The organism is Plantactinospora sp. BB1 (assembly GCF_003030385.1).
In the GTDB taxonomy this organism is placed as follows: Bacteria; Actinomycetota; Actinomycetes; order Mycobacteriales; family Micromonosporaceae; genus Plantactinospora.
This window is the reverse complement of record NZ_CP028159.1, coordinates 3,496,798-3,612,140: the sequence shown is the minus strand read 5'-3', so window position 1 is coordinate 3,612,140 and position 115,343 is coordinate 3,496,798. Positions and strand designations below refer to the sequence as shown.

General features: G+C 73.2%; 98 protein-coding genes, 1 tRNA gene and 2 pseudogenes (2 of these 101 only partly in view). 60 read left to right on the top strand and 41 right to left on the bottom strand.

The genetic code is table 11. The annotated features are described in order from the left end of the window. The 3 genes from C6W10_RS15785 to C6W10_RS15775 form a co-directional block, all read right to left on the bottom strand. Nucleotides 1–72: transfer RNA gene (locus tag C6W10_RS15785), tRNA-Gly, on the bottom strand (it extends 1 nt beyond the left edge of the window). 245 nt (nt 73–317) lie between these two features. Beyond that, nucleotides 318–1,337 (bottom strand): TAXI family TRAP transporter solute-binding subunit, encoded by a 1,020-nt coding sequence (locus C6W10_RS15780; protein ID WP_107258738.1) that lies wholly within the window; start codon nt 1,335–1,337, stop codon nt 318–320. Continuing rightward, entirely contained in the window at nt 1,334–4,204 is a 2,871-nt protein-coding gene (locus tag C6W10_RS15775) for a TRAP transporter fused permease subunit (protein WP_234361769.1), read from the bottom strand. Before C6W10_RS15775 ends, C6W10_RS15780 begins: the two co-directional genes overlap by 4 nt. A gap of 270 nt (nt 4,205–4,474) precedes the next feature. On the opposite strand from C6W10_RS15775, the gene C6W10_RS15765 reads away from it, so the two are divergent. The 4 genes from C6W10_RS15765 to C6W10_RS15750 all read left to right on the top strand — a co-directional run bounded on the left by C6W10_RS15765 (nt 4,475) and on the right by C6W10_RS15750 (nt 7,842). Next, nucleotides 4,475–5,077, top strand: a complete 603-nt coding sequence (locus C6W10_RS15765; RefSeq protein ID WP_107258737.1) for a TetR/AcrR family transcriptional regulator — start codon at nt 4,475–4,477, stop codon at nt 5,075–5,077. A 71-nt stretch (nt 5,078–5,148) separates the two neighbouring features. Next, entirely contained in the window at nt 5,149–5,730 is a 582-nt protein-coding gene (locus C6W10_RS15760; protein WP_107263976.1) for a TIGR03086 family metal-binding protein, read from the top strand. Between the two features lie 238 nt (nt 5,731–5,968). Continuing rightward, nucleotides 5,969–6,934, top strand: a complete 966-nt coding sequence (locus C6W10_RS15755; protein ID WP_107258736.1) for a carbohydrate ABC transporter permease — start codon at nt 5,969–5,971, stop codon at nt 6,932–6,934. Next, on the top strand, nt 6,931–7,842 hold the full coding sequence (locus C6W10_RS15750; RefSeq protein WP_369938489.1) for a carbohydrate ABC transporter permease: 912 nt from the start codon (nt 6,931–6,933) through the stop codon (nt 7,840–7,842). The genes C6W10_RS15755 and C6W10_RS15750 overlap by 4 nt, the downstream gene beginning before the upstream one ends. A gap of 40 nt (nt 7,843–7,882) precedes the next feature. On the opposite strand, the gene C6W10_RS15745 is transcribed toward C6W10_RS15750, so the two are convergent. Then, nucleotides 7,883–8,875: a PmoA family protein gene (locus tag C6W10_RS15745; protein ID WP_107258735.1), complete on the bottom strand. Its 993-nt coding sequence runs from the start codon at nt 8,873–8,875 to the stop codon at nt 7,883–7,885. A gap of 293 nt (nt 8,876–9,168) precedes the next feature. Between C6W10_RS15745 and C6W10_RS15740 the strand changes: the two genes are divergently transcribed. The 6 genes from C6W10_RS15740 (at nt 9,169) to C6W10_RS15715 (ending at nt 17,808) form a co-directional block, all read left to right on the top strand. After that, nucleotides 9,169–10,206, top strand: coding sequence for a LacI family DNA-binding transcriptional regulator (locus tag C6W10_RS15740; RefSeq protein ID WP_234359110.1), 1,038 nt, complete (start codon nt 9,169–9,171; stop codon nt 10,204–10,206). 96 nt (nt 10,207–10,302) lie between these two features. Then, nucleotides 10,303–10,716, top strand: coding sequence for an L-rhamnose mutarotase (locus tag C6W10_RS15735; RefSeq protein ID WP_107258734.1), 414 nt, complete (start codon nt 10,303–10,305; stop codon nt 10,714–10,716). Nucleotide 10,717: 1 nt separating this feature from the next. Next, the gene (rhaI, locus tag C6W10_RS15730; RefSeq protein WP_107258733.1) at nt 10,718–11,881 is read left to right on the top strand and encodes an L-rhamnose isomerase; all 1,164 of its coding nucleotides are present in this window, start codon (nt 10,718–10,720) and stop codon (nt 11,879–11,881) included. Continuing rightward, on the top strand, nt 11,878–13,947 hold the full coding sequence (locus tag C6W10_RS15725; protein ID WP_234361768.1) for a bifunctional aldolase/short-chain dehydrogenase: 2,070 nt from the start codon (nt 11,878–11,880) through the stop codon (nt 13,945–13,947). Before rhaI ends, C6W10_RS15725 begins: the two co-directional genes overlap by 4 nt. Before the next feature lie 36 nt (nt 13,948–13,983). Then, nucleotides 13,984–15,465, top strand: a complete 1,482-nt coding sequence (locus tag C6W10_RS15720; RefSeq protein WP_107258731.1) for a rhamnulokinase family protein — start codon at nt 13,984–13,986, stop codon at nt 15,463–15,465. Nucleotides 15,466–15,609: 144 nt separating this feature from the next. Continuing rightward, nucleotides 15,610–17,808 carry an acyltransferase family protein gene (locus C6W10_RS15715; RefSeq protein WP_107258730.1) on the top strand — a complete coding sequence of 733 codons (2,199 nt, stop codon included), beginning with the start codon at nt 15,610–15,612 and terminating at the stop codon, nt 17,806–17,808. Between the two features lie 58 nt (nt 17,809–17,866). On the opposite strand, the gene C6W10_RS15710 is transcribed toward C6W10_RS15715, so the two are convergent. Together C6W10_RS15710 and C6W10_RS15705 are read right to left on the bottom strand one after the other, a co-directional pair. Then, nucleotides 17,867–18,301 (bottom strand): VOC family protein, encoded by a 435-nt coding sequence (locus C6W10_RS15710; RefSeq protein WP_107263973.1) that lies wholly within the window; start codon nt 18,299–18,301, stop codon nt 17,867–17,869. Between the two features lie 5 nt (nt 18,302–18,306). Next, nucleotides 18,307–18,882: a DinB family protein gene (locus C6W10_RS15705; RefSeq protein ID WP_107258729.1), complete on the bottom strand. Its 576-nt coding sequence runs from the start codon at nt 18,880–18,882 to the stop codon at nt 18,307–18,309. 62 nt (nt 18,883–18,944) lie between these two features. Between C6W10_RS15705 and C6W10_RS15700 the strand changes: the two genes are divergently transcribed. The 4 genes from C6W10_RS15700 to C6W10_RS15680 all read left to right on the top strand — a co-directional run bounded on the left by C6W10_RS15700 (nt 18,945) and on the right by C6W10_RS15680 (nt 24,959). Beyond that, nucleotides 18,945–19,916 carry a YafY family protein gene (locus C6W10_RS15700; protein ID WP_107258728.1) on the top strand — a complete coding sequence of 324 codons (972 nt, stop codon included), beginning with the start codon at nt 18,945–18,947 and terminating at the stop codon, nt 19,914–19,916. Between the two features lie 421 nt (nt 19,917–20,337). Next, nucleotides 20,338–21,384: an IniB N-terminal domain-containing protein gene (locus tag C6W10_RS15690; protein WP_159104596.1), complete on the top strand. Its 1,047-nt coding sequence runs from the start codon at nt 20,338–20,340 to the stop codon at nt 21,382–21,384. A 295-nt stretch (nt 21,385–21,679) separates the two neighbouring features. Then, a complete protein-coding gene (locus C6W10_RS15685) occupies nt 21,680–23,587 on the top strand; it encodes a polysaccharide lyase family protein (protein ID WP_107258725.1) in 1,908 nt (635 codons plus the stop codon). A 1-nt stretch (nt 23,588) separates the two neighbouring features. Continuing rightward, entirely contained in the window at nt 23,589–24,959 is a 1,371-nt protein-coding gene (locus C6W10_RS15680) for an alpha-L-fucosidase (protein ID WP_107258724.1), read from the top strand. A 176-nt stretch (nt 24,960–25,135) separates the two neighbouring features. Here C6W10_RS15680 and C6W10_RS15675 read toward each other — a convergent pair whose 3' ends face one another. Then, nucleotides 25,136–26,434, bottom strand: coding sequence for an ABC transporter substrate-binding protein (locus C6W10_RS15675; RefSeq protein WP_159079563.1), 1,299 nt, complete (start codon nt 26,432–26,434; stop codon nt 25,136–25,138). A gap of 458 nt (nt 26,435–26,892) precedes the next feature. Between C6W10_RS15675 and C6W10_RS15670 the strand changes: the two genes are divergently transcribed. Further along, on the top strand, nt 26,893–29,856 hold the full coding sequence (locus tag C6W10_RS15670; protein WP_234361767.1) for a M36 family metallopeptidase: 2,964 nt from the start codon (nt 26,893–26,895) through the stop codon (nt 29,854–29,856). 102 nt (nt 29,857–29,958) lie between these two features. Here C6W10_RS15670 and C6W10_RS15665 read toward each other — a convergent pair whose 3' ends face one another. Continuing rightward, entirely contained in the window at nt 29,959–30,909 is a 951-nt protein-coding gene (locus C6W10_RS15665) for a hypothetical protein (protein WP_159104595.1), read from the bottom strand. A gap of 209 nt (nt 30,910–31,118) precedes the next feature. Between C6W10_RS15665 and C6W10_RS15660 the strand changes: the two genes are divergently transcribed. The 4 genes from C6W10_RS15660 (at nt 31,119) to C6W10_RS15645 (ending at nt 35,143) form a co-directional block, all read left to right on the top strand. Continuing rightward, complete coding sequence (locus C6W10_RS15660) at nt 31,119–31,811, top strand: methyltransferase (RefSeq protein ID WP_107258720.1); 693 nt, start codon at nt 31,119–31,121, stop codon at nt 31,809–31,811. 9 nt (nt 31,812–31,820) lie between these two features. Continuing rightward, nucleotides 31,821–32,981, top strand: coding sequence for a cytochrome P450 (locus C6W10_RS15655; RefSeq protein WP_107258719.1), 1,161 nt, complete (start codon nt 31,821–31,823; stop codon nt 32,979–32,981). Nucleotides 32,982–33,107: 126 nt separating this feature from the next. Next, nucleotides 33,108–33,869, top strand: coding sequence for a DeoR/GlpR family DNA-binding transcription regulator (locus C6W10_RS15650; RefSeq protein WP_107258718.1), 762 nt, complete (start codon nt 33,108–33,110; stop codon nt 33,867–33,869). Next, entirely contained in the window at nt 33,866–35,143 is a 1,278-nt protein-coding gene (locus tag C6W10_RS15645; RefSeq protein WP_107258717.1) for a sugar MFS transporter, read from the top strand. Before C6W10_RS15650 ends, C6W10_RS15645 begins: the two co-directional genes overlap by 4 nt. On the opposite strand, the gene C6W10_RS15640 is transcribed toward C6W10_RS15645, so the two are convergent. Then, nucleotides 35,096–35,635: a signal peptidase II gene (locus C6W10_RS15640; RefSeq protein WP_234359112.1), complete on the bottom strand. Its 540-nt coding sequence runs from the start codon at nt 35,633–35,635 to the stop codon at nt 35,096–35,098. The two genes, C6W10_RS15645 and C6W10_RS15640, sit on opposite strands and share 48 nt — an antisense overlap. Before the next feature lie 272 nt (nt 35,636–35,907). On the opposite strand from C6W10_RS15640, the gene C6W10_RS15635 reads away from it, so the two are divergent. Together C6W10_RS15635 and C6W10_RS15630 are read left to right on the top strand one after the other, a co-directional pair. Further along, nucleotides 35,908–36,912: an ABC transporter ATP-binding protein gene (locus tag C6W10_RS15635; protein WP_107258716.1), complete on the top strand. Its 1,005-nt coding sequence runs from the start codon at nt 35,908–35,910 to the stop codon at nt 36,910–36,912. Then, on the top strand, nt 36,909–37,769 hold the full coding sequence (locus C6W10_RS15630) for an ABC transporter permease (protein ID WP_234361766.1): 861 nt from the start codon (nt 36,909–36,911) through the stop codon (nt 37,767–37,769). Before C6W10_RS15635 ends, C6W10_RS15630 begins: the two co-directional genes overlap by 4 nt. A gap of 49 nt (nt 37,770–37,818) precedes the next feature. Here C6W10_RS15630 and C6W10_RS15625 read toward each other — a convergent pair whose 3' ends face one another. From C6W10_RS15625 to C6W10_RS15610, 4 genes are all read right to left on the bottom strand, one after another. Beyond that, nucleotides 37,819–38,433, bottom strand: a complete 615-nt coding sequence (locus C6W10_RS15625; protein WP_369931460.1) for a response regulator — start codon at nt 38,431–38,433, stop codon at nt 37,819–37,821. Between the two features lie 104 nt (nt 38,434–38,537). Further along, on the bottom strand, nt 38,538–40,292 hold the full coding sequence (locus C6W10_RS15620; RefSeq protein WP_107258714.1) for a sensor histidine kinase: 1,755 nt from the start codon (nt 40,290–40,292) through the stop codon (nt 38,538–38,540). Between the two features lie 98 nt (nt 40,293–40,390). Beyond that, nucleotides 40,391–41,095 (bottom strand): dethiobiotin synthase, encoded by a 705-nt coding sequence (gene bioD / locus C6W10_RS15615; RefSeq protein ID WP_199853588.1) that lies wholly within the window; start codon nt 41,093–41,095, stop codon nt 40,391–40,393. A gap of 46 nt (nt 41,096–41,141) precedes the next feature. Then, entirely contained in the window at nt 41,142–42,278 is a 1,137-nt protein-coding gene (locus C6W10_RS15610) for an 8-amino-7-oxononanoate synthase (protein ID WP_107258713.1), read from the bottom strand. Between the two features lie 277 nt (nt 42,279–42,555). Here C6W10_RS15610 and bioB point away from each other — a divergent pair, with 277 nt between their 5' ends. Both bioB and C6W10_RS15600 read left to right on the top strand, forming a co-directional pair. Then, a complete protein-coding gene (gene bioB / locus C6W10_RS15605; protein WP_107258712.1) occupies nt 42,556–43,551 on the top strand; it encodes a biotin synthase BioB in 996 nt (331 codons plus the stop codon). A gap of 2 nt (nt 43,552–43,553) precedes the next feature. Next, nucleotides 43,554–43,754: a hypothetical protein gene (locus C6W10_RS15600; RefSeq protein WP_107258711.1), complete on the top strand. Its 201-nt coding sequence runs from the start codon at nt 43,554–43,556 to the stop codon at nt 43,752–43,754. A 187-nt stretch (nt 43,755–43,941) separates the two neighbouring features. Here the strand turns inward: C6W10_RS15600 and C6W10_RS15595 are convergent, their stop codons facing one another. From C6W10_RS15595 to C6W10_RS15580, 6 genes are all read right to left on the bottom strand, one after another. Further along, a complete protein-coding gene (locus C6W10_RS15595) occupies nt 43,942–44,331 on the bottom strand; it encodes an integrase (RefSeq protein WP_107258710.1) in 390 nt (129 codons plus the stop codon). A 309-nt stretch (nt 44,332–44,640) separates the two neighbouring features. Further along, nucleotides 44,641–47,097 carry a M14 family zinc carboxypeptidase gene (locus tag C6W10_RS15590; protein ID WP_107258709.1) on the bottom strand — a complete coding sequence of 819 codons (2,457 nt, stop codon included), beginning with the start codon at nt 47,095–47,097 and terminating at the stop codon, nt 44,641–44,643. A gap of 120 nt (nt 47,098–47,217) precedes the next feature. After that, nucleotides 47,218–47,298, bottom strand: a complete 81-nt coding sequence (locus C6W10_RS39715) for a putative leader peptide (RefSeq protein ID WP_369938690.1) — start codon at nt 47,296–47,298, stop codon at nt 47,218–47,220. A 224-nt stretch (nt 47,299–47,522) separates the two neighbouring features. Next, nucleotides 47,523–47,927: a hypothetical protein gene (locus tag C6W10_RS15585; RefSeq protein WP_234359114.1), complete on the bottom strand. Its 405-nt coding sequence runs from the start codon at nt 47,925–47,927 to the stop codon at nt 47,523–47,525. A 463-nt stretch (nt 47,928–48,390) separates the two neighbouring features. Next, nucleotides 48,391–48,549, bottom strand: a complete 159-nt coding sequence (locus tag C6W10_RS37300; RefSeq protein WP_159079565.1) for a hypothetical protein — start codon at nt 48,547–48,549, stop codon at nt 48,391–48,393. Continuing rightward, nucleotides 48,546–49,181: a hypothetical protein gene (locus C6W10_RS15580; protein WP_159104594.1), complete on the bottom strand. Its 636-nt coding sequence runs from the start codon at nt 49,179–49,181 to the stop codon at nt 48,546–48,548. The genes C6W10_RS37300 and C6W10_RS15580 overlap by 4 nt, the downstream gene beginning before the upstream one ends. A gap of 377 nt (nt 49,182–49,558) precedes the next feature. Here C6W10_RS15580 and C6W10_RS15575 point away from each other — a divergent pair. The 3 genes and pseudogenes from C6W10_RS15575 to C6W10_RS15565 all read left to right on the top strand — a co-directional run. Then, nucleotides 49,559–51,493, top strand: a pseudogene (locus tag C6W10_RS15575) (glycoside hydrolase family 3 protein); the annotation flags it as partial. A gap of 176 nt (nt 51,494–51,669) precedes the next feature. Continuing rightward, nucleotides 51,670–51,975 carry a ribosomal protein L7/L12 gene (locus C6W10_RS15570; RefSeq protein ID WP_107258705.1) on the top strand — a complete coding sequence of 102 codons (306 nt, stop codon included), beginning with the start codon at nt 51,670–51,672 and terminating at the stop codon, nt 51,973–51,975. A gap of 138 nt (nt 51,976–52,113) precedes the next feature. After that, entirely contained in the window at nt 52,114–52,791 is a 678-nt protein-coding gene (locus C6W10_RS15565) for an SMI1/KNR4 family protein (protein ID WP_107258704.1), read from the top strand. A 79-nt stretch (nt 52,792–52,870) separates the two neighbouring features. Here the strand turns inward: C6W10_RS15565 and C6W10_RS15560 are convergent, their stop codons facing one another. Further along, nucleotides 52,871–55,717: a glycoside hydrolase family 9 protein gene (locus C6W10_RS15560; protein ID WP_234361764.1), complete on the bottom strand. Its 2,847-nt coding sequence runs from the start codon at nt 55,715–55,717 to the stop codon at nt 52,871–52,873. 772 nt (nt 55,718–56,489) lie between these two features. Between C6W10_RS15560 and C6W10_RS15555 the strand changes: the two genes are divergently transcribed. After that, a complete protein-coding gene (locus C6W10_RS15555; protein ID WP_107258702.1) occupies nt 56,490–58,067 on the top strand; it encodes an aldehyde dehydrogenase family protein in 1,578 nt (525 codons plus the stop codon). A 143-nt stretch (nt 58,068–58,210) separates the two neighbouring features. On the opposite strand, the gene C6W10_RS15550 is transcribed toward C6W10_RS15555, so the two are convergent. Further along, a complete protein-coding gene (locus tag C6W10_RS15550) occupies nt 58,211–59,533 on the bottom strand; it encodes a GNAT family N-acetyltransferase (RefSeq protein ID WP_369938477.1) in 1,323 nt (440 codons plus the stop codon). Between the two features lie 53 nt (nt 59,534–59,586). Beyond that, complete coding sequence (locus C6W10_RS15545) at nt 59,587–60,339, bottom strand: amino acid-binding protein (protein ID WP_107258701.1); 753 nt, start codon at nt 60,337–60,339, stop codon at nt 59,587–59,589. A gap of 218 nt (nt 60,340–60,557) precedes the next feature. Here C6W10_RS15545 and C6W10_RS15540 point away from each other — a divergent pair, with 218 nt between their 5' ends. Continuing rightward, a complete protein-coding gene (locus C6W10_RS15540) occupies nt 60,558–61,667 on the top strand; it encodes a phosphotransferase family protein (RefSeq protein WP_107258700.1) in 1,110 nt (369 codons plus the stop codon). Nucleotides 61,668–61,765: 98 nt separating this feature from the next. Beyond that, nucleotides 61,766–63,001, top strand: coding sequence for an acyl-CoA dehydrogenase family protein (locus tag C6W10_RS15535; RefSeq protein ID WP_107258699.1), 1,236 nt, complete (start codon nt 61,766–61,768; stop codon nt 62,999–63,001). 31 nt (nt 63,002–63,032) lie between these two features. Here C6W10_RS15535 and C6W10_RS15530 read toward each other — a convergent pair whose 3' ends face one another. The 6 genes from C6W10_RS15530 to C6W10_RS15505 form a co-directional block, all read right to left on the bottom strand. Beyond that, nucleotides 63,033–64,076 (bottom strand): LacI family DNA-binding transcriptional regulator, encoded by a 1,044-nt coding sequence (locus C6W10_RS15530; protein WP_107258698.1) that lies wholly within the window; start codon nt 64,074–64,076, stop codon nt 63,033–63,035. A gap of 175 nt (nt 64,077–64,251) precedes the next feature. After that, on the bottom strand, nt 64,252–65,685 hold the full coding sequence (locus C6W10_RS15525) for a GH1 family beta-glucosidase (RefSeq protein ID WP_107258697.1): 1,434 nt from the start codon (nt 65,683–65,685) through the stop codon (nt 64,252–64,254). Further along, the gene (locus C6W10_RS15520; protein ID WP_234361908.1) at nt 65,682–66,482 is read right to left on the bottom strand and encodes a carbohydrate ABC transporter permease; all 801 of its coding nucleotides are present in this window, start codon (nt 66,480–66,482) and stop codon (nt 65,682–65,684) included. Before C6W10_RS15520 ends, C6W10_RS15525 begins: the two co-directional genes overlap by 4 nt. Before the next feature lie 104 nt (nt 66,483–66,586). Beyond that, the gene (locus C6W10_RS15515) at nt 66,587–67,570 is read right to left on the bottom strand and encodes a carbohydrate ABC transporter permease (RefSeq protein WP_107258696.1); all 984 of its coding nucleotides are present in this window, start codon (nt 67,568–67,570) and stop codon (nt 66,587–66,589) included. A 133-nt stretch (nt 67,571–67,703) separates the two neighbouring features. Next, the gene (locus tag C6W10_RS15510; RefSeq protein WP_107258695.1) at nt 67,704–69,014 is read right to left on the bottom strand and encodes an extracellular solute-binding protein; all 1,311 of its coding nucleotides are present in this window, start codon (nt 69,012–69,014) and stop codon (nt 67,704–67,706) included. Nucleotides 69,015–69,472: 458 nt separating this feature from the next. After that, nucleotides 69,473–70,018 carry a plasmid pRiA4b ORF-3 family protein gene (locus C6W10_RS15505; protein ID WP_107258694.1) on the bottom strand — a complete coding sequence of 182 codons (546 nt, stop codon included), beginning with the start codon at nt 70,016–70,018 and terminating at the stop codon, nt 69,473–69,475. Nucleotides 70,019–70,167: 149 nt separating this feature from the next. Between C6W10_RS15505 and C6W10_RS15500 the strand changes: the two genes are divergently transcribed. Further along, nucleotides 70,168–70,911, top strand: coding sequence for a pyrimidine reductase family protein (locus C6W10_RS15500; protein WP_107258693.1), 744 nt, complete (start codon nt 70,168–70,170; stop codon nt 70,909–70,911). Nucleotides 70,912–70,957: 46 nt separating this feature from the next. On the opposite strand, the gene C6W10_RS15495 is transcribed toward C6W10_RS15500, so the two are convergent. Beyond that, nucleotides 70,958–72,439 carry a glycerophosphodiester phosphodiesterase family protein gene (locus C6W10_RS15495; RefSeq protein ID WP_234361763.1) on the bottom strand — a complete coding sequence of 494 codons (1,482 nt, stop codon included), beginning with the start codon at nt 72,437–72,439 and terminating at the stop codon, nt 70,958–70,960. Nucleotides 72,440–72,674: 235 nt separating this feature from the next. Between C6W10_RS15495 and C6W10_RS15490 the strand changes: the two genes are divergently transcribed. The 11 genes from C6W10_RS15490 to C6W10_RS15440 all read left to right on the top strand — a co-directional run bounded on the left by C6W10_RS15490 (nt 72,675) and on the right by C6W10_RS15440 (nt 85,383). Then, entirely contained in the window at nt 72,675–74,432 is a 1,758-nt protein-coding gene (locus C6W10_RS15490) for an ATP-binding protein (RefSeq protein WP_107258692.1), read from the top strand. A 16-nt stretch (nt 74,433–74,448) separates the two neighbouring features. Beyond that, on the top strand, nt 74,449–75,594 hold the full coding sequence (locus C6W10_RS15485) for an exonuclease SbcCD subunit D (RefSeq protein WP_107258691.1): 1,146 nt from the start codon (nt 74,449–74,451) through the stop codon (nt 75,592–75,594). After that, nucleotides 75,594–78,077, top strand: coding sequence for an AAA family ATPase (locus C6W10_RS15480; RefSeq protein WP_107258690.1), 2,484 nt, complete (start codon nt 75,594–75,596; stop codon nt 78,075–78,077). The genes C6W10_RS15485 and C6W10_RS15480 overlap by 1 nt, the downstream gene beginning before the upstream one ends. After that, nucleotides 78,074–79,045 (top strand): hypothetical protein, encoded by a 972-nt coding sequence (locus C6W10_RS15475; protein ID WP_107258689.1) that lies wholly within the window; start codon nt 78,074–78,076, stop codon nt 79,043–79,045. The genes C6W10_RS15480 and C6W10_RS15475 overlap by 4 nt, the downstream gene beginning before the upstream one ends. A 74-nt stretch (nt 79,046–79,119) precedes the next feature. After that, nucleotides 79,120–79,977: a spermidine synthase gene (locus C6W10_RS15470; protein ID WP_107258688.1), complete on the top strand. Its 858-nt coding sequence runs from the start codon at nt 79,120–79,122 to the stop codon at nt 79,975–79,977. 165 nt (nt 79,978–80,142) lie between these two features. After that, nucleotides 80,143–80,835: a sigma-70 family RNA polymerase sigma factor gene (locus C6W10_RS15465; RefSeq protein WP_107258687.1), complete on the top strand. Its 693-nt coding sequence runs from the start codon at nt 80,143–80,145 to the stop codon at nt 80,833–80,835. Continuing rightward, nucleotides 80,832–81,584 carry a zf-HC2 domain-containing protein gene (locus C6W10_RS15460; RefSeq protein ID WP_107258686.1) on the top strand — a complete coding sequence of 251 codons (753 nt, stop codon included), beginning with the start codon at nt 80,832–80,834 and terminating at the stop codon, nt 81,582–81,584. Before C6W10_RS15465 ends, C6W10_RS15460 begins: the two co-directional genes overlap by 4 nt. A gap of 309 nt (nt 81,585–81,893) precedes the next feature. Next, on the top strand, nt 81,894–82,526 hold the full coding sequence (locus C6W10_RS15455; RefSeq protein ID WP_107258685.1) for a hypothetical protein: 633 nt from the start codon (nt 81,894–81,896) through the stop codon (nt 82,524–82,526). Nucleotides 82,527–82,909: 383 nt separating this feature from the next. Then, a complete protein-coding gene (locus tag C6W10_RS37295) occupies nt 82,910–83,119 on the top strand; it encodes a hypothetical protein (protein WP_159079329.1) in 210 nt (69 codons plus the stop codon). Between the two features lie 45 nt (nt 83,120–83,164). Beyond that, on the top strand, nt 83,165–84,160 hold the full coding sequence (locus tag C6W10_RS15445; protein ID WP_234361762.1) for a Pecanex-like protein 1: 996 nt from the start codon (nt 83,165–83,167) through the stop codon (nt 84,158–84,160). Nucleotides 84,161–84,462: 302 nt separating this feature from the next. Further along, a complete protein-coding gene (locus tag C6W10_RS15440) occupies nt 84,463–85,383 on the top strand; it encodes a DNA-3-methyladenine glycosylase (protein ID WP_107258683.1) in 921 nt (306 codons plus the stop codon). Between the two features lie 70 nt (nt 85,384–85,453). On the opposite strand, the gene C6W10_RS15435 is transcribed toward C6W10_RS15440, so the two are convergent. Continuing rightward, entirely contained in the window at nt 85,454–85,954 is a 501-nt protein-coding gene (locus tag C6W10_RS15435; RefSeq protein ID WP_107258682.1) for a DUF1990 family protein, read from the bottom strand. A gap of 132 nt (nt 85,955–86,086) precedes the next feature. On the opposite strand from C6W10_RS15435, the pseudogene C6W10_RS15430 reads away from it, so the two are divergent. Beyond that, nucleotides 86,087–86,596: pseudogene (locus C6W10_RS15430) on the top strand (GNAT family N-acetyltransferase); the annotation flags it as partial. A gap of 21 nt (nt 86,597–86,617) precedes the next feature. On the opposite strand, the gene C6W10_RS15425 reads toward C6W10_RS15430, so the two are convergent. Continuing rightward, nucleotides 86,618–87,637 carry a helix-turn-helix transcriptional regulator gene (locus C6W10_RS15425; RefSeq protein WP_107258681.1) on the bottom strand — a complete coding sequence of 340 codons (1,020 nt, stop codon included), beginning with the start codon at nt 87,635–87,637 and terminating at the stop codon, nt 86,618–86,620. 69 nt (nt 87,638–87,706) lie between these two features. Here C6W10_RS15425 and C6W10_RS15420 point away from each other — a divergent pair, with 69 nt between their 5' ends. The 6 genes from C6W10_RS15420 (at nt 87,707) to nrfD (ending at nt 95,480) form a co-directional block, all read left to right on the top strand. Then, the gene (locus C6W10_RS15420; RefSeq protein WP_107258680.1) at nt 87,707–88,525 is read left to right on the top strand and encodes an isocitrate lyase/phosphoenolpyruvate mutase family protein; all 819 of its coding nucleotides are present in this window, start codon (nt 87,707–87,709) and stop codon (nt 88,523–88,525) included. A 91-nt stretch (nt 88,526–88,616) separates the two neighbouring features. After that, nucleotides 88,617–89,681 (top strand): glutathione S-transferase family protein, encoded by a 1,065-nt coding sequence (locus C6W10_RS15415; protein WP_107258679.1) that lies wholly within the window; start codon nt 88,617–88,619, stop codon nt 89,679–89,681. A gap of 153 nt (nt 89,682–89,834) precedes the next feature. Continuing rightward, nucleotides 89,835–90,125 carry a hypothetical protein gene (locus C6W10_RS15410; protein ID WP_159079330.1) on the top strand — a complete coding sequence of 97 codons (291 nt, stop codon included), beginning with the start codon at nt 89,835–89,837 and terminating at the stop codon, nt 90,123–90,125. Nucleotides 90,126–90,188: 63 nt separating this feature from the next. Further along, nucleotides 90,189–93,476: a formate dehydrogenase gene (gene fdh, locus C6W10_RS15405; RefSeq protein WP_107258677.1), complete on the top strand. Its 3,288-nt coding sequence runs from the start codon at nt 90,189–90,191 to the stop codon at nt 93,474–93,476. Between the two features lie 4 nt (nt 93,477–93,480). Then, nucleotides 93,481–94,452 (top strand): 4Fe-4S dicluster domain-containing protein, encoded by a 972-nt coding sequence (locus tag C6W10_RS15400; RefSeq protein ID WP_107258676.1) that lies wholly within the window; start codon nt 93,481–93,483, stop codon nt 94,450–94,452. Further along, a complete protein-coding gene (nrfD, locus tag C6W10_RS15395; protein WP_107258675.1) occupies nt 94,449–95,480 on the top strand; it encodes an NrfD/PsrC family molybdoenzyme membrane anchor subunit in 1,032 nt (343 codons plus the stop codon). The genes C6W10_RS15400 and nrfD overlap by 4 nt, the downstream gene beginning before the upstream one ends. 150 nt (nt 95,481–95,630) lie before the next feature. Here nrfD and C6W10_RS15390 read toward each other — a convergent pair whose 3' ends face one another. Beyond that, nucleotides 95,631–96,314 carry a TetR/AcrR family transcriptional regulator gene (locus tag C6W10_RS15390; protein ID WP_107258674.1) on the bottom strand — a complete coding sequence of 228 codons (684 nt, stop codon included), beginning with the start codon at nt 96,312–96,314 and terminating at the stop codon, nt 95,631–95,633. Between the two features lie 86 nt (nt 96,315–96,400). On the opposite strand from C6W10_RS15390, the gene C6W10_RS15385 reads away from it, so the two are divergent. Next, a complete protein-coding gene (locus tag C6W10_RS15385) occupies nt 96,401–97,576 on the top strand; it encodes an FAD-dependent oxidoreductase (protein WP_199853936.1) in 1,176 nt (391 codons plus the stop codon). A gap of 190 nt (nt 97,577–97,766) precedes the next feature. Further along, a complete protein-coding gene (locus C6W10_RS15380; RefSeq protein WP_101370542.1) occupies nt 97,767–97,970 on the top strand; it encodes a hypothetical protein in 204 nt (67 codons plus the stop codon). 33 nt (nt 97,971–98,003) lie between these two features. On the opposite strand, the gene C6W10_RS15375 is transcribed toward C6W10_RS15380, so the two are convergent. After that, nucleotides 98,004–98,228: a hypothetical protein gene (locus tag C6W10_RS15375; protein ID WP_107258673.1), complete on the bottom strand. Its 225-nt coding sequence runs from the start codon at nt 98,226–98,228 to the stop codon at nt 98,004–98,006. Between the two features lie 141 nt (nt 98,229–98,369). On the opposite strand from C6W10_RS15375, the gene C6W10_RS15370 reads away from it, so the two are divergent. The 3 genes from C6W10_RS15370 to C6W10_RS15360 all read left to right on the top strand — a co-directional run bounded on the left by C6W10_RS15370 (nt 98,370) and on the right by C6W10_RS15360 (nt 101,868). Beyond that, the gene (locus tag C6W10_RS15370; protein WP_107258672.1) at nt 98,370–99,464 is read left to right on the top strand and encodes an ATP-dependent DNA ligase; all 1,095 of its coding nucleotides are present in this window, start codon (nt 98,370–98,372) and stop codon (nt 99,462–99,464) included. Nucleotides 99,465–99,497: 33 nt separating this feature from the next. Beyond that, nucleotides 99,498–101,072, top strand: coding sequence for an alpha/beta hydrolase (locus C6W10_RS15365; protein ID WP_369938464.1), 1,575 nt, complete (start codon nt 99,498–99,500; stop codon nt 101,070–101,072). 328 nt (nt 101,073–101,400) lie between these two features. Continuing rightward, complete coding sequence (locus C6W10_RS15360) at nt 101,401–101,868, top strand: GNAT family N-acetyltransferase (RefSeq protein WP_107258670.1); 468 nt, start codon at nt 101,401–101,403, stop codon at nt 101,866–101,868. A 71-nt stretch (nt 101,869–101,939) separates the two neighbouring features. Here C6W10_RS15360 and C6W10_RS15355 read toward each other — a convergent pair whose 3' ends face one another. Then, a complete protein-coding gene (locus tag C6W10_RS15355) occupies nt 101,940–103,646 on the bottom strand; it encodes an alpha/beta hydrolase (protein WP_199853935.1) in 1,707 nt (568 codons plus the stop codon). 151 nt (nt 103,647–103,797) lie between these two features. Beyond that, nucleotides 103,798–104,256, bottom strand: coding sequence for a MerR family transcriptional regulator (locus tag C6W10_RS15350; RefSeq protein WP_234361761.1), 459 nt, complete (start codon nt 104,254–104,256; stop codon nt 103,798–103,800). A 44-nt stretch (nt 104,257–104,300) separates the two neighbouring features. Between C6W10_RS15350 and C6W10_RS15345 the strand changes: the two genes are divergently transcribed. Next, nucleotides 104,301–105,191 carry an NAD(P)-dependent oxidoreductase gene (locus C6W10_RS15345; RefSeq protein ID WP_107258669.1) on the top strand — a complete coding sequence of 297 codons (891 nt, stop codon included), beginning with the start codon at nt 104,301–104,303 and terminating at the stop codon, nt 105,189–105,191. Nucleotides 105,192–105,215: 24 nt separating this feature from the next. On the opposite strand, the gene ligD is transcribed toward C6W10_RS15345, so the two are convergent. Beyond that, nucleotides 105,216–106,247 (bottom strand): non-homologous end-joining DNA ligase, encoded by a 1,032-nt coding sequence (gene ligD, locus C6W10_RS15340; protein WP_107258668.1) that lies wholly within the window; start codon nt 106,245–106,247, stop codon nt 105,216–105,218. A 99-nt stretch (nt 106,248–106,346) separates the two neighbouring features. Continuing rightward, entirely contained in the window at nt 106,347–106,826 is a 480-nt protein-coding gene (locus C6W10_RS15335; RefSeq protein ID WP_107258667.1) for a hypothetical protein, read from the bottom strand. A 165-nt stretch (nt 106,827–106,991) separates the two neighbouring features. On the opposite strand from C6W10_RS15335, the gene msrB reads away from it, so the two are divergent. From msrB to C6W10_RS15320, 3 genes are read left to right on the top strand one after another with little or no spacing between them, the layout of a single operon-like run. Further along, nucleotides 106,992–107,420 (top strand): peptide-methionine (R)-S-oxide reductase MsrB, encoded by a 429-nt coding sequence (gene msrB, locus C6W10_RS15330; RefSeq protein ID WP_107258666.1) that lies wholly within the window; start codon nt 106,992–106,994, stop codon nt 107,418–107,420. Nucleotides 107,421–107,456: 36 nt separating this feature from the next. Then, nucleotides 107,457–107,720, top strand: a complete 264-nt coding sequence (locus C6W10_RS15325) for a Prokaryotic metallothionein (RefSeq protein ID WP_107258665.1) — start codon at nt 107,457–107,459, stop codon at nt 107,718–107,720. 58 nt (nt 107,721–107,778) lie between these two features. Continuing rightward, a complete protein-coding gene (locus C6W10_RS15320; protein ID WP_107258664.1) occupies nt 107,779–108,261 on the top strand; it encodes a GNAT family N-acetyltransferase in 483 nt (160 codons plus the stop codon). Nucleotides 108,262–108,306: 45 nt separating this feature from the next. Here C6W10_RS15320 and hemQ read toward each other — a convergent pair whose 3' ends face one another. Genes hemQ through hemE form a run of 3 tightly spaced genes read right to left on the bottom strand, consistent with a single transcriptional unit; the run spans nt 108,307 to nt 111,600 of the window. After that, nucleotides 108,307–109,026 carry a hydrogen peroxide-dependent heme synthase gene (gene hemQ / locus C6W10_RS15315; RefSeq protein WP_107258663.1) on the bottom strand — a complete coding sequence of 240 codons (720 nt, stop codon included), beginning with the start codon at nt 109,024–109,026 and terminating at the stop codon, nt 108,307–108,309. Continuing rightward, complete coding sequence (gene hemG / locus C6W10_RS15310; RefSeq protein ID WP_234361760.1) at nt 109,023–110,501, bottom strand: protoporphyrinogen oxidase; 1,479 nt, start codon at nt 110,499–110,501, stop codon at nt 109,023–109,025. The genes hemQ and hemG overlap by 4 nt, the downstream gene beginning before the upstream one ends. Nucleotides 110,502–110,517: 16 nt before the next feature. Next, the gene (gene hemE / locus C6W10_RS15305; protein ID WP_107258662.1) at nt 110,518–111,600 is read right to left on the bottom strand and encodes a uroporphyrinogen decarboxylase; all 1,083 of its coding nucleotides are present in this window, start codon (nt 111,598–111,600) and stop codon (nt 110,518–110,520) included. A 158-nt stretch (nt 111,601–111,758) separates the two neighbouring features. On the opposite strand from hemE, the gene C6W10_RS15300 reads away from it, so the two are divergent. Together C6W10_RS15300 and C6W10_RS15295 are read left to right on the top strand one after the other, a co-directional pair. After that, nucleotides 111,759–112,331, top strand: coding sequence for a DUF3000 domain-containing protein (locus C6W10_RS15300; protein WP_107258661.1), 573 nt, complete (start codon nt 111,759–111,761; stop codon nt 112,329–112,331). A gap of 122 nt (nt 112,332–112,453) precedes the next feature. Further along, nucleotides 112,454–113,776, top strand: coding sequence for a ribonuclease D (locus C6W10_RS15295; protein ID WP_107258660.1), 1,323 nt, complete (start codon nt 112,454–112,456; stop codon nt 113,774–113,776). A gap of 143 nt (nt 113,777–113,919) precedes the next feature. Here C6W10_RS15295 and galE read toward each other — a convergent pair whose 3' ends face one another. Continuing rightward, nucleotides 113,920–114,957, bottom strand: coding sequence for a UDP-glucose 4-epimerase GalE (gene galE / locus C6W10_RS15290; protein WP_107258659.1), 1,038 nt, complete (start codon nt 114,955–114,957; stop codon nt 113,920–113,922). Nucleotides 114,958–115,145: 188 nt separating this feature from the next. On the opposite strand from galE, the gene C6W10_RS15285 reads away from it, so the two are divergent. Continuing rightward, nucleotides 115,146–115,343 carry the 5' portion of an acetyl-CoA C-acyltransferase gene (locus C6W10_RS15285; RefSeq protein WP_107258658.1) on the top strand. It continues 1,002 nt past the right edge of the window, so 198 of the gene's 1,200 nt are visible here — the first part of the coding sequence; it begins with the start codon at nt 115,146–115,148; the stop codon falls past the right edge of the window.

Genomic DNA, 115,343 nt, shown 5'->3' with positions numbered 1-115,343 from the left:
GCGGACGACGGGACTCGAACCCGCGACCCTCACCTTGGCAAGGTGATGCGCTACCAACTGCGCTACGTCCGCTTGTCATCCGGTGTTTCCTGGTGACGGATGAGAACTTTAGCCGAGGCCGCGAACAGATGCCAACTCGGGGGTCCGGTCGGCGGGTCAGCAGTCCCCGCCCCTGCACAGCCGCCCGCAACCACCTGCCGGCCCGTCCTGATGAGCTTCCGCGCAGGCCCTCGGGCCCCGACCGCCCCACGACACCACCCATAACCATCCTAGGAACCTGGGAACCAGGAGAAGTGACGTGGGGCCGGACGGACGGGTTACTTTGCCGCGTTCAGGTCGTCGAGGGCCTGGCTGGCGCCACGGTGCAGGGACACCGGGTCGGTCTTGCGGGCGGTGTCCAGGCTGATCTCCTTGGCCGCTGCGTTGGCCTGTTCGAGTTGCGGCTTCCGGTCGAAGAGCGCCTTGGTCAGTACGCAGACCAGGTTCGCGTCGAGGTCCTCCTTCACCAGCAGGAAGTTTGGTACCACGATGGTCTTGACCTCGGCCGGCGTGCCGTAGGTGGCGGCCGGAATGGCGCTCTCCTCGTACACCGGGTTGATCTTCTTCATCTCGGCCAGCAGCGGGGTGATGTCCAGGAAGCTGACCTGGTCCTTGGCCGTGGTGAGCAGGTCGGTGATGCCCGGCGTCGGCAGGCCGCCCGACCAGAAGAGCGCGTCGATCGAGCCCTCCTTCATCCCGTCGACGGTCTTGGCCAGGTCCAGCCGCTGCGCCTGTACGTCCTTGGCCGGGTCCAGCCCGGCGGCCTGGAGCAGCCGGTTCGCGATGACCTCGGTACCCGACTTCGGCGAGCCGGTGGAGACCCGCTTGCCCCGCATGTCAGCCACCGACTTGATCCCGGCATCGTTGCGGACGATCACCTGGGTGTAGTTCGTGTGGATCCGGGCCAGCGCCTGCACCGGCTGCCGCTGCCCCTCGAAGCTGCCGGTGCCCTGCACCGCGTCGGCGGCGGTGTCGGCCAGCGAGAACGCCACCGCGTACGTCCCGGCGACGAGTTGCTGGATGTTCTGCACCGAGGCTCCGGTCTCGGCCGCGGTGGCCTTGACCTTGCTGCCCGGGGCGTTGGAGACCTGCTCGGCGTACGCGTTGCCGAGGGCGAAGTAGACCCCGGTCGCGTTGCCGGTGGCGATGCCGATCCGGGTCTCCGTACCCACCTCACAGGTGACGTCGCCACCCGCGTCGGTGCTGGCGGTGTCCTGCCGGCCACCACAGCCGGCCAGACCGGCCAGGCCCAGACCGGCGGCGGTCACCGCTGCCAGGATCCTCGTGCTACGTCTCATTTCGCATCCTCTCCCACGCTCGAACCCATTCCCTGGTCCCTCTGGCCGCTGTCGCCCTCCGCCACTCGAGCAGCGCCGCCGGCCCGCGAGGCATCCCCCTGCGACGCATCCGTCCGCGAGGCATCCGCCCGGGAGGCATCCGCCCCGGAGCCGCCGTCGACCCGGGAACCGCCACCCGCCCGCGAACCGCCGGCCGCCCGGGAGTCACCGGAGACCCGCGACCCGCCGGCCGCCCGGGAGTCACCGGAGACCCGCGAACCGCCACCCGCCCGCGACCCGCCGCCCGCCCCCGAACCAGGGTCGGTCGACTCCGGCGTACTTTCCGGTGCGCCATCCGGCCGCTGCGTCTCCACCCCGTCCGCCGCGTCCTCGACACGTCCGTCGATACCATCCCTGGCGCCCTGCAGAGCCGGGTCCCGAGAGCTGAGCGGAGCCGGGTCAGGAGAGCTGGGCGGAGCCGGGTCCCGAGGGCTCGGCACGGTCGGGTCCGACCCCTCGACCACCACCGCACCGGCTCCGGACGTACGACGGCGCCGGGCCAGCGCCGTCAGCACGGCGACGACCAGCAGTCCACCGCCGATCGCGATCGACACCGGGTGCAGGTAGAGCAGCAGCAGCCCGGCAACCGCGCTGAGGGTCCGTTCGACCGTGCCGGCCGGTCCGACCCCGAGCAGCCAGCCACCGGTCGCCACGGCGAGCGCCGCCACGCCGAGACAGCCGACCAGCCCCGCCCAGAGCACCTCGACCGGTGAGCCCCGGCCGAGCAGGTACTCCCCCGGCCCGGTGAGCACGAAGGCGATCGGGGCGAGGAACGCCGGCAGGGCGTACTTCAGCGCCTGCCACATGGTCGGCACCGTCCGGCCACCGGTGATCGCCGCCGCGCCCACCGCCGCCAGCGCGGTCGGCGGGGTGACCTCGGAGAGCACGGAGTAGTAGAAGACGAACATCGCGGCCGCCGGAGCCGGTACGCCGAGCGCGAGCAGCGCCGGCCCGATGATCACCCAGCCGATGATGAACGAGGCGGTGACCGGTACGGCGAGCCCGAGCAGCGAGAGCGCCACCGCCGCGAAGACCACGGTCAGCGCCAGTACCACGGTCGGGTTGTCGGTCAGCGCCTCGGCGCCCCGGACCAGCAGCGAGGCGAACTGCGCGCCGAGCCCGGTCTTGGTGGTGGTGGCGGTGATGATGCCGGCCGCGCCGCAGACCGCGGCGACCGGGAGCACCCCGCGGACCCCGGCGGAGAGGGCGGTGAAGAGCCGTCGTGGGGTCAGCCAGCTCCGTCGGTCGAGGAAGCTGAGCAGCACCGCCAGCCCGGTGGCGTAGACGACCGCACGGGTGGCGCTCATTCCGAGCGCGAGCAGGACGACGATGACGATCAGTGAGGAGAAGTGGTAGCCGAACCGACCCAGCAGCCGCCACACGGAGCCGGCGGCCACCTCGACCGGGCGTACCTTGAACCGGCGGGCGTCGATCTCGACGGCGAGCAGGATGCCGAGGTAGTAGAGCAGGGTCGGGATCACCGCCCAGCCGAGCACGGTCAGGTAGGAGACCTCGAGGTACTCGGCGACGATGAACGCCGCCGCACCGAGCGTCGGTGGGGAGAGGATCGCGCCGACGCCGGCCGCCGCCAGCATGCCGCCGGCGTGTTCGGCCGGGTAGCCGGCGCGGCGCAGGATCGGCCAGGTGACCGCGCCGACGCTGACCGCGGTGGCGGTACCGGAGCCGGATACGGTGCCGAGCAGGAACCCGGAGGCGACGGCGGTGCGGCCGGCCGCGCTGCGGGAGCGCCGGAACGCCGCCACCGACAGGTCGACGAAGAACCGTCCGGCGCCGGAGAGGTCGAGTACCGCACCGTAGATCGTGAACAGCACGATGTAGGTGGCGGCGACGTCCAGCGGGGTGCCGTAGAAGCCGCTGCCGGAGTTGTAGAGCGCGTCGACGATCTGTCCGAAGTCGAGCCCGGCGTGCGCGATCGCCCAGCTCTGCGGCAGCAGCCCGCCGTAGTAGCCGTAGCCGAGGAAGAGCAGGCAGACCACCGGCAGGATCCAGCCGGTGGTGCGCCGGCACGCCTCGACCAGGAGTACCAGCAGCAGCGCGCCCATCAGCACGTCGACCGGGGCGAGCAGCCCCTGCCGGTCGAGGAAGGCGTCGTAGCCGCCGCCGGCGTCGCCGATCGCCAGCGGCAGCACCGGATAGAGACAGACGACCAGGGCGAGCCCGGCCAGCAGCCAGTCCGGCACCGTCGGCAGGTCCCGGCGCGACCCGCCCGGAGCATCCTGATCGGGTACCCGACGACGCCCGCCCGCCGGCAGCCGGCTCGCCAGCCGGTCCGGCAGCCGCAGGCCCGACCGGTACCCGAGGAAGACCAGTGGCAGCACGCCGGTCAGGAAGACGATCAGATAGAACTGGCTGCCCTGGGCCAGTGGCCGGAACACCTGCCAGAGCACCAGCAGCGCGACGGCGAAGGCGACCACCGCCACCCCGACCTCGACCGGGCCGGTGAGTTGCCGGGCCGGCCGTTCCTCGTCGTCGTAGCTGACGACGGCGGTGGCGACGTCCGGGGTGGCCAGGGCGGGGATCTCGTCCCGCCCGATCCGGACGGACGACTCCGCCGGATGCTGACCAGGACCGGGACCAGGACCGGGACCAAGACCGGAACCGGGACCAGGACCGGGACCGGGACCGGGACCAGGACCAGGACCGGGATCGGGATCGGGATCGGGATCGGGACCGAGATCAGGGCCGGGGCCGGGATCGGGCGGGCCTGCCGGAGTTCCGGGGCTCGACCGTTCCAGGGTGGACCCGTCGGGTGCCGGCTCGGGTTCGGCGTCCGCCGCCGGAGGGATTTTGGCCACACCGTCTGGCATGTGCGGACACTACTACGGGGTACCGATGGTTGCGGATCTTTCCCGGTCCGGCGGTCGCTCCGCCGGGCCGGGCGGTTGACCGGTTGCGACGGCCGGTCGACACGCCGGCCGGGCCACCGCCGCGTCCCTGCTCGGCGGGCTGGCCGCGACCCGGCGACGGGTACGGGGACGTGCGGCTTCTGATGCGCTAGTGGACAGTCTGACCCGCTAGTAACTTATCCGACGTGTTGATAGCTTATTGTCTCCGCCGGAATGGGCTAACGTAACCGCGTGACGAGACGTGCGGCAGAGGTGCGCCTGGATGCGCTGCTACGCACCGCCTGCGACGTGATCGCGACGCGGGGCCTGGCCAACACGCGTACCGCCGACGTGGCGCAGGCCGCCGGGGTGAGCCAGGCGCTGGTCTTCTACCACTTCGCCACCAAGGAGCGGCTGGTCGCCCAGGCGTTCGCGTACGCCGCCGAGCAGGATCTCGCCCGAGTCGACGCGGTCCTCCGGTCCCCGGCCACCCCGCTGGTCAAGTTGAAGAAACTGCTCCGGCTCTACGCCCCGCCGGGCCGGTCCCGGTCCTGGGCGATGTGGATCGACGGCTGGTCGGAGTCGCTGCGGACGCCGGAGCTGGAGAAGGTGTCCCGACGGTTGGACCTGCGCCGGCGGGAGGGGCTCGGCGAGGTGATCGCGGCCGGGGTCGAGGACGGGGTGTTCAGCTGCGACGATCCGGCCGGGGCCGCCTGGCGGATCAACGCCCTGATCGACGGGCTCGCCGTGCAGCTGGCGGTGCACGACCGGGTGATCCCGCGCCGTCAGCTCACCGAGTGGGTGCGACTCTCGGTCGCCCGCGAGCTGGGGCTGCTCGCCGACCAACTGGACTGACCGCCGACCCGCCCGCTCGGCTCGGGCCACTTCCCCGGCGGCCGGTGGGCGTACCGGGGCAGAATCGGGTGGTGGATCTGCTGATGACGTACCGGCGCGCGGTGGCCGACTTCGCCGACCTGGTCGGCCGGGTCGGTGCCGACCGCTGGGCCGGGCCGACGCCCTGCACCGACTGGGATGTCCGGACGCTGGCGCACCATGTGGTCTGGGAGGAGCGCTGGTCGGTGCCGCTCTTCGCCGGCGCGTCGCTGGCCGAGGTCGGCGACCGGTTCTCCGGTGACCTGCTGGGCGCCGACCCCGCCGCCTCGGCCCGGGACGCCGCCGAGCAGGCGTGCCAGGCCGTCGCCGACCCGGCCGTGCTGGACCGCCTCGTGGAGTTGTCGGCCGGGCCGACGCCGGGTCGGGAGTACCTGCACCAACTGCTGGCCGAGCACCTGGTGCACGGCTGGGACCTGGCGGTCGCGATCGGCGTCGAGCCCCGGCTCGATCCGGCCGGCGTACGGGAGTGCGCCCGGTGGTTCACCGAACGTACCTCGATGTACCGGGACAGCGGGCTGGCCGCGCCGGGGGTACCGGTGCCGCCGGAGGCGAGCGAGCAGGACCGGCTGGTCGCCGCGTTCGGCCGGGATCCGGGCTGGCGTCCCCCCTCCTGAGCGATCTCGCCGCAACTCGGCACCGAGCGCCGGGAGTCCTGAATCGATTCATGCACCGGCGGTCATTCGTCCGACCAGGGCGGCTCCGGCCCGGTCGGTGAAGCCTCCATTGACAGGCCCCGCCCGGCGGCGGTACCTTCGTGCGGTTTGTTGAATGGTTTCATCACCGCCCGCCACCGGGGCGCGTGCACACACCCGGCGAGGGTGTGGCCGCCAGGAGCCGATGGGAAAGTCGACCATGACAACTGGGACCCTGCGCAGGCCGCCGCCCCGGCCCGCCGCACCGGGCGGCGCCGCCGCCGGAGCCCGGCCCCGATACCGACGCAACCGACCCGGGATCGCGTACCTCTTCCTCTCCCCCTGGGTCGTCGGGGCGCTGCTGCTGACCGTCGGTCCGATGCTCGCCTCGCTCTACCTGTCGTTCACCGACTACGACCTCTTCACCTCTCCGGAGTGGGTCGGGCTGGAGAACTACCAGCGGCTCTTCTCCGACGACGCGCGGTTCCTCGCCTCGGCCAAGGTCACCGCGACGTACGTGCTGATCTCCGTACCCCTGAAGCTGGCCGCCGCGCTCGCGGTGGCCCTGCTGCTCAACCGCAACCGGCGCGGGCAGGGCTTCTACCGGTCGGCCTTCTACGCGCCGTCGCTGCTCGGCACCGGCGTGGCGATCGCGCTGGTCTGGCGGGCGATGTTCACCGACGCCGGGGTGGTCGACTCGGTCACCGGCAACTTCGGCTGGGACACCGGCGGCTGGATCAACGAGCCGGACTACGCGATCCATGTGCTGATCATCCTGGCCGTCTGGCAGTTCGGCGCGCCGATGGTGATCTTCCTGGCCGGTCTGAAGCAGATCCCGACCGAGCTCTACGACGCCGCCGCGGTCGACGGCTCCGGCACCTGGCGCACGTTCCGGTCGGTGACGCTGCCGATGCTCTCCCCGATCATCCTGTTCAACCTGGTGCTGGAGACGATCCACGCCTTCCAGGCGTTCACCCCGGCGTTCATCGTCAGCGGCGGCCGGGGCGGGCCGAGCAACTCGACCCTGTTCTACACGCTCTACCTCTACGAACGAGGGTTCTCGCAGTTCCGGATGGGTTACGCCTCGGCGATGGCCTGGATACTGCTGCTCGTCATCGCGATCATCACGGCGGTCTTCTTCGGCACCTCGCGCCGCTGGGTGTTCTACTCCGGGGAGGACCGGTGAGCACGCTCTCCGACGGCCTGTCGACCCGCACTCCGGCTACCCGCACTCCGGGGACTCGCCGGCCGGGCGCGACCGGGGCCCGGCTGCGTACGGCCGGCTGGCACGCGCTGATCATCACCGTACTGGTCCTGTTGCTGTATCCGGTGGTGTGGCTGCTGGCCACCTCGATCAAGCCGACCGACGAGATCCTCTCCAGCCTCAGCCTGCTGCCGAGCCGGCTGGCGCCGGAGAACTACTCCGCCGCGCTGGACGGGATCGCCGGGATCGGCATCTGGCAGTTCTTCACCAACTCGGTGATCGTGGCGGTCGGCTCGGTGATCGGCAACCTGGTCTCCTGCGCGCTGGCCGCGTACGCCTTCGCGCGGCTGCGGTTCAGGCTGCGCGGGCCGCTCTTCGCGTTCACCCTGTTGACCATCATGCTGCCGTACCACGTGGTGCTGATCCCGCAGTACACGATCTTCCAGAAGCTGGACCTGGTCGGCACCTTCGTACCGCTGATCCTGCCCAAGCTGCTCGCCACGGACGCGTTCTTCGTCTTCCTGATGGTGCAGTTCATCCGGGGCCTGCCCCGGGAGCTGGACGACGCCGCCGAGATCGACGGCTGCGGCCCGGTGCTGACCTTCCGGTACGTGATCCTGCCGCTGCTCAAGCCGGCCCTGGTCACCACCGCGATCTTCACCTTCATCTGGACCTGGAACGACTTCTTCAGCCAGCTCGTCTACCTCAACGACCCGGAGACGTACACGCTGCCGCTGGCGCTGCGGCTCTTCATCGACCAGACCAGCGAGTCGGCGTACGGGCCGATGTTCGCGATGTCGGTGCTGAGCATCGTCCCGGTGATGCTCTTCTTCCTGGCCTTCCAGCGCTATCTGGTGGAGGGGATCGCCACCTCCGGCCTGAAGGGCTGACGGGCCGGCCGGTTCGGGGGTATTCGGGGCGCGGGGTCGGTCAGGACGCCAGGACCGGCCCCAGCGCCTCGACCTCGTCCCGGGTCAGTTCGCCGTCCGCCACCACGATCCGGTGCCGGCGCCGCACCGAGGCGCCGGCCGGGACCGGCAGGGTCCGTTCGAAGGCGAGCGCGACGCAGACCCCGGGATAGATTCCGGTCCGCACGAACCAGTGGTCGCCGTCAGCCAGGCCGGCGAAGACCAGCGTGTACGGCCGCCCGCCGTCGGCCGCGCCGACCATCGCCAGCCACGGCTCGGTACTGCCGTTGACCCGCTCCTCCCCCTCGGCGCTGGCCGTGAAGGCCCGGTTGGGTCCCGGGGCGACCCGCCAGAAGAAGCCGCCGTAGCCGGCGCCGTCCGGCCGGCCGTTGGTGGCCGGGCTGCCGAGCACGATGTCCCGGTCGGCCGGTGCGGTCAGGGTGTAGCCGAAGTCGAGCAGCCAGGCGTCGGTCCGGTCGGCGAGGCCGGTGGCGGCGACCCGCCGCTCCTCGGTGAGCAGGGTCGCACCGGCCGGGTCGAGCCAGCGCAGCCGCTCGGCGAACCCGCCGTCACCGGGACCGCCCGCACCGGAACCGCCGTCGCCGGAACCACTCTCACCGGAACCGCCGTCGCCGGGACGACCGCCCCAACCGCTTCCGCCGGGCGCGCCGCTGCCCTCGGAATCATCGGCACCCGGGGCCGGCGGGTCGGGCAGCCAGCGGTCGTGCACGATCCGGCCGTGGTCGTCGAGCCAGGTGTAGCCGGCGTCCCGGACGTAGGTGCGGCCGCCCCAGAGGTTGGTCCCCGAGACGTCCTGCATGGCGACCGACACCCCGAGGTGCCAGCGGTGGTCCTCGGGCAGCGTGTCGGTGACCACGACTCCGCCGAGGGTACGCACCGGATGCAGGTACGGCCGGCGCCCCCAGCGGAGGTCGACGTGCGGGTCGTCCAGGACGTACCGCGCCACGGTCTCGCCGTGCACCCGCAGCCGTACCCCGGTCGGGTCCTCGCCCATGCTCGCCGCCCCTCTCTCCGTCGCTCCGCCGGTGCCGGCCGGCGACACCGGATGGGAAAGCGCTTCCCACACTCGGACAGGGTAGCGACGGTCGCGCCGCCGGAAAACCGCGCGGCGGAGGGCGCCAACCGACGGCGAGGTGCACCCGGTGCGGTGCGCCGGAAGGTTACTGTCGATCGCACGCGGTAGACGGGCCGCTGCGGGTGGTGCGGGCAGGCGCACGGTGGTGCGCGACCGCCGGATAAGCTTGACACGTTTCAGCCCGGCGGTCCGGGCTGCGGGAGGAGACGGTGGTGCCGGGACCAGCGGTGAGCATCCGCGACGTGGCCAGCCAGGCGGGCGTGTCGGTGGGCACTGTCTCCAACGTACTCAACCGGCCCGACATCGTCGCGGCGTCGACCCGTAACCGGGTGCTCGCCGCGATCAGCGAGTTGGGCTTCGTCCCCAACGACGCCGCCCGGCAGTTGCGCCGGGGCCGGGGCCGCACCCTCGGCCTGGTGGTGCTGGACGTGGCGAACCCGTTCTTCACCGACGTCGCCAAGGGCGTCGAGGACGCCACCGGCGCCGCCGGGATGGCAGTGATCTTCTGCAACAGCGACGGCGACCCGGGCAAGGAGAGCAGATATCTGGACCTGCTGGAGGAGCAGCGGGTCCAGGGGGTGCTGATCACCCCGGTCGACGACGCCAACGAGCGGCTGGTCCGGCTCCGGGAGCGGGGCGTACTCGTGGTCCTGCTGGACCGGCGCTCCACCCGGCCCGACGTCTGCTCGGTCGCGGTCGACGACCGGCTCGGCGGCGAGCTGGCGATGCGGCACCTGGTGGAGGCCGGGCACCGGCGGATCGCCTTCGTCGGCGGCCCGTGGCGGCTGGAGCAGGTGCGGGACCGCTACCACGGCGCCGTGCACGCGCTGGGCGAGGCCGGGCTCGCCGAGGAGGAGACCCTGCGCCGGTTCGAGACGCCGAGCCCGACCGTGGCGGCCGGCCGGGACGCCGCCTCCCGGATCCTCGGACTGCCCCGGTCGGCCCGGGCCACCGCGGTCTTCTGCGCCAACGACCTGCTCGCGCTCGGAGTGCTCCAGGAGTTGACCCGGCAGCAGGTGCGGGTGCCGGAGGACATCGCGCTGGTCGGCTACGACGACATCGACTTCGCCGCCGCGGCGGCGGTGCCGCTCTCCTCGGTACGCCAGCCACGGCAGCGGCTCGGCCAGACGGCGGCACAGTTGATGCTGGACGAGGCGAACGACCCGGAGAACCACCAGCACAAGCAGGTGATCTTCGAGCCGGAGCTGGTGGTCCGGGAGTCCAGCCAGTACGCGCGTACCCCGGGCTGACCCTGCGGATCGCCCCGGTTTCTTGACAGTTCGATGACGGCGCTCGTATGTTGAGTGCGGCTTGTTGAAACGGTTCATTTGTTGGGAGGCCCGCCGATGCGGCGAGTGTGCTTCGTCCTGCGGGTCCGGCCCGACCGGCTGGCCGAATACCGGCAACGCCACGCGGCCGTCTGGCCCGAGATGCTCCGGGCGCTGCACGCGGCCGGCTGGCACGACTACTCCCTCTTCCTGCACGACGACGGGCTGCTGGTCGGGCACTTCCGCACCGAGGACCTGGCCGCGTCCCTCGCCGCGATGGAGGCCACCGACGTCAACGCCCGGTGGCAGGCCGAGATGGCCCCCTTCTTCGTCGGGCTGGACGGACGCCGCCCCGACGAGGGGTTCGTCGTCCTCGACGAGATCTTCAACCTGGACGCGCAACTCGCCGCGCTGGACGACACCACGCTGGACCGCACCGCGCTCGACAACGGCGCGCCGGACAACACCACGCTCGACACCACGGAGGCCTGATATGACCGAGACCGACGTCCGGGCGGCGCTGCGCGCGCAACGGATCGAGGTGCCCTCCTGGGCGTACGGCAACTCGGGCACCCGGTTCAAGGTGTTCAGCCAGCCCGGGGTGCCGCGCAACCCGGAGGAGAAGATCGCCGACGCGGCGCAGGTGCACGCCTTCACCGGAGTCGCCCCGGTGGTCTCGCTGCACATCCCCTGGGACCGGGTCGACGACTTCGGCAAGCTCGCGTCCTACGCGGCGGAGCGCGGGGTGCGGATCGGCACCATCAACAGCAACGTCTTCCAGGACGACGACTACCGGCTGGGCAGCGTCACCAACCCCGACCCGCGAATCCGGCGCAAGGCCCTCGGCCACCTGCTGGAGTGCATCGACATCATGGACGTCACCGGCTCACGCGACCTGAAGCTGTGGTTCTCCGACGGGACCAACTATCCCGGCCAGGACGACATCCGGGCCCGGCAGGACCGGCTCGCCGAGGCGCTGCACGCCACCTACGAGCGGCTCGGGCCGCAGCAGCGGATGCTGCTGGAGTACAAGTTCTTCGAGCCGGCCTTCTATCTGACCGACGTACCGGACTGGGGCACCGCGTACGCGCACTGCGTCAAGCTCGGCGAGCGGGCCCAGGTGGTGATCGACACCGGCCACCACGCCCCGGGCACCAACATCGAGTTCATCGTCGCCTTCCTGCTCCGGGAGGGGAAGCTCGGCGCCTTCGACTTCAACTCGCGCTTCTACGCCGACGACGACCTGATGGTCGGCGCGGCCGACCCGTTCCAGCTCTTCCGGATCATGCACGAGATCGTCCGGGCCGACGCGCTGCGGGCCGACTCCGGCGTCAACTTCATGCTCGACCAGTGCCACAACATCGAACCGAAGATCCCGGCGCAGATCCGCTCGGTGATGAACGTCCAGGAGGCGACCGCCAAGGCGCTGCTGGTCGACGCCGAGGCGCTGGCCGCCGCGCAGGCCGCCGGGGACGTGCTCGGCGCCAACGGGGTGCTGATGGACGCCTACAACACCGACGTACGGCCGCTGCTGGCGGAGGTACGCCAGGAGATGGGCCTCGACCCGGACCCGATGGCCGCGTACGCCCGCTCCGGTTACGCCGAGCGGATCGCCGCCGAGCGGGTCGGCGGCCAGCAGGCTGGCTGGGGGGCATGAGCATGGGCACCGCACCGACCAATCCGGAGGTCGCCGCGCTGCTGGGCCGGGGCCACCGGCTCGGCGCCGACCGGCGCAACACCAACTACGGCGGCGGCAACACCTCGGCCAAGGCGACCGGATCGGACCCGGTCACCGGCGGCCCAGTCGAACTGCTCTGGGTCAAGGGCTCCGGCGGGGACATCGGCACGCTGACCGAGGCGGGGCTGGCGGTGCTCCGGCTGGACCGGCTCCGCTCCCTGGTCGACGTCTATCCGGGGGTGGACCGCGAGGACGAGATGGTCGGCGCCTTCGACTACTGCCTGCACGGCCGGGGCGGCGCGGCACCGTCGATCGACACCGCGATGCACGGCCTGGTCGACGCCGCGCACGTCGACCACCTGCACCCGGACGCCGGGATCGCGCTGGCCACCGCCGCCGACGGGCCGGAGCTGACCCGCCGCTGCTTCGGCGACCGGGTGCTCTGGGTGCCGTGGCGCCGGCCCGGCTTCCAGCTCGGCCTGGACATCGCCGCGATCGCCCGGGACAACCCGCAGGCGATCGGTGTGATCCTCGGCGGGCACGGGATCACCGCCTGGGGCGCCACCAGCGACGAGTGCGAGGCCCGGTCGCTGGAGATCATCGAGACCGCGACCCGGTTCCTCGCCGAACACGGCCGGGCGGAGCCGTTCGGCGCGGTGCTGCCCGGGTACGCGGCACTGCCGGCCGAGCAGCGACGGGAGCGGGCCGCCGCGCTCGCCCCGACGCTGCGCGGGCTGGCCAGCACCGACAGCCGGCAGCAGGGGCACTTCCAGGTCGGACACTTCACCGACGACGAGGCGGTGCTCGACTTCCTCTCCCGGGCCGAGCACCCGAGGCTGGCCGCGCTCGGCACCTCCTGCCCGGACCACTTCCTGCGGACCAAGGTCCGGCCACTGGTACTGGACCTTCCGCCGGACGCGCCGCTGCCGGACGTACTGGCCCGGCTGCGGGAGCTGCACGAGGAGTACCGGAAGGACTACCGGGCCTACTACGAGCGCTACGCCGAGCCGGACTCCCCGCCCATCCGGGGCGCCGACCCGGCGATCGTGCTGGTACCCGGGGTCGGGATGTTCAGCTTCGGCCGGGACAAGCAGACCGCCCGGGTGGCCGCCGAGTACTACCTCAACGCGATCAACGTGATGCGCGGCGCCGAGGCGGTCTCCCGGTACGCCCCGATCGACGAGGCGGAGAAGTTCCGGATCGAGTACTGGCAGCTCGAAGAGGCGAAGCTGCGCCGGATGCCGAAGCCGAAGGCGCTGGCCGGCCGGATCGCGCTGGTCACCGGCGGCGGCTCCGGGATCGGCGCGGCGATCGCCCGGCGGCTCGCCGCCGAGGGTGCCTGCGTGGTGGTGGCCGACCGCAACCTGGAGGGCGCGGCGTCGGTGGCGGCGGAGATCGGCGGTGCCGACCGGGCGGTCGCGGTGTCGGTGGACGTCACCGAGGCGGCCGGCATCGACGGGGCCTTCGCCGAGGCAGCGCTCGCCTTCGGCGGGGTCGACCTGGTGGTCAACAACGCCGGGCTCTCCATCTCGAAGCCACTGCTGGAGACGACCGAGGCGGACTGGGACGTCCAGCACGACGTGATGGCGAAGGGTTCCTTCCTGGTCTCCCGGGCCGCCGCCCGGCTCATGCTCGACCAGGGGCTGGGCGGGGACATCGTCTACGTCTCCAGCAAGAACTCGGTCTTCGCCGGGCCGAACAACATCGCGTACAGCGCGGCGAAGGCGGACCAGGCGCACCAGGTACGCCTGCTCGCCGCCGAGCTGGGCGAGCACGGCATCCGGGTCAACGGGGTCAACCCGGACGGCGTGGTACGCGGCTCCGGCATCTTCGCCAGCGGCTGGGGCGCCCAGCGCGCCGCCGTGTACGGGGTACCGGAGGAGGAACTCGGCGCCTACTACGCCCGGCGTACCCTGCTGAAGCGGGAGGTGCTGCCGGAGCACGTCGCCAATGCGGTCTTCGCGCTGACCGGGGGCGAGCTGTCGCAGACCACCGGACTGCACGTACCGGTCGACTCCGGCGTGGCCGCCGCGTTCCTTCGATGAGCACGGCGTTCCTTCGATGAGCACGGCGTTCCTCCGATGACCGGCTCGACCGCCGTCGCGGCCGTCGACCTCGGCGCCGCCAGCGGCCGGGTGATGCTCGCCGAGGTCGCCGCCGACGGGGTGACCCTGACCGAGGTGCACCGGTTCGACAACGGGCCGGTGCGGCTCCTCGACACGCTGCACTGGGACGTCCCCCGGCTCTACGCCGAGATGTTGACCGGGCTGCGGGCGGCGCTGCACCGCCGGCCCGACCTGTCCAGCGTCGGCATCGACTCGTGGGCGGTGGACTACGGGCTGCTGGATGCCACCGGCGCGCTGGTCGGCAACCCGGTGCACTACCGGGACCGGCGTACCGACGGGGTGCCGGAGCGGGTGGTCGCGGCGCTCGGCGCCGACTATCTCTACCGGACGACGGGGCTGCAACTGCTGCCGTTCAACACGCTGTTCCAGCTCAGCGCCGAACTCGGCACCCCGGCCCTGGACCGGGCGCAGACGATGCTGCTGATCCCGGACCTGCTCGGCTACTGGCTGACCGGCGTCGCCGGGAGCGAGGTGACCAACGCCTCGACGACGCAACTGCTGGACGTGCGTACCCGGGAATGGTCCACCGACCTGATCGCCCGGGCCGGGTTGCCGGCCCGGCTGTTCGGGCCACTGCGCCAGCCCGGTGACCGGGTCGGCGAGCTGCGGCCGGAGGTCCGGGAGGCGGTCGGGACCGACCGGCCGGTGCCGGTGACCGCGGTCGGCTCGCACGACACCGCGTCGGCGGTGGCGGCGGTACCCGCCGAGAACGACCGGTTCGGCTACATCTCCTGCGGCACCTGGTCGCTGGTCGGCGTCGAGCTGCCGGCGCCGGTGCTGACCGAGCGGAGTCGGGCGGCGAACTTCACCAACGAGGCGGGGGTGGACGGGACGGTCCGCTACCTGCGCAACGTGATGGGGCTCTGGCTGCTCCAGGAGTCGCTGCGGGTCTGGCGGTCGCAGGGGCTGGCCGACGACCTGACCGAGTTGCTCGCCGCCGCCGCCCGGGCGCCGTCGCTGGCCGCCGTGGTCGACCCGGACGATCCGGTCTTCCTGCCGCCGGGCGACATGCCGGCCCGGATCGCCCAGGCGTGCGAGCGGCGCGGCGAGCCGGTACCGCAGGGCCCGGCCGCGCTGACCCGGTGCATCCTGGACAGTCTGGCCCTGGCCCACCGGGTCGCGCTGCGCCAGGCGCGTGAGTTGTCCGGTCGGGACGTGGACGTGGTGCACGTGGTCGGTGGCGGCGCCCGCAACGAGCTGCTCTGCCAGCTCACCGCCGACGCCTGTGGACTGCCGGTGGTGGCCGGGCCGGTGGAGGCGACCGCGCTGGGCAACGCGCTGGTGCAGGCCCGGGCGCTGGGCGTACTCGACGGCGGGCTGGCGGAGCTGCGGGCGCTGCTGCGGCGTACCGGATCGACCCGGACCTACCGGCCGCGGCCCGGCGGCGAGGCGGCCTGGCGGGCGGCGGCGGAGCGGGCCGGGCTGGCCGACGGGTAGCCGCTGTCCTCCCCCGCCCGGCGGTGGTCGCCGGGTTTCCCGCCGGTCGTGAGCGCCGCTCGCAAGCCACAAAACACGCCTATCACGGTATTTATCTGTTAAGAAGGGGCTAACTGGACAGACGACCGGACCGGAGGTTGGCAGATGGTGACGCAGGCGCGGCCACGATCCGGGACGGACGTCGCCGGCCGACCCGGGCACCGGGCGGACCTCACCGGCCTGCGCGCCCTGGCGGTCGGGTCGCTGCTGCTCGGCGCCGCCGGAATCGGCGCCGTACCGGGCGGTTTCGTCGGCGTTGACATCCTGCTGGTGGTCTCCGGCTTCCTGGTCACCGCTGCCCTGCTCGGCACCTGGCGGCGTACCGGACGGATCGACCTGGTCGGCTTCTTCGCCCGGCGGGCCCGGCGGGCGCTGCCGGCCGGCACGCTGGTGCTCGCCGCGTCGCTGCCGCTGGCCCTGATCCTGCTGCCCCGGGAGCGCTGGTCGGCGGCAGGTTGGGACGTGCTCGCCGGTGCCGGGCACCTGCTGAACTGGCGGCTCGCCGCACAGCACGCCCAGGCGGTCGTCCCGGACGCCGACGCCAGCCTGCTCGCCCACCTCTGGGTGGTCGCGGTCGCCGCGCAGTTCGTGCTGCTCTGGTCGCTGCTGGTGGCCGGCGTCGCGGCCTGGACCGCACACCGGGGCGGGCGGCCCCGCGTCCGCCCGCTGCTGATCGCCGCCGGCCTGCTCGGGCTCGGTTCGTTCGCCTGGTCGGTCTGGTACACCGCCGCCGAGCCGGGGCCGGCCTTCCTGGTCACCACCACCCGGGGCTGGGAGCCGGCGCTCGGCGCCGCGCTCGCCCTGCTCGGGACCCGGCTGGCCGGACTCCCCCGGCGCCTCGGCACCCTGCTCGGCTGGGCCGGCCTGGCCGCCGTCGCGGTCGCCGTGCTCACCCTGCGGCCGGGTCCGGGCTTTCCCGGGCTGCTGGCCCTGCTGCCCGCGCTGGGCACGGCCGCGATCATCGCCGGCGGCACGATCGGCCGCCCGGCCGGCGCCCCGGGTACCGGCGACGCACCGGATACCCCCGGGACGGTGGCAGGGTCCGGCGGGGCGTACCGGGTGTTGGGCGCTCGGCCGTTGCGGGCGCTGGGCGCCGTCAGCTATCCGCTCCACCTCTGGCACTGGCCACTGCTGGCCGGCGCGCACGCCCGGTTCGGCGACCTCCGGCCGGCCGTCGACCTCGGCCTGCTCGGCGGGGCGGTCCTGCTCGCCGTCCTCACCCACCGGTACGTCGAGATCCCGGCCCGGGCCGGCGCCCTGGACCGCTGGTCGCCCGGGCAGGTACTCCGGGTCGGCACGCTGCTCCCCGCCGCCGGGGTACTCGCCGGGCTGCTCTTCCAGCTCACCGTCTGGCCGCCCGAGCAGCCGGCCCCGGCACCGGCCGCCAGACCGGTGTCGGCGCTGCCCAGCGCGGCCCCACCGGCGGCGCCGGGTGCCGCCGCGCTGGGCCGGTCACCCCGGACCAGCCGGGCCGGCGTCCCGGTCGACCGGGTCCGGTCGATCACCCCGGACCCGGCCGACGCCCGCGACGACCTGCCCGACGTCTACCGGCACAACTGCTTCCCGCCGGTCTCCAGCAGTCTCGCCCGGTCCTGCGTCTACGGCGACCGGGACGCCGAGTTCACCGTCGCGCTGGCCGGCGACAGCCACGCCGCGAGCTGGGTACCGGCGCTCCAGGCGGTCGCGGCGGCGAAGGGCTGGCGGCTGGTCACGTACCTCAAGCCGAGCTGCCCGTTCCTCCGGCTGGAGGCGATGACCGGGCAGCCGCCGCAGCGGGAGGCCTGCGCCGAGTGGTACCGCAACGTCCGGGCCGCGCTCACCGGCGCGGAGCGGCCCGACCTGCTGCTTACCACGAGTTCCCGGTACCAGCCGATGGCCGGCGGCCGGGGGCTGAACGGCAAGCCGGCACACGACGCGCTGGTGGCCGGCATGCGGCGGACCTGGTCTGACCTGGTCTCGGCCCGGGTGCCCACGGTGGTGCTCCGGGGCACCCCGATCCTCGCCAGCGACAGCGCGAAGTGCGTCGCGGCGAACCCGCGCCGGCTGAAGCGGTGCGCGGCGGACCGGGAGGTCGCGCTGGCGACCAGCGCCGGGGCCGCGCAACTCGCGGCACTGGACGACCTGCCCCGGGTCGGCCTGATCGACCTGACCACGGCGATCTGCCCCGGGCGGCGCTGCGCCCCGGTGATCGGCGGCGTGCTGGTCTACCGGGACAACCAGCACCTCACCGCCAGCTACGCCGCCACGCTCGCGCCCCGGCTGCGCAGCGCGCTCGATCGGATCCTCGCGCCGCCCGCCTCCTGACCCGGTCGGGCGTCCGCCTCCCGACCGGCGGGCGTCCGGTGCGGGCGAGTCCGGACGGCTAGCGGGAGACGCAGAACTCGTTTCCCTCCGGGTCGGCCAGGGTGACCCAGGTGAAGGGGCCCTGCCGCCCGTCGTGCAGGAACGTCGCGCCGCGCGCCACCAGCGCCTCGACCACCGGTGCGAGATCGTCGGCACCGGTACGGACGTCGAGGTGCATCCGGTTCTTCACCGTCTTCGGCTCCGGAACGAGCTGGAACAGCACCCGGGGCGCCCGCCCCTCCCCCTCGGGGTGCCGGATCGCCGCCCCGGCCTTCCAGACCAGCACACCGTGGTGGAGCCGGGTGTCGTCCTCGGTGGCGTGCCCCTGCTCGACCATCCGGCGGATGAACGCCTCGTCGGAGGGCTCCACCTGCCAGCCGAGCGTCTCGGCCCACCAGTCGGCGAGCACGTGCGGGTCGGCACTGTCCTGGGTCACCTGGAACTCGTACGCCATCGCGGTCACCTCCGGGCCCGGTAGAGGTCACGGAGCAGACTGATCTCGGCACCGTGGTGGATGGTCTCGCGGTTGATGTGCAGCACCAGTGTGGCCAGCGGGAGTTCCGCGTACGGGCCCTCGGCCGGGCCGCACGGCCGGGCCAGCCCCGCCGGGTCGAGTCCGCGTACCCCGTCCCGCCAGGTGGCGTACGCCGCGTCGAGCTGGCGCAGCGCCCCGGCGGCGGTGCCGGCGTAGTCGAAACTGTCGTAGTCGACGGGCGGCCCGCCGAAGTGCGCCGCGCTGCGCCGTCCGAGGACTCCGACGACGATGTGCGCCAGCCGCCACGCGATCGTGGTGACCGGCGGCGGCGTCGGCTCCGGCAGCGCGTACTCGATGACGTAGCTGCCGGCGCCGTGCGCCGTGTCGGCGGCGACCCGGTCGCGCGGGCGTACCCCCCAGGTGCCGTCGACCGGTTCCCAGTGGTACTCGTCGTCGGTGAGCCCGTCGAGCCGGGGTCGTAGCTGGTGCTGCCAGTGCCAGTCGAGCTGGTCGAGCAGTTGCCCGGTCCAGTCGATCTCCGTGTCGTCGCGGGTGTCCATGCCTGGCACGCTAGCCCCAATTGCGGACAGGATCGTTCCTGGTTTGCTGACAGACTCGGGAAATGCTCGACACCTCGGCACGGCTGCTGCGGCTGCTCGCCATCCTGCAGACCCGGGCCGAGTGGACTGGTCCGGAACTGGCGGAACGGCTGGGCGTGACGGTGCGTACCCTGCGCCGGGACATGGCCCGGCTGCGCGACCTCGGCTATCCGGTCCGGGCCACCCCGGGGGTCGCCGGTGGCTACCGGCTCGGCGCGGGGTCGACCCTGCCGCCGCTGCTGCTCGACGACGACGAGGCGGTGGCGGTCGTGCTGAGCCTGCGTACCGCGGCCAGCCAGAGCGTGACCGGGATCGCCGAGACCTCGCTGCGCGCGCTGACCAAGCTGGAACGGATCCTGCCGGCCCGGCTACGCCAGCGCACCGCCGCGCTGCGGCTGACCACCGTCCCGCTGGCCGGCGGGGCGCCCACCGTCGACCCGGACCTGCTGACCGTGATCGCCGAGGCGTGCCAGAACCTGCACCGGCTCACCTTCGACTACCGCAGCCGCGACGGGACGGCCAGCATTCGCCGGGTCGAGCCGCACCGGCTGGTGCAGACCGGCCAGCGCTGGTATCTGGTGGCCCGGGACACCGACCGGGACGCCTGGCGTACGTTCCGGGCGGACCGGATCGGCGAACTGCGCTCGACGGGTACGCGGTTCACGCCGCACGACCCGCCCGACCCGGCGACCTTCGTCGCGGACTCGGTCGGTGCGGCGCCGTACCGGTACCGCGCCCGGGTGCTGGTGCACGCGCCGGCCGCCGAGGTCGCCGAGCGGGTCCCGCCGACCGCCGGGCTGGTGGAGGCGGTGGACCAGCAGAGTTGCCTGCTGCGCACCGGAGCGGACTCGCTCGGCTTCCTGGCGCTGCACCTCGCCCTGCTCGGCCCCGAGTTCACCGTGCTCGAACCCGCCGAACTGGCCGACGAACTCGGCCGGCTGGCCGGACGGCTGGATCGGGCCCGGGGCCGGTCCGGGTCGGACCGTCCGGAGTAGCGCCCCCGGCACCCATCTCCACCGGCTGGTCCGGAACTCTCCACCGGCTGGTGCGGAACGAATTTCCGCCGGACCTGTCGGCGGCCCGCGCCGCACGGTCCGCAACTGCGCGCCGCGCCGCCGTCGACCCCGGGGCGCCCGGGCCGGTGCCCGACTCCGCCGGGGGCGACCGGGATGAACTGGCCGGATCCGTCGGCCCGACGACCTCCCCGGATCGGTGACCGGGCCGGCGGTCGGGGCGGTCGGCCACGCCAGCCCCTATGCCCCTAACCGGGGGTGGGGTCTCGGACCTAACCGGTGGGGGCGAGAACCGGGGATCGTCCCCGATGTCCGGTACGTCGGCAACGCCGTACCGTCGGCGCCAGGTCTGGAACGACATGCCCAGATCATCCCGCCCAAACCTTCTGAGGAGATCGTCACCGTGGAATCGGCACCGACCGTGGAGACCCCCGCTCCGGCTCCGGCCCCCGCCCCGGCCCCCGCCCCCGAGGCGACTCCCGCCGTGGAGAGCACCCAGACCCTGCACGAGTTCGTGGTCAACCTGCTCACCGACGTGGACCTGCGTGCGGCGTACGAGCTGGACCCGACCGGCACGCTGGAGAGCGTCGGGCTCTGCGACGTGGTCCCGGGCGATGTCACGGACGTCATCCCGCTGGTCGTCGACACCGTACCGCTGCAGGGCCTGACCGACCTCGGCGCGGTGGAGAGCCTGGGCCTCGGCTCGCTCAGCCTCAGCCCGACCAGCGTCGTCGGCCAGGTGCAGACCGTGGCCAACCAGTTCACCGCCGGGGTCTACACCACCGCCGCCGACGTCAACGTGGCCGGCCTGGGCTCCGTCAGCGTGGACCCGAACGGCCTGGAGGTCGGCGTCGGCTCCGCCCTGCCGGTGCTGGGCCTGGACAGCGGCCTGAACGTGGACCTGTCCGGCGTGCACGACCTGGCCGACACCCTCGACTCGACGGTGCTGGGCGCCGCGGGTGGGGTCGACACCGTCGACGGCGTGCTCGGCACCGCCGACTTCGCCGCGACCACCGTGACCTCGACCGTCGCCGGCACCACCGGCCTGGTCGGCTCCGGCGACCTGGGCAGCGTGACGGACCTGACCAACATCACCGACCTGGGCAACGTGGCCGACCTCGGCACCATCACCGACCTGGGCAACGTCGCCGACCTGGGCAACGTCGCCGACCTCGGCAACGTGGCCGACCTGGGCAACGTCGCCGACCTGGACGGCACCGTGGACAGCGTCACCGGCACGGTCGGCGGGGTCACCGGCACCGTCGACGGGACGCTCGGCAGCGTCGGCCTGGACGGCGTCACCGACACCGTCGGCGGGGTGACCGACCTGACCGGGAGCGTCGGGGTCACCGGGGCCGTCGACGGCACCCTGGGCAGCGTGACCGGGCTGGTCGGCGGCGCCGCCGACCTCGGTGGCACCACCGACCTGCTCACCGACGGCGTCCTCTGAGCCGTACCCGCACGAAGACGGCGGTGCCCGGACCAGAAAGCGGCTGGTCCGGGCACCGCCTTCGGCTTTCTACTCCACGGGGTCCACCGGCGACACCCGACACCCTTGACATCGGATGTCTGAGCAAGCTGTCTTGACAGGCGTCGCGGTACCGCAATAGCGTCGTACCTCGATTGATTCGTTTCAACCACGGGTGGCGACGGGGTCTCGCCGGCACGAACCGCCGTACCGGTCGGCTCCTGCGTCCAGACATCGTGGACAGACATCCGATGCTCCTGGTCGGGGAGGAGACGACGTGCTCGCACGCAGGGACTTCCATCGGATCAGCGCCGCGACCGCCCTCGGCGCCGGGGTCGGCGCCGGAACCGGCGGCACGGCCATCGGCGCGGCCCGGGGCGAGGCGCCGCCGAACTGCGAGGTCGTCGAGACCGACACCGAGATCGTCGTCGACAACGGCCCGGTCCGGATCGCCGTCAGCAAGACCAGCGCCAGCCGGCTGACCTCGCTGCGACTGCACGGCCAGGAGTTGCTCGGCGCCGGCGGCCGAGGCAACTACGACATGAACAACGCGATGGAGGGCGATCCGCTGCCGCTGCCGCCGACGCAGAACACGTACGAGATCCGGCGCGGGGACGACTTCGTCGACATCGCCTTCCGGTACAGCCCGACCAACGGCGGCCCGTTCTGGCTGGAGCGGCACCACATCGTCCGGGCCGGTGAGCCCGGCATCCACCTGGCCACCGTCTTCCAGCACCCGCCGGAGCTGCACGGCTTCCGCTCCGACCAGCACCGGTACGTCTGCTATCTGGACCCGGAGCTGTTCACCCACGTCTCCGTCGAGGACGACCCGATCGGGCAGCCGTGGCGGGCCGGGGCAGCCCGGATGCCCACCCCGGCGGAACTGGCCGCCGCTCCCGTGGTGATGGACGCGACGCACGACCTCGCCGGCCTCGGCTCGGCCTATCCCCGGCGCTACTACACCAAGTACGACTGGGCCACCTATCTCAAGGATCACGTGGTGCACGGCCTCTACGGCAACGGGTACGGGATCTGGGCGGTCCAGCCGAACCGGGAGGCGTTCTGCGGCGGGCCGGTCCGGCAGGACCTGACCCTGCACCAGACCACCAGCCGGCCGGTGTTGCTGGTCGAGCCGCAGGCGACGCATTACGGTTCGCCACCGGTACGGGTGGCCGCCGGCCAGGCGTGGGAGAAGACGTACGGGCCGTACTTCGTCCACCTGAGCAGGGGCGACGACCCGGCCCGGATGCGTGCCGAGGCGCTGCGGTACGCCAGCTTCGACGCCCACCGGGACCTCTACGACCGGGTGGCGCTGCCGGGCTGGACGCCGAGCGCGCGGCGCTGCACCGTGCACGGCCGGATCCGACTCGACGGCGAGCCGCACCTGCGGGGCGCGGTGGCGATGCTTTCCGACAACCGGCTGGACTTCCAGCGCACCGCGCTCGGCTACGCGTACTGGACGGAGGTGAACCCGGGCGGCGTGTTCCGGCTGCCCGACGTGCGGCCCGGGACGTACCGGCTCACCGTCTACCGGCCCGGCACCTGGGGCGAGTACGTCCGCGACGACGTGACGGTGCCGGCCGGCGGCCGGATCGACCTCGGCGAGCTGCGCTGGGAGCCGCCCCGCAACGGCCGGACGGTCTTCCAGCTCGGCAACCCGGACCGCACCTCGGCGGAGTTCCGGCGCGGCGACGAGTTCCGGCAGTGGGGTACGGCGCGGTTCTTCAAGGCCGACTTCCCGGACGGGGTGGTCTACACCGTCGGGCGCAGCGGGAACGACGACTGGAACTATCTCCAGTTCCAGCGGGTCGACGGGGAACCGGTGCCGCCGTGGCGGATCCGTTTCGACCTCGACCGCCCGGTGCGGCCGGGCGCGACCGCCACGCTGACCGTCGCGCTCGCCGCCTGGGCGATGGACACCGCCCGGGACGTACCGCCGCTGCCGAGCAACCTGACCATCGGGGTGAACGACCTGCGGCTGGTCTGGACCTTCGCGCCGGACGACGCCCGGGGCGCCACCTACCGCAGCGCCTGCGGCGGCCGGCACTACCGGCGGGAGTTCCGGTTCGACGCGGCCGCGCTGCGCCGGACCGGCAACGAGATCACCCTGGCGATCAACGAGGGGACCCCGCCGGAGCTGGGCAACGAGGCGGCGTACGACGCGATCCGGCTGGAGATCGACTGACGTGCGGCCGGAGCGGGAGACCCCGGCCTGGTACCGGGACGCCAAGTTCGGCATCATGATCCACTGGGGCCTCTACTCCGTCCCCGGCTGGGCGCCACTGGACGACGAGGTGGTGCGGCTGCTCGGCGCCGGCCGGACCGCCCCGGAGGACTCCAGCCCGGACGACTCCACCCGGGACGGCTCCGCCGACGCGGTACGGCGTTCCGATCCGCTCGCCCGGCACTCCTACGCCGAGTGGTACCAGAACACCTACCTGCTGGACGGCCCGACCCGGGCGTACCACCGGCGGGTGTACGGCGACCGGCCGTACGCCGACTTCCGCACCGAGTTCGTCGCGGCGGTCCGGGACTGGGATCCGGTGCCCTGGGCCGACCTCTGCGCGGCGGCCGGCGCCCGGTACGTCGTACCGACCAGCAAGCACCACGACGGTTACCTGCTCTGGCCCTCCGCACACCCCAACCCGCACCTGCCGGGGTGGCAGACCGGGCGGGACGTGCTCGGCGAACTCGGCACGGCGGTGCGCGACCGGGGACTGCGCTACGGCCTCTACTACTCCGGCGGGCTGGACTGGACCTTCGGCAACCTGCCGATCCGCCGGATGGCCGACGTGGCGGCGAGCGTCCCCGACTCCCCCGGCTACGCCCGGTACGTGGATGCGCACTGGCGCGAGCTGATCGACCGGTACCGGCCGAGCGTGCTCTGGAACGACATCGGCTATCCGTCGGCCGGTGACGCCGACGGGCTGGTCGCGGCGTACTACGCGGCGGTACCGGACGGGGTGGTCAACGACCGCTTCTCCCGGGACGGCGCCGACGTGCGCACCCCGGAGTACGGCATCCGGTCGGAGATCGATCCGGAGCCCTGGGAGACGGTCCGGGCGCTCGGGCTCTCGTTCGGCTGGAACCGGCAAGAGACGGCCGAGCACCTGCTCTCCGCCACCGAGCTGGTGCACCTGCTCTCCGACGTGGTGAGCCGGAACGGCAACCTGTTGCTCGGGATCACCCCGGACGACCGGGGCGTCGTGCCGGCCGCGCAGCGCAGGGTGCTGCACGAGGTGGGGCGGTGGCTGGCCGACCACGGCGAGGCGATCTACGGCACCCGGCCCTGGCCCGTGCCGGCGGCGGTGACCAGCAGCGGGGTACCGGTCCGGTTCACCCGACGCGACGACGTCGGCTATCTCATCGTGCTCGGCGACCCGGGGCCCGAGTTCGGCGTACCCGGGCTGTCGTTGCCGCCCGGAGCGCGACTCCGGGTGGTCGGCCGGGCGGCGGCGGAGCCGGGGGTGACCGCCGGCCCGGACGGCCCGGTGCTGGCGGTCGGCCCGCTGCCGCCGGCCCCGGCGCACGTGTTCGCGGTGCGGCCCGCTTCCTGACCCCCGGGAGCGGTCGGCGGGCCGTGGTCACCGGAGACGCCCGGGCGGCCGGCCGGATGGCCGGGTCGGCGGCCCGGGTCCCCCGCGCTCCCCCGCCGCCAGGGGTGGCCGGAGATGCGAGAAGTGCCCCCGTCCCGGCCGGGACGGGGGCACCTCTCGTGGCTGTCGCGGGGTCGTCAGCCGAGTTGGCTCTTGGCCTCGTCGATGACCCGCTTGGCACCCTCGGCGACCGGGATCCGGCCGAAGATGACCTCGTCGTAGATCCGCTGGAACTCGGCCTTCACCGCGCCGCCGCCCTTGGGCTGCGGCGGCGGGGTCGGCAGCAGCTTGTCGACGACCGACTGCTCGAACTCGTAGACCATCTTGTCGTTCGGGGCGAGGCTCGGGGCGATCGCGTCCCGGACCTTGGCATTGGCCGGCATGCCCCGGGAGACCGCCAGCACCTTGCCGGCCTCGACGTCGTTGACCAGGAAGTCGACCAGCATGGCCGCCTCCTTCGGGTGCTCGCTGCGCTGCGCCACGCTGTAGGCCATGGACATCGCCGCGATCATCCCCCGCTTCGGGGTGTCGCTCGGCATCGGCGCGATAGCCAGCGGCGCGCCGTACGCGCTGACCATGCCGGTGAAGCCGGAGTCGTAGTTGACCTCGGCGGTGACACCCTTCTTGATCAGCGAGGAGTTCGTGATCGAGCCGTCGAGCTGGGTGGTCAGCGCCGGAGGCGCCAGCGCGCCGACCGAGCGCATCTGGCCGGTCATCGTCCAGAACTCGGTCAGCTCCGCCTCGGTGAAGCCGAGCTTGCCGTCGTCGGTGTAGATGGCCTTGTCCCGCTGGCGCAGCCAGATGTCGAACCAGTCGATGGCGAAGCCGAAGTCGCCGAAGCCGGCCACCTTGCCGCCGCTGGACTGGCTCAGCTTCTGCCCGGCGGCCTGCATGTCCGCCCAGGTCCACTCGGGGGTCGGCGCGGCCACGCCGGCCTTCTGCCAGAGCGCCGGGTCGTAGACCACACCCTGGGTGTTCTGGGCGATCGGGATCGCGTACGTCGCGTCGCCGACCTTGCCGGCCGGCAGCAGCGTCTTGGTGATGTCGCCGACCTTCAGGGTGTCGTCCTCGATGTACTCGGTGAGGTCGCGCAGCGCGTTGCGGTCGGCGTACTCCCGCAGGTAGGCGCGGTCCATCTGCACCACGTCCGGCGCGTCGCCACCGGCGATCTGGGTGGAGAGCTTCTGGAAGTACGCGTCGAAGGCACCGAACGAGGTGTTCACCTTGATGTTCGGGTATTTCTTCTCGAACAGGTCGATGGCCTGCTCGGTCACCTTGGCCCGGTCTTCGTTGCCCCACCAGGTGAAGTCGAGGGTGACCGGGCCGTCCGAGGCGTCGTCACCACCACCACAGGCGGCCAGCGGCAGGACGAGCAGGGCCGCCGCGGCGAGGGATGCGGCCCTCGCGGCTCGGCGGACCCGTCGGGTGTGCACCATGGACATTCTCCTTCCCAAGGGCGACCGGCGGCGGTGGTGCGGTACGTCGGGGCAGGAAACCGCTTGCCTGAGCGGGCGCAGGGATGCCTGGGCGGGCAGCGGTGAATCCTCCCTCTCGACGTGGGCCGGGTCGCGGGGGCGGTAGTTGCGGTGGCAGGTCGTGCGGTACGGCAATGAAACGATCCAACAGATCCGGACGCTAGGTGTGACGCGGGCCGCTTGTCAAGAGACACCGCCGCGACGAAGACCGGCCGGACCTGCGAGAACGCCGGAAAACGGACCGGCCGCGCCGAACCGTTATACGAACGGGACCTAGCCCCCTGCCCGGTACCCGACCGATCCTTGCTTCCCCCCGCACGCGCTGATATCCACGTATCTACACCTGCCCATGATCCAACTCTCGTACCGTGGGCCGGCCTGACCGGTCGGCCTCGTCGTACCTCGTCAAGGAGGACCCCTTGCCACATGCCCGGTGGAGATCAACAATCTGGACCGGTCGGCGCGGGCTGCCCGCGCTGATGGCGGCCGTGCTGGCCGCCGCCCTGCTGCCCGGCGCCACCACCGCCAACGCGACACCCGCCCACGACCCCGGCGGTCAGGTCCAACCGGCAGAGCACCCCGAGTCGTACGGCGGCAGCCACGCCCACCGGGACCTGGACAACCGGGCCGGCTCGGCCGCCCCGAACGCCCGGCAGCGCGGCCTGGCCAACCAGGTCGCCGGTGCGGTCCGGTGGAACGCGCTGGGCACCCCGCACGCGCTGACCGCCACCGACGGTCCGCTCGCCACCGGGCTGGACGCCGACCCGGAGACGGCCGCACGGCAGTACCTGACCCGCAACAGCGAACTCTTCGGCCTGGACGCCTCGGCCGTGGCCAGCCTGGAGAAGCTGCTGGTCCGGCGGATCGGCACCGGTGCCGTGGTGACCCTGCGGCAGCGCTTCGGCGACCTGCCCGCCGGCTACGACGGGCTGGTCAGCATCGCCGTCACCGGCGGCAACGTGATCAACGTCAGCTCCTCGCTCTCCCGGCACACCGGCACCCCCCAGCCGGTCACCGTCACCGCCGACCAGGCGTACGCGGTCGCGCTCGCCGACGCCGGCCTCACCGCCGACCAGGTGGCCAGCCGGGACATCCGGCAGGTCGCCGTGCCGATGCCGGACGCCGCGCCCCGGGCCGCCTGGGAGGTCACCCTGATCTCCGACCGCACCGACCACCCGACCGCGTTCACCACCTTCGTCGACGCCGAGCGGAGCAGCGTGCTGGTCCGGGAGGACCTGGTCGACTTCGACTCCGACAACCCGAAGTGGGCCGTCTTCCCGGCCACCCCGCCGAGCCGGACCGGTCCGGGCCGGGACTCCCGGGTGCTCTGGTGCCTGACCGTGGAACGCGGCTGCGAGCGGCCGGTCCGGGACCCGAACAGCGGGCAGGCCTGGGACGTCGACCTGACCACCGGGCAGCCGACCCACACCGCCCGGGGCAACTCGGCCAACACCGTGGTCTCCTGGGGCGGCGACACCCCCGCCGTACCGCTGACCGAGAGCCCGACCCGGGACTACGTCTATCCGTTCACCGACCCGTGGAAGACCTCGAAGTGCGACCCGGCCGTCTTCGCGGCCGCGCACCGCAACGACGCCGACGCGGCGATCGCGAACCTCTTCGCCATGCACAACCGGATGCACGACTGGACCTACCGGCTCGGCTTCGACGAGGCGGCCTGGAACCTCCAGGCGGTCAACCTCACCGCCGACGGCCTCGGCGGCGACGCCGAGCAGGGCCGCGCCCAGCAGGGCGCCCGCAGCGGCAACCGGAACAACGCCAACCAGAACAGCCCGCGCGACGGCCTCCCGCCGACCACCAACATGTACCTGTGGCAGCCCGCCGCCGGTGGCCCGTACCCGCCCTGCGTGGACGGCGACTACGACATGACGGTGATCGGGCACGAGTACATGCACGCGGTCACCAACCGGATGATCGCCGGCCCGAACAGCGGCATCAGCGGCCACCAGGGCGGTGCGATGGGCGAGTCCTGGGGTGACCTGATGGGCTCGGAGTACCTCTTCCAGCACAACCTGCGGGCACCGGGCGAGACGCCCTTCATCACCGGCGGCTACGTCACCGGCAACACCGTCAGCGGCATCCGCAACCACGACTTCAGCCGCAGCCCGCTGAACTACTCCGACGTCGGCTACAACACGGCCGGCCCGGCGGTGCACGCCGACGGCGAGATCTGGAGCGCCACCAACTTCCGGGTCCGCGCCGCCCTGCTCAGGCGGTACGGCCAGGGCACGCCGGCAAAGCAGCTCGACTGCGCGATCGGTCGGGTGGCGGTGGAGAAGTGCCCCGGCAACCGGCGCTGGACGCAGCTCGTCTTCGACTCGTACCTGCTCCAGGCGGCCAGCTCGGTCAGCATGCTGGACATGCGGGACAACCTGCTCGCCGCGGACCAGCTCCGGTTCGGCGGGGCCAACCAGGACATCATCTGGGACGCCTTCGCCGTCTCCGGGATGGGTCGGGACGCCGCCACCAACGGCTCCGCCGACACCGACCCGACCCCGAGCTTCGCCTCACCGCACGCCCGCAACGTCACCGTGCGGCTCAAGGCCGACGGCGAGAGCACGGGTGCACCGATCCGGCTCTACCTCGGCGCGTACGAGGCCCGGGCCGTCCCGGTCGCGGACACCGACCCGGCCACCCCGCTGCCGGACACCTTCGAGGTGATCGCCGGCACGAAGTTCTCGTTCCTGGCCGTCGCACCGGGCTTCGGGCAAAGCCGGTTCAGCCGGGAGTTCAGGTCCGGGTGGGGCCGGCACGGCGACCGGCCGGTCACCCTGGAACTGGAGCTGGACCGCAACCTCGCCTCGGCCGCCTCCGGCGCGACCGTGGCCGGGGACGGGGTCAATGCCGACAAGCTGGTCGACGACACCGAGGCGACCAACTGGGCCTCCCTGGACGGGGTCGCCGGCCGGCAGGTCACCGTCGACCTCGCCGGGGACCGGCCGCAGACGGTACGCAGGGTGAACGTCAGCGCCTACCTGCGGCCGACCAACGCCGCCGACCCGGCCGACCCGGGCAGCCAGAACGCCCTGTCGGCACTGCGCTCCTTCGCCGTACTCGCCTGCGACGCCAGCCGGGTCGACTGCACCGTGGACGCCAACTACCGGAAGGTGTACACCAGCCGGCCGGACGCGTTCCCGGGCGGGAAGTACCGGGCGTACTCGCGGGACCTCAACCTGCGTACCTTCGACATCCCGCGCACCGTCGCCACGCACCTGCGGATCCAGGTGCTGCACAGCCAGTGCACCGGCGGCCCGGAGTACGCCGGTGAGCAGGACAACGACCCGGCGACCAGCACCGACTGCGGCACCTCCAGCCCGGCCCGCAGCCAGGTTCGGATCGCCGAGTTCCAGGCGTTCGGCAGGTAGCCGCGGGGAGCAGGCAACGGCCCCGTCCGATCCCGGTCAGGATCGGGCGGGGCCGCTTTCCGTGCTCGGTCGGGTGACCGTCGGTTCACGTCCTCGGTCGGGTCACCAGTCGGGGTAGTGGTGGGCGGCGCCGGAGCGTCGGCGTACCGCCTCCCGGTGGCCCCGCCGGGCGGCGGCCGGACGGCCCCGCCGCGCCGGTGCGGGGATCGGCGCCGCCTCGGCGAACCGATCCCGGGAGCGCAGCCGGAGCAGCAGGCCGGCGCCGAGGAAGAGCAGCAGGGCGCCGACCGCGAAGCCGACCTCGGTCAGCCCGGTCCCGCCCCGGCCGGCGGTGGCACTGGCCTCGCCGCCGCCCGCGCCGCCCTCGTCCGACCCGGCGGCCCCGTCCGGCCCCTCGGCGAGTACCGGGGAGTCGCCCTCCACCGACTCGGTCGGCTCCGGCTCGACCGGCTCGGTCGGGCTCGGCGCCGCCTCGGTCGGAGTGGGCCGGTTCCGCTCCGGCGTGGCGGGTGCGGTCGCACGCCGTCGCGGCGGCCCGCCCCGCTCGCTGACCACCTCGCGGGTGGCGCTGGTCCGGTCGAGCAGCCGGGACTGGGCGTCGAACGCCTCGACCGTGAGTTCGATCCGCCCGTCCGTGACCGCCTCGTCGACGGCGAGCCGGTACTGGGCGGTGACCGTCCGGTTCCGGCACAGCGTGCCCGGGTCCAGGTCCCGGTCGGTGATCCGGGCCGCGCCGCCCTCGCCCCGGACGTCGGTCGGGACCACCCCGGGCTCCTCGATCCGGTCGATCCCGATCTGGTCCAGCCGCAGCCCGTCCGCGCGCAGCACCAGTGACCAGCGGACCTTGCGGCAGTCGCCGTCGAGGGTGGTGGAGACCACCGCGGTGACGGTCTCGGCACCGGCGCCGGCCACGAACTGGCCGGGCAGCTGGGTCAGTGCGGTGTCGAAGCCGGGAGCCGCGTCGGCCGGCGCGGCCGGCAGCATCGCCCAGCCCGCCGTCGCACAGACCAGCGTGGACCCGAACCGGGTCGCGAGCCGCCACACCGTAACCACCACCCATTCCGCGCCGATTACGTACGGATCGACGCTATGGCCACCGGTGGAGGCGCGGAAGAGTGGCGTATCAGCACCATTCAGTAATGAAGAGGGCACTTTTGACGCGCAGTGCTGAACCGGTTACCACCGCACCGCGACACGCCCGGGTACGGGGTGCCCGGGGGCGCCCGGGGCGCCCGGCGGGCCGACCGGCAGAATCGGCGGTTGTGTCCGAGAGCCCGGCGGAGTTCGTCCGAACCTACGCCCACCTGACCCCGGTGTCGGCGGTACCGGAGATCCGGCTGCACCAGGCGGCCGAGCCGATCGGCCTCTGGGAGCTGACCGAGGGCGAGTTCCGCAGCGAGCAGCCGCCACCGTTCTGGGCCTTCGCCTGGGCCGGCGGCCAGGCGCTGGCCCGCTATCTGCTCGACCATCCGGAGACGGTCGCCGGTCGGCGGGTGCTGGACCTGGCGTCCGGCTCCGGGCTGGTGGCGATCGCCGCCGCCCGGGCCGGCGCCGCGCAGGTCCGGGCGGTCGACATCGACCCGATGGCGCTGGCCGCCGTCGAGGTGAACGCCGAGGCCAACGGGGTGGCGGTGGCCGGCGAACTCGGCGACGTGCTGGACGGTGACGCCGGTGACGCCGAGGTGGTGCTGGCCGGTGACGTCTTCTACAGCCAGGCGATGGCGAACCGGGTGCTCCGGTTCCTGATCCGGGCGTCCCGGGCCGGTGCCCGGGTGCTGGTCGGCGACCCGGACCGGGCGTACCTGCCCCGGGGGCGGTTCGCGCCGCTGGCCGGCTACGACATCCCGGTCACGGTCGCCCTGGAGAGCGTCCGGGTGAAGCACAGCCGGGTCTGGGAACTGACGAAGGTCACCCCGGCGACCGGCGACACCGGCCGCGCCGGCCGTACTGGCTAGCGTGGTCGGGTGCTGTTCCGTAGTTGGCAACCGGTCGAGCGGTCGTGGCCGGACGTGGCCGCCGTGCCGGACCATGTCGGGGTCGAGCACCTGGTGGTGACCCGGCACGCGCTGGTCCGCCAGGTGCTCGCCGACCCCGAGACGTTCCGCCCGGACAACGCGCTGGACGCGATGACCCCGATCCCGGTCGGTGCGCTCCGGATCCTCGCCCGGCACGGCTTCCGGCTGCCCGCCACGCTGGCCAACAACGGCGGTCCGACCCATCCGGAGATCCGGCGCATCGTGGCGGAGGCGCTGCATCCGGACCGGGTCGCGGCCCAGCGGCCGTGGCTGACCGCCGTCGTGCGGGAGCGGGTCGGCCGGCTCGGCGCCGCGCTCGACGCCGGTGAGCCCGTCGACCTGTACGCGGACCTCGCGGCCGACCTGCCACTGCTGGTACTGGCCCGGCTGGTCGAGCTGCCGCAGGCGCCGGCCGAGGTGGTCAAGGAGTTCACCCGGGCCGCCCTGGAACTCTTCTGGGCACCCGTCGACCCGGCGCGACAGCGGGTACTGGCCGAGGTGGTGGGCCGGTTCCACGCCGTACTGCGGGAGTTCGCCGCCACCGGCGCCGGGCTGGCCGGCGTGCTGCGCGCCGCCGGGCATCCGCCGGACGTCGTCATCGGGGCGCTCTTCTTCCTGCTGGTCGCCGGCCAGGAGACGACCTCGCAGTTCCTCACCCTGCTGCTGCACCGGCTCACCGGCACCCCGGAGGTGGTCGCCGGGGTGCGGGCCGGCACGGTGCGGGTCGAGGACGTGGTCGAGGAGGGACTGCGGCTGGAGCCGCCGATCGTCACCTGGCGCCGGGTGGCCGCCCGGGAGACCGAGTTGGCCGGTACCCGGGTGCCGGAGGGGGCCAGCCTGGTGCTCTGGCTGGCCCGCGCCGGCCGCGACCCGGCGGTGGTCGCCGCGCCGGAGGCGTTCGTACCCGGGCAGCGCGGCTCCCGCCGGCACCTGGCGTTCGGGGCCGGGGCGCACCGCTGCGTCGGCGCCCAGCTCTCCCGGATGGAGGCGGCGGTGGTGGTCGCCGAGACGGCGCCGCTGCTCGCCGACGTGACCGTGCTCCGCGCGCCCTGGTGCCCGGACAACCTCTCGTTCCGGATGCCGGACGCGCTGGTCGTCGCCCGTCGCTGACCCGGATCCCCCGCCCGACTTCCAAAGGCCGGCCGGCTGCTCGCCGGCGGTGGGAGCGGGCGAGACCTGCCTCACCCGAACAAAAAATCTTGTTATTCGAACATCCAGATTGTTTTACTCAAACACATGTCTGCGCAGGAACGGCACCAGGCGATCGTCGAGATGCTGCTGACCTCCGGCCGGGTGACGGTCGCCGAGCTGACCAGCCGGGCCGGCGTCTCGGAGATGACCATCCGCCGCGACCTGGAACTGCTCGAACGGGAGGGCCTGCTCCAGCGGGTGCACGGCGGCGCCGTCAGCACCGTCTCGGGCAGCTATGAGCCGCCGTTCGCGGTACGGGTCCGGCAGCAGGCCGACGCCAAGGCCCGGATCGGTGCCGCCGCCGCCGAGCTGATCGGCGCCAACGAGACCGTGGTGGTCGACGCCGGTACGACCGCGCTGGCCACCGCCCGGGCGCTGCGCGGACGCCGGCAGCTCACCGTCTGCGCGCTGAGCATCCCGGCCAGCACCGCACTCGCCGACGAACCCGGGATCCGGCTCATCGCCGCCGGTGGCGACATCCGGGCCGGTGAGCACTGCTTCGTCGGCCCGCTCGCCGAGCGGATCTTCGAGGAGCTGCGGTTCGACACCTTCGTACTCTCCGTCGGCGGCGCCGACCCGGGAACCGGACTGACCGACTTCAACCTCGACGACGTACGCGTCAAACGGGCCGCCATCGGTGCCTCCCGCCGCCGGGTGGTGGTGGCCGACTCGACCAAGCTCGGCCGGGCCACCTTCGCCCGGATCGGGCCGGTGCAGCTCGCCGACGTCGTCGTCACCGACGACCGCGCCGACCCGGACCAGGTGGCGGCGCTGCGCGACGCGGGCCTGACGGTGGTGCTGGCATGAGCGGGCCGACCCGACCGGGAACGCCCCGGCTGGGCCGGCTGGCGGTGCTCGGCGCGGTCACCGCCTTCGCGATGATCGGGCTCCAGCAAGCGCTCTACGGCCCGGCCATCCCACAGCTACGCGAGGCACACGGGATCACCGCCGCCGGGGCGGCGACCGCGCTCAGCGTGCACTTCGCGGGCGCGATCATCGGGGTACTGGCGATGCCGCTGGCCCGCCGGCTCGGGGTGCCGGACGGGCGTTTCCTGGCCTGGTCACTGGTCGGGGTCGCGGTGGGCGCCCTGGCCTTCCCGCTCGCCCCGGAGTGGCCGTACGCCCTGCTCGCCGCCTTCGTCGCGGGCGTCGGATTCGGCGGGCTGGACGGCGGCGTCAACCAGGTCTTCACCGAGGTGTACGCCGAGGGCGGCCACGGCATGCTCAACCTGCTGCACGGCTGCTTCGGGGCCGGTGCGGTCGCCGGGCCGATCGCCGTCGGGCTGCTGCCCGGCTACGGCTGGTCGTTCGCCGGCTGCGCCCTGCTCGCCCTCCTCGCGCTGCCGGCCCTGCGTACCCTCTCCGGCCCGGTCCGCCAGAGGCAGCCCGCCGACCCGACCCGCTCCACCGACGAGGATGGCACCGAAGCGGTCGGTCGCCCGGCCGGTACGGCGGACACCGCCCCCGGCGCCCGGGTCGGCGCGCGGCGGCCGGCGTTCCCGGTCGGCACCGCGCTGTCGCTGGGATTCCTGCTCTTCTTCGTGCTGCACGTCGGGCTGGAGACCGGCGCGGCCGGCTGGGAGACCACGCACCTGATCGCGACCGGCTGGTCGGCGGCGGCGGCCGCGACCGCCACCTCCGGGTTCTGGCTGGCCTTCACCGCCGCGCGCTTCGCGGTGGTGCCGCTCTGCCGCCGCTACCCGGCCCGGGTCATCGTCTTCGGCTGCACCGGGCTGACCGTACTGGCCGCGGCGGCCACCCTGGTCGACCCGATCGCACCAGTCGGGTACGGGCTGCTCGGGGCCGCCGTCGGACCGCTCTTCCCCACCGGGCTGGCCTGGCTGGCCGAGTATCGACCCGGGCTGACCCCGACCGTCGTCGCGGTGTCGATGGCCGGTGGCATCGCCCTGCCCCCGGCGATCGGGCTGGCGGTCGGCGTGGCCGGTCCGACGGCGATCGCCTGGGCGATGGTGCTGATGGCCGTCGCCGGGCTCGGCACCGTGCTCGGGCTGGCCCGGCTCCGCCCGGCCGGGTCAGGCCCGGTCGCGCCCGCCGTCGATGTCGATGCCGCGCAGGTATAGCAGGACGATCAGCGCACCGCCGAGCACCAGGCAGATGTCGGCGACGTTGCCGACGAAGAAGCCGGCGTAGTCGATGAAGTCGACGACGTGCCCCCGGGCGAACCCGGGCTCCCGGAAGAGCCGGTCCAGCAGGTGGGTCGTGGCACCGCCCAGGACCAGGCCGAGGGCGAGCGCCCAGGCCCGGTTGCGGACCTTCCAGGCGGCCCCGGTGATCGCGGCCACCGCGACTGCCGCGACGATGGTGAAGATCCAGGTGACGCCGGTGCCGATCGAGAACGCGGCGCCCGGGTTGTAGAGCAGTCGCAGGCTGAGCAGATCCCCGAGGACCGGTACGACGCCGCCGTCGGAGAGCGCGGCCACGGCCAGGTACTTCGTGATCTGGTCCACCAGCACGATCACGACCGCCAGGGTGAGCACCCAGGGGTACCACCGGACGGAACCGGTCACCCGGCCCGCTTCCGGCATCGAGGAATCCGCCTCGACCTGCTGCATGACGAAGGACCTCCAGCACCGACGGCTGCCCGGACGGCACCCAGCCTACGTCGCCCGGCCGGAATGCCGGCGCCTGGCACCGGCCGGCACCGCCGGAGGAGAGCCGCCCTCCTGACGCCGGCCCTGGCCCCAGCCGGCCAGCGCCTCCTGGCCCCAGCCGGCCCGGACCTGCTGACGAAAGTCAGGCCCGGTGACCGTCGATCGTCCGCTGTGTGAGCGCCGTCCGGATTCCTACCGTCGCTGCTGAACCGCTGCGAACACCGGAAGGATCCATGATCACGTTAACCGAACTCACCAAGCGCTTCGGCGCGACCACGGCGGTCGACCGGCTCTCCCTGTCGATCACGCCGGGCCGGGTCACCGGATTCCTCGGGCCGAACGGCGCCGGCAAGTCCACCACGATCCGGATGATCCTCGGCCTGGACCGGCCGGACGCGGGCAGCGCGCTGGTCGGCGGCCGGCCGTACCGCAGCTTCCGGCACCCGCTGCGGGAGGTCGGCGCACTGCTCGACGCCCGGGCGGTGCATCCCGGCCGGACCGCCCGGGCCCACCTGACCGCGATGGCCCGCAGCAACGGCATTCCGGTACGCCGGGTCGACGAGGTCCTCGGCACCGTGGGACTGACCGAGGTGGCCGGCAAGCGGGCCGGCACCCTCTCGCTCGGCATGGGCCAGCGGCTGGGCATCGCCGGTGCGCTGCTCGGCGACCCGGGCGTGTTGATCTTCGACGAGCCGGTGAACGGGCTGGACCCGGACGGGGTGCGCTGGATCCGCGAACTCATGCGGTCACTGGCCGGGCAGGGGCGTACGGTCTTCGTCTCCAGCCACCTGATGAGCGAGGTCCAGCTCACCGCCGACCAGCTCGTGGTGATCGGCCGGGGCAGACTGCTCGCCGACGCGCCCATCGCCGAGGTGATCGCGGGCAGTTCGCTGACCGCCGTCCGGGTGGTCAGCCCCGAACCGGCCGGGCTGGCCCGGCTCCGGGCCGGGCTGCTCGACCGACGGGCCACCGTCGAACGGGTCGGCGACGACGAACTGCTGGTCACCGGCAGCAGCGTCACCCAGGTCGGTGACCTGGCACACGACCTCGGGGTACGGCTGCACGGGCTGAGCGCCCGGGAGGCCTCCCTCGAACAGGCGTACCTCGAACTCACCGGCGGTGAGCTGGAGTTCGCCGCCCCGTCGCCGGTCACCGCCGACGACGCCCGGACCACAACCCCCGGCTCACCCGGCCCCGGCCTCCGGTCCGGGACCTCCGATCGGAAAGAGACGCGATGAGCGGCACCCTCCCCCGCACGGACGGCCCGCTCCACCGCCCGGACGGCGGCCTCCCCCGCACCGCCCGCCGGGATGCCGGGCGGGCGCCCTCCGGCGGTGGACTCCGGGGCGCGGTCGCCAGCGAGTGGACGAAACTCTGGTCGGTGCGCTCGGTCTGGTGGTGCCTGCTCTCCGGCGTGCTGCTGATGGCCGCCACCGCCGGGCAACTCGCCATCTACGTCGCCAACGGCAACACCGACGACGACCCGGCCAACGACCGGGGCGTACTGCCGGTCGGGCGGATCGCGATCGACGCCGTCGAGCTGACCCAGTTCGCGGTGATCGCCCTCGCCCTGCTCGTCATCACCAGCGAGTACGCCAACGGCACGATCCGGACCACCCTCCAGTGGATCCCGTCCCGGGCCCGACTGCTGCTGGCCAAGACCGCCGTGGTCGCCGGGGTCACCTTCGGCACCGGCGTCCTGCTCGGCGGGATCGGTGCCGCCGTCGCCGCCCCGGTACTCGGCGAGTGGGGCCGGTTCGCGCCGGGCGAGACCGTCGGGGACGTACTCGGGCTGGCCGGGTACCTGGCGCTGATCGCCGTCTTCACCCTCGGACTCGGCGCCGCGCTACGCAGCGCGGTCGGCACCCTGGTCACGGTCTTCCTGCTGCTCGCGATCGTGCCGACCACGCTGCGGCTGCCCGACCTCGGGCCGCTCAACGCGATCGCCGACGCGCTGCCCGGCAGCGCCGGCCTGCACTTCCTGCGCGGCGAGTCCGAGAACTACCCGGCGGCGGTCGGCCTGGTGATCGTCCTCGGCTGGGCGGTCGCGGCCCTGCTGGCCGGGCTCGCCGTACTGCGCCGCCGGGACGCCTGACCCGTACGGTGGGACCCTCCGCCGTCCGGGCAGGGTCCCACCGTACGGCTCAGGCCGTCAGGCCCGCCTCGTACGCGATGATCGCCGCCTGCACCCGGTTGCGTACCCCGAGCCGGGTGAAGATGCTGCTCAGATAGCTCTTCACCGTCCCCTCGACCAGGAAGAGCCGCCGGCCGATCTCGGCGTTGGAGAGCCCGGCGCCGACCAGCGCCAGCACCTCACGCTCCCGCTCGGTGAGCCCCTCGATCCGTTCCCGGGCCGCCGGTGCCCGGGCCAGCAGCCCGCCGCCGAGTTCGATCACCCGCCGCGCCACCTCCGGCGACAGGTACGCCGCACCGTCCGCCACCGCCCGTACCCCGGCGATCAGCTCCCGAGGATCGCCGGACTTGAGCAGGAACCCGCTCATCCCCTCGCCGAGCGCCCGGGCGATGTAGTCGTCCTCGCCGAACGTGGTCAGCATGACCACCGCGGTCTCCGGTACCAGCCGGCGGATCTCCGCTCCGGCGGCGAGCCCGTCGAGCCGGGGCATCCGGATGTCCAGCAACGCCACCCGGGGCCGGTGGGCCCGGACGAGTTCCACCGCGTCGCGTCCGTCGACGGCCTCGGCGACCACCTCGATCTCCGGGTCGGCGGCGAGGATGGCCCGGACACCGGCCCTGATCATCGCCTCGTCGTCGGCCAGCAGGACGGGGATCACTCGTACTCCTCAACTCGGTGCCGGGCCGGCACGGCGGTTGGCACGGTGCCGGCGGGACGGGCAGGGGCGGGTCAACCGCCGAGGCGGTCCTTGACCACCAGGCGCCCGTGCAGGAAGCAGACCCGGTAGACCACCTGACCGAACGGGAACGCCCCGTCGGAGTAGAACTCGCAGCTGGCGCCGCTCGGCACCGGCCGGTCGACGGCACCGGCCGGCGCGACGACCTGCCGGTCCGGCAGCAGCTCGCGCAGCTCGGCCCGGTCCTGACCCATCCGGAGCTGCTCGTAGCGGTCGGAGTCCAGCACCGCGCCGAAGGTGGCGATCGGATAGTAGGCGAGCACCAGCAGGGCGCCGATCGCGACCGGCACGGTCACCGCGGCCAGCAGGCTGCGCCGGACCCGCCGCCGGGCCGACCGCAGCCGGTGCGCGGTGGCGACCGCGGCCGGCCCGCCGGGCGGTACGCCGACATCCGTCGCCGGCAACCGACCCGGGTACCCCGGCTCGGGCGGTCCCACCGGGTGCCCGGCCTCCGCCGGTCCGGCCTCTCCGGCTTCTCGGGTCTCTCCGGCCTCTCCGGCTTCTCCGGCCTCCGCCGGGGGTACGGCCGGCAGCTCGGCGTACACCTCGAAGCCGCCGCCGGCCGGACCGGCCCGCAGGGTGCCACCGGCCAGGCGTACCCGCTCGCGGAGCCCGACCAGGCCGCTCCCGGCACCCCCGGTCCCGGGCAGCGGCCCCGCCGGTGGCCGGTCGTTGCCGACCCGCACCGAGGTCCGGTCGACACCCCGGCACACCGCCACGGTCACGGCGGCCCCGGGCGCGTGCCGGGTCGCGTTGGTCAGCGCCTCCTGCACCACCGAGCAGAGCGCCCGCTCCACCATCGGCGGCCCGGCGGCACCCGGCCCGGCCGCCGGAGACTCCCCCTCGACCACCAGGCGTACCGCCATCCCGGCGGCCCGGGCCCGGGCCACGATGTCGTCGACCCGCTCCCCCGGCGGCCGGGTCGGCGCCGGCTCGGCGTCGTCCCGGAGCACCCCGATGACCTGCCGGAGCCGGTCGGTGGCGAGCGCCACGCTGGCCCGCAGCTCACCGGCGGCCCGCCGGTGCCGCTCGTCCAGGTCCGCCGCCACCTCCAGGGCGCCCGCCCGCAGCGCGATCAGGCTCAGGTCGTGGCCGAGCGAGTCGTGCATGTCCTGGGCGATCCGGGCCCGCTCCCGCATCCGGACCCGTTCGGCGGCACCGCGCTGTTCCCGCTCCAGCAGGTCGGCCTGCTCCCAGCCGGCCAGCACCAGGGCCCGGTGCTGCCGGTGGTAGCGGCCCACCAGCCACGGGAAGACGCCGCCGACCAGCAGCGTGCTGGCGAGCAGGAACCAGACCTCGGCCTCGGTGCCGAGCAGTCCGAGGTTGATAATCGTGCCGCCGAGCCCGATCCCGGCGAAGACGATCGCGGCCGGGCCGGAGCTGCGCTCGCGCAGCCCGACCAGATAGCTCAACACCGGAATCCCGAACATGAAGTTGCCGTCCCAGGCGGTCGGCAGCACCACCAGCAGGAGGCCGAGCAGCGGCGCCCACCGGCTGGCCAGCACGGCGAGCCCGGTCAGCAGCAGCGAACCGGCCAGCCGGCCGAGAAACCAGGAGGAGTTCGGCGGGGTGAGCAGCGCGATCGCGATCGGTGCCGAGATCACGACCCAGAGCGCCAGGTCGAGGAGGCGGTCGCGGCGGCCCGGCGCCACCGCACCGGCGGCGCGCGGCGCGGCGACCGGCGCGGCCCGCCAGCCGGCCGGCGGCAGCAGGCCGCGCCACCACCGTACGTCGCGGAGCCGGGCCATCACCCGGCCAGGCTACAAGCCACGCCACCGGCCGGTTACTGCCGAAAGTCAGGAACCGGACCGGCCCCGCTCGGACTCCCCGCGTCGGCGGCGCCCGGTCAACTGACCTCTTCGGCCCAGGCCCGCCAGTCGTCGAGTACGCCGTAGAGGGCCGGGGTGAGCCAGCCGGGTGCGGAACGGCGGAACACGCCCGGTTCGAGCGTGCCGGCCCCGTCCGGCAGCGCGCCCACCATGTTGGGGACCAGTTCACGCAGGTTGGCCCAGTGCACCAGCTCCGGCTCGGCCGGCCAGGCGCCGAGCACCACACCGCAGGGCACCGCGCGCCGGTCCAGCGCCTCCAGGGTGAGCGCGGTGTGGTTCAGCGTGCCGAGCCCGGCCCGGGTGACCACCACCGCCGGAGCGCCGATCGACACCGCGAGGTCGGCCAGTGTCCACGCCTCGCCGGACGGGCGCAACCCCATCGGGACCAGCAGCCCGCCCGCCCCCTCGACGAGGACGATGTCGTGCTTCTCCGCGTCGGCCCTGATCTCGTCGGCGACCGCGTACAGCTCCAGCGGCTCCGCCTGGGCGACCCGGGCCGCCGCGAGCGGCGCCAGCGGATCGGGATAGCTGACCAGGGTGCGCGCGGTCATCGGCGCCGCCAGCCGGTTCACCGTGTCGACGTCGGATTCCGCCCCGGTCGCCGTACCCGTCTGGCCGGGCTTGATCACCGCGACCCGCAGGCCGGCGGCCTGGGCCGAGGCGGTGATCGCCGCGGTGACCACCGTCTTGCCCACGTCGGTGTCGGTGCCGGTCACCAGGATCGGCCCCCGCCACGCCACGCCGCTCACCACAGACTCCCGGTCCCGGTCACGGGGCACACTCCACGATCACTTCGAGGGCCCGGTCGAAGTCGGCCCGGTCGATCCCGACGTTGATGGTGAGCCGCAGCCGGGAGCGGTTGTCCGGCGTCGACGGCGGCCGGAAGCAGCCGACCGCGACGCCCCGGTCCCGGCAGTCGGCCGCCCAGGCCACCGCCGTCTCCGGGCCGGGTGCGGTCACCGAGACCACCCCGGCGGCCGGGGCGGAGACCTCCAGCCCGGCCGCACCGAGCCGGCGGGTCACCGTGGCCGCCCGGTCGGCCAGCTCGGCCCGGAGCGCGTCGCCGGACCGGGCCAGCCCGGCGGCGGCGAGCACCCCGGCGACCACCGCCGGTGGCGGCGCGGTGTCGTAGATGAAGGTGCGGCCGGTGTCGATCAGGTGCCGGACCAGCTCGGTCGGGCCGGCGACGACCCCGCCGGCTCCGCCGAGCGACTTGGAGAGGGTCGCGGTCACCACCACGTCCGGCTCGCCGGCCAGACCGGCGCCGGCCACCGCGCCCGCACCGGCCGGACCGAGTACGCCGAGCGCGTGCGCGTCGTCGACCAGCAGCAGTGCGCCGTACCGGCGGGCGACCGCGTGCAGCTCTGCGAGCGGGGCGAGGTCGCCGTCGACCGAGAAGACCGACTCGGTGACCAGTACCGCCGGCCGTCCCGGCGCCCCGGCCAGGGCCGCCTCGACGGCGTCGACGTCGAGATGCGGAATGACCCGGGTCTCCGCACCGGAGAGCTTGCAGCCGTCGATCAGCGAGGCGTGGTTGTGCGCGTCGGAGAGCAGCAGGGTGCGGGGCTGGACCAGGGCGCGGACCGCCCCGAGGTTGGCGAGGTAACCGGAGGAGTAGACCAGCGCCCGTCCGGTGCCGAGCCAGTCGGCGAGGGTGGACTCCAGCGCGTGGTGGGCCTCGGTGGAGCCGCGCACCAGCCGGGAGCCGGTGGCGCCCAGTCCGTACCCGGCCAGCGCCTCGGCCGCGGCGGCGACCACCGCCGGGTGCCGGGAAAGTCCGAGGTAGTCGTTGCCGGCAAGGTCGATCACGTCCTCGGCGGCGCTCCTCGGCCGCAGCCGCCGGGTGAGCCCGGCCTTGCCGCGCAGCCGCGCCCGCCGGTCCAGCACCTCCAGCCAGCTCGGCACCCGCCACCCCCAGACTGGTCCGCGTCCGCCCCCGGGCGCTGTCGGAAACCCGATCACCGCACGTGCCGCGGCTCCGGCCCGCCGGCGTCGGCTCGCGCCGGGCCCGGGTCCGGCGGGCCTGCGGCACCTCGCGGGTGACAGCCCCCGACCGGCGAAAATACCATCCGTCGCGGTTTGCGGCCGCCCGCCGGGCCGGCAGCGGTGCGGCGACGGGCGTCCGGCCGGCTCCGCCGGGTGGGCCCACATCGACGGACGGTCCGCTTGTAGGGTACGACCCATGTCAGAAATCCTCGACCGGGCCCGTAGCCAGGTGCTCGACGGCGGTGTCGGACTCGACGAGGCCGGCGTGCTCGCCGTGCTGCGGCTGCCCGACGAGCACCTCTCGGCGGCGCTCCAGCTCGCCCACGAGGTACGGATGCGCTGGTGCGGCCCGGAGGTCGAGGTCGAGGGAATCGTCTCCCTGAAGACCGGCGGCTGCCCGGAGGACTGCCACTTCTGCTCGCAGTCCGGGCTGTTCGCCTCGCCGGTCCGGTCGGTCTGGCTCGACATACCGTCGCTGGTCGAGGCGGCGAAGCAGACCGCCGCCACCGGGGCGACCGAGTTCTGCATCGTCGCCGCCGTCCGGGGCCCCGACGAGCGGCTGATGAAGCAGATGCGCGAGGGCGTCGCCGCGATCCGGGCCGAGGTGGACATCCAGGTCGCCGCCTCGCTCGGGATGCTGACCCAGGCCCAGGTCGACGAGCTGGTCGAGATGGGCGTGCACCGCTACAACCACAACCTGGAGACCTGCCGCTCCTTCTTCCCCAACGTGGTGAGCACGCACTCCTGGGAGGAGCGCTGGGAGACGCTGCGGATGGTCCGCGCCTCCGGCATGGAGGTCTGTTGCGGCGGCATCCTGGGGCTGGGTGAGACCGTCGAGCAGCGTGCCGAGTTCGCGGCGCAGCTCGCCGAGCTGGATCCGCACGAGGTGCCGCTGAACTTCCTCAACCCCCGGCCGGGCACCCCGCTGGGCGACCAGCCGGTGGTCGCGCCGCGCGACGCGCTGCGGGCCATCGCCGCGTTCCGGCTGGCGATGCCGCGCACCATCCTCCGGTACGCCGGCGGCCGCGAGATCACCCTCGGCGACCTCGGCACCCGGGACGGCCTGCTCGGCGGGATCAACGCGGTGATCGTCGGCAACTACCTGACCACGCTCGGCCGGCCGGCCGGCGACGACCTGGCGCTGCTCGACGAGCTGAAGATGCCGGTCAAGGCGCTCTCGGCGACGCTGTGACGATGTCGACGGAGACGGCCAACTGGTGCGACCGGTGCGGCGAGGCCGCCGCCACCGGCAGCCATGACGCCTGCCGGGCCGCCCGCGAGCTGGAGCCGCCGCGCTACTGCGCGCACTGCCGGCGCCGGATGAAGGTGCAGGTGCTCCCCTCCGGCTGGGCGGCGGTCTGCGTCGAGCACGGCGAGACCGCCTCCACCCGCTGATCCCCGCGCCGCGGATCCCGGCGGTACCGGGTCCCGGCGTTACCAGGTCTTGGGCTCAGCCTCGGGGCGACCCGGCTCTTCGGCTGGCTTCGCCTCCGGCTCTCCGTCGTTGCTGGCTTCGGCTGCGATCGCGCCGACGGTCAACCCGGGCACCGCCGCCGCGCGCTTCCGTCCCGCCGGCTCCGGCTCAGTCGGCGGAGCGCCGCTCGGCGAGCAGCAGCAGGTCGGTGACGACGAATCCGGGCAGCGGCAGCGCCTCGGCGTCTCCGGCACCGGACAGTACGAAGGTGCCGCCGATCTCGTCCGGCTGCCAGCCGTGCGCGAGGGCGTGGTCGATCAGCGCGCGGACGTGCTTCGGCTCCGGGTACGCGCCGTCGGTCATCGCCGGGTCACCCCAGGCCGAGCGGGGAGCCGTGGAGAGCAGGTCCACCTGGAGCGCCCGGCTGTTCTTGCCGGCGCCCCAGACCCGTACCCGGATGCACCGGCGCAGCCCCTGCCCGGTCCGGACGTGGTCGATCCGGGCCGTCCAGGCGAACTGCCGGTCGTGGGCGTAGAGCCGACGCAGTCTGGACCTCACGGGGCCTCCGCCCTTTCCCAATTTCGTGCCATCGCGGCGCGGCTACCGCCCCGGCGGTGCTCCGGTCCGCTTCACTTGCCGAGAGTACGACGTCCGCGGCCTCGGGCAGGTGTGCACCGGAGCCGGTCGGGGCCGGCGGGTCTGCGAAGCTGCGGGGCAGACCCGCCGGTGCCGACCGGCCCCGGTCCCGGACTCAAACAGGGCCCGGGACGCAAACAGGGCCCGGGACGCGGCAGGATCCGGGACACGGCAGGGCCCGGGCGCCCACCGGCACCCGGGCCCGCCACCCGGCCGCTGCGCGGGATCGGGTCAGCGCTGGGCGGCCCAGAGCAGGGCCCGGCCCAACTGCGAGTGCAGGCCCTTGGGGTGCAGCCGGAACGTCGGGTCCGTACCGAAGAGCACCACGCCGTTGCCGCCGGGGCTGACCGCACGGACGATGCTGGCCTGCCCGGCCGCCGCGGCCTGGCCGGTGGTCCCGGCCTCGTTCGCCGCCCACCAACCGGCGAGCAGCGGGTCGGCGGCGTACGACTGCTCCACCGTGACGCCGGCACCGAGGTCGGTGAACCAGACCGGTTCGTTGATGAACGCGTGCGGGATGGCGCCCGCCGTCACCGGCCCGCCCCGGTTGAGGATGTTCGCCACCCCGCTGGCCAGGCTGGCCCCGGCGGTGGCGGTGACGTCGACCAGTCCGGTGGCGTTGCCGAAGCCCGCCCCGGCGACACCGAGTCCGACGACCCCGCCGTCCCGGGCCAGGAACGCGTCCAGCGCGGCGCGGTTCTCCGGGGTCAGGGCCGTCAGGTTGACGGTGCTCGCCACCAGCAGGACGTCGACGTCGGCGGTCAGCGTCGTGGCCAGGGTGGTCGCGGTGAGCGCGCGGGCCTCGAAGCCGGTGCCGAGCAGGGTGTCCCGCTCCTCGACGGTGCCGAGGTAGCCGACGACCACCTCGTCGAGCAGGGTGCCCCGCCAGCGGGCCGGCGCGCGGGTGAAGGTGACCCCGTGTTCACGGGCCTCGGCCCGGGCCAGCCAGCGGTTGACCGGGGTGCCGGGCACCACGACCGAGCCGTCGGCCAACCGGTAGACCTTGACGCCCCTGTCCAGCAGGGAGTTGACCGCGAGCAGGTCGGCGCCGTCCTGGATGTCCAGTCGCAGGTCGACGTTGCCGCCGGGCAGGTCACCGTCGGCGGTGCCGTCGTAGGTCCGCGCGAGGCGTACCTCGGGGAGGCGGTTCCAGACGGTGTCGACGGTGGCGCCCCAGGTCAGCCCCTGGCTCCAGGCGGCCGGACCGGCGTAGAGGTCGTCCACCCGTCCGGTGAGGTCGATGCCGGGTTCGAGCAGGGAGTTGACCAGGCCGCGCTTGGGCTGGTGCATGTCGATGACGTACGAGCCGGCCCGGTAGGACTTCCCGTTCGCCCGGAAGTCCTGCTTGGCTTGCCAGACCCGGCCGCCGCTGCCGACCAGCAGGTCGACCAGGCGGGCCGCGGCGGGCTCGGAGTGCTGGCCGGGGCCGGTCGGGATCACGTACGCCCGGGGGAAGGTGGTGCGGTAGTCGTCCTCCGGCCCCCAGCCCGGCACGTACCCGTCCGGGATGTCGCGCAGCGGCTCACCGGCCCAGCCGCGCCGGTAGACCTCGGCCTGGTCGTGGATCATCTGGTCGCGGTGCTCCTGGATGTACCGCAGCGACGTCTTGATCGCCACCTCGTGCACGTCGGTGTTGATGCCGGAGCGGCGTACCTTCTCCTCCGGGGTGAGGTTGCCGCGCGGGTTCAGCGGCGCCTCGATGGTGTACGGGATGCTGCTCTGCAACATCGCGAACGACGGTACGTAGATCGGCGGGAAGTCGTCCCAGACGCCCGGCTCGTCGTCCCGGAACGGGATCCGGGCGCGCTGCGTCTCCGGGTAGCCGAGGGTGCGCAGCCCCTCCTCGATCGCCAGCGCGTTCGGCAGCCCGTGCTTGATGTAGAGGTCGTACTCGTTGTTGACGTTGTGCGGCGGGGTGCTCGGGTGCAGCAGCGTCGGGTTGACGTACCCGTGCAGGTCGAGCGTGATGATCGGCTTGGTGTCGACGATCAGCTCGCGGATCAGGTTGGTCTCCGGCTGCGCCACGATCGTCAGGTCGCGGTTGAGGTCGTAGCCGGCCGCGTTCTGCCGGGTGCCGGCGATCCGGCCGTCCGGGTTCGAGGTGATGTTGAAGACCAGCCGGTTCCGCTTCAGCAGCGTGACGATCGCCGGGTCGGTGCTGGTGGCGTACTCCTCGATCACCCGCAGCGCGGCGTCGGTGCCCTCCCACTCGTTGCCGTGGATGTTGGCGTTGACGAAGAGCGGGGTCTTGTAGTCGCGGAGCAGCCGGCGGTCGTTGCGGGCCCGGACCGGCTCCTCCTCGATGAGGCGCTTCCACTCCTCCTGCTGGCGCGCCTCGGCGCGGCTCTCCGGCGCGGTGACGGTGACCGCGTAGAGGTCGTGTCCGCCGGAGGACTTTCCGGCCACCCGGGCGGAGACCCGGTCGCTGGCCTTCTGCAACGCGTTCAGCTTCGGCGCGATCTCGTCGTACGGCGTGACGCCGATCGGGATCGACGCGTCGTTCGGGTTGTCCGGCCAGACCGGCAGCACGTTCTGCCGGGGGTAGCCCTTGATCTCGTGCAGGTCGACGGGGCGCGGCGGTACGGCCGGCAGCGCGGACGCGGCCGCCGGTCCGGTCCAGACCGCCGTGCCGAGCAACGCGGCGGCGACCGCCACGGCGGCGAGCCGAGGATGGGGACGTCTGAGCATGAAGGAGAGTACTCCTGTCGGGAGAGGAGGAATTGCCGCGCGGACGGACGCCACCGTGGGGCCGGAGACCCACGGGTCGGGAAACGCCGCCGGCAGGCGGAACGGAACTGGAGCCCGGCGTCAGAGGGACGGTCGACAGGCGGCGCTGGCGACGCGCAGGAGGTCGATGTGACCCCGCTTGGTCAGAAAGGCGCTCCGCACAAAGTAGATCTTGATCGAGCATCGACGCGGTGTCAACCGTCGATCCACTCCGTGCGACGGAACGTCTCTGTACGCCACACCCCGGCCGCTCGCACCCACCCCCGGCCCGCACCTGCCACCCCGGTCCGCCGACCCGGACCGGCGACACCGGACCGATTGACTCAGGCCGGCAGCGGAACCCGTGGACCGAAGCCGGCGGACCGGAGGTACGGCGCGTCGGCCGCTCAGTTCCCGGTCGGTACGGGGAGCAGATCCTGGTGCCGGACGGTGTAGTCGCCCCGGGTGACCGGAGCGAACGGACCCGGTCCCATACAGGTCCCCACGCCCGCCTCGCCCCACTCGCCGTTCTCGTCCTGCTCGCCGTTCACCACCGACCAGGAGAAGCCCATCCGGTCGGTACCGTGCCGGCCCGCGTCGTAGACGCTGAAACCGAGTCGCTTGCCGACCCAGTCCCGCACCGGCTCGTCCGCCTCGGTGACCACGGCCGTCAGGGTGGCGACGCCCGGCCCGGTCGCCAGGCAGTCGACCCGGGCCGACATGCCGATCGTGACGCCCGCCTCGGCCACCCGGTGCGAGATGCGTACCGTCCCGGTCGCGTCGGTGGGCAGGCCCTCCGGCATTCCGGGCATCGGCCGACTGTACGGCGTACCGACGGCGTCGAAGGTGAACGACCGGATGTCACTGTCCGGCCAGTACGGCAAGCGGATTTCCGCCGACCCCGTCACCCGAGCCGCCGGTCCCGGCCGTGACGCGGGCGCGGCGGACGCTCCCGTCCCGGTCACCACGATCGCGGCCGCTGCCGCCGCCACGGCGATGCGCCTTCCTGTCGTCCTCATCGTTTCCTCCTCGTCCCCGCCCGTCCGGGCGTTCCGAGGTCCACTGTGTCCGGGCCGGCGGTCCGGCACCTCCCTCCCGCGAGGCAGCGCCACCCCCCGGTCGGGGTAGTACCGGGGCTTCGTCGTCCCCGCCCCAGGGGCGGGGCGCGGACGACAGAGCCGTCGGAACCGCTCCGGCGCCGGGGACGGCGGGTGCCCTCGGGCGGCACCGGACCGGTTTACACTCGGCCCCGTGACGTGGTCCGACGGATACCGATCAGACGACGAGGCTCTCGCCGGAATGGGCGCGGGGGTACGCGGCGTCGCCGCGCACGTCGTGCAGTTTCCGCCGTACGTCGTCGAGGGCGGTCGCCCGGTCCGTCGCCCCGGTGGCGAACTGATGCAGTGCCTCTGGGTCAACCGTGAACTGGGTCATCGCGGGCCGGTTCCCTTCGTCTGCCCGGAGAGCGCGGCGACGAGCCCGCGCGCCGCGGAGGTGGAGAACATCCCCGGAGTCCATGCCTTCATCGAGCCGTCGGCAAAACGCACCTCGACCCGGCCGCGCTGCATCAGCAGCTTGCCGCGCACTGTCGCGGCGACCACCTGGGCGAGCGGCACTTCGAAGAGAAGGTCGAAGGTGTCAGCGCCGGGGTTGTTGCCCACCAGCAGCAGGCGACGGTCGGTGACGGCGTAGTAGGCGATCCCGCCGTAGCCCTTCGCCGCCCGCCACAGTCGACCCGCTGCGGAGCCGGGACCACCCTCGCCGGACAAGCCGCCCAGGAACCGGTCGATCCGGTCGGGATTGGTCTGCAGGCCACCGGCGAGCGGATCGAAGCCCTGAACGAACTTCTCCGACTGCATCGCCCCAGGGCTGCGTTCCTCGACCCGCCGCGCCCGTGCACCCATCTCCTCGGGCGTCCGGCCCAGCCGGCTCTCGTCACCGATCAGCGGTTCGCGGTATCCACCCATGTCGACCAACCGCTCGCCAGAGGCGAACAACCGGGCAACGTCGGAGCCGTACACCTTCACATAATTGATCATGAGATCGTCGGCCGCGCTTTCCGTCAACGCCCTGGCGACCCACCATAACGCTCTGGGCGCCTGCGAGCGGCCCCGTGGCACCGACGGTGGGCGCGGCACCGCCGAGGTGCGGTCCGCGCGCTCTCCGCTCGGCCGGTCCCGTCGGTGACTCCGTAACCAATACCGAGTGGTCGTCCAGGTGCCTCACAATGAGGCACAAAGCGGGACACAAGTATCCGGATAGAGCGCTCTCACACAGGAATGCTTACCGTTCGATATTGACGTCGTCTTATCGGCCCCGGGAGGATCGGGCCTGGCGCGTACCCCGATCGGTCCTGGGAGGGCATTTCATGCGTCCACACTGGCGAATCCGAACCCCATTGATAACCATGCTCACCGGCCTGCTCGTCGCCTCGCTGCTGCCCGCCGGCACGGCCGCCGCAACCTCCGCCGACGCCGCCGTCGCCGTCGCCGACGCGCGCGGACACGGCGGCAAGCCGGACTACCGCAACCCGAGGCTGCCGATCGACCGGCGGGTCGACGACCTGCTCCGCCGGATGACCCTGGAGGAGAAGGCCGGCCAGATGGCCCAGGCCGAGCGGCTGGCGGTCGACGCCGACCCCACGCTGGTCGCCCAGTGGGGCCTCGGCTCGCTGCTCTCCGGGGGTGGTTCCGTCCCCACCCCGAACACCCCGGAAGCCTGGCTGTCGATGATCAACAACTTTCAGCGGCAGGCGCTGAGCACCCGGCTGGGCATCCCGATCATCTACGGCGTCGACGCGGTGCACGGGCACTCCAACGTCTACGGCGCCACCGTCTTCCCGCACAACATCGGCCTCGGCGCGACCCGCAACCCGGAACTCGTCCGGCAGATCGGCAAGGCCACCGGCGAGGAGGTGAAGGCCACCGGCATCCCGTGGAACTTCGCCCCCTGCCTCTGCGTCTCCCGGGACGAGCGCTGGGGCCGGGCGTACGAGGCGTTCAGCGAGGAACCGAAGCTGGTCGGAGAGATGAGCAGCTACGTCGACGGGCTGCGCGACGCCGGTGTGCTCGCCACCATCAAGCACTACGCCGGGGACGGCGACACCGAGTACGACCAGGCCGCCGCCGAGGCCAACGAGAGCCTCCCGCCCGGCTCCCAGCGGTACGTCATCGACCAGGGCGTCACCGTCACCACCCGGGCCGACTTCGCCCGTACCAACCTGGCGCCGTTCTGGACGGCACTGCGCCGGCACGACGTGGACAGCGTGATGCCCTCCTTCTCCAGCGTGGACTGGATCGAGGACGGCGTCGGCAACCCGGTCAAGATGCACGCGCACAAGGAGCTGCTCACCGACGTACTCAAGGGGGCGCAGCGGTTCAAGGGCTTCGTCATCTCGGACTGGGAGGGCATCCACCAGATCCCCGACCCGAACGAGCCGACCGTGGCCGGGCTGACCGCGTACAAGGTACGGACCTCGGTCAACGCCGGCATCGACATGTTCATGGTGCCGAACAACGCCAAGCAGTTCATCGACCTGCTCCTCGCCGAGGTGCGGGCCGGCCGGGTCAGCCAGGCGCGGATCGACGACGCGGTACGCCGCATCCTGCGGGCCAAGTTCGAGATCGGCCTCTTCGAGCGCCCGTACGCCTCCGCCGACGACCTCGACGAGGTCGGCAGCCGTGAGCACCGGGCGCTGGCCCGGCGGGCGGTGGCCGAGTCGCAGGTGCTGCTGAAGAACAGCGACCGGGCGCTGCCGCTGCGCAAGGACGCGAAGATCTACGTCGCCGGCCGCAACGCCGACGACATCGGCAACCAGGCCGGCGGCTGGACCATCACCTGGCAGGGCGCCTCCGGCGACATCATCCCGGGTACCACCATCCTGGAGGGGATCCGTGAGGTGGCGCCGCGCGCCAAGGTCACCTACAGCGCGGACGGCTCCGCCCCGACCGCCGGCTCCGACGTCGCCGTCGTGGTGGTCGGCGAGACGCCGTACACGGAGGGCTTCGGTGACGTCGGCGGGCCGGAGTGCACCTGGTGCACGACGCCGCAGCAGGAGGAGAAGTCGCTCTCCCTCCAGCCCGGTGACCGGGCGGTCGTCGACAAGGTCTGCGGGGCGATCGACACCTGCGTGGTGCTCGTCGTCTCCGGCCGGCCGCAGGTGGTCACCGACCAGCTCGGTCAGATGGACGCGCTGGTCGCCTCCTGGTTGCCCGGCAGCGAGGGTGCCGGCGTGGCCGACGTGCTCTTCGGCCGACGCCCGTTCACCGGCAAGCTCTCGGTGAGCTGGCCGCGCAGCGAGGCGCAGGTGCCGATCAACGTCGGCGACCGGAACTACCGCCCGCTCTTCCCGTACGGGTACGGCCTGCGGACCCGCTGACAACCGGTTCGACCCGTCCCCGCCGCCGGCACCGTGCCTCGGGCACCGGCGGCGGGGACGTGCACGTCGGCCGGCCCGCCGGACGCCGGACGGGCGAGGGGCGCGGTCACCGGCGGAACGCCCTGCGCCGACCTGGTCGGCGACGACACCCGGCTCACCTGCTTGAATACCGTGCCATGGATTCCTGGTTGATTCTCGTCGTCGCCGTCCCGCTCCTGGTGCTGCTGATGACGGAGTTGTCGTCGGCCGGGCGGCGCCAGCGGGAGACCGCCGCCCGGCTCCGCCGGGTCGAGGCCAAACTCGACCTGGTCGTGGGACATCTCGGCCTCGCCCTGCCCGAGCCTGCGCTGCCGGAGGTGGTGGCGCAACTGGAGCGGGGGCAGAAGATCGCCGCCGTCAAGGCGTACCGGGAGGCCACCGGCGAGGGGCTGCGGGAGGCGAAGGAGGCGGTGGACCGACTCGCCGCCGAGCGCGGACTCTGACCGGCGCCGAGCCACGACAGAGCGGAACAGGCCACGATGGACCGGGCCGGGCCGGGCCGTCGACGGCGGGAGGCGGGAGGCGGGCGCGGCCACGGAACGGCCGCGGATCCGTCGGACCGCCCCGATAGGGTCCGGGCCGTGACGAACATCGACTGGTCCGGGGTACGCGACCGGGTGGCCGCGCTCTCCGCGACGCCCGAGGCCACGGTCTTCGGCGCCAACGGCCACCGGTGGCTACTCGAACCGCCCCTGGAGCCGACCGAGCTGGCGGAGTTGGAGGAGCAGCTCGGCGTACGGCTGCCGGACGACTACCGCAGCTTCCTGCTGGAGGTGAGCCGGGGCGGCGCCGGCCCGTTCTACGGCCTGTTTCCGCTGCGCCGGGTGGACGGCCGCTGGCGCTGGGAGGGCGACGGCGCCGAGCTCACCGAGATCCGCGCCCTCGCCGAGCCGTTTCCGCACACCGGACCGGTCAACCCGGCGGCCGACCTGCCGGAGCCGCCGGACGAGGAGGACTTCGGCACCGTCGAGGAGTTCACCGCGGCCGAGGACGCCTACTGGGAGCTGCACGACCGGGTGGCGTACGACCCGAGGCACACCGTCGGCACCGTCTACCTGTGCCACCTCGGTTGTGCGTACCGGCAGATGCTGGTGGTCAGCGGCCCGGAACGGGGCACGATGTGGGCCGACGACAGCGCCGACGACGGCGGCTTCAGCCCGCTGGCCGGCCCGCACGGCGAGCGGATCGGCTTCGCCCGGTGGTATCTCGACTGGCTCGACGAGGCGACCGCGAAGGCCCGGGAACCGCTGCACAGCTAGCCGTGCACCGGACCGGGGCCGTCGGGCAGCCTGCTGGTTACCGCCCGACGGCCCCGGCGGGGACCGGCCAAGGGACGGATCAGCCGGTCGCGCAGGCCACGCCGTTGAGCGTGAACGACGTTGGCCGGGGGTTGCTGCCGGTGTGTGTGCCGTTGAATCCGAAACTGGTCGACGCGCCCGGGGCGAGCGTGCCGTTGTAGCCGACGTTGGTGACGGTGACCGCCGTACCGGACTGGGTCACGGTCGCCGACCAGGCCTGGGTGATCCGCTGGCCGGCGGCGAAGGCGAAGGCGAGGCTCCAGCCGTCGACCGTGCCCGTCCCGGTGTTCGTGATCGTGATGGTGCCGCTGAATCCGGTGCTCCAGTCGTTGCCGGTCCAGCCGATCCGGCAGCCGCCGGCCGGTGCGCTCGGGGTGTTCACCGAGACCGGCGCCGACGCCGCCGAGACGTTGCCGGCCGCGTCCACCGCGACCACGTAGAACTGGTACGTGCTGCCGGCGGTCAGCCCGCTGACCGGGAACGTCGGCGTGCTCGGCGAGCCGAGCAGGGCGTCGGTGGCGCCGGCCTCCCGGTAGACCCGGTAACCGGTGACGCCCACGTTGTCGGTCGGGGCGGTCCAGGTCAGCGTGGCTCCGGTCGCCGTCACCGCCGAGGCGGTCGGGGTGCCGGGCGTACCCGGTGGGGTGGTGTCGCCGGTCCCGGCCGGACTGGTGGTCACCGAGACCGGCGCGGACGCCGTGGAGCGGTTGCCGGCGGCGTCCCTGGCCACCACGTAGAACTGGTACGTCGTCTCGGCGACCAACCCGGTCACCGCGAAGGTCGGCATGGCCGCCGAACCGAGCAGGAGGTCGCTGGCGCCGTTCTCCCGGTAGACGTCGTAGCCGGCGATTCCGACGTCGTCGGTGGCGGCGCTCCAGCTCAGGGCGGCTCCGGTGGCGGTCACCGCGCTGGCGGTGGGGGTGCCCGGCCGGCTCGGCGCGGTGTTGTCCGGTGTGGACGGTGCCGGTTCGGCGCCCCAGATCAGCGCGCCGTCCTCGTAGAGTGCCACCTTCGGGTTCGGCCCGGCGGCGGCCTGGTACGACGGGTCGTTGCTCGGATCCCAGGTGCCGCCCTCGGGTACGCCGATCTTGAACTGCACCTCCATCCGGTGCGCCGACTGCCCGGCCGGGGCGATGGTGTAGCCGGAGCAGTCCACCTCGACGTACCAGATGTCGCCGGAGAGCTGCCGGGCGGCGGTCGGCGCCGGGCAGCCCTGGGTGTAGCCGCTGGTCACCTGGATCGCGCTGCTCCCCTCCGGCCGGAAGTAGTACCGAAACGAGGATTCGGTGAGCGCCCGGGCCGGGAAGGCGGACTTGTTGTAGACGATCGCCTTGATCCCGGTGGCCCTCGGCTCGGCCTGCATCACCGTGGTCTCCACGGTGATCTCGTCGATGTCCGGCCGCTCGGTCGGCGGGAAGCTCGCCAGCGGCGAGCCGCCGTACTCGGAGACGAGCCGGGCCAGCGCGGAGGTGAGCCCGGCGTTGTAGTCGGTGGCGACCTCGTTCATCACGTAGTCGCTCCGGTTGTCCGTGTACGCGTCGTTCGGCGAGGACGGGCCGCCGACCAGGGCACCGTAGAGGGTGTGCCGGGTCGCCTCCGGCACCTGCATGCTGTCCCACCAGGAGCCGTGCGCGGTGCGGTGGTGCGGGTTCTTCGGCGGGTTGGCACCGAAGCCGATCATGTAACTGGAGTTGCGCGGGTTGTCGCCGAGGGCGTAGTTGATCTGCCGGACCGCGAAGTCGTGGTAGCGGCTCTTCCGGGTCGCGTCGGTGGTCCGGTCGCTGTAGACCAGTGCCGCGAAGGCGGTGTTGGCGGCGTACCGCAGCGCGCCCCAGGTGTCCAGCACCGCCATCCCGCCCGGCGAGGTACGCACCTTCTCCCCGTTCACCCCGACGGTCCAGTAGTCGAGCCAGCGGTTGGCGTCGTCGACGTACTTCTGCTTGCCGGTCAGGTTGGCCAGCAGCACGTACGCGCCGAACTGCTTGTTGTCCCAGGCCACCGTCCACTTGTAGAGCCGGTTGCTCTGCTGCGGCTCGGTGCCGAGCCGGTCGTACTCGCTCTCGGCCTTGGTCAGGTAGCTGGCGTCCCCGGTGGCCCGGTAGAGCCAGATCGCGCCCCAGACGAGTTCGTCCTGGTAGCCGCTCCAGGAGCGGTAGAAGTTCGTGACGTCGGTGATGCACTCGTGGTAGGCCCGGCGCACGGTGTCGGCGAAGGTGTAGAGCTGGCGGGCGTGCGTGACCAGCCGGTCGGCGTAGGCCGGGTCGGTGGGCCGGAACACCATCGAGGAGGCGGCCATCGCCGCCGCCGTCTCGCCGGCCAGGTCCGCGCCGCCACAGCTTGCGTCGATCTTGTACGCCGGCCGCGCCATCGGCAGCACCTCGGCCGGCCCCCACCACTTGTGGTCGTCGTCGCCCTTGCCGACCTGCCCGTAGAGGACGTTGGCCGAGGGGTGCGCCCGGATGAAGTAGTCGTTGACGAAGCGCAGGTTGTTGAGCAGGTGCGGGAGCTGTCCGGACGCCTGGTAGCCGCTGCGGTACTCGACGGCGCCCCAGGCCAGCATGGTGGCGCTGAACGCCATCGGGAAGCCGAACTTGACGTGGTCACCGGCGTCGTACCAGCCGCCGGTGAGGTGGAGCCGGACGTCGGAGCCGTCGGTCAACGCCGAGTCGCCGCGCCAGGAGACCCGGTTCCAGTCGGGCAGCGGGCCGGACTGCTGGGCCTCGTAGAAGTAGAGCGACTTCTGTAGCGCCTCGGCGTAGTTGAGGGCCGGGGCGGCAGCCGGCGCCGATCCGGCCCCGGCCGTCGTATCCGGGCCGGCGGTGGCCGGGGCGACCCCGGTCAGCACCAGCGCGGCGGCGGCGGCCAGCGCGGTGCTGCCGGCGGTCACCGCCCGGAGGTACCAGCGGCCCGGCCGCTGGCCGCGGTCGGGCCGCTGCCGGCCGTCTGGTCGCTGCCGACCGTCGAGGCGTTGCCGGGCGCCTGGCTTGGGCCGGGGACCGGGCCGGGGACGTTGCCCGTTCGGCCGGGCCGGGGCAATGCGGTCGCGCACTAGAATTGCTCCTGTCCGTGGAGCCGCGCGCGGCGACGCGTAGCGGAGGACACGAGGGGCGGATGTGGGCGCATCCGCCCCTCTCCCTGCGCGGTGCACGACGCGGGTGCTGGGCCGGGGAAAACCGTGCTGCGGTGGTGCCGGTGCGAGGGGGTGGATCTCGGTCCATCGGAGTCCCGGGAGCGCTCCCATGGATAGCCAACAATGTAACCGCGCCATTGCCGGTTTGTGAAGGACCCAAACCGGCGACACCTGCGGCGGTCCACCGAGCATCCGGCCGCCGGAAAGTCCAGAGGAAAGCCCTTTCCTGACCGTTGACGATACTCACACCATCCAGCCGCCTCGATAGGAACGCGACGTCCGCCCAGCTCAGAGCGGTGAGTGCCGACTCAGCCGGCCGAAGATCGGGGCCAACTGGCGGAACCGGCGTCCTGGGATACGAGCGTACGGTTGCCGCCGCCGCGCGGCCCGGGAGAGGGTACGGCCAGATCAGGGAGACAAAACCCCAGATCAGCGGTGCCATCGACGCCGCCGCACGCTGATCGTTCCGGCCTCTGGCGAGCCTGGACAACGACGGGTCAGCCGGCCGACAAACTCCGAGGAGACAGCGATGGCACTACGCCTTGCCGACCGCACCGCCTGGCCGGAGACCCTGGCCCGGGCGGTGCGGGCGACCCCCGAAGCGTTCACCCTGCACACCGACCGGTCCGGCGGCGCGGTCACCCTGCGGAACCTGGTCGAAGGTGCCTGGCAGTCCGTCGGTACGCCGAGCCCGGTGCGTACCCCGGTGGACAACACCGTACTGGTCAACCTCGCCCGGCTGGCCGCGGAGTCGGCCCGGGCCGCCGTCGCGTTCGCCGCCGACGAGCACCGCGACTGGGCCGCCACCCCGCTGGCCGACCGCAGGGCCCGGGTCGTCGAGGCACTCGACGCGCTGACCGAGCACCGGGACCTGCTGGCCCTGCTGCTCGTCTGGGAGATCGGCAAGCCGTGGCGGCTCGCCTGCGCCGACGTGGACCGGGCCCTGGACGGCGTGCGGTGGTACGTCGGGGAGATCGACCGGATGCTGGCCGACGGCCGGGAACCGCTGGCCGGTCCGGTCAGCAACATCGCGAGCTGGAACTACCCGATGAGCGTGCTGGTGCACGCCGAACTCGTGCAGTTGCTCGCCGGCAACGCGGTGATCGCCAAGACGCCGTCCCAGGGCGGGGCGGTCTGCCTCACCGTGGCGCACGCGCTGATGCGCCGGGCCGGGCTGCCCGCCACCCTGCTCAGCGGCGGCGGCGAGGAACTCTCCGAGGTGCTGGTCCGGGCGCCCGAGATCGGCGCGGTGGCCTTCGTCGGCGGCCGCTCCAACGGCGGCAAGGTCGCCGCCGCGCTGCTCGACACCGACAAGCGGCACATGATCGAACAGGAGGGGCTGAACGCCTGGGGCATCTGGGAGTTCTCCGACTGGGACAACCTCGCCAAGCACCTGAAGAAGGGCTTCGAGTACGGCAAGCAGCGCTGCACCGCGTACCCGCGCTTCGTGGTGCAGCGGGAGCTGGTCGACCAGTTCCTCGACATGTACCTGCCGGTGGTCCGCTCGGTCCGGTTCGGACACCCGCTGGCGGTCGACGAGAGCTGGGCCGAGGGCGACCCGCTGCCCGAGCTCGACTTCGGCCCGCTGATCAGCGCCGCCAAGGCCGACGAGCTGCGCCGCAAGGTGGACGAGGCGGTACGGGGCGGAGCCGTGCCGCTGCACCGGGGGCGGCTGGACGGGGCGCCGTTCCTGGCCGGCCAGGACACCTCGGCGTACGTGGCCCCGTCGGTGCTGCTCGCTCCGCCCGGCCGGTCCCGGCTGATGCACACCGAGCCGTTCGGCCCGGTCGACACCATCGTGGTGGTGGACACCCCCGACGAACTGCTGGCCGCGATGAACGCCAGCAACGGCGCCCTGGTGGCCAGCCTCGCCTGCGACGACGAGGAGACGGCGGCGAAGCTCGCGGTCGACCTCCAGGCGTTCAAGGTCGGCATCAACCGGCCCCGGTCCCGGGGTGACCGGGACGAGCCGTTCGGCGGCCGGGGCGCCTCCTGGAAGGGCGCCTTCGTCGGCGGCGACCTGCTGGTGCAGGCCGTCACCGTCAGCTCCTCCGCCCAGCGGCTGTACGGCAACTTCCCGGACTACGCCAGCTACCCGGCCACCTGAGCGCCCGGGCCGGGCGACCGGCCCGGAAAGGGGGCCCCTCCGGCCGTCCTACCGGAGGGGCCCCCTTCCATCTCGCCCCAGTCAGGCGGTTCCGCCGGTCCGGTCCTGCACCAGGACCGGACCGCCGGGTCTGTTCCGTGCCGCTACGCCTCGGCGGCGGCCGGAGTCTCGGCGTCGGGCACCGGCACGGCCGGCTCGCGTGGGAGCGGCACGGCCGGCTGGTGTTGGAGCGGCACGGCCGGCTGGCGGTTCGACGCCCCGGCCGGCCGGTCGTGCGGCGCTCCGGCGGGCTGGTCGCGCCGTGACCCGGCACGCCGGTCGTACAGCGGCCCGGCGGGCTGATCGTGCGGTGGCCCGCCGGGCTGGTCGTGCAACAGCGCGGCGGGTCGGTCGTGCGGTGGCCCGGCGGGTCGGTCGTGCGGTGGCCCGGCGGGTCGGTCGTGCAGTGGCACGGTGACCGTCAGCAGGTCGCCGTCGCGGTCGACGGTCTCCGGCCGGTGCAGCCGGTCCAGGAGGCGCAGCATCGGCACGTTCTCGGCCGAGGTGTGCGCGAGCAGCGCGGCGTAGCCGGCCCGGGTGCCGTACCCGACCAGGCGGCGCAACAGGGCGCCGCCGAGGCCACGGCGCTGCCAGTCGTCCTCGACCAGCAGGGCGAGTTCGGCGAGCATCCCCTCGGCGGCCAGGTTCGCCATCGCCACCACCCGCTCCGGCCGGCCGTCCCCGCCACCGGCCCAGGCCAGCAGGGTGACCCCGCGCGCCGGGGCGAGCAGCCGGGCCAGCCGCTGTGCTGACACCGAGCCGCGCGCCGGATAGCGCTGGCCCAGGCTCCGCGCCGAGCAGCGCCGGTGCATCTCCAGCACCGCCGGCAGGTCGTCTCCGACGGCCGGACGTACGGCCAGCTCGGCGCCGTCCGGCAGCACCAGGGTCACCCGGTCGGCGGCCTGCCGGGCCACCGCGGCGGCCAGGTCCACCAGTGCCTGGGCGCGGGCGTACTCGGCCGGGGTGAAGCTCGGCGCCGTCCGCAGCACCTCGAAGGAGCCGCCGTACGGGTCGGGCAGCCGCATCGTCTCGGCGCCGTGCCCCGGACCCGCCGGACCGGAGAGCACCGGCCGCCAGGTGACCGAGTCGGCGCTGAGCAGGCTGCGCAGCGACTCGCCGAGCGCGTCCGGATCCCGGACCAGCCGGCTGGCCAGCCCGAGCGTCCGGGTCGGCTGGTCGGCCAACCCCCGCGCCTCGCTGCGGGCCACCCAGCAGTTCCGGCCGCGCCCGCGCTCCACCGCCGCCACCAGGTCGTCCGCGGTCAACCCGGGCGGCGCGTCGACCAGGAAGTCGTCGACCGCCCCCGCCTCGGTGGTGTGCACCTGCACGGCGAGGATGTTCACCCCGCGCAGCGCGAGACTCGCGGTGAGGACGGAGAGGAATCCCGGCCGGTCGACCACGGTCGCCCTGATCCGCCACAGTGTCATCTGCACTCCCTTCCCGGCTTCAGCCTGCCCGCACGCTGTTACCCGCCGGTTGCTCAGCCGTGACGGGTCATCACCGCCGGCAGCGGCCCCGGCTCCGCCGGTGGGGCGCTGACCAGGTCGAGCCGGTCGCCGAGGATCGTCGCGGCGGCCCGCACCAGCTGGGCGATCCGGTCGACCTCGGTGACGTGGAAACCGGCCGCCGTCAGCCCGTCGCCGTCCACCCGGGCCAGCATCAGCACCAGCCCCGCCCGGCCGAAGGGGGCGACCGCGTAGTGGGTGCCCGCCGGACCGTTCAGCGAGCGGGCCCGCAGCGGGGTCACCTCGGGCAGCTCCAGCGGTGCCGGTGCCCGCCAGCTCACGTACGCCACCGCGGGCGAGCCGCCGCCCCGGACCGTCCCGGCACCCGCACCGGCGCGTGCCGCCCAGTCCGCCGGTACCACGGCCGCCGCCGCCCAGTCCGCGGCGAGCAGCCCGGGTACCGCGTCGACGAGGGTGGCCAGCCCGTCGGCCGGGTTCGCGGCGATCTGGGTGAGCAGTTCGGCGTCCTGCCCGCCGCCGTTCGGCGCGCCGATCGCCCGCCACATGCCGTTGACCCGTACCCCGGGGATGGCGGCGAGCCCGGCGCAGAGCCGGTCGACCCGGGACGCACCGGGCCAGACCACGGTGAAGTCGTCCACGGCCCGGCCGCCCAGCCGCTCCAAGACCACCACCTGCACGATGTCGGCACCGGCGACGCCCAGCGTACGAGCGACCTGACCGAGCGTTCCGGGTCGATCCGGCAGGGTCACCCGAACCCTCAGCAACATGTCCGTCCCCTCCGTCGGCGGACCGGCGCGCGTTCCGCCGGCGAGCTGTCAACCAGGCTGCCCGATGACCATTTCGCCCCTGTTGCCGTGGCATGTCCCGGCAGCAAAACCCCGAAGCGGCGCCGAGCCGGGCCCGCTTCCCGTCGACCGGCCCGACCCCGGGGGCCGAGGTCCGGCCCGGGCTTGACTGGACGGCCCAGATGCCATCAACTGTCTCGATGACCGATCCGCCGGCCAACGCCGTCCGGCCGGAGCCACCCGCCGGGTCGCCGTCCGGGCTCGACCTGGACCGGCTGACCGGGCACCTGGCGGCACACCGCCCCGACCTGCTGACCGGCCCGCTCCGGGCGGAACTCGTCCTCGGCGGCCGGTCGAACCTCACCTATCTGGTCCGGGCCGGCGAGCACGAGTTCGTACTCCGCCGCCCGCCGCTCGGGCACGTGCTGGCCACCGCGCACGACATGGTCCGGGAGTTCCGGGTGATCTCGGCGCTCGCCCCGACCGGGGTGCCGGTGCCGGCCGCCCTGCTGCTCTGCTCCGACGAGGCGGTGCTCGGCGCGCCGTTCTACCTGATGGAGCGGGTGCCGGGGGTGGTCTACCGCAGCCGGGACCAGACCGACCCGTTGACGCCGGCCCAGCGCCGCGAGCTGGCGTTGGTCATGATGGACGTGCTGGCGACGCTGCACACCGTCGACCCGGCCGCCGTCGGGCTGGCCGACTTCGGCCGGCCGGAGGGCTTCCTGGCCCGGCAGGTACGCCGCTGGGGCGGGCAGCTCGACCGGTCCCGCAGCCGGCCGTTGCCCGGCATCGACGAGCTGCGCCGACGGCTGGCCGCGACCGCGCCGGACGGCCTGAACGCCGGGCGGATCGTGCACGGCGACTACCGGCTCGACAACCTGATCGCCGACTGCGGTCCCGCCCCGGACGAGACCGCGAGGGGTCCGGCGGTGACGATCCGGGCGGTACTCGACTGGGAGATGGCCACCCTCGGCGACCCGCTCGCCGACCTGGGCCTGCTGCTGACCTACTGGGATGTGCTCGGTGACTCCGACGCCACCGCCGGCAACCCGGTCGCCGACGGGCTCGGCCCGCGCGCCGGGTTCCCGTCCGGCGCCGAGCTGATCGACCGGTACGCGGCCCGCAGCGACGTCGACGTCGGCCCGCTGGACTGGCACGTGGCGCTGGGCTGCTTCAAGCTCGCCGTCATCTGCGAGGGCATCCACTACCGGCACACCCTGGGGCAGACCGTCGGCGAGGGCTTCGACCGGATCGGCGCCCTCGTCGACCCGCTGGTCGGGTACGGCCTCGCCGCCCTCGGCCGGAACTGACCCGGCGCGCCGCAGCGGCGCGTCCACCGCTCCCGGGGCGGCATCACCCGGACAGGCACCCCGCAAACCCCGCCGAGCGCTACCGCCGAGGAGTATCGATGGACTTCGGATTCGACGCGCGCACCGCCGAGCTGCACGAGGCGCTGCACGACTTCCTGACCGACCGGATCCTGCCGGCCGAGCCGGTCTACGCCGAGCAGGTCGCCGCCGCCGCCGACCCGGCGACCGGTGCCGGGCCGTGGAGCCGGCCGCCGATCATGGCCGAACTCAAGGCCGAGGCCCGCCGCCGGGGCCTGTGGAACCTCTTCCTGCCACATCCCGAGTACGGTGCCGGGCTCAGCAACCTCCAGTACGCCCCGCTCGCCGAGCTGACCGGCCGCAGCCCGCAGCTGGCCCCGGAGGCGCTCAACTGTGCCGCCCCGGACACCGGCAACATGGAGCTGCTGGCCGACTTCGGCAGCCCGGCGCAGCGGGAGCGCTGGCTGCGCCCGCTGCTCGACGGCGAGCTGCGCTCGGCGTTCTGCATGACGGAGCCGGAGGTGGCCTCCTCGGACGCGACCAACATCGAGACGAGCATCGTCCGGGACGGCGACGACTACGTGGTCACCGGGCGGAAGTGGTGGTCGACCGGGGCGATGGACCCGCGCTGCGGGATCTTCGTCGTGCTCGGCAAGACCGATCCGGCGGCGCCCCGGCACCGGCAGCATTCCATGGTGCTGGTGCCCCGGGACGCCCCGGGCGTGACGGTGCGGCGCGGCCTGACCGTCTTCGGCTACTCCGACGGCGCGCACGGCGGGCACGCCGAGGTGAGCTTCGACGGCGTACGCGTGCCGGCGGACCAGCTGATCGGCGGGCCCGGCGACGGCTTCGCGATCGCGCAGGCGCGGCTCGGTCCGGGCCGGATCCACCACTGCATGCGGCTGGTCGGGATGGCCGAACGTGCCCTGGAACTCCTCTGCCGGCGGGCCGCCGGGCGCGTCGCGTTCGGCCGGCCGCTGGCCGAGCAGGGTGTGGTGCAGGAGTGGATCGCGGAGTCCCGGGTCCGGATCGAGCAGGCCCGGCTGCTGGTGCTCAAGACCGCCTGGCTGATGGACACGGTCGGCAACAAGGGTGCGCACACCGAGATCCAGGCGATCAAGATCGTGACACCGGCGATGGCCGAGTGGGTGATCGACAAGGCCATCCAGGCGCACGGCGGGGCCGGGGTCAGCCAGGACACCCCGCTGGCCGCGCTCTGGGCCGGTGCCCGTACCCTCCGGCTCGCCGACGGCCCGGACGAGGTGCACCGGGCCGCGCTGGCCCGCCGCGAGCTGCGGCGCTGGACGGCCGACTGAGGCGTGAGCCGCGGCGTCGGCGTACCCCGGCTCAGGCGGACTGGCGGTGCACCAGGTGGGTGTCGAGCAGCACGTACGGCACCTCGCGCTCCTCCCGGCGGATCCGCGAGACGAGCAGCCGGGCCATCTGCCGCCCCATCTCCTCCATCGGCTGGAAGACGGTGGTCAGCGGCGGCTCGGTCTGCCGGGCGATCGGGGCGTCCTCGAAGCCGACCACCGCCACGTCCTCCGGCACCCGCCGGCCGGACTCGCGCAGCGCCCGCAGCGCCCCGCAGGCCATCAGGTCGGAGGCGACGAAGACCGCGTCGAGATCGGGGCAGCTGTCCAGCAGCCGGCGCATCGCCGCCGCGCCGCTGGTCTCGCTGAAGTCGCCGTACGCGATCATGGCGTCGCTGACCAGCCCGCCGCTCTCCCGTACCGCGTCCTGGTAGCCGGCCAGCCGGGCCACGCCGACTCCCATGTCCTGCGGGCCGGCGATGGTCGCCACCCGCTTGCGGCCCTGCCCGACCAGGTGTTCGACCGCCTGCCGGGCACCTCCGGCGTTGTCCACGTCGACGAAGTACGCCCCGGACGGGTCGCCGAGCATCCGGGCCGGCCGGCCGCCGAGCACGGTCGGCAGCCCGCGCTGCTCCAGCAGGGTCGGCAGCGGGTCGGCGTCGTGCAGCGAGAGCAGGAGCACCCCGTCCACGTGCTGGTTGGTCAGGTGGTGCTCGACCCGCTCCCGCTCGGCCGGTGACTGGGCCATCGCCAGCCAGAGCTGCATCGGGGTCTCCAGCAGTGCGGAGCTGATCCCCCGCACGATGCCGGCGAAGAACGGCTCGCCGAAGACCCGCTCCTCCGACTCGGAGACCACCAGGGCCACCGAGTCGGTCCGCTGGGTGACCAGGGCCCGGGCCGCCCGGTTCGGCACGTAGCCCAACTCGGCGATGGCCCGCTGCACCGCCGCCCGGGCCTCGGGGCTCACCTGGGGTGATCCGTTGACGACGCGGGACACGGTGCCCCGCCCCACTCCGGCGCGGGCGGCGACCGCGTCCAGGGTGGGCCGCCCGAGCGAGCGGGTGCGCTGGGTTGTCATCGTCTGTCCCTCCGACGTCGGATGTCCGGCACCGACCCTCCGCGGGTCGGTGCCGGGCACCCCCAATACTGGCTGACCACGCCTATTGAACCCTGTTCAACCTGGACAGCGCGGTGCCGGCACCCCAACGCTCACCTAGGGGCACGACGGACCGCACGGAGAGGTCGAACAAGGTTCATTGTGCGGCCAAACCGTTACGTCGGATCACCTCGGCGTACCACCTGGCGCTCGACTTCGGGATCCGGCGCTGGCTCTCGTAGTCGACGTAGACCATGCCGAAGCGCTTGGTGTAGCCCCACGCCCACTCGTAGTTGTCAAGCAGTGACCAGGCGAAGTAGCCCCGCAGCGGCACCCCGGCGGAGATCGCGGAGTGGCAGGCCCGCAGGTGCGCGTCGAAGTAGCCGAGCCGGTCGGTGTCGTCGATCCGGCCGTCCACCACCTCGTCGACGAAGGCGGAGCCGTTCTCGGTGATGTAGAGCGGCAGTTCCGGGTATTCCCGGTGCACCCGCTCCAGGGTCTCGACCAGGCCCGGGGCGTCGATCTCCCAGTTCATGTCGGTCACCGGCACGCCCCGGGTGACGAACCGGACCTGTTCGCTGCCGGGCCAGCAGGACTGGGCCCGCCAGTACGGCTCCGGCTCGACGCCTTCGACCGGGGCGGCGACCACGTGCCGGCTGTAGTAGTTGATGCCGAGGAACGACATCGGGGTGGAGATGGTCTCCAGGTCGCCGTCCTGGACGTGCCCGAAGTCGCTCACCGCCGCCAGGTCGGCGACCACGTCCGCCGGGTAGCTGCCGCGCAGCACCGGGTCCAGGAAGATCCGGTTGGCCAGCCCGTCGATCCGGCGGGCCGCGTCGGCGTCGTCGTCGGAGGAGGTCTGCGGGGAGACGGCGTAGAGGTTGAGGGTCACCCCGATCTCGACGTCCGGCCGGGCCGCCCGGATGGCCTGGGTGGCCAGGCCGTGCCCGAGCATCAGGTGGTGCGCCGCCCGGACCGCCTCGCCCGGGTTGGTACGCCCCGGCGCGTGCACCCCGGAGCCGTAGCCCAGGAACGCCGAGCACCACGGCTCGTTCAGGGTGATCCAGTGCCGGACCCGGTCGCCGAGGGCCGCGACGGTCAGCTCGGCGTACTCGGCGAACCGGGCGGCGGTGTCCCGGTTCGGCCAGCCGCCGGCGTCCTCGATCGCCTGCGGCAGGTCCCAGTGGTAGAGGGTGATCCACGGCTCGATGCCGTGTTCGAGCAGCTCGTCGGTGAGCCGCCGGTAGAAGTCCAGCCCGGCCTGGTTGCCCGGGCCGTGCCCGTCCGGCTGGATCCGGGGCCAGGCCACCGAGAGCCGGTACGCCTTCAGCCCCAGCTCGGCCATCAGCGCCACGTCGTCGCGGTATCGGTGGTAGTGGTCGCAGGCGACGTCGCCGGTGTGCCCCTGGAGGACCCGCCCGGGGGTGTGGCTGAAGGTGTCCCAGATCGATGCGCTTCGACCGCCCTCGTGCACCGCCCCCTCGATCTGGTACGCCGCGGTCGCCGCGCCCCAGACGAAGCCGGGGGGAAAGGTCGCGCCTTGGCCCTCCTCGAGCAGTTGCGTGGACAGTGGGCTCGTGGAGTTGCTCACGACTTGACGGCGCCTTCCATGATGCCGCCGATGATCTGGCGGCCGAAGATGATGAACACGATCAGCAGCGGCAGGGTCGCCAGCGCGGTGCCGGCGAACAGAGCTACATAATCCGTCTGGTAGAGGCCGGACGAAAGGATCTTCAACGAGTACTGCACCGTCGGCGTGTCGGGGGTGAGCACGACGAACGGCCAGAGGAACTCGTTCCAGGTCTGCATGAAGGTCAGCAGGCCGAGTACGGCCGCCGCCGGGCGCAATGCCGGCAGCACCACGTTCCAGTAGACCCGCCAGGTGGAGCAGCCGTCGAGCCGGGCGGCCTCGATCAGCTCGTCGCTGACCGCCGACATCGCGTACTGGCGCATCATGAAGACCCCGAAGCCCTGGACCAGGAACGGCACGATGACCGCCTGGAGGGTGCCGGTCCAGCCCAACTCCACCATCATCAGGTAGAGCGGGATGATGCCGAGCTGGGTCGGGACCATCATGGTCAGGATGATCACCAGCAGCAGCGCGTTGCTGCCCCGGAACTTGAGCTTGGCGAAGGCGAATCCGGCCAGGGTGGAGAAGAAGATCACCGAGATGGTCACCACGGAGGAGACCACGGCCGAGTTGACCAGGCCGTAGAGGAACGCGGCGTCCTCGTTGGCCAGCATCCGTTCGATGTTGCTGAAGAGCTTGCCGCCCGGGGTCGGCGGCATCTCGTAGACCGCGCTGTTGTCCCGGGAGGCGATGATGAACGACCAGACGATCGGAAAGACCGAGAGCACCGAGCCGATCACCAGCGCGAGGTAGGTCAGCGGGCTGGCCTGCCAGAGCCGGGCCCCGGGCGCGCCCCGGCCGCGGCGTCGGCGGGACGGCTGCGGCGTCGGGCTGACGGTACGGGGCAGAGTCTGGATGGTGGTCACTTCTGCTCCCCCTTGACCGAGCGGCGGACCATCGCAAAGTTGATCAACGCGAAGATGACGATCATCAGGAAGAGCAGCCAGGACATCGCGGCGCCGGACCCGTACTCGAAGTTGCCGGTGAAGGTCCGTTCGTAGATGTACATCGCCAGCGTCTGGAACTCGTTCGAGGCGCCGCCGCGGATCAGCCCGAAGCCGTACATCAGGGGCTCGGTGAAGATCTGCAGACCGCCGATGGTGGAGATGATGATCGTGAAGAGGATGGTCGGCCGGATCAGCGGGACGGTGATCTTCCAGAACTGCCGCCAGGTGGAGGCCCCGTCCAGCGACGCCGACTCGTAGAGGTCCTTGGGGATGGCCTGCATCGCGCCGAGGTAGATCAGCGCGTTGTAGCCGGTCCACCGCCAGTCGACCATGAAGGCGATCGCGAACCAGGAGGCGTAGCGGTTGTCCCGCCAGGCGATCGGGTCGATTCCGACGGTGCCGAGCAGCCAGTTCACCAGGCCGTACCGGTCGGCGAAGATCAGCGCGAAGATGATGCCGACCGCGGCCACCGAGGTGATGTTGGGGATCAGGATCCCCATCCGGAACAGGGTGCGGCCGCGCATCTGCCGGTTCAGCAGGTTGGCGATCATCAGCGCCACCACGAGCTGCGGCACGGTGCTGAGCACGAACATGCCGAAGGTGTTGTAGGCGGCGTTCCAGAACTGCGAGTCGTCCAGCAGGACCCGGTAGTTCTCCAGCCCGACGAACTCCTTGGTGCCGCTGAGCAGGTCGTACTCGAAGAGCGAGACGTAGACCGTGTAGAGGACCGGGAAGAGGCCGAAGACCCCGAAGAGGAGGAAGAACGGGGCGACGTAGAGGTACGGCGAGTACTTGATGTCCCAGCGCCCCAGGCGGTACGACCGCCGGCGGTGCGTCGGTTCCGGGGTGGGTGGCGTGGCAGCGTGCCGTGGTGGTGCCGCGCCGACGACAGAGCTCATTGCGGGGGTCCTTCCGGGGAGGTGGACCGGCCGGTGACCTCGCGGCGGTGCCCACACCCTCGCGGGGGGTGTGGGCACCGCCGCCGGCCCACGGGCACTGCTCACCCGTGGGCGCGGCAGGTCACCGGTCGACCTAGCTGGTCAGCTTCTTGGCCTCGTCCATCGCCTTCTTCCAGGCGGCGTCCGAGCTGAGCTGGCCGCGCTCGGCCGCCTGCATCTGCGGCTCGACCACCGTCTCCCAGATCTGCTGGTGCTTGGCGCCGAGGAAGACCGGCTTCATGTTCTTGACGCTCTCACCGAAGATCTCGCCGGTCGGGGCGCCGCTGAAGTACTCGCTCTTCTTGTCCTTGAACGCCGGGTCCTCGATGCCGGCGATGTCGGACGGCATGGCACCGGCCTCCTTGAACGCCGCCAGGTGGCCCTCCTTGCTGGTCAGGTACTTGGCCAGCAGGTACGCCTCCTTCGGGTGCTTGGTCTGCGCCGGCACCGCGAGGTAGGAGCCGCCCCAGTTACCGCCACCGCCGGGGATCTTGGCGATGTCCCACTTGCCGGCGTTCGCCGGGCCGGACTTCGGCGCGATGACGCCCTCGGTCATCCAGGCCGGGCACGGGATGGTGGCGAACGCCGAGTTCTTGAAGGCGGCGTCCCAGTCGGCGCTCCAGCGCTGCGCCTTGGCGGTCAGTCCGTCGGCGGCCATCTGCAGCCCCATGTCCCAGGTCTGCTTGACGACCGGGTTGGTGTCGCCGATGAACTTGTTGTCCTTGTCGAAGAAGAACGTCTCGGAGTTCTGCATGACGTGCGGCTGCATCAGGCTGGTCGCGCTGTCCAGCCAGGCGGCCTTGGCCTTGCCGCTGGCCTTGAACTCCTTGCCCAGCGCGATGTAGTCCTGCCAGGTGCTGATCCGCTGCGACACCTCTTCGCGGTCGGTCGGCAGGCCGGCCTGCTGGAAGAGGTCCTTGCGGTAGCACATCGCCAGGCCGCCGACGTCGGTGCCGAGCCCGATCAGCTTCTTGCCGTCCGGGGTCATGGCGTTGTTCCACTTCCACTCGGGGAAGTTGGACTTCAGCTCGTCGGCCCCGAGCTCCAGCAGGTTGGCGAACTTGTCGTGGTTCTGCACGTACCCCAGCAGCACGCCCTCTTCGAGCCCGACCACGTCGCCGGCACCGCTGCCCGCGGCGAGCCACTGCACCAGCTTCGGCTGGAAGTCGCGCAGCTCGCCCATCTTCTGGTGCTCGACCTTGATGTTGGGGTTGGCGGCCTCGAAGTCCTTGATCGCCTGGTCGTAACCGAAGTTCTGGAAGGTCTGCAGGACCAGCTTGACCTGTCCCCCTTCGCCGGTGGACCCATCGTTGTCGCTCTTGCTGCACGCCGTGCTGCCGAGAGCCACGCCCGCGGCGAGCGCGGCGACCGCGACGGTGCGGAGCCGGCGCCTGATGACGCTCATCCCTGACCCCTCTCAGGTGGGTAACTCGTGTTGTGGTGGTGTCGGAGATTCATGTGTGTCGACCGTGCTGCTGATGCCGGTGTCCCGGGTCGTTCGGTGGCGCGAAGGTGCGTGTGTCCGACCGCCGACCGGCGCCGGGCGGGTCGCCCGGCGCCGTGCCATGGGATTCGGTTTGACGCCACCTCAACGGTTCTGTGGCTTGGGCCACAAACCGCCGGGAGCGCTCCCATGAGATTGCCGGCGCGTTTCGGGGGTGTCAATGGGCATCTGGGAGCGTTCCCATTTCGTTACCGTCGGCGCCGGGTCACTCACCCGCAAAGCGGGCGTTATCCCCGAGGTAACGCGTGGGCCGACCTCCGGCCCGACGCCGGTCGATCAGGCGGTGCCGCTCCGCCGGTCAGCGCTGCACAGTGGCCGGTGCCGGCCGCCGCCCGGCGACCCCTTCCGGCGTACCCGGATCAGCTCAGCCAGCGGGCCAGGGTGCTCGCCCGGCCGGCGTCGAAGGTCGACGGGTCGAAGGGCCGACCCAGCCAGTCGCGCAGCGACTCGTGCTCCGGATGGTCCGGGTCGGCCATCGCGGCGAGGAACCGGCGGTAGCCGTACGGGCCGCCGACGTCCTCCGGCGGGCAGGCCCCCGCACCGGCGGTGCAGACCGGGTACCGCTCGTCGGGATCGGCGCCGAAGACGTCCTCGACGATCACGTCGTGTTCCCACCAGTCGCCGAAGTCGTAGGTGTAGAGGAACCGGCCGCCCTTGGTCGCCACCGCGTCCAGCCGGGTGTCCAGCTCGTCGCGGAGCGTCAGCTCACCCTCCGGATCCGGTACGCCGTACTGCACCCCGTCGATCTCGAACGAGTGCAGGTGGCAGTTCTGCCAGCCCAGTACGGACTGGAACAGCCGGTGCACCCGGTCCAGGGTGTAGCCGCCCGGCACCAGCACCCGCCGCCAGACCGGCGGTGTGACGTCGGCGAGCGACACCTTGAGCTGGAAGATCTGACGGCGCATCGTCTCCCACCCTCTCGGCATAGGCTTACCGGCATGATCTGCCGAGCCTGCCGGGACGACAGGCACGACGACTGCCGGGGCCGCAACTGGTGCGACTGCCAGCACCGTACCCCCGCACCCGTCCCTCCGGTCACCGGTCCGGCCAGCGAATGACCGGTAATGTCGGAATAACCCGGCTGTGGCCCGACCCCACGCCGGCTGCCCTGGACGAGTCGGCGCTGATCGCGCTCTATCCCCGCCCCGACCGGCCCCACCTCCGGATGAACTTCGTCGCCAGCGTCGACGGTGCGGTCGAGCTGGACGGCCACTCCGCCGGGCTCTCCTCCGCGCCGGACAAGCGGATCTTCGGGCTGCTCCGGATGGTCTGCGACGTGCTGCTGGTCGGCGCGGGCACGCTGCGGCACGAGGCGTACCGGGCGCTCCGGCTCGACGAGCGGCGCCGGGCCTGGCGCCGGGAGCACGGGCTGGCCGAGTACCCGACCCTGGTCGTGGTCTCCCGGGCGCTGAACCTCGACCCGGAGTCGGCGGCCTTCGCGGACGCCCCGGTCCGGCCGGTGGTGCTCACCTCCGAGCGGGCCGAGGCGCCGGCCGGGCTCGACGGCGTCGCCGAGCTGCTGCGCTGCGGCGAGGAGCGGGTCGACCTGGCCGCCGGCCTCGCCGAGCTGCACCGCCGAGGGCACGGCCAGGTGCTCTGCGAGGGCGGGCCGCACCTCTTCGGCTCGCTGACCGCCGCCGGCCTGGTCGACGAGGTCTGCCTGACGGTGGCGCCGATGCTGACCGGTCCGGGCGCCGGGCGGATCACCGCCGGGCCGACCACCACGCCGCAGGGGATGTCGCTGCGGCACGTCCTCGCCGCCGGGGACGAGCTGCTGCTCCGGTACGTCCGCGGCTGAGCCGGCCCGGCGGTGCCCCGGCTTCCGGGGCACCGCCGCGCGGTCGCTAGCCCTGGGCGGCGTTCCAGCCGACGAGTTCGGCCGGACGGTTGGTGATGATCCCGTCCACGCCCAGGTCGTCGAGCTGCCGCCAGCCGGCTGGGGTGTCGACCGTCCAGACCATCAGCGCGACCCCGGCCCGGTGCAGGTCACCGACGACCGCCGGCCGGCTGAGCAGGGCCGCCGACGAGGGGTTGTAGGTGGCCAGCCCCAGTTCGGCGGAGATCGCCACCGGGTCGGCGTCCAGGGTGCTGCGGAGCAGCCCGAGCGGCAGCTCCGGGGCGAGTTCCCGGGTGTACCGCAGCACGTCGACCTCGAAGCTCTGCACGAGTACCCGGTCGGTCATCTGCTGCTCGCGGACCACCGAGACGATCCGGGCCACCTCGGCCCGGCTGTGCGCGCCCTTGATCTCCAGCACCAGCCGGCCGCCCCGGGTACGCAGGTCCGCCAGCTGCTCGGCCAGGGTCGGCATCCGGGTGCCGGCGTACTGCGGGGCGAACCAGGAACCCGCGTCCAGCGCCTTGAGCCGGGCGCTGGCCAGCGAGCGGATCGCCCCGGTGCCGTCGGTGGTGCGGTCCACCGTCGAGTCGTGCAGCACGAACGGCACGCCGTCGCCGCTCGGCTGCACGTCGTTCTCGATCCAGTCGGCCCCGCCGCGCCGGGCGATCTCCTGGGCGACCAGGGTGTTCTCCGGCGCGGCGGCCGAGGCGCCCCGGTGGGCGATCACCGCGACCGGGCTGCCCGGCGGCCGGAGCAGGGCGCTCGGCGCCAGCTCGGTGATCCGGACGTCGTCGAAGGAGACGGTGGCGCCGTTGACGAGGAGCGCCTGGCCGGCCGTACCGGATCGGCGCAGGCTGGCGGTGCGCAGCAGTTCCCGGCCGTCGAAGGACCACCGGGCCTGGCTGCCGTGCACCTCGATCGCGACCCGGACGTCCCGGCCGGTGCCGGCGGCGGTCGGCGCGGCGGCGGTGTCGGTGACGTTCCAGGCGTTCGCGGTGGTCCGCTCGGCGAACTCCAGCCCGTTGGCGGCGGTGGTGCCGCTGCGCATGGTGGCGATCCACCACGGGGTCGCCCCGGTCCCGGGTACGTCCAGGCCGAGCGCGGCCCATCGGGTGCTCACGGTCACGGACTCGAAGCGTACGGTCGCCTCGAACCGGAAGTGCGCCAGGTACCCGCCGAAGGTGATCTTGTTGTTCTGGCTGGAGCCGGCCGAGGTGCCGTAGAGCCGGCCGTTCTGCACCCGCCAGGTGCCGTCGACCGCCCGCCAGCCGGCCGGCAGCGCACCGCCGTCGAAGTTCTCCGAGACGTGCACCCGGCCCGGCTCGGCGGCGGCCGGCCCGGGGTCGGCGGTGGCGGCGGCTCCGGCACCGAGGGCGGCGGCCAGCAGCAGGGCGGTCCCGAAGGCAGTGGTACGCCGACTCCGGCCGGCGCCGCGCCCGACCGGTGCCGGCGTGTTGCCCCGGCCGACGGGTGGATTGAGGGTCATCATGGCGCAGGAGGTTAGTCGGGCACCGGGAGCGGACCGCCAAGATCTGGTTAATGCGTCGCAAAGCAGCCGTGTACGACCGAGCGCGGGACGAACCCGACGACCACCCGGCCGCACCGCCGCGCCGCGTTGGCACGGTGTCGTACTAGTGAGGCAGGATGCGACTCGTGTGTCTTGACCAGATTTTCACCCTGACCGACGCGACACCGACCGGGGCGCCACCCAGCGGAGTGGCACGGTGACCGACAGCCCACCGGAGGCTCCGGGAGCGGAGGTCGGCCGGGTGCTGGGCACCGCCGACGCCACCCCGTTGCAGTTCTGGACGGCCGTCACCCCGGGCAGCTACCTCCAGCTCGACGACGTGGTGGTGACCCGCCGCGAGCTGCCGGACCGGGAGCCGGTCACCATCGCCGGGGTGGTCACCCAGGTCCGGGCCCGGCACGAGGGGGCGCAGTTCGACTCCGACGTCTTCGCCATCGCCGACGGCACCCTGCCGGCGATGGTGCAGGAGGCGGCCGAGATCACCACCACCCGGGTCGACCCGGAGTTCTACGTCCCGCCCTCCCCCGGCGCGGTCGTCTACCGGGCCGAGGGCGAGGCCCGGTCGGCGGCGCTGCACTTCGACCGGATGGAGCGCCGAGTCCCGATGGGGATCGGCCGGGACGGCGTGCCGGTCTTCCTCAACGCCGACTTCCTGGACGGCAGCCGGGGCGCGCACGTCTCGATCTCCGGCATCTCCGGGGTGGCCACCAAGACCAGCTTCGCCACCTTCCTGCTCTACTCGGTCTTCCGCTCCGGGGTGCTCGGCGGCGACGCGGTGAACGCCAAGGCACTGATCTTCAACGTCAAGGGCGAGGACCTGCTCTTCCTCGACCACCCCAACAGCCGGCTCGACGCGGCCACCACCGAGACGTACGCGAAGCTGGGGCTGGACGCCGGAGCCTTCCCGGACGTCCGGGTCTACGCCCCGCCCCGGGCCGGCGACTCCTCCGGCACCCCCGACGTGAGCAGCCGGCTCTCCGGGGTCGACAGCTTCTACTGGACGCTGACCGAGTTCTGCGCCGACCGTCTCCTGCCCTACGTCTTCGCCGACGCCGACGACGAGCGCCAGCAATACACCATGGTGGTGCACTCGGTCGCCGCCCACCTGGCCAGGTACGCCCAGCCCGCCGACGGCGGGGTCAGCGTCGACGGGGTACGGATCAACTCCTACCCCGACCTGGTCGACCACATCGTCGAGCAGCTCACCGACGACGAGACCCGCTCGGAGTGGGCCGGCAGCGCGGTCAACATGGGCACCGTCAACGCCTTCGCCCGGCGGCTGATCGGCAGCAAGAAGGATCTGGCCCGGCTGATCCGGGGCGACCTCGCCACCCGCCGTCCGCACAGCGTGAACACCGCCGAGAGCGCCCAGGTGACCGTGGTCGACCTGCACAACCTGCCGGACCGGGCGCAGCGGTTCGTGGTCGGGGTGACCCTGAAGACCGAGTTCGAGCGCAAGGAGAAGGCCGGCACCCCCAAGCCGCTGCTCTTCGTCGTCCTCGACGAGCTGAACAAGTACGCCCCCCGGGAGGGCTCCTCGCCGATCAAGGAGGTGCTGCTCGACATCGCCGAGCGGGGCCGCTCGCTCGGGGTGATCCTGATCGGGGCGCAGCAGACCGCCAGCGAGGTGGAGCGGCGCATCGTCACCAACTCGGCGATCCGGGTGGTCGGCCGGCTCGACCCGGCCGAGGCGTCCCGCCCAGAGTACGGCTTCCTCCCCGCCGCGCAGCGGCAGCGGGCGCTGCTGGCCAAGCCGGGCACGATGTTCGTCAACCAGCCGGACATCCCGGTGCCGCTCTGCCTGGACTTCCCCTTCCCGGCCTGGGCGACCCGGGTCTCCGAGGCCGGTGCCGCGCCGACCGGGACGCTCCGGTCGATCACCCAGGCCGCCGACCCGTTCGCGGTGGTCGGCTCCCGGGCCGGAACCCTCACCGACGACGACATCCCCTTCTAGCAGTGGGTGGGCGACCGTGAAGATCCTGCACACCTCCGACTGGCACGTCGGCAAGGTCCTCAAGGGACAGTCCCGGGTCGGCGAACACCGCGACGCCCTCGCCCAGGTGGTCGAGGTCGCCCAGGCCGAGTCCCCCGACCTGGTGATCGTCGCCGGTGACCTCTACGACACCGCCGCGCCGACCCCCGAGTCGACCCGGCTGGTCACCCGGGCGCTCTCCGCGCTGCGCCGCACCGGCGCCCAGGTCGTCGCGATCGGCGGCAACCACGACAACGGCCCGGCCCTGGACGCGCTCCGGCCGTGGGCCGAGGCCGCCGGGGTGGCGCTGCGGGGCAGCGTCCGGGACAACCCGGCCGAGCACGTCGTCGACGGGACCACCGCCGACGGCGAGGCGTGGCGGCTGGTCGCGCTCCCGTTCCTCTCCCAGCGGTACGCGGTCCGCGCCGTCGAGATGTACGAGCTGACCGCCGCCGAGGCGGTGCAGACCTACGCCGACCACGTCGGGCGGGTGCTCGGCCGGCTGACCGAGAGCTTCGACTCCCCCGACCGGGTGCACCTGGTCACCGGGCACCTGACCGTGGTCGGCGCCCGCACCGGCGGCGGCGAGCGGGAGGCGCACACCGTGCTCAACTACGCCGTACCGGCCTCGGTCTTCCCGAGCAACGCGCACTACGTGGCGCTCGGTCACCTGCACCGGGCGCAGCAGGTGCTCGGCCCCTGCCACATCCGCTACAGCGGCAGCCCGCTGCCGATCGACTTCGGCGAGGAGGAGAACCGCCCCTCGGTCAGCATCGTCGAGGTGAGCACCCGGACCGCCGCCCGGGTCCGGGAGGTGCCGATCACGGCGGCGGCGCCGCTGCGCACCGTACGCGGCACCCTGGCCGAACTCGCCAAGGTCGACGACGGCACGTCCTGGCTGCGGGTCTACGTCCGGGAGGCGCCGAGAGCCGGGCTGCGCGAAGAGGTGCAGGAGCTGCTCCCCCGGGCCCTGGAGGTGCGGATCGACCCGGAGATGTTGCCGGCCGCCGGTGCGGGCCGGGCCGCGCAGCGGGCCGGGCGCTCCCCCCGGGAACTCTTCGCCGACTATCTGACCAGCCGGGGCCAGGTCGACGACGGGGTGCGCGAACTGTTCGACGAACTCTACGAGGAGGCGACCAAATAGTGCGTCCGCTCCGGCTCGACCTGGCCGGCTTCACCGCCTTCCGGGACGCGACCACCGTCGACTTCACCGACGCGGACTTCTTCGCCCTGGTCGGGCCGACCGGTTCGGGCAAGTCCAGCGTGCTCGACGCGATCTGCTTCGCCCTCTACGGCACGGTGCCGCGCTGGGGCGGCGCCCGGGGCATCGCCAACGCGCTGGCCCCGTCGGCGGCCGAGGCCCGGGTCCGGCTGGTCTTCGAGTCCGCCGGCGCGCGCTACGTGGCGACCCGGGTGGTCCGGCGGGACAGCCGGGGCAACGTCAAGACCGGCAACGCCGGGCTGCAACTGATGCCGCCCGGCTTCGACGTGACGAAGCTGGACACCGGGCTCAGCCCGGAGGACCTCGGCGAGGTGGTCGCCGGTACCCCGGCCGAGATGGACGACGCGGTGCTGGAGGCGGTCGGGCTGCCGTACGAGCAGTTCACCAGTTGCGTACTGCTGCCGCAGGGGCAGTTCGCCGACTTCCTGCACGCCAAGCCGGCGACCCGGCAGCAGATCCTGGTCAACCTGCTCGGCCTCGGCGTCTACGAGGAGGTGCAGAAGCGGGCGACCGCGCGGGCGGCCCGGGCCGACGCCGCGCTGGAGGCCGTCGACCGGATGCTCGACGGGCTCACCGGGATCGACGACGAGACGCTGTCGGCCGCCGCCGAGCGGGTGGACGCGATGCGGCAACTGGCCGACGGGGTCGACGCGGCCGTACCCGAGCTGCGGGCCGCCCGTACCGCCGCGACCGAGGCGGAGCGCGGGCTCGCCGCCCTCGACGCCGAACTCGCCGAGCTGGCCCGGGTCCGGCCGCCCCGGGACCTCGCGGTGGTCGCCGAGGCGGTCGCGGCCGCCCGGGAGGCGGCGACCGAGGCGTCGGCGGCGGTGACCGTGGCCGAGGAACGCGAGGAGAAGCTCCGGGGCGAGCTGGCCGGTGCCGGCGACCCGGCGGCGCTGCGGCTGCTGCAACAGGCGCACACCGAACGCCGGCAGGTGGCCGGCGAGGCGGCGACGCTGGCCGGCGCGCTGGAGGCGGCCGGTGCCGACCACGACGCGGCGGTGGCCGCGCTGGAGGCGGCCCGGGCGGCGGCGGAGCGGGCCCGGGCGGAGCTGGAGGCGGCCCGGGCCGCCTACCAGGAGGCGCAGACCGCCGACCGGGCGGCGGCGCTCCGGGCCCACCTGCACGCCGGGGCGCCCTGCCCGGTCTGCACCCAGCCGGTGACGGAGGTGCCGCCGCTGCCGGAGGGCTCGGCGGTGGCCGCCGCGAAGCAGGCCGGTGAGGCCGCCCGGGCCGCCGCCGACGCCGCCGACCGGCTGGTCGCCGAGCGGGACCGGGCCGCCCGGGAGCTGGAACGCACCCTCGACCAGGCCCGGGCCCGGCACGAGCAGCTGACCGCCCGGCTCGCCGACCTCGACGCCCGGCTCGCCGACTCGCCCGGCCCGGCCGCGCTGCGCGAACGGCTCGACCTGCTCGCCGGGCTCCGGCGGGACCTGGAGGCGGCCGGCGGGGCGGTACGGGCGGCCCGGGAGACGGCCCGGCGGACCCGGGCCGGCGTGCAGGCGGCCGAGGAGCGGTTGCGAGGCGCCTGGCACGCCTTCGACACGGTGCGGGACGGGGTGGCCCGGTTCGGTCCGCCGGCCGCCGACCGGGCGGACGTGACCGCCGCCTGGGCCGGGCTGGCCGACTGGGCGGCCCGGGCCGGCGAGGAGCGGCGGGCGAGCCGGGCCGGCGCCGCCTCGGCGGTGACCGAGGCGCACGGCACCGTCGACGCGGTCGCGGAACGGATCGCCGCGCTCTTCACCGCCGTCGGGCTCGACCGGCCGGCCGACGACGCCGACCCGGTCCGGCTGGCGGTGGTCGCCGTCGAGCGGGCCGAGGCCGAGCACCGCCGGCTGGTCGAGCGCCGGGAGCAGGCCCGGGAGCTGACCGAACGGCGGACCGGGCACGAGCGGGAGTCCCGGGTCGCCAAGGCCCTCGCCGGGCACCTGCGGGCCAACAACTTCGAGCGCTGGCTGCTGGCCGAGGCGCTCGACATGCTGGTCGACGGCGCCTCCCGGATCCTGCGCGAACTCACCGACGGGCAATACGACCTGGCGCACGACAAGGGCGAGTTCTTCGTGGTCGACCACCACGACGCCGGGCTGCGCCGGGCGGTCCGGACCCTGTCGGGCGGGGAGACCTTCCAGGCCTCGCTGGCGCTGGCGCTCGCCCTCTCCGAGCAGCTCGCCGGCCTCTCCACCACCACCGCCAGCCTGGAGTCGATCGTGCTCGACGAGGGCTTCGGCACGCTCGACGCGGCGACCCTGGACACCGTCGCCGCCACCCTGGAGAACCTCGCCGCCCGGGGCGACCGGATGGTCGGGGTGGTCACCCACGTACCGGCGCTGGCGGAACGGATCCCGGTCCGGTTCGAGGTACGCAAGGACGCCCGCAGCTCCCGGGTGGAACGGACCGGCCGGTGAGCACCCGGCTCTTCGTCGACGCCTGGGACCCGGCCTACGGTGCCTCGTTCGAGGCGGCCGGCGGCCCGGCGGCACCGAGCAGTGCCCAGGTGCAGACCGACGTCGAGCTGCCCGCCGACGAGTGGCGCCCGCTCGCCGCCCCGGACGGCATCGAGCCGCCGGACGTGGTGCTGCTGGTCGACGGGGTACGCCGGATCGACGCCAGCGTCTGGACCGAGGAGCCGGACGGCACCTCCTTCCCCGGCCTGGCCGCCTCGTACGCCGCCGGAGTGGTCCGGTGCGACCTGCGCCGGGGCGCCGCCGAACTGGCCGGTGCCGAGGTGGAGCGGGGACTCTTCACCGCCAGCCCGTCGGCGCAGGACGTGGTCGCCGGGCAGATCCGGTACGCCGTACACCGGCTCAGCGGGACCGGCGAGTTGAGCAAGCTGCCGGCGGCGGTCCAGGGGCCGCTGACCGCGCTGGAGGTGAAGGTCTCCGGCGCGGTCCGGGACGACGGCGACCTGCTGGTGGTGGACGGCCCGCTGCGCAGCCGGCGGCAACTGCCGCGCACCCTCGGCTACATCAAGACCCAGCACAGCCAATATCTGGAGGCCCGGCACACCGCGCTGGTCACCGGGCTGGCCGCCCGGGAACGCTCCCCGGTCTTCCGGCTCGGTACGGCCTGGGGCGGCTACTCCTGGTATCTGCGGCTGCCCGGCTCCGGGCGCGGCCCGTGGGCCGGGATCGTCCGGGTCGAGTGCTCGGCCGAACTGGCCGAGCAGCAGGCGATCGAGTTGGCGAACCTCTCCCTGGTCACGCTGCCGAAGTTCGCCTCCACCCCCTACAAGGACCCCCGGGCCCCGCAGAACCTGATCCCGATCGCCGGGCTGGAACGCCGGCTGCGGGCCCGGCTCGGCGACGGCCGGCTGCTGCACCGCGCCCTGACCCTGGCCACCACCCGGGCCGCCCCGCCGGCCTACACCGGTTGACGCCAGGTGTGCGCAACGGCTCGTTCCCGCCGACCGCCGACCGGGCCGGGAGGCCCGGCGGCGATACTTCACCGGTGGGGCGGAAACGGCGGGCCGACGCGCTCGCGGTGAAGGTGGCGGGCGGTCTGGCGGAGCTGCGCCCGGACCCGGACCGGCCGGGCTCCTACACCCTGCTGGTCGACGGGGCGCCGCAGTCGCACGTCGACCTCACCGACCCGACCCACCTGGAGTTCGAGTACGTCCGCCGGATCGCCATCGTGCTCGACCTCGTCGCGCCGGCCGGTCAGCCGCTCCGGGTGCTGCACCTGGGCGGTGGGGCGATGACGCTGCCCCGCTATCTCTCCGCCACCCGGCCCGGCTCGACGCAGCGGGTCGTCGAGGTCGACGCGGCCCTGGTCGACCTGGTCCGGGAGAAACTGCCCTGGCCGACCGACCCCCGGCTGCGGGTCCGGGTCGGCGACGCCCGGGAGGTGCTCGGCACGATCCGGGACGGCGACTACGACGTGGTGGTGGCCGACGTCTTCGCCGGCGCCCGCACCCCGGCACATCTGGCCTCGGTGGAGTTCGCGGCCGAGGCGGCCCGGGTGTTGCGCCCCGGCGGCGTACACGTGGTCAACGTCGCGGACGGTCCGCCGCTGCGGTACGCCCGCGCCCAGGTCGCCACCCTCCGGGCCGTACTCCCCGAGGTCTGCCTGGTCGCCGACTCGGCGGTGCTGCGTGGCCGCCGGTACGGCAACCTGGTGCTGGTCGCCAGCCGGGCCGAGCTGCCGGTGCCGGAGCTCGTCCGGCGTACCGCCGGAGACTGGTTCCCCGGCCGGGTGCTGGCCGGTGCCGACCTGGACCGCTTCGCCGACGGTGCCCGGGTGGTCGTCGACAGCGCCGCCCGGCCCTCCGCACCGCCCCCGCCGGGGAGCTTCGACATCGCCCGCTAGCCGGACACATCGGACGTCCCGGCCGCCGAGGTGCAGCTCCGGCACAACTTCTCCGAGCCGCGTTGATCCGGCCCGGCCCGGGATCCGTACTTCTCGGCGGCGGGATCGACCGGACCCCAGGCGGGGGGCCGGCTCACGCGCCTTCGACGCGGAGGTATGGGTGGGATGCAGGCGGTAGCCGGCGGATGGTATGGCGACACGGTCATGCCGGGGCGAATGTGCGCTGCCTCGCAACGCCGGTCAATTCGGTACCGGAAAAGTCTCGACGCGCGGCCGGCCGGACGGAATGATGGGCCGGTGACACCGCGACCGGCTGCCGGCCGCCACAATTCGACCCCCGCCGAGACCAGGCACTCCGACGAGCTCGTTCGCGTGCTCTACGAGGAACATGCCAAACCTCTGCTGATGTTCGTCCTGCGGCTGACCGGCGGCGACCGCCAGCGCGCCGAGGACGTGGTGCAGGAGACGCTGTTACGCGCCTGGCGCAACGCACACCGGCTCGGCACCCACGGCCAGTCGTCGTTGCGTCCCTGGCTCGTCACCGTCGCCCGGCGGATCGTGATCGACGACCACCGCAGCGAGCAGGCCCGACCCGCCGAGACGTACGACCGCGATCTGGAGGGCTTCTCCGAGTCCGACGACACGGACCGGGTGCTGCGGATGATGACCATCACCGACGCCCTGCGCACGCTGAGCCAGCCGCACCGGGAGGTGCTGGTGGCGACGTACTTCCGGGGGCGCACGGTGCCGGAGGCCGCCGAGGAGTTGGGGCTGCCGCTCGGCACCGCGAAGTCCCGGGTCTACTACGCGCTCCGGGCTCTCCGGGCGGCGCTGGTGGAGCGGGGGGTGACCGAGTGAGCGCCGAGATCCACTGGGACGTCGCGTCGTACGCGCTCGGCGTCCTGGACGAGCGCGACACCCTGCGCTTCGAGGAGCACCTGGCGAGCTGTCCGCAGTGCGGGCTGGAGCTGGAGTCGCTGCTGCCGGTGGTGGACATGCTGGGCGAGGTCGACGGCCGGGACCTGATGGCGGCCGACCGCGTCGAGTCCGACGGCGCGCTCTTCGAGCGGGTCGTTTCGGCGGTCGACGCGGACCGGCGGCGGGCCCGCAGCCGGCGGCTCTACAGCCTCGCGGCCGGTGTGGTGCTGGTGGCGATGCTGACCGGCCTGGCGCTCTTCGCCGGGACCCGGATCGCCGACCCGGGCACGACGACCGCGCAGCCGCCGGTCGGCACGGTCACCGCCAGCCCGGGGGCCACCGGCCGGCCGGCACCGACCGGCGACCGGTTCACCGCCACCGACCCGGAGAGCGGGGTGCGCATGGAGCTGATCCTCGGCACGACGCCCTGGGGCACCCGGGTCTCCTACGCGCTGAGCGGGTTGTCCGGCCCGAAGGTGTGCCGGCTGGTGGCGATCCACAAGAACGGCAGGACCGAGGCGCTCTCCAGCTGGAGGGTGCCACCCGGCGGCTACGGCACGAAGACCCAGCCCAACCCGCTGATGCTGGAGACCGCCACCTCCAGCGGCCTGGACGACATCGTCGGGTTCCAGGTGCAGGTGATCGACGACGACGGGTCGGTGGATCCCCTGGTGACCGTGCCGGCCTGACGGGCACGGCCCGGGTCGTGCGTCGGGCGCGCGATCCCGGAGTTTTGCGACCGGGCCGAGCCGGCCCACCGGATGTGGTCCCGGCGACGCCACGGCTCGGATAATTGCGCGCCCGAATCACGCCGCACCGCACCGCGGGGGCTTTGCCGGGCGGCGGAAAGCACGTGGTCACGACGGCTTCTGATTTGTACGTACCGCGCGTGGCAGCAGTTCAACGTTTTCGCTGTGAAATTGTCCACGACGAATTGCCTCAACCGGGCGGCCGAGGTGGCCGTACTTCCGGGCAACCTGTCCAGCAGAGGAGGGGACGTGGCACCGACGAAGCGTACCGGCGTCGTTCTGGCCGGCGCGGCGCTGGCCGCGTTGACGGCCTGCGCACCAGCCGGAACCACCCCGAACACCAGTGCCGCCGACAACGCGAAGCCGGCGGCGAACGCGGCCGCCGAGCCGACCGCCGAACCCACCGCCGAGCCGACCCCGCAGCCCGTCGAGGTGGCCGATGTGGACGTCACCGCCGGCCTGGTCGGCAAGCGGGTCCCCCGGATGGGTCAGGTGGTGACCGACGACAAGGGCTGGGTGCTCTACCGCTTCGACCGGGACTCGGCGAAGCCGCCGAAGACGACCTGCGTCGGCGAGTGTGCCCGGGTGTGGCCGGCGGCGCTGACCAACAGCACGCCGGATCTCAAGGGCGTCGCCGCCGACAAGGTCGGCACGGTCCTCCGGCCCGACGGCACCCGGCAGATCACCATCGGCGGCTGGCCGGTGTACCGCTACATCGGTGACAAGAAGCCCGGACAGTGGAAGGGCCAGGGCGTCGGCGGTACCTGGTTCGTGGTGACCCCGACCGGCACCAAGAACCTCAGCTGCCTGCCGACCGGTACGCCGAAGCCGGTCGCCCCGCCGCCCGCCGAGGGCGAGGCACAGAGCGGGCCCAGCTACTGACCGTCGATCCCACGGGTGCTGCCCCACAGACCCGGCGGCCGGCCGTTGCCAGGGTAGGCGCGGTCGGTCGCCGCCGTGGTCCCGGACGCGACGCGCGGCAACCGTCGCTGTCCGGCTGCGACGCCGGCCCGGTCCGGGCCGGCGTCGCGGCCTGTCCGGGCAGGCCCGACCGGCCACTGAGGAGGGTCACGCCGACCACCGGCGCCCGGTTCCGGCGACCGGTCCGGCGGCGCCACCGATGGTTAGCTCCCCGAAACATAATTTCCTTTTAAGTGGACCTCAAGAGATCCCTATCTTCTCTACCACGGTTTGACTCTCAGCCAACGCATTCCGTACGGTTTTTTTCGCACCGTTACCGGCTGAATATTCGGAAAGGCGGGAAGATGGAGACGATATACGCGTTGCCACGCGGCGACTACGATCGTCCCTCCGCTTCGCCGATCTCCGTGGCCGGCGCCGCGCCCGGTGACCCCCGCCGGGTCGACAGCGCGCCGATCGCCGGCATCCGGGCCCGCCTCGTCGCCGGCCCGCCCAGCATCCCGCACCCGCCGAGGACCCTCCGGTCGTCGGCACCACCAGCCTGGTCCCGCTGAAATCCGACCTCGCTGACCAATCCTCTAAGGAAGAGGTGGCACCACGTGAAGAACACCCCCGTCCGCTCCTCACGGCGGCGCTCGAACCGACCACCACGCAACAAGCGCCTGATCGCCGTGCTGGCCACGCTGGGCGTGTTCGGCGCGATCGTCACGGTCACCCAGGTCTCGAACGCCGGCACCTGGGGCCGCAACCGGCCCTCCGCGGCCAAGCCCTGCCCGACCGCACCGGCCCCGGCGACCAGCGCGCCGTCGACCAGCGCGCCGACCGGCGCCCCGGGCACGGCGAACCCGTCCTCCTCGGCCGCCGCCGAGGGCCCGGGCACGGCGGCGAAGCCGCAGACCCGGTCGTACCACGACCACGGTGCCGTGCAGCACCCCGGTGACGGGCAGGAGCCTGGCACCCTGGCCCAGCGCGGCCGGCCGGGCGGTGGCGGCGCCAACTGCACCCCGAGCCCGGGCACCAGCAGCAGCTCCGCGCCGGGCAACCCGGCCGCGCTGGAGCCGCTCGGCGCCGACTGCTCGGACAGCGACCTCCAGACGCACGACGGTTTCCAGAACGGTCCCCGCTGCGTCGGCACCGCCTTCGGTGAGGTCGGCGCCCCGGAGCAGAACCCGTCCCTGCTGATCACCCAGGCGCCGAACTCGGTCCGGGTCAACCAGCAGTTCACCCTCCGGGTCAGCACCCGCAACCTGGTCCGGGACCGGTTCCTGCCGGCCGGGCAGGGTGGCTACTACAAGGAGAGCTCCTTCCTCACCGAGGAGGGCCTGGTCCGCGGCCACTTCCACTCCGCCTGCCGGATGCTGGGCAGCAGCCGCTCCGCGCCGGACCCGGCGCCGGTCCCGGCGTTCTTCGTGGCCACCGAGGACGGCCGGGGCGGTGCCCAGCCGGACACCGTCACGGTGACCGTGCCGGGGCTGACCCAGCGGGGTACCGCGCAGTGCGCCGTGTGGGCCGGTGACGGCTCGCACCGGATCCCGATGATGACCCGCGCCAACCAGGTGCCGGCCTTCGACGTAGTGCGGATCACCGTCAGGTGATCCCGGCCGGCTCGGGCCGGCCGGCGGCCGCAGCGGTGAAACGCTCCCGCCACATCCCGCACCACCGGCGGCAACTGGTCCCCAACCCCCGCCGCCAGCAGGGAAGTCCGACGACGAGAGACCGAGAGGAGGAGGACCGGCTCGGACCCACCTGACACCGCTTGAGGCCGGACGGCACCGGAACGCGCACGGGCGTTCCGGTGCCGTCCCGTCGTGGTCCCGGTCCGCGCCCACTCCCCGGGCCCGGCACCCCACCGGCCCGCCGTTGCGGGCTGCCCGGTCCCGCGTGGCAGAGTGTCCGGGTGACCGCCACCGGGCCGACCGCGAGCCGGCTGCTGCGCCCGCCGCAGCGCTACCACCTGGAAGGCTCGGTCGGGTCGCTGGCGATGGGGGTGCACGACCCCTGCGCCCGGTTCGTCGACGGCACGTTCTGGTGGACCAGCCGTACCCCGGACGGGCCGGGGACGCTGGCGCTGCGCCGGGTCGGCGGTGACCTGGTCGCCGACGGCTACGGGCCGGGCGGTGGCTGGGTGGTGGACCGGGCCGACGCCGTGGCCGGGTTCCGCGACGACCTGACCGGCTTCGACCGGCTCGCCGCCGGGCACCCGCTGGTGGCGCGGCTCGCCAGCACCCACCGGGGGCTGCGGCTACCGGCCACCGGGCAGATCTTCCCCCGACTGCTGCGGGCGATCCTGGAGCAGAAGGTCACCGGCAAGGAGGCGTTCCGGGCGTACTCGGCGACGGTGCGCCGGTTCGGCGTACCGGCCCCCGGGCCGCTGCCCCGGCTCTGGGTCCCGCCCGAGCCGGCGGTGATCGCCGGTCAGCCGTACTGGGTGTTCCACCCGTTCGGGGTGGAGCAGCGGCGGGCGGAGACGCTGCGCCGGGCGGCGGCCGAGGCGGACCGGCTGGAGCGGTGCGCCGACCCGGTCGAGGCGACCCGCCGGCTCACCGCCATCGTCGGGATCGGCCCGTGGACGGCCGCCGAGGTGGTCCGGATCGCCTTCGGGGACCCGGACGCGGTGAGCGTCGGCGACTACCACATCCCGAACATGGTCGCCTGGGCGCTGGCCGGCGAGGTGCGCGGCGACGACGCCCGGATGCTGGCCCTGCTGGAGCCGTTCCGGGGTCACCGTGGGCGGGTCTGCCGGCTGCTGGAGGCCGGTGGCCACCACGCGCCCCGGTTCGGTCCACGGATGCCGCTCCGCTCCTTCGCCCGGTTCTGACCGCCGCACCGAGAGGTTCACCGAGCAGGTACCCGCCGGCCCGCCGACCGCCGTTGCGGTCAGCGGGCGGTCAGCGGGCGGCCAGCCGGCGGAGCACCGAGGCGCAGCGCCAGGCGTACCCGCGCTGGAAGAGCGGCAACAGCGGACCGGCGGCGAGGGCGAGCGGACCGGCCGGCCGGCTGAAGGCGGTGACGGTGAACCGGACCCCGCCGTCGTCGAGGCGCTCCACCAGGAACGCCTCCTCGCCCCGTACCGGGTGTCCCGGCAGGGTGCCGTAGCCGAAGCCGGCCCGGTGGTCGTCGCGTACCGCCCAGACCACCTCGCAGGGCGCGGCCAGCCGCAGCCGGCCCAGCCCGAGCCCGGCGGTGACCGTGCAGCCCGGCTCGGCCCGGGGCGCGCTGGCGTCGATCCGCACCCCCATCGCCCGGTGCATCCGCCAGGTGAGGACCGCCTCGCCGGCCGACTCGAACGCGCCCGCCGGCAGGGCGGCGCGGTAGCGCAGGTGCCGGTATCCGGGCGGCAGCCGGCCGGTGCGGGTGGCGCCGACCTCCGGATAGGTCAGTCCGGGCATCGCCTGGCCCTCCTCCCCGGGGGACCCCGCCGGGCGCCACGGATACGGCGTCGGTCCGTTCGGCAGCCTAACCGGTGGGACGCCCGCCGGCCGGGGTGGCCGGGCCCGGGGCGGAGCTGGTTGCCTGCGGGGATGTCCACGCCGCAGCATCCCCTGCCGGAGACCACCGCCGCGCCCGGCCCGATCGTCGTGCGACGGGCGACGGTGGCCGACGCCGGCGAGATCCTCACCGTGCAGCGGGCCGCCTACCTGAGCGAGGCGCAGCGCTACGCCGATCCGTCGCTGCCGCCGCTCACCGAGACGCTGGCCGAGATCCGGGCCGTGCTGGCGCAGCCGCCCGGGACCGGCGTCGTGCTGGTCGCCCGGCTCGGTACCCGGCTCGTCGGTGCCGTCCGGGCCCGGTTCCAGGGCGGGACCGGGCTGATCGGCCGGCTCGCCGTCGCCCCCGACCTCCAGGGCCGGGGAATCGGCGGCCGGTTGCTGCACGCGGTCGAGGCCGCCTGCCCCGACCGGGTACGCCGGTTCGAGCTGTTCACCGGCGCCGACAGCGAGGAGAACCTGCGGCTGTACCGCCGGCACGGGTACCTCGACTACGCGCACCGGCCGCTGGACACCGGCCCCGGACTGGTCTATCTGGAGAAGTACCGCACCTGCTCGGACGACTCAGCCGGCCACCGAGAGCAGCGCCTCGGCGACGGTGGTACGGCTGTTCAGCACGGTCCGGCCGGTCCGGTGCGTGGCCACCAGCCCGGCGGCCCGGAGCACGGCGAGGTGCTGCGAGACGCCCCCGGCCGAGAGCCCGGTACGCCGGGCCAGTTCGGTGGTGGAGACCGGTGAGCGCATCTCGGCGAGTACCCGGGCCCGGCCCCGGCCGAGTACCGCCGCCAGGCTGTCGGGTGCCTGTCGGGGTGTCTCCCAGAGCGTGGCGATGCCCCGGGCCGGGTACGCGAGCTGCGGCGCCGGGCCGGCCGCGACGCTGGCCACCGAGGGCCAGACGAAGACGGACGGGATCAGCACCAGCCCGTTGCCGTCCGGCACGTCGGCGGCGGTGCAGTGCTGCTGGGCGATGGCCAGCGTCTCCCCCTCCCAGCGGACCTGCCGGTGCAGGTCGTTGAGGAGTCCGGCGGCGCCGTCGGCGGCGAGCCGCCGGGCCCGGTGGTGCACCTCGGCGTCGAGCAGCAGGCGGATCCGGGCCCAGTCCGGTGCGAGCGCGATCCGCCAGTACCGGACGATCTCGTCGGCGAGCCGGCGCAGCCCGTCGGCCGGGTCGGCGTGCAGGTGGCGTACTGCCGGGGCGTCCCGGCCGGGGTAGCCGTCGAGGTCCGCCCGGACCACCTGGGCCGGGGTGGCGAGCAGCGTGGCGAGTTCGGTGTCGAGGTCCGGGGTGAGTCCCTCGGGTGCCGGGGTGAGGAAGTCGGGCAGGTAGTGCGGCCGGGCCGGGATCAACTGCCAGAGCAGCCCGCCGCCGGCTGTCCCGGCACCACCCGGCCCGAGCGGCCCGGTCAGGGCAGGGAGCAGGCCGGCGTCGACGAGCCGGGGGCGTACCCGGGTCGCCCAGGGCAGGTGCACGGCGTGGTCGCCGGCGTCGCGCAGCACCCGGACGCTGGTCGCGACCTCCCAGAGGCAGGAGACCGCGAAGCGGATCCGGGCGACGGCACCGCCCGGCAGACCGATGGAGACCACGTCGACCTCTCGTTTTAGGCAGAACTGAAAGAATACGGCGACCGGTGCGGGCGGCGGAGACTACCGGCCATGAGTGATCAACGTCTTCGCGCCGAACTGTTCCGTTCCCTGCACGTCCCCGCCGAGCCGGTCGTCCTGGTCAACGCGTGGGACGCGGCGAGTGCCCGGATCGTGGCGGCGGCCGGTGCGCGGGCCGTCGCGACGACCAGCGCCGGGGTGGCGTGGAGCCTCGGCGCCCCGGACGGCGACGTCCTCGGCCGGGAGCCGGCCACCGAACTCGTCCGGCGGGTCGCCTCGGCGGTCCCGGTGCCGGTCACCGCCGACATCGAGTCCGGTTTCGGGGCCACTGCGGAGCAGGTCGCCGAGACCGTCCGTGGGGTGCTGGCCGCCGGCGCGGTCGGAGTGAACCTGGAGGACGCGGCGCCGGGCGGTGGGCCGGGGCTGCGCGAGGTCGCCGACCAGTCGGCCCGGCTGGCCGCCGCCCGGGCCGTCGCGGACGAGGTCGGGATTCCGCTGTACGTCAACGCCCGGATCGACACCTTCCTGCGGGGTACCGGCGGGCTGCCGGAGACCCTCGACCGGGCGGCCCACTATCTCCGGGCCGGTGCCGACGGGATCTTCGTGCCCGGGGTGGTCGACCCGGAGACGGTGGCGGCACTGGTCGCCGGCATCCCGGCACCGCTGAACATCCTCGCCGGTCCCGGCGCGCCGGCCGTACCCGAGCTGGCCCGGCTCGGGGTGGCCCGGGTCAGCCTCGGCTCGGCGGTGGCCGAGGCGGCGTACGCGGTGGTCCGGCGGGCCGCCGAGGAGGCGTACGGGTCGGGCGGCTACGACGCCCTCGCCGGTGCCCTGGACTACGGGGCGGTCAACGAGCTGATGCGCCGCTGACCCCCGCAGCGATCCCGTGCCGGCGGGGTCGGGCGCGGGTTCGCCGAGGTTCGGCGGTGGATCCGGGGAGAGTTTGGGGAACGATGGTGGAATGTCGAACACCGCAGAGGGCAGCAGGGCGAGCGGCGGCGGCAACGCCACCGACGGCAGCTACGTCAACCCGGGTGGGGAGTTCACCCGGGACCAGCGCTACATCGCGACCCGGATCACCGCCGACGGGCGGGACGGCTATCCGGTGGAGCCGGGCCGGTACCGGCTGGTGGTGAGCCGGGCCTGTCCGTGGGCCAACCGGGTGATCATCGTCCGTCGGCTGCTCGGGCTGGAGGACGTGCTGTCGATGGGGGTCGCCGGGCCGACCCACGACGCCCGGAGCTGGACGTTCGACCTCGATCCGGGCGGCCGGGACCCGGTGCTCGGCATCGAGCGGCTCCAGGAGGCGTTCTTCGCCCGGTTCCCCGGTTACGAGCGCGGGATCACGGTGCCGGCGATCGTGGACGTGCCGACCGGGCAGGTGGTGACGAACGACTTCGCCCAGATGACCCTCGACCTGTCGACGCAGTGGCGGGCGTACCACCGGTCCGGTGCGCCCGACCTCTATCCGGAGGCGCTGCGCGAGGAGATCGACGAGGTGAACGGGGTCGTCTTCGCCGACGTCAACAACGGGGTCTACCGGTGTGGTTTCGCCGGCAGCCAGCAGGCGTACGAGAAGGCGTACCGGCGGCTCTTCGACCGGCTGGACTGGCTCTCCGCCCGGCTGGAGGGGCAGCGTTACCTGGTCGGGGAGACGATCACCGAGGCGGACGTGCGGCTCTTCACCACGCTGGTCCGGTTCGACGCGGTCTACCACGGGCACTTCAAGTGCAACCGGCAGAAGCTCTCCGAGCAGCCGGTGCTCTGGGCGTACGCCCGGGATCTGTTCAGCACGCCCGGCTTCGGTGACACCATCGACTTCGACCACATCAAGCGGCACTACTACGAGGTGCACCGGGACATCAACCCGACCGGGATCGTGCCGGCCGGGCCGGACCTGCGGAACTGGTTGGAGCCGCACGGCCGGGAGGCGCTCGGTGGCCGCCCGTTCGGGGACGGTACCCCGCCGCCACCGCCGCCGGCCGACGAGACCGTACCGGCCGGGCACACCCCGCTGGCCGGCTGAATCGTCAGGAAGGGGCCCCGCCTGTGCAGAAGCGACAGGCGGGGCCCCTTCCTTGCCGGCGAACCGACTCCGGCGACCTGGGTGAAATGAGAGGATTGTCGGTGGTTGCCGGTCGAGCGGTCGGTACCGGCCGGAGCGGCGAACGGGGGCGGCATGGCGAGCAAGGAAGCGGTGCTGCGCCTGGTCGGCCTGGGCCGGAGCTACCAGGAGATCGGCGCCGAGCTGGGCATCCCGGCCGGACAGGCGTACCTGGTCGGCACCGGGCTCCCGGCCGACGGCGGCGGCACGGTGACGAGGGCGCAACGGCAGCGCCCCGGGGTTCTGCCGTCCCGCACCCAGACGCTGGTCAACCCGCGCGAGTTCAACCCGACGTCGTCCCGGCAGGTGCACGACTGGATGCGGGACCGGGCCCGGGCCGACGGGCTGGGTCGACCCGACCGGTAGCGAACGGGTCCGCCGCAGCGGCTCGGTGCCGGCGGTGGCGGCCATCGACGACAGGAGGCGCAGGTGCGCGGTCTACCGATCGGCTCGTGGCCGGTCTGGCGGCAGCTCACCGGTCCGGACCGGACCGGGCGGGCGGCCGCGGCGAAGTCGCGGCACAGTGCCGAGCTGCGTGCCCGGACCGCCGACGCCGACCGGGTGGTGAAGTCGGTCTGCCCGTACTGCGGGGTCGGCTGCGCGCAGAACGTCTACGTCCGCGACGAACGGGTGGTGCAGATCGAGGGGGACCCGGACTCGCCGGTGAGCCGGGGACGGCTCTGCCCGAAGGGCGCCGCCTCGCTGCAACTGACCACCGACTCGGGCCGGCTGGACAGGGTGCGCTACCGCCCGCCGTACGCCACGCAGTGGCAGGACCTCGACCTCGACACCGCGATGGAGATGATCGCCGAGCGGGTGATCCGGACCCGGCGGGAGACCTGGCAGGAGGAGTACGAGGGGAGCCGGGTGGCCCGGACGATGGGGATCGCCAGCCTCGGCGGCGCCACCCTGGACAACGAGGAGAACTACCTGATCAAGAAGCTCCTCACCGCGCTCGGGGTGATCCAGGTGGAGAACCAGGCCCGGGTCTGCCACAGCTCCACCGTGATCGGTCTCGGCACGTCGTTCGGGCGCGGCGGTGCCACCACCTTCATGCAGGACCTCCAGCACGCCGACTGCATCGTGATCGAGGGGTCCAACTTCGCCGAGGCGCACCCGGTCGGCTTCCAGTGGGTGCTGGCGGCGAAGGCCCGCGGCGCGACGGTGATCCACGTCGATCCCCGGTTCACCCGGACCAGCGCGCTGGCCGACCTGTACGTGCCGATCCGGGCCGGCACCGACATCGCGTTCCTCGGCGGGATCATCAACCACGTACTGACCGGGGAGAAGGACTTCCGGGAGTACGTGCTGGCGTACACGAACGCCTCGACCATCGTGCACGAGCGGTTCCGGGACACCGAGGACCTGGACGGGCTCTTCTCCGGCTTCGACCCGGACAGCCACACCTACCGGGAGGAGAGCTGGCAGTACGAGGGCGTGCATCTGGTCTCGGCGACCGGCGAGCGGGACAGCCAGTTCGAGGCCCGGGTGGCGGCCGGGCAGAGCCTCCAGGACGACCCGAAGCGGTCGGCGGAGCACGACGGGCACGGCGCCGGCCGGGGCGAGAAGTTCGGCTCCGGCAGCGCCGCCCTGGACGGCCAGCCCCGCCGCGACCCGACGCTCTCCGACCCGCACTGCGTCTACCAGATCCTCAAGCGGCACTTCGCCCGCTACACCCCGGAGATGGTCGAGCGGGTCTGCGGCATCCCGCCGGAGGTCTTCGGGCAGGTGTGCCGGCACCTGGTCGACAACTCCGGCCCGGAGCGGACCAGCGAGTTCGTCTACGCGGTCGGCTGGACCCAGCACTCCGACGGCTCGCAGGTCATCCGGGCGGCCAGTATCCTGCAACTGCTGCTCGGCAACATCGGCCGGCCCGGCGGCGGCATCCAGGCACTGCGCGGGCACGCCAGCATCCAGGGCTCGACCGACATCCCGACGCTGTTCAACCTGCTGCCCGGCTACATCCCGATGCCGCACGCGCACAAGACCCAGACCCTGGCCGACTTCATCGTCGCCGACGCCGCCCGCAAGGGGTTCTGGGCGAACATGCGGGCCTACACGGTCAGCCTGCTCAAGGCGTGGTGGGGGGCGGCGGCCCGGCCGGAGAACGACTTCTGCTTCGACTACCTGCCCCGGCTGACCGGCAGCCACTCGCACTACGACACCGTCCTGGAGCAGCTCGGCGGCGCCTGCAAGGGCTACTTCCTGCTCGGCGAGAACCCGGCGGTCGGCTCGGCGAACGCCCGGATGCAGCGGCTCGGGATGGCCAAACTGGACTGGCTGGTCGTCCGGGACCTCACCATGATCGAGAGCGCCACCTGGTGGAAGGACGGGCCGGAGATCGCCTCCGGCGAACTCGTCACCGAAGAGATCGGCACCGAGGTCTTCGTACTCCCGGCCGCGGCGCACACCGAGAAGGACGGCAGCTTCACCAACACCAACCGGCTGGTCCAGTGGCGCCACCAGGCGGTCGAGCCGGCCGGCGACCGGCGCAGCGACCTCTGGTTCATGTACCACCTCGGTCGGATCATCCGGCAGAAGCTGGCCGGCTCGACGGATCCGAAGGACCGGCCGATCCTCGACCTGACCTGGGACTACCCGACCATCGGCCGGACCGCCGAGCCGGACGGCGAGGCGGTGCTCGCCGAGATCAACGGCTGGGACGCCGACGGCCGGCCGCTGTCGACGTACACCGAACTCGCCGACGACGGGTCGACGGCCTGCGGCTGCTGGATCTACTGCGGGGTGTACAAGGACGGGATCAACCAGGCCGCCCGGCGCAAGCCGGCCGAGGAGCAGAGCTGGGTCTCCCCGGAGTGGGCGTGGGCCTGGCCGGCGAACCGGCGGATGCTCTACAACCGGGCCTCGGCCCGGCCGGACGGGCGGCCGTGGAGCGAGCGGAAGAAGTACGTCTGGTGGGACGCCGACGCCGGCCGGTGGACCGGGTACGACATACCCGACTTCGAGCCGACCAAGCCGCCGGACTACCAGCCGCCGGACGGCGCCCGGGGAATCGCCGCGCTGCGCGGCACCGACGCGTTCATCATGCAGGCCGACGGGCTCGGCTGGCTCTTCGCGCCGACCGGGATCTCCGACGGCCCGCTGCCCGCGCACTACGAGCCACAGGACTCCCCCGTGGACAATCCGCTCTACGGCCAGCAGCGCAACCCGGCCCGGCTGCTGCGGCCGCACGAGCAGAACAAGTACCACCCGAACGGCTCGCAGAGCGGCGCGCAGGTCTTCCCGTACGTGGTGACCACCTACCGGCTCACCGAGCACTTCACGGCGGGCGGGATGAGCCGGAACACGCCGTACCTGGCCGAGTTGCAGCCGGAGTTCTTCTGCGAGGTCTCCCCCGAGCTGGCCGCCGAACGCGGACTGGTGCACTGCGGCTGGGCCACCATCGTCACCGCCCGCAACGCCGTCGAGGCCCGGGTGCTGGTGACCGAGCGGATCGCGCCGCTGCACGTCGACGGTCGGGTGGTGCACCAGATCGGGCTGCCGTTCCACTGGGGACCGAACGGGCACAGCCGGGGCGACGCGGCCAACGAACTCAGCTCGATCTCGCTGGACCCGAACTCGCACATCCAGGAGAGCAAGGTCTTCTCCGCCGACATCCGCCCCGGGCGGCGGCCACGCGGGCCGGAGCGGGTGGCGCTGGTCCGGGACTACCAGCGCCGGGCCGGGATCACCCTCGCGACCGGTACGGAGGTGTGAGCGGATGTCTGCCGACCTGCGCGAGGCGACCGGGGAGCAACACGATCCGGCCACCGCCGGCGGTTACGCCGAGCCGCCGGAACGGGTCGGGTTCTTCACCGACACCAGCGTCTGCATCGGCTGCAAGGCGTGCGAGGTGGCCTGCAAGGAGTGGAACGCGATCCCCGAGGACGGGCTGACCTTCACCGGCATGTCGTACGACAACACCGGCCAGCTCGACGCGAACAGCTGGCGGCACGTCGCCTTCGTCGAGCAGCCCCGCCGGCTCGGCCGGCAGGAGGCCCAGCTCGCCCCGGCCGAGGTCCCCGCCGCGCTGCGCCGGGCGGCCGGCGGCCGGACCGCCGTCTCGCTCGGCATGCCCGGGTCGGCACCGCCGGACGGGCACGTCGACGCCGTACCCGGGATGGACTTCCGCTGGCTGATGTCCTCCGACGTGTGCAAGCACTGCACCCACGCCGCCTGCCTGGACGTCTGCCCGACCGGCTCGCTCTTCCGCACCGAGTTCGGCACCGTGGTGGTGCAGCAGGACATCTGCAACGGCTGCGGCTACTGCGTGCCGGCCTGCCCGTTCGGGGTCATCGACGTGCGCAAGGACGACGGCCGGGCCTGGAAGTGCACCCTCTGCTACGACCGGCTCTCGGTCGGCCAGGAACCGGCCTGCGCCAAGAGCTGCCCCACCGACTCGATCCAGTTCGGTGAACTCTCCGAGCTGCGCGCCCGGGCCACCGCCCGGGTCTCGGACCTGCACGACGCCGGGGTGAGCAGCGCCCGGCTCTACGGCGCCGACCCGTACGACGGGGTCGGCGGGGCGGGCGCGTTCTTCCTGCTGCTCGACGAGCCCGAGGTGTACGGGCTGCCACCCGATCCGGTCGTCACCACCCGGGACCTGCCGGCGATGTGGCGCCGTACCGGACTGGTCGCCGCCGGGCTGCTCGCCGCCCTGGTCGCCGTGTCACTTCCCGGAGCCCGCCGATGACACACACCGACGTACGCCTCGACACCGCACCCGACCTGCCGGTGGAGCGGGACGCGCTGATCGGCTCCGCCGGCCGCCCGGGGCGGCGCCAGCGCGGTGAGCGGCTGATGGTGCCGAGGGCCGAGTTCCGGTCGTACTACGGCCGGCCGGTGCTCAAGCCGCCGACCTGGCAGGCGGCGGACATCGGCGGCTATCTCTTCCTCGGCGGGCTGGCCGGCGCCTCGTCGGCCCTGGCCGCCGCGGCCGACCTCACCGGCCGACCGGGGCTGGCCCGGGGCCTCAAGGCGGGTGCGGCGGTCGCGCTGGGCGGCTCGCTCTACTCCCTGGTGCACGACCTCGGTCGCCCGGAGCGGTTCCTGCACATGCTCCGGGTGGTCAAGGTGACCTCGCCGATGAGCGTCGGCTCCTGGCTGCTCGCCGGGTACGGCCCGTTGACGCTGCTCGCCGCCGGCAGCGCGGTCACCGGTCGGCTGCCCCGGCTCGGCCGGCTCGGCACGCTCGGCGCCGCCGTGCTCGGGCCGGCGGTCGCCTCGTACACCGCTACGCTCTTCGCGGACACCGCCGTGCCGGTCTGGCACGACGGGTACCGGGAGTTGCCGGTGCTCTTCGCGGGCTCGGCGGCGGCCTCGGCGGGGGCGCTGGGCGTGCTCGCCGCTCCGTCGGCGGAGGCGGGACCGGCCCGCCGGGCGGCGGTCTTCGGCACCGCGGCCGAACTCGTGGCGGCGTACCGGATGGAGCGCCGGCTCGGCATGGTCGGCGAACCGCTGCGGCAGGGCCTGGCCGGCGGGTTGCTGCGGGCCGGCAAGCTGCTCTGCACGGCGGGTGCGGTCACGGTGGCGGCCGGCGGCGGTGGGCGTGGCCGGGCGGTGACGGCGGCCGGCGCGGCGGCGCTGCTGGCCGGCTCGATCTGCCTCCGGTTCGGGATCTTCCAGGCCGGGATGGCCTCGGCCCGGGATCCGAGGTACACGGTGGAGCCGCAGCGGGAGCGGCTGGCGGCCCGCACCGGCAGGCGGGGGCGCCGGTCGTGAAAGCCGTGGCCAGACTCCTACCGTTCGCCGGCATCGTGCTCGGCACCTGCGCGGCGGCCGTCCTCGCCGGGCGGCGGACCGTCCCGGCGCGCCGGCCCAGCCGCCGTCGCTGACCCGGCGCCGGACCGGCCGTCGGTCTCGGTGTTCCGGTCAGGCGCTGCCGGTGGCCGGGGATTCGATCCCCGGGGGGCCGGCGGCCATCGCGAAGAGTACGGTCCGGACGGCCTGATGGAGGTCCTGCCGGCTCTGCTCGCTCCCCGGTGCCGGTGCGGTCAGCGAACCGGCGCCGACGAGGCGGTCGAAGAGCAGCCCGTCCACGCAGGCGACGAGGTGGTTGCCGCTCCGCTCCGGGTCTGCGGCGCCGGCCTGGCGCAGCAGCGCGCGGGCCTGGGTCCGGGAGGCGGTGCCGTACGACAGGATCTCCCGCAGCTCGGGGTGGTGGGTGGCCTCCAACAGGCAGGCGTACCGGGCCAGCGTCCGGGTACGCCCGTCGGTCAGCCAGCGGTCGAGCAGGCCGGCTATCCGGCCGGCGAGCTGGTCGAGTTCCCGGGGTCCGAGCGGTCCGGTGGCCGGCTCGGCGGGTAGCTCGGTGGCGGATAGTTCCCCGGCGGGTAGCTCGGTGGCTTCGAGGTCGGCGCGGTCGAGGTCGGCGAGGCGGCGTACGACGGCCTCGATCAGCGCCTTGCGGGTCCGGAAATAGGCCGAGGTGGAGCCGAGCGGTAGTCCGGCCCGGGCGTCCACCGCCCGGTGGGTCAGCCCCCGCATGCCCAGCTCCGCCACGAGTTCGATCGCGGCGTCGGTGATGACGGCGAACCGGTCCCGCCGTGCGGTCACCCGCTGCTCCCTCCCACCGGGGTCTTCTACGCCTGTAGTATGCCTTTCTACAGGTGTAGAAGCGCGGATTCCCGGAGGTGGGCGCGATGGTGGATCGCACGGCAGTGGTGGTCGGCGCGGGGGTCGGCGGGCTCTGCGCCGCGCTGGCGCTGCGCCGGCAGGGCTGGCAGGTGACCATCCTGGAGCGGGCGCCCGAGTTCGGGGCGGTCGGCGCCGGCATCACCCTGATGTCCAACGCGCTGACCGGGCTGGCGGCGCTCGGCGTCGACGAGCAGATCCGGGCGGCCGGTCGGGTGGAGGCGTCGGGCGGCAGCCGTACCGCCGACGGCCGGTGGCTGTCCCGGATCGAGGCCGCCGACCTGGTCGACCAGCTCGGCACCGAGTCGCTGGGCATCCACCGGGCGACGCTGCACGAGATCCTCCGCGCCGCACTGCCGGCGGGCACGACCCTGCTCACCGGTGCCGAGGTGGTCGAGGTGGTCGCCGGACCGCCGGCCGAGGTCACGTACCTCTCCGGAGGCGTCCGCACGACACTCCGGGCCGAGCTGCTGATCGGCGCGGACGGGCTGCGCAGCGTCGTACGCCGACGGTTGTGGCCGGACGTGCCGCCGCCGGTCTACGTCGGCACCACCGCCTGGCGGGGCGTGACGGACGAGCCCTGGACCGGCCAACTGCTGGTGGCGATCACCTGGGCGCCGGGCGCCGAGTTCGGGATGGTGCCGCTCGGCGACGGCCGGGTCTACTGGTTCGGCGCGGTGAACGCCCCGGAGAAGTGGCCCGTCGCCGACGAGTTCGGCACGGTCCGGCAGCGCTTCGGGGCGTGGCACGCGCCGATCCCGGAGCTGATGGACGCGACCAGCCCGCAGGGGGTGCTCCGCAACGACCTCTACCATCTCGGCACCCCGCTGGGCAGCTACGTGACGGGGGCCGTCGCGCTGCTCGGCGATGCCGCGCACGCGATGACGCCGAACCTGGGCCAGGGCGCCGCCCAGGCGATCGAGGACGCGGTGGTGCTCGGGTCGAGCCTGGCCGACGGGACCGAGGTGCCGGCCGGGCTGGCCCGGTACGACGCCGAGCGCCGCCCCCGCAGCCAGCAGGTGGCCCGAGCGTCGTACCTGATCGGGCGGTTCGGTCAGCAGCTGCGCAATCCGCTGGCGGTGGGACTACGCAACGTGATGATGCGGCTGACCCCGCCCCGGGTGGCGCTCCGCTCGATGGCCCGGTACGCCGACTGGCGACCCCCGGCCGAGACCCGCTCCTGAGCTGCGCCGTCCCGGTCGCAATAGCAGAAAAAGCCCCGCATCCGGCGCGAGATGAATCGGCCATTCACCTACATTCACGCCACCACGTTGCTGTGATCCGTGCCCGAACGTCCCGATTAGCCGCATAATGCAACACAGACCGCCGGGGCATCCGTCCCAAAGCGGCTTAAAAGGAGCGAAAGGCCCGATTGTGAAGCTCACTTTCATTCGTAAGACCGCACAGTCCCAGGTCAACAACTGCCCGTCGCTGTACCGCACGGACCGTGACACCTTCATCGTGCAGGGCTGGCGCGTCTCCGACCCGGAGGCGCTGGCCCAGCTCGACATCCCGGCGCACGAGACCGCGGTGGAGGTGCCGGCCGACGTACTGGCCGAGATCGCGAAGGCGCTCTAGCACCCGCGACGACCCCGACACCGCAGCATCGGTTCACGAGGCCCGGCCGACCGGACGTTCGACGAGGTCGGCCAGGGTCACCGGGGTACGGGCCAGCAGCAGCCGCTCCAGCGCCGCGATCGTGCCCACCTCCCCGACCACGTCCACCCCGCCCACCTCCGCGCGATAGCGGTACGCCAGCCGGTAGAGGTATCTCCCGGCGATCCGCTCGACACTCACCTGCCACCGGCCGCAGCAGACACACACCCAGCCCCGCATCCGGCGAAGATAGCTCTGACCTGCGAAAACACCTCACGCGCGGTGGTCGGCGCGAAACTCCTGCGCCGGATGGGGCCGATGGGACCACCGGTACCGGCGCGGGGCACCCCGGTACGCCGGCCATCTGGTTGACTTGGCCGGGTGGAGCTGCCGATCAACCCGCCGGTCGAGCCGATGCTGGCCAAGAGCGTTCCGAAGATCCCCACCGGTCCGGGGATGAGCTACGAGCCGAAGTGGGACGGTTTCCGGTGCATCGTCTTCCGGGACGGCGACGAGGTCGAGCTGGCCAGCCGGGGCGGCAAGACGATGACCCGCTACTTCCCGGAGGTCGTCGCGCAGGCCCGGGCGCAGCTGCCGACCCGCTGCGCGGTCGACGGCGAGCTGATCGTGATCCGCCGGGACGGCCCGGACGGCGGGCCCCGGCTCGACTTCGACCTGCTCAGCCAGCGCATCCACCCGGCCGCGTCCCGGGTCAACATGCTGGCCGAGACCACCCCGGCCGACCTGGTCGCCTTCGACCTGCTCGCCATCGGCGACGAGTTGCTGATCGACCAGCCCTACGAGCGGCGCCGGACCCGCCTCGTCGAGGCACTGCGCGGGGTCGTACCCCCGGTGCACGTCACCCAGACCACCACCGACCCGGAGACGGCGGCCCGGTGGTTCGAGATCTTCGAGGGCGCCGGGCTGGACGGGCTGGTCGCCAAGCCCGCCGACATCCCCTACGAGCCCGGCAAGCGGCTGATGTTCAAGGTCAAGCACACCCGGACCGCCGACGTGGTGGTCGCCGGGTTCCGCTGGCACAAGTCCGGCCCGGTGGTCGGTTCGCTGCTGCTCGGCCTGCACGACGAGGCGGGCACGCTGCACCACGTCGGCGTCTCGGCGTCGTTCAGCGCCGCCCGCCGGGCCGAGCTGCTCGACGAGCTGGCCCCCTACCGCGAGGGCGTCAAGGAGCACCCGTGGGTGCACGGCGACCACACCAGCGGGCAGCGCATCCCGGGCGGGCCGAGCCGGTGGTCCGGCACCAAGAGCCTGGAGTGGGAGCCGCTCCGCCCGGAGCTGGTGGCCGAGGTCGGCTACGACGCGATGGAGGGCGACAGGTTCCGGCACACCGCCCAGTTCGTCCGCTGGCGGCCCGACCGGGAGCCGGCCTCCTGCGGGTACGACCAACTCGACCGCCCGATCCGGTTCGACGTCGACCAGGTGCTCCGCGGCGACCCGCTCGCCCCCGGCGCGTAGCCTGACGGTCGATACGATCACGGAGGATCTCCCTTGGCCCGCTCGCACCTTCGCCGACTGCCCCTGGCCGCTCTCCTGGCCGTCGTGATGCTCGTCGCCGGCTGCACCATCCCGATGTTCCGGCCCGACGACGGCAGCGAGCGCGGTGGCCCGGCGGCCTCGTCGAACGGCGCGGGCGCCGCCGACTGGAAGCCCTGTCCGGAGGTACCCCGCAAGCTCGTCGGCCGGGGCGCGGCCAACATGCGGTACGACTGCGCGACCATTCCGGTACCCGCCGACTGGAGCGCGGCCGGCGGTGCCGGTGCGGGCGGCGACAAGCTGGAGATCTCGCTGCTGCGGATCCGGTCGGCGAAGCAGCAGGACCGGATCGGCTCGCTGCTGGTCAACCCGGGCGGGCCCGGCGGCTCCGGCATCGACTCGGCGGTCTACCTGTCGTTCGGGGCCAGCTTCGGCGGGCTGCCCGACGAGGTGACCCGGCGGTTCGACATCATCGGCTTCGACCCCCGGGGCGTGAGCCGCTCCTCCCCGGTCAAGTGCGTCTCCGACACCGACCTGGACAGCACCTTCGGCTTCGAGCCGGATCCGGCGAGCCAGGCGGAGTTCGACGAGCTGGTGGCGCTGAACCGGAAGATCGGTGACACCTGCGGCGGCAAGTACGGCGAGCGGCTGCGGCTCTACTCCACCGAGCAGGCCGCGCACGACATGGACGCGATCCGGACCGCCGTCGGCGACGAGAAGCTGAGTTACCTCGGATACTCCTACGGCACCCTGCTCGGCGCGACGTACGCCCAGCTCTTTCCGCGCAACGTCCGGGCGCTGGTGCTCGACGGCGCGGTCGACCCGAAGCAGGACATGGTGGCCGGCTCGGAGAGCCAGGCCAAGGGCTTCGAGCGGGCCTTCACCAACTTCACCAACTGGTGCCGGGAGAACCCGGGCCGGTGTCCGATCGCCTCGGACGCCCGGGGTGCGGTGACGGACGCGATGGAGAAGGCCCGGGTCTCCCCGGTACGCGGCGAGGGCGGCCGGGAGGCGACCGCCGGCTGGATCTTCTACGCGGTGATCTCCTCGCTCTACACCGAGTCCGGCTGGCAGAAGCTCGCCGCCGCGATCGACTCGCTCGCCGACGGGGACCCGAAGGAGGTCTTCGAACTCGCCGACTCGTACGCCGAGCGGGCCGAGGACGGCAGCTACACCAACCTCTTCGACGCCAACCTCTCGGTGAACTGCGCCGACGAGGAGCGCAAGGTCGGCGTCGACCGGATCCGGTCGTTGCAGTCGGAGTGGCGCCGGAAGTACCCGCTCTTCGGCGCCCCGCTCGCGGTGGGCATGCTGAGCTGCGAGTTCTGGCCCGGCCAGCGCGACCCGTACCCGACCGGCCCCGCGACCGGCGCCCCGCCGATCGTCGTCGTCGGCACCACCGGCGACCCGGCCACGCCCTACGAGCAGACGCCGAAGCTGGCCGAGATGCTCGACGTCGGCGTGGTGCTGACCTGGCAGGGCGAGGGGCACACGGCCTATCCGCAGACCCGCTGCATCAACGACGCCGTCGACGACTACCTGATCGACCTCAAGCCGCCGAGCGCCGGCACCACCTGCCCGGCCCGCTGACCCTGGCGGAGGCACGCGTCGCGCGCCGCACGTCGCCCGCCGCACGCCGCGCGTCGCCCGCGCCGCGCGACGCGGGAGCGCGGGTTCGGTGCGCGGCACCCTGACGGGCACCACCTTCGTGCGCAAACTGTCGAGCTGGGTGCACAGACGGGGCGGGTCTTCGGGGGATGCCGGGGGTAGCCATGGCGGGCGCACAAGCGGGGCAGCTCTACAGTCCGTTCGACGGACACCCTCCGCCCGGCGAGCTGCGGCAGTCCGGCCACGCCCGTCCCATCCCGCCACGCCCCGCCCGGCCGGCAGTCGAGGGTCGATGTGCCAGGCTGGGCGCATGAGTGAGCTGATCTTCCGGATCGCCCGCCGGGACGACGTACCGGCGATCGTCGCGATGCTGCTGGACGACGAGGTGACCGCGAGCCGGCAACCGGCGGAGCCGATCGGCGAGGAGGTCGACGCCGCCTACTGGGCCGGCTTCGAGGCGGTCGACGCGGACCCGCGCAACGAGCTGATCGTCGCCGAACTCGACGGCGAACCGGTCGGCACGATGCAGCTCACCTTCATCCCCGGGCTGAGCCGGCGGGGCGCCCAACGGATGCAGATCGAGGCGGTCCGGGTTCGCACTGATCTGCGGGGCAAGGGAGTCGGCCGCCGGATGATGCACTGGGCGGTGGACCAGGCCCGGGAACGCGGCTGCCGGCTGGTCCAGTTGACCACCGACAAGCGGCGTACCGAGGCGCACCGCTTCTATGCCTCACTGGGCTTCGAGGCCAGTCACGAGGGCATGAAACTGGCACTCTGACGTCATCCGGGGCGGGGTGCTGCGCGGTCGCCCCGTGACCACCGGAGCGGGCCACGGGGCGACCGACAGCGTCAGCGGACGGGACGCTCCGAGTTCACCCGAGCGATCCGGTCCCGTACCTGCTCGCGCAGCTCGGGCAGGCTCTCGGCCGACAGCCGCGCCGACGAGTCGAGCTTGCGGTTGTCCCGCTTCACCGGGCCGGCGACCGGATAGACCTCGCTCTCACCCGGCAGCGGCACCCCGGGGCAGGTCGCGTCGGACGGGCGCGAGTTGCGCAGCAGGAAGACGTTGACCATCCCGTCGACGCACGGGTTGCCGTCGAGCGCGTACTGCCCGTGGAAGGTGGCGTCGTCGATCGAGACCATGCTGACCCCGGGAGCCGCCCGGACCGCCGCCCGCGCCTGCTCGTAGCCGGTCTGCGGGTCGAACTCGGCCTGCACGACCAGGATCTTCGAGGCGACCGACGCGGGGAGGTTCGGCAGGGTCTGCCGGGGCGCGTCCGACCAGAAGGCGCACGGTTCGGAGAGCCCGTACGCCCAGCCGAAGAGCGGGTAGCGGGGACCCTGCCGGTCACTGAGCTTCCGGTACCAGGTGGCGGAGCGGGTGGGCTGGTCGCCGCAGGCGACGGAAACCCGGGTACCGGGGAACGTCACGTAGTCCTCGGGGACCTCGGTCGCGATCCGCCGTACCGTCAGCTCGGCCAGCGGCACGCCGTACTCCGTCCGGGCCAGCGCGTCCAGCTCGGTACGCAGCGCCTCCGACAGCCCGGTCTCGGGGGTCTCGCCGTTCATCTCCTGCGCCGCGACCGTGAAGACCAGGGTGGCGAGGAGCCATTGCAGCTGGCCGCCCATGCCGACGAAGAGGGCGTCGTAGTTGTCACCGGAGATGCCGAGCGTCTTGGCGTACTCCCGGGCAGCCTCCCAGGTCCGGGCCGCCTCGGCCGGAGTGTCACCGACGATCTCGGGGAACTGCCGCGCCGTCCAGGGCAGGTAGACGTCGTCAAGCTGCCGCTGCCCGATCATCGGGAACGCCTCGAAGGCCGCCTGGAGCCGGCCCTGCCAGTTGACGCTGGAGTCGAGCACCATCTTGCCGGCGCTGGCCGGGAAGAGCGAGGCGTACTTCGCACCCAGCCAGGTGCCGTAGGAGTAGCCGAGGTAGTTGAGAGTGGAGTCGCCCAGCAGTTGCCGGATGAGCTCCATGTCGTACGCGGTCTGCCAGGTGGTGATGAACGGCGTCAGCGCCTTGCTCTGGCAGGCCTCGGCGATGGCCCGGGGCGCCTTCTGGTGTTCGGCGATGCTCTCCGGCGACCGGTCCCGGGCGTCCAGGTCGGTCCGGGTCGAGAGCCGGCCGGTCGGGATCTCGCAGACCAGTCCGAGCTGCTCGGGGGCGGTGCCGCCCTCGTGGCCGGTGCCGCGCGGGTCCATGCCGATGAAGTCGTACCGCTCGTTCACGGCCGGTTGGAGCGCGGCCAGCGCGCCGGCCAGGGAGCTGCCCTGGCCCCCCGGGCCGCCCGGGTTGAGCAGGATCGCACCCAGGCGCTCACCGGTCGCCTTCGTCCGGCTGATCGAGACCGCCAGGTCGACGCCGGCATCCGGGTCCGCCCAGTCGCGGGGGACCGTGACCAGGGCACATTCCATCGGGCGGGCCTGCTCCGGTGGCGTGAACAGACAGGCACCCCAGCTGAGTTCCTGGTCGAGATAGCGGTCGAACGGGCTGGCGGCCTGGGCCACTACCGGGGTCGCGACCAGCGCGAGGACCAGGGTCGCCGGTGTCACCACACTTCTGACGATGCGGCGCACGGTACTCCCTCCAGTAGGAATCGGATGAAGGGAGCGTAGCTGGTGGTTTCCGGGCCGGTGACCACCATTGGGGTGAACTCCCGCCTGTCGGCCTCATCCCTGCGGCGGACCCCGCAAGGCGGAGCGCCCCCTACCCAGTGGTTGCGACGAATGCAATACCGTCGCTTCGCTCGATTAGGGTCGGCAGTCCAACTAGGACGCGGCAGGCTGGGACCTCTTCCGCCGACACCCGCCGCTCGGTGACCGCGATGTAGTCGACCAGGGCGTCCCGGGACCGGGCGAGCGTGTCGATGCGTTCGTCCAGCCCTTGCAGGCGGGCGCGCAGCATCTCCAGGAGTTCGGGGCAGGGCTCCAGGTCGGGGGCCGAACCGGTGGCGCAGGGCAGCAGGAATCGGATCTCCTCTGTGGAGAGTCCGGCTTCGAGCAGTCTCCTGATCTGGGTCACGGTGACCACGTCGTCGGCGCCGTACTCCCGGTAGCCGCCGCTCCGCCGCGCCGGTTCGAGCAGTCCCTGTGCCTCGTAGTAGCGCAGCTGGTGGGTGTTGACCCCGGTCTGCCGGCTCAGTTCCCCGATCAGCATGTGGCCCATGCCTCCTTGACCTTCATACCGGTGTGAAGGTTGACGATTCTGCCATGACTACCGACAGCACCCCGGTGACCGTCGTCGGACTGGGGCTGATGGGCCACGCCCTGGCCGCGACGTTCCTGCGCAACGGACACCCGACGACCGTGTGGAACCGGACGACGGCCAAGGCTGGGCAACTCGTCGCCGCTGGCGCCCGGCTCGCCGACTCCCCTGCCGACGCGGTCGCGGCCAGCCCGCTCGTGATCGTCTGCGTCTCGAACTACGAGGCCGTACACGAACTCCTCGATCCGCTCGGCGACGCCCTCGACGGTCGGGTCCTGGTGAACTTGACCTCGGGTACCTCGGCGGCGGCCCGGGAGACCGCCGAGCGGGTGGCCCGGTGGGGCGGCAGCTACCTCGACGGCGCGATCATGGCCGTACCGCCGGCCATCGGTACGGCGGAGGCCAGCTTCCTCTACAGCGGACCCCGGTCGACCTTCGACCGGCACGAGTCGACCCTGCGACTGCTCGGTGCCGGGACGACCTATCTCGGTGCCGACCACGGCCTCTCCGCGCTCTACGACGTGGCGCTGCTCGGTGTGATGTGGAGCGTGCTGAACGGCTTCCTCCAGGGTGCCGCCCTGGTCGGTACGGCGGGGGTGGACGCCTCGACCTTCGCCGGGATCGCCGGCCCGCTGGCCGGGACGGTACGGGACTGGCTGCCCGACCTGGCGCGGCAGATCGACGGCGGCGATTATCGGGCCCGGGACTCGACCATCGACACCCACCTCGGCGCGATGGAGCACCTGGTGCACGAGAGCGAGTCCCTCGGCGTCAACGCCGACGTCCCGAGGCTGGTCAAGGCGCTGGCCGACCGGGCCGTCGCCGACGGGCACGGCGGCAGCGACTACGCGGCGATGGTGGAGCAGTTCCGCAAGCCCTCCGAGGTCCGCCCGTAACCGCCATCCCGGCCCCGGACCCGCTCACTCCTTGCGGTCGCGGTCCCGGGACGGCTGGACCCGCTTCGGCTCCCCCGGCATCTTCGGGTGGTCCGGCGGATAGGGCAGGTCGCCGGAACCGTCCCGGTCGTCCCGGTCGGCCCACTCCAGCAGCGGGCTGATGTCCCACGGGGCGTCGTCGATGCCGGCGTGCGGGTCGCCGATCTTCGCCACCCGCTCCGGCACGGTCTTCAGGTCGAAGTCGTCCGGTTCGACGTCCGGCAGCTCGTCCCAGGTGACCGGGGTGGAGACGGTGGCCCGGGCGTTGGCCCGCAGCGAGTAGGCGCAGGCGATCGTCCGGTCCCGGGCCATCTGGTTGTAGTCGATGAAGACCTTCTCGCCGCGCTGCTCCTTCCACCAGGAGGTGGTGACCAGGTCGGGGCGGCGGCGCTCCACCTCCCGGGCGAACGCGATCACCGCCCGGCGTACCTCGGTGAAGGTCCAGCGGGGCTCGATCCGCAGATAGACGTGCACGCCCCGGCCGCCGGAGGTCTTCGGCCAGCCGGTCGCGCCCAGCTCGTCCAGGAGTCCACGCACCTCGCCGGCCGCCTCGACCGCGTCGGCGAAGTCGGTGCCCGGCTGCGGGTCGAGGTCGATGCGCAGCTCGTCGGGGCGGTCGACGTCGACACCTCGGACCGGCCACGGGTGGAAGACCACGGTGCCCATCTGGGCCGCCCAGGCCACGTGGGCCAGGTCGGCCGGGCAGAGTTCGTCGGCGCTCCGGCCGCTCGGAAACTGGATCTTCGCGGTCTGGATCCAGGGTGGTACGCCCCGGGCCGGCACCCGCTTCTGATAGAACATCTCCCCCTCGATGCCCTCGGGGAAGCGCTGCAACGCCGTCGGCCGGTTGCCCAGCGCCCGCATGATCCCGTCGCCGACCGCGAGGTAGTAGTCGAACATGTCCTTCTTGGTGAACCCGCGACGGGGGAAGTAGACCCGGTCCGGGCTGCTCAGCCGTACCGTGTGCCCGGCCACCTCGACCTCGACGGGCTTCGCCTTCGCGCTGCCACCAGCCATGCGCCGACCCTATGCCACCGGTCCGACGAAGGTGACCCGACACGGAGACGCCGACGGCCGGCACGGCCGGTCAGGGCAGGAGGCCGCTCAGCACAGGGGTCAGCACAGCGGTCGCGCCTCCGGCTCCCGGCTGCCGTGCCGGTGCGCCTCCCAGACCTGGCAGATCAGCACGAGCTTCTGCTCGAACCGGGGATCCCGGTCCAGCGGGCCACCGTCGTAGGGGGCGTGCAGCCGCAGCGGCGCGGCGCCGTCCAGGTAGACCGCGACGACGGTACGGCCCCGGCGGCGCTCCGCCCGGACGTCGACGACCCGCTGCCAGGCCACGAACGCGTACGCCCCGTACGCCCGGCCCCGCAGGCCCGCCTCGTCCAGCCGGCTCCGGGCCCGGAGCCGGTCGACGCCGCCGCAGAGCATCCCGAGCGGCAGCGGGGCCAGCACGGCGACCCAGGCCAGTTCGGAGAGCTGGCGGTGCCCGGGCAGCGCCCCGGCGATCACGATCACCGCACCGCTGCCGAGGCCACCCCAGCGCAGCCCCCGGATCACCGCCTGCCGCCAGGTCAGCCGGAACTCGGCCAGCACCGGCCGGTGCTCGCGTCGCCGTCTCCGCCCGCCCGGCCTGGTGGCCGCCCGCATGTCCTGTCAACGACTCGGCCGCCGGGCGGTGATTAACCAGTTGTTTCCCGCTGTTTTCCGACGGTTCCGCCGGCCTTAGCCGCCGGAGGATCTCCGCCGTACCGTAGGGGTATGGCTGACAACAGTGTCCGGGACGACCGGGAAAACAGGCTGCCGAGCACCGAGGAGGAGTGGCGGGTCCGGCTCAGCCCGGAGGAGTTCCGGGTACTCCGCCAGGCGGGCACGGAGCGCCCCTGGACCGGCGAGTACGTGGAAACCAAGACCGCCGGCACCTACCACTGCCGGGCCTGCGGGGCGGAACTCTTCTCCAGCGACACCAAGTTCGACTCGCACTGCGGCTGGCCGAGCTTCGACCGGGCGCTGCCCGGCGCCATCCGTTACCTGGAGGACCGCTCGCTCGGCATGGTCCGGATCGAGGTGCGCTGCGCCAACTGCGACTCGCATCTCGGGCACCGCTTCGACGGCGAGGGCTTCACCCCGACGAACGCCCGGTACTGCATCAACTCGATCTCGATGCGCCTCGACCCGTCGACCACGTAGTATCACCGCAGATGTGGTGAAACGGGGGAATCAGACATGGCGACGACCTGCGAGGTCTGTGGCAACGACTACTGGCTGGCGTTCGAGGTCCGCACGATGAGCGGGGACGTGCACACCTTCGACTCGTTCGAGTGCGCGGCACACAAGCTCGCTCCGGTCTGCGAGCACTGCGGCATCCGGATCATGGGACACGGCGTCGAGGTCTCCGGCCGGTTCTTCTGCTGCGGGCACTGCGCCCGGGTCGTCGAGGGCGAGCGCGGCGCGGAGATCCGGGACGCCGTCGGCGCCCGCCCGGCCTGAATCCCACCCGGAATCGCCCCGGCGGCAGCCCGTACCGGCGCCCGCCTACGATCGCGGCATGCCGCAATCGCAGACGCCACCGATCCAGGCGAACTCCGCCGACCGGGTCGAGCTTCGGGTCGCCTCCTTCGCCGACCTCGACGCCCGGACCCTGCACGACCTGCTGAAGCTGCGGGCCGACGTCTTCGTGGTCGAGCAGGAGTGCGCCTATCCCGACCTCGACGGGCGGGACGTCGAGCCGGGCACCCGGCACCTGTGGCTGGCCCGGGGCGGCGCGCCGATCGCGTACCTGCGACTGCTCGCCGATCCGGGTGGGGTGGAACGGATCAGCCGGGTGGTGGTGGCCCCGCAGGCCCGGGGCGGCGGGTACGCCGGGCGGCTGATCGCCGAGGCGCTGGCGATCGTCGGCTCCCGGCCCTGCGTACTCGACGCCCAGGCGCACCTGGTCGACCTCTACGCCCGCTACGGCTTCACCCGCACCGGGCCGGAGTACATCGAGGACGGCATCCCGCACGTGCCGATGCGCCGGGAGCCGGCCTGACCCCCGGCGCCGTGCCGTCCACTGTGGTCGGCCCGCCGACGGCCGCTACGGCAGCGCGTTGACCAGTTCGCCGATGCTCCGGCGCCGACCGGTGTAGAACGGCACCTCCTCGCGGACGTGCCGGCGGGCCTGGGAGGCGCGCAGGTCACGCATCAGGTCGACGATCCGGTGCAGTTCGTCGGCCTCGAAGGCGAGCAGCCACTCGTAGTCGCCGAGCGCGAACGAGGCGACCGTGTTGGCCCGGACGTCCGGATAGCCTCGGGCCATCTTGCCGTGCTCGGCCAGCATCTCCCGGCGCTCGGCGTCCGGCAGCAGGTACCACTCGTAGGAGCGGACGAACGGGTAGACGCAGATGTAGCCCCGGGCCGGCTCACCGGCCAGGAACGCCGGTACGTGGCTCTTGTTGAACTCCGCCGGCCGGTGCAGCGCCATCTGCGACCAGACCGGCACCAACTGCCGGCCGAGCGCGGTACGCCGCAGCCGCCCGTACGCGTCCTGGAGCGCGTCGCTGGACGAGGAGTGCCACCAGACGAGCAGGTCCGCGTCGGCGCGCAGCCCGGAGACGTCGTAGCTGCCCCGCACCACCACGTCCTTGCCGGCCAGCTCCTCGAAGAGCGACTCGACCTCGGCCGCGATGCCGTCCCGGGCCTCGGGCAGCGGGCCGCTCGCCCGGAACACCGACCACATGGTGTAGCGAATGCTCTCGTTCAGCTCGCGCAGCCGCGCCGCGTTGGTCTGCTCCAGACCCTGCTGTTCCGCAGTCATGCCCTCGATACTCCCAGCACCTTGATGATCTCCTCGGCCGCGGTCTCGCCGGAGCGTACGCAGACCGGAATCCCCACCCCGTCGTAGCCGGCGCCGGCCAGCGCCAGGGTCGGGTGCGCGGTCCGCAGCGCCGCCCGGGCCGCGGCCACCCGGTCCAGATGGCCGGGGGCGTACTGGGGCAGCGCGCCGCCCCACCGTTGCACGTGACTGTCCACCGGCTCGGGCAGTTCGGTGCCGAGCAGCCCGGACAGCTCCCGGTGCACCGCCGAGACGAGTTCGTCGTCGGCGCGTTGCAGCAGGTGCTCCTCGCCGTGCCGGCCGACCGAGGCGCGCAGCAGCAGCGTCCCGTCCGGCCGGCGCAGGTGCGCCCACTTGCTGCTGAAGAAGGTCGCCGCCTTGACCAGGGTGCCCTCGGTCGCCGGCACCAGGAACCCGGACAGCTCCGCCGGCAGCACCGCCGCGCCGGCTGCCGGCGGCGTGTCGCCGGCTGCTGCCGCCTCGCCGGGCGGGCCGGGCAGGGCGAGGGTGACCAGCGCCACGCTGGCGTAGTCGAGCCGGCCGACCAGCGCGCCGACCGCCACGTCGACCCCGCCGAGCAGCCGGGCGGCGGGCCGGGCCGGCAGGGCCAGCACGACCGCGTCGACCTCGACCAGTTCCGGGTCGCGGGTCGGGCCGATCACCAGCCGCCAGCCGCCGGAGACGGGCAGCAGTTCCCGGACGGCCGCATTCAGCCTGATCCCGGCCCGGGCCGCCTCGGCGGTGGCGGCCACCAGCCGGCTCACCCCGCCGGAGACCGTGCTGAAGACCGGGCTGCCGGCCGGCCGGGGCGCCGCGGCCAGCGCCGCCCGGACCGCCCCGGTCAGGGTCGGCTCGGTGCGGGCCGCCCGGGCCAGCCCCGGCATCGTGGCGGCCAGCGACAGCTCGTCGGCGCGGCCGGCGTACACCCCGCCGAGCATCGGGTCGACGAGCCGGTCCACCACCTCGTCGCCGAGCCGCCGCCGGACCAGCTCGCCGACCGTCGGGTCGGAGTCCGGGCCGAGCAGCGGACGGCCGCCGTCGGTGTCCCGCTCCGCCGCCGGCCGGGCCACCGGGGCCACCGCGGCCAGATCACCGGGTACCCCGACCAGGGTGCCCGGGGGCATCGGCCGCAGCTCGCCGCCGATCGCCACTGCGGCCCGCCCGATCGCCGGGTGCACCAGCGCGTCGGTCAGCCCCACCCGGCGGGCCAGGGCGACCGCCGCCGAGTCCCCACCGGCCGGGTCGCGGGTCAGGAACGCCTCGGCGCCGAACTCGACCGCCGATCCGGCCAGCGAGCCGGTACGCAGCTTGCCGCCGAGCGCGCCGGACTGCTCGTACACGGTGATCTCGGTGTCGGCGGGGAGTCGGTCCCGCAGCCGGAGCGCGGCGGCCAGCCCGGTGATCCCGCCGCCGACCACGGCGATCCGCGGCCCGCCGGACCGTGTCGTGTCGTTCACCGTGCCCGCCTCCCGGTCAGCTCGCGGACGCCTCGTGGACCAGGGCGACGACCCGGGTCAGTACGTCGGGGTCGGTCTCCGGCAGCACGCCGTGCCCGAGGTTGAAGACGTGCCCGGCGGTGGCGGCGCCCTCGCCGAGCACCCGGCGCACCTCCGCCTCCACCACCGGCCAGGGCGCGAAGAGCACGGCCGGGTCCAGGTTGCCCTGCACCGCCTTCTCCGGGCCGATCCGCACCGTCGCCGCGTCCAGCGGGGTACGCCAGTCGACCCCGACCACGTCCGCGCCGGCCTCGCCCATCGCACCGAGGAGTTCGGCGGTGCCGACCCCGAAGTGGATGCGCGGCACGCCCGCGTCGGCGAGCCCGCGCAGCACCGTCGTCGAGTGCGGCAGCACGAACCGGCGGTAGTCGGCCTCGGAGAGCGCCCCGGCCCAGGAGTCGAAGAGCTGCACCGCCGAGACACCGGCGCCGATCTGCACCCTCAGGAAGGCGAGGGTGATCTCGGCCAGCCGGCCCAGCAGCGCGTGCCAGACCTCCGGGGCGCCGTGCATCAGCGCCTTGGTGCGTACGTGGTTGCGCGACGGCCCGCCCTCGACGAGATAGCTGGCCAGGGTGAAGGGGGCACCGGCGAAGCCGATCAGCGGGGTGTCGCCGAGTTCGGCGACGAGCAGTCGGACCGCCTCGTCCACAAAGGACACGTCGGAGGGGTCGATGGCCCGGATCCGGTCGACGTCGGCGAGGGTGCGTACCGGCTCGGCCACCACCGGGCCGGTGCCCGGCACGATGTCCAGGTCCACCCCGGCGGCGGCGACCGGTACGACGATGTCACTGAACAGGATCGCCGCGTCCACGCCGTGCCGGCGTACCGGCTGGAGGGTGATCTCGGTGACCAGTTCCGGTCGGCGGCACGACTCCAGCATCGGGATCCCGGCCCGCACCTCGCGGTATTCCGGCAGCGAACGCCCGGCCTGCCGCATGAACCAGACCGGGGTGTGCGGCACCGGCTCCCGTCGACAGGCCCGGACGAACGGCGAATCGGCCGGGCCACCGGGGGCCGGCTGGTCGTCTCGGGCCGCGTTGCCCGCAGTCGTGGTGCTCATCGGCGCAATCGTGCCACGGGCCCCGATCCCACCGACGGGCACCGCCGGGTTTTGTGGCCTGCCAGACGTACCCCGTCATGCCGGGCGCCGGGCCGACCGGCCGGACTGACCGGCGCGGCGCCCCACCACGGCGCCGACGATCGGCTTAGGCTGCGGATATGGCCTCCCCGATCGTCCAGCCCGAGACCTTCGCCCGTGCGGTGGCCGGGCTGCGGTCGGCGGCGCCGCGCGCGGAGATCGTACTGGAGGAGGTGGGCGCCCCCCAGCGGCTCGCCCCGTACGCCTTCGCGCTGGCTGCCACCGTGCGGCGCGACGGCGAGGAGGTGGCCACCGGCCGGCTCATCCTGCTGCACGACCCGGCCGGACACGAGGGCTGGGAGGGGACGCTGCGCCTGGTCACCTACGTCACCGCCGACCTGGAGATCGACCTCGCCGCCGATCCGCTGCTCCCCGGCGTCGGCTGGACCTGGCTCACCGACGCGCTGGAGGCGCGGGACGCGGCCTACCGGGCGCTCGGCGGCACGGTGACCCAGACCATGTCGACCCGGTTCGGCGAGCTGGCCGGCCCGCCGGCTGCCGGTGACATCGAGATCCGCGCCTCCTGGACCCCGGTCGACGACGACCTGCGGGCGCATCTGCTCGCCTGGTGCACGCTGCTGGCCTCCACCGCCGGGCTGCCGCCGCCCGGTGTCACCGCGCTGCCGCACTCCCGGCCGGCCGGCGCCGCCTGAACAGTCGCAACCTCCGCCGAACCTCGTACGCCCCAACCGCTTCGGCAGTACCAGCAGTCCCAGACCCGACTCGCCGGACCGGCTGCGCGACGGCGAATCTCGGCGAAGACTAGGGTTGTCAGGTGACCGACGAACCACCCCTGCGCCGTCGGGCCGCGCAACGCCGAGCAGGGGACGAGCCGCACAGCCTTCCGGCGTCCGCGCCGGATCCCGAGACAGTGGGGCCCGACCCAACGCCCGGCGGGCCCGTACCGCTTCTCACCCCTCGCGACGGCACCCCGGCCCCGGTCGAGACAGCCGACGGCCTGGCCGACGTGGTGTCCCGATTCGCGGCCGGCACCGGCCCGGTCGCCGTCGACGCCGAGCGCGCCTCCGGCTACCGCTACAGCCAACGCGCCTACCTCGTCCAGCTCCGGCGGGCGGGGGCCGGCACCGCGCTGATCGACCCACTGCCCCTCGGCGACCTGCGCACCCTCGACGAGGCGATCGCGGACGCCGAGTGGGTGCTGCACGCGGCCAGCCAGGATCTCGCCTGCCTCGCCGACCTCGGGCTGCGGCCGAGACGCCTCTTCGACACCGAGCTGGCCGCCCGGCTCGCCGGCTTCGAACGGGTCGGCCTGGCCGCGCTGACCGAGCAACTGCTCGGCTTCACCCTGGAGAAGCACCACTCGGCGGCGGACTGGTCCAGCCGGCCGCTGCCGGAGTCCTGGCTCACCTACGCCGCGCTGGACGTGGAGATGCTCACCGAGCTGCGGGACAAGCTCGCGGCCGAGCTGGAGCGGCAGGGCAAGGCGCAGTGGGCGGCCGAGGAGTTCGCCGCGCTGGTGGCCTGGGGCGCCCAGCCGGCCCGGCAGCGACCGGACCCGTGGCGGCGGACCTCCGGCATCCACCGGGTGCGGGGGGCGCGGGCGCAGGCCCGGGTGCGCTCGCTCTGGTACGCCCGGGACGAGATCGCCGCCCGCCGCGACTCGGCGCCCGGCCGGGTGCTGCCCGATGCCGCGATCATCGCCGCCGCCGAGATGGACCCGAAGGACGAGCGGACCCTGCTGATGCTGCCCGGCTTCGGCGGCCGCTCTGTACGCCGGCTCGTCCGGACCTGGCTGGACGCGCTCGCCGACGCCCGGCAACTGCCCGACGACGCGCTGCCGGTGAGCCCGACGGTCGACGGGCCGCCCCCGCCGCACCGCTGGGCCGAACGGGACCCGGTGGCGGCGGCCCGGTTGGCCCGCTGCCGTGAGGTGGTGACCCGGATCGCCGCGGCGCACACCCTGCCGCCGGAGAACCTGATCACCCCGGACTCGGTACGCCGGCTGGCCTGGATCCCGCCGGAGGAGATCACCGCCGACACGGTCGCCGAGACGCTGCGCGGGTACGGCGCCCGGGGCTGGCAGGTCGGCCTGATCGCCGAGGAGCTGGCGGTGGCGCTGGCCGAGCCGAAGACCTGACCGCGCCCGCTCCGGCCCGTCGGCGGCACAGCCCTCCGGCGGGCCGGGCGGCGATCAGCGCCCGAGACGGTGAACCGGCCGGCGGCCGGCAGAGTCAGCCGGGGGCGGCGGTCAGCGGCCGAGACGGTGAGCCGGGGCGGCGGTCAGCGGCCGCCGGAGGAGTGCAGGTGCAGGGCGGGCCGGCGGATGCCGAGAAGTTCGTCCCGGATCCGGCACCACTGCACCGCGTGCCGGATGCCGTCGGCGACGGAATACTCCGGCTTCCAGTCGAGCAGCAGCCGGGAGCGGGTGCTCCGGGTGAACGAGCCGGCCGCGTCGCCGGGGCGGGGCGGTGCCTCGCGGGTGCGTACCGGCCCGACCGCCTCGGTGAAGGCGGCGACGAGTTCCCGGACGGTGGTGCCGTCCCCGGTGCCGAGGTTGACCGCCTCCACCGACCGGTCGCCGCCGGGCGGCAGGATCTCGTCGAACCGGCGCAGCGCGCAGACGTGCGCCCGGGCCAGGTCCCAGACGTGGATGTAGTCGCGGATTCCCGAGCCGTCCCGGGTGGGCCACTCGGTACCGGTGATCAGGAACTCCCCGCCGTCGGTCCAGGCGTCGATCAGTCTGCCCAGCGCGTGCGTCGGCCGGGGCAACTGGAGGCCGGTACGCAGCCGTGGGTCGGCGCCGATCGGGTTGAAGTAGCGCAGCGAGAGCGCCCGCAGCCCGGTGGCCTCGGCGGTGTCCGCGAGCACCGTCTCCATCATCGCCTTGGTCCGGGCGTACGGGCTGGCGGGCGCGAGCGGTGAACTCTCGTCGACCGAGAGGTCGGCGCCGGTCCGGTAGATCGCCGCCGAGGAGCTGAAGACGAAGCGGGTGATCCCGTTGCGGATCACGTGGTCGAGGAAGTCGAGCGACTTGGCGACGTTCTCCCGGTAGTAGCGCAGTGGCTCGCTGACCGACTCCGGCACCACGATCAGCGCCGCCGCGTGCACCACCGCGCCGATCTCCGGGTGCTCGGCGAAGATCCGGTCCAGCAGCCCGCCGTCGGAGATGTCGCCCCGGTAGAAGGTCCGTCCCCGGGTGAACTCGACCCGTCCGGTGCAGAGGCTGTCCAGGATCACCGGCTCGATGCCCTCGTCGAGGCAGGCCGAGGCGATGGTGCTGCCGATGAAGCCGGCACCACCGGCGACCAGCACCTTCACCCGTACTCCTGGTTGATTCGGAAGTTTTTTCACTATTGCTCGGCGTTTAGCCATCAATAGCGGGATTACGGAGCATCCAGCCGGACAATATGTGGTCCGAGCCACACGGGGGGCGCAAACGACAGTAGTTACTGGCTAGTAGCATCCGAGGTACCGCCCACCCGGGCCCCTGCGGCAAGGAGGCTCCAGTGCCCCGTGAAGTTCGGGATGTCGTCTTCGTCGACGGCGTCCGCACCCCGTTCGGCAAGGCGGGTGGGATGTACGCCCACACCCGCGCCGACGACCTGGTGATCCGCTGCATCCGCGAACTGCTGCGGCGCAACCCGCAACTCCCGCCGGAGCGGGTCGACGAGGTGGCCATCGCCGCCACCACCCAGATCGGCGAC

What these genes read in the sequence shown, in the direction of transcription:
- C6W10_RS15510 (WP_107258695.1), bottom strand. Translation starts at nt 69,014, where the DNA reads ATGAGCGTCATCAGGCGCCGGCTCCGCACCGTCGCGGTCGCCGCGCTC.
- C6W10_RS15345 (WP_107258669.1), top strand. Translation starts at nt 104,301, where the DNA reads ATGACTACCGACAGCACCCCGGTGACCGTCGTCGGACTGGGGCTGATG.
- C6W10_RS15590 (WP_107258709.1), bottom strand. Translation starts at nt 47,097, where the DNA reads ATGCTCAGACGTCCCCATCCTCGGCTCGCCGCCGTGGCGGTCGCCGCC.
- C6W10_RS15555 (WP_107258702.1), top strand. Translation starts at nt 56,490, where the DNA reads ATGGCACTACGCCTTGCCGACCGCACCGCCTGGCCGGAGACCCTGGCC.
- C6W10_RS15735 (WP_107258734.1), top strand. Translation starts at nt 10,303, where the DNA reads ATGCGGCGAGTGTGCTTCGTCCTGCGGGTCCGGCCCGACCGGCTGGCC.
- C6W10_RS15755 (WP_107258736.1), top strand. Translation starts at nt 5,969, where the DNA reads ATGACAACTGGGACCCTGCGCAGGCCGCCGCCCCGGCCCGCCGCACCG.
- C6W10_RS15535 (WP_107258699.1), top strand. Translation starts at nt 61,766, where the DNA reads ATGGACTTCGGATTCGACGCGCGCACCGCCGAGCTGCACGAGGCGCTG.
- C6W10_RS15435 (WP_107258682.1), bottom strand. Translation starts at nt 85,954, where the DNA reads ATGCCCGGACTGACCTATCCGGAGGTCGGCGCCACCCGCACCGGCCGG.
- C6W10_RS37300 (WP_159079565.1), bottom strand. Translation starts at nt 48,549, where the DNA reads ATGACCCAGTTCACGGTTGACCCAGAGGCACTGCATCAGTTCGCCACC.
- C6W10_RS15465 (WP_107258687.1), top strand. Translation starts at nt 80,143, where the DNA reads ATGCAGGCGGTAGCCGGCGGATGGTATGGCGACACGGTCATGCCGGGG.
- C6W10_RS15705 (WP_107258729.1), bottom strand. Translation starts at nt 18,882, where the DNA reads ATGGACACCCGCGACGACACGGAGATCGACTGGACCGGGCAACTGCTC.
- C6W10_RS15630 (WP_234361766.1), top strand. Translation starts at nt 36,909, where the DNA reads ATGAGCGGCACCCTCCCCCGCACGGACGGCCCGCTCCACCGCCCGGAC.
- C6W10_RS15505 (WP_107258694.1), bottom strand. Translation starts at nt 70,018, where the DNA reads ATGCGCCGTCAGATCTTCCAGCTCAAGGTGTCGCTCGCCGACGTCACA.
- C6W10_RS15645 (WP_107258717.1), top strand. Translation starts at nt 33,866, where the DNA reads ATGAGCGGGCCGACCCGACCGGGAACGCCCCGGCTGGGCCGGCTGGCG.
- C6W10_RS15375 (WP_107258673.1), bottom strand. Translation starts at nt 98,228, where the DNA reads ATGCGGGGCTGGGTGTGTGTCTGCTGCGGCCGGTGGCAGGTGAGTGTC.
- C6W10_RS15585 (WP_234359114.1), bottom strand. Translation starts at nt 47,927, where the DNA reads ATGCCCGGAATGCCGGAGGGCCTGCCCACCGACGCGACCGGGACGGTA.
- C6W10_RS37295 (WP_159079329.1), top strand. Translation starts at nt 82,910, where the DNA reads ATGGAGACGATATACGCGTTGCCACGCGGCGACTACGATCGTCCCTCC.
- C6W10_RS15420 (WP_107258680.1), top strand. Translation starts at nt 87,707, where the DNA reads ATGAGTGATCAACGTCTTCGCGCCGAACTGTTCCGTTCCCTGCACGTC.
- hemQ (WP_107258663.1), bottom strand. Translation starts at nt 109,026, where the DNA reads ATGACTGCGGAACAGCAGGGTCTGGAGCAGACCAACGCGGCGCGGCTG.
- hemE (WP_107258662.1), bottom strand. Translation starts at nt 111,600, where the DNA reads ATGAGCACCACGACTGCGGGCAACGCGGCCCGAGACGACCAGCCGGCC.
- C6W10_RS15360 (WP_107258670.1), top strand. Translation starts at nt 101,401, where the DNA reads ATGAGTGAGCTGATCTTCCGGATCGCCCGCCGGGACGACGTACCGGCG.
- C6W10_RS15495 (WP_234361763.1), bottom strand. Translation starts at nt 72,439, where the DNA reads ATGATGACCCTCAATCCACCCGTCGGCCGGGGCAACACGCCGGCACCG.
- C6W10_RS15410 (WP_159079330.1), top strand. Translation starts at nt 89,835, where the DNA reads ATGGCGAGCAAGGAAGCGGTGCTGCGCCTGGTCGGCCTGGGCCGGAGC.
- C6W10_RS15570 (WP_107258705.1), top strand. Translation starts at nt 51,670, where the DNA reads ATGGATTCCTGGTTGATTCTCGTCGTCGCCGTCCCGCTCCTGGTGCTG.
- C6W10_RS15385 (WP_199853936.1), top strand. Translation starts at nt 96,401, where the DNA reads ATGGTGGATCGCACGGCAGTGGTGGTCGGCGCGGGGGTCGGCGGGCTC.
- C6W10_RS15320 (WP_107258664.1), top strand. Translation starts at nt 107,779, where the DNA reads ATGCCGCAATCGCAGACGCCACCGATCCAGGCGAACTCCGCCGACCGG.
- C6W10_RS15540 (WP_107258700.1), top strand. Translation starts at nt 60,558, where the DNA reads ATGACCGATCCGCCGGCCAACGCCGTCCGGCCGGAGCCACCCGCCGGG.
- C6W10_RS15500 (WP_107258693.1), top strand. Translation starts at nt 70,168, where the DNA reads ATGACCGGTAATGTCGGAATAACCCGGCTGTGGCCCGACCCCACGCCG.
- C6W10_RS15625 (WP_369931460.1), bottom strand. Translation starts at nt 38,433, where the DNA reads ATGATCAGGGCCGGTGTCCGGGCCATCCTCGCCGCCGACCCGGAGATC.
- C6W10_RS15710 (WP_107263973.1), bottom strand. Translation starts at nt 18,301, where the DNA reads ATGGCGTACGAGTTCCAGGTGACCCAGGACAGTGCCGACCCGCACGTG.
- C6W10_RS15745 (WP_107258735.1), bottom strand. Translation starts at nt 8,875, where the DNA reads ATGGGCGAGGACCCGACCGGGGTACGGCTGCGGGTGCACGGCGAGACC.
- C6W10_RS15700 (WP_107258728.1), top strand. Translation starts at nt 18,945, where the DNA reads ATGCTCGACACCTCGGCACGGCTGCTGCGGCTGCTCGCCATCCTGCAG.
- C6W10_RS15720 (WP_107258731.1), top strand. Translation starts at nt 13,984, where the DNA reads ATGACCGGCTCGACCGCCGTCGCGGCCGTCGACCTCGGCGCCGCCAGC.
- nrfD (WP_107258675.1), top strand. Translation starts at nt 94,449, where the DNA reads ATGACACACACCGACGTACGCCTCGACACCGCACCCGACCTGCCGGTG.
- C6W10_RS15515 (WP_107258696.1), bottom strand. Translation starts at nt 67,570, where the DNA reads ATGAGCTCTGTCGTCGGCGCGGCACCACCACGGCACGCTGCCACGCCA.
- C6W10_RS15530 (WP_107258698.1), bottom strand. Translation starts at nt 64,076, where the DNA reads ATGACAACCCAGCGCACCCGCTCGCTCGGGCGGCCCACCCTGGACGCG.
- C6W10_RS15400 (WP_107258676.1), top strand. Translation starts at nt 93,481, where the DNA reads ATGTCTGCCGACCTGCGCGAGGCGACCGGGGAGCAACACGATCCGGCC.
- C6W10_RS15650 (WP_107258718.1), top strand. Translation starts at nt 33,108, where the DNA reads ATGTCTGCGCAGGAACGGCACCAGGCGATCGTCGAGATGCTGCTGACC.
- C6W10_RS15325 (WP_107258665.1), top strand. Translation starts at nt 107,457, where the DNA reads ATGGCGACGACCTGCGAGGTCTGTGGCAACGACTACTGGCTGGCGTTC.
- msrB (WP_107258666.1), top strand. Translation starts at nt 106,992, where the DNA reads ATGGCTGACAACAGTGTCCGGGACGACCGGGAAAACAGGCTGCCGAGC.
- C6W10_RS15600 (WP_107258711.1), top strand. Translation starts at nt 43,554, where the DNA reads ATGTCGACGGAGACGGCCAACTGGTGCGACCGGTGCGGCGAGGCCGCC.
- C6W10_RS15545 (WP_107258701.1), bottom strand. Translation starts at nt 60,339, where the DNA reads ATGTTGCTGAGGGTTCGGGTGACCCTGCCGGATCGACCCGGAACGCTC.
- C6W10_RS15635 (WP_107258716.1), top strand. Translation starts at nt 35,908, where the DNA reads ATGATCACGTTAACCGAACTCACCAAGCGCTTCGGCGCGACCACGGCG.
- bioB (WP_107258712.1), top strand. Translation starts at nt 42,556, where the DNA reads ATGTCAGAAATCCTCGACCGGGCCCGTAGCCAGGTGCTCGACGGCGGT.
- C6W10_RS15715 (WP_107258730.1), top strand. Translation starts at nt 15,610, where the DNA reads ATGGTGACGCAGGCGCGGCCACGATCCGGGACGGACGTCGCCGGCCGA.
- C6W10_RS15775 (WP_234361769.1), bottom strand. Translation starts at nt 4,204, where the DNA reads ATGCCAGACGGTGTGGCCAAAATCCCTCCGGCGGCGGACGCCGAACCC.
- C6W10_RS15640 (WP_234359112.1), bottom strand. Translation starts at nt 35,635, where the DNA reads ATGCAGCAGGTCGAGGCGGATTCCTCGATGCCGGAAGCGGGCCGGGTG.
- C6W10_RS15415 (WP_107258679.1), top strand. Translation starts at nt 88,617, where the DNA reads ATGTCGAACACCGCAGAGGGCAGCAGGGCGAGCGGCGGCGGCAACGCC.
- rhaI (WP_107258733.1), top strand. Translation starts at nt 10,718, where the DNA reads ATGACCGAGACCGACGTCCGGGCGGCGCTGCGCGCGCAACGGATCGAG.
- C6W10_RS15550 (WP_369938477.1), bottom strand. Translation starts at nt 59,533, where the DNA reads ATGACACTGTGGCGGATCAGGGCGACCGTGGTCGACCGGCCGGGATTC.
- C6W10_RS15300 (WP_107258661.1), top strand. Translation starts at nt 111,759, where the DNA reads ATGGCCTCCCCGATCGTCCAGCCCGAGACCTTCGCCCGTGCGGTGGCC.
- C6W10_RS15620 (WP_107258714.1), bottom strand. Translation starts at nt 40,292, where the DNA reads ATGGCCCGGCTCCGCGACGTACGGTGGTGGCGCGGCCTGCTGCCGCCG.
- C6W10_RS15675 (WP_159079563.1), bottom strand. Translation starts at nt 26,434, where the DNA reads ATGGTGCACACCCGACGGGTCCGCCGAGCCGCGAGGGCCGCATCCCTC.
- C6W10_RS15780 (WP_107258738.1), bottom strand. Translation starts at nt 1,337, where the DNA reads ATGAGACGTAGCACGAGGATCCTGGCAGCGGTGACCGCCGCCGGTCTG.
- C6W10_RS15725 (WP_234361768.1), top strand. Translation starts at nt 11,878, where the DNA reads ATGAGCATGGGCACCGCACCGACCAATCCGGAGGTCGCCGCGCTGCTG.
- C6W10_RS15350 (WP_234361761.1), bottom strand. Translation starts at nt 104,256, where the DNA reads ATGGGCCACATGCTGATCGGGGAACTGAGCCGGCAGACCGGGGTCAAC.
- ligD (WP_107258668.1), bottom strand. Translation starts at nt 106,247, where the DNA reads ATGGCTGGTGGCAGCGCGAAGGCGAAGCCCGTCGAGGTCGAGGTGGCC.